85 protein-coding genes and 3 tRNA genes are annotated in these 85,579 nt (G+C 62.6%); 30 read left to right on the plus strand and 58 right to left on the minus strand.

Annotated elements, in window-relative coordinates:
* Both B3M53_RS11465 and B3M53_RS11470 read left to right on the plus strand, forming a co-directional pair.
* Window positions 1-318: gamma-glutamyltransferase (locus B3M53_RS11465; RefSeq protein WP_286800438.1), on the plus strand; the 318-nt coding region annotated here is incomplete at its 5' end.
* Between the two features lie 107 nt (window positions 319-425).
* Entirely contained in the window at window positions 426-1,370 is a 945-nt protein-coding gene (locus tag B3M53_RS11470; protein ID WP_273145793.1) for a beta/gamma crystallin-related protein, read from the plus strand.
* Window positions 1,371-1,446: 76 nt separating this feature from the next.
* Here the strand turns inward: B3M53_RS11470 and astB are convergent, their stop codons facing one another.
* The 7 genes from astB to B3M53_RS11505 all read right to left on the minus strand — a co-directional run bounded on the left by astB (window position 1,447) and on the right by B3M53_RS11505 (window position 10,562).
* Window positions 1,447-2,796 carry an N-succinylarginine dihydrolase gene (gene astB / locus B3M53_RS11475; RefSeq protein WP_273019934.1) on the minus strand — a complete coding sequence of 450 codons (1,350 nt, stop codon included), beginning with the start codon at window positions 2,794-2,796 and terminating at the stop codon, window positions 1,447-1,449.
* 3 nt (window positions 2,797-2,799) lie between these two features.
* Complete coding sequence (gene astD, locus B3M53_RS11480; RefSeq protein WP_273019936.1) at window positions 2,800-4,251, minus strand: succinylglutamate-semialdehyde dehydrogenase; 1,452 nt, start codon at window positions 4,249-4,251, stop codon at window positions 2,800-2,802.
* The gene (locus B3M53_RS11485; protein WP_273019938.1) at window positions 4,251-5,273 is read right to left on the minus strand and encodes an arginine N-succinyltransferase; all 1,023 of its coding nucleotides are present in this window, start codon (window positions 5,271-5,273) and stop codon (window positions 4,251-4,253) included. The genes astD and B3M53_RS11485 overlap by 1 nt, the downstream gene beginning before the upstream one ends.
* A 24-nt stretch (window positions 5,274-5,297) precedes the next feature.
* Entirely contained in the window at window positions 5,298-6,557 is a 1,260-nt protein-coding gene (locus B3M53_RS11490) for a hydrolase (protein ID WP_273019940.1), read from the minus strand.
* 15 nt (window positions 6,558-6,572) lie between these two features.
* Window positions 6,573-7,865, minus strand: a complete 1,293-nt coding sequence (locus B3M53_RS11495; RefSeq protein WP_160091511.1) for a cystathionine gamma-synthase family protein — start codon at window positions 7,863-7,865, stop codon at window positions 6,573-6,575.
* Between the two features lie 267 nt (window positions 7,866-8,132).
* Window positions 8,133-9,200: an OmpA family protein gene (locus B3M53_RS11500; protein ID WP_273019943.1), complete on the minus strand. Its 1,068-nt coding sequence runs from the start codon at window positions 9,198-9,200 to the stop codon at window positions 8,133-8,135.
* A 153-nt stretch (window positions 9,201-9,353) separates the two neighbouring features.
* Window positions 9,354-10,562, minus strand: coding sequence for a CaiB/BaiF CoA transferase family protein (locus B3M53_RS11505; RefSeq protein WP_273019945.1), 1,209 nt, complete (start codon window positions 10,560-10,562; stop codon window positions 9,354-9,356).
* A gap of 116 nt (window positions 10,563-10,678) precedes the next feature.
* Here B3M53_RS11505 and recQ point away from each other — a divergent pair, with 116 nt between their 5' ends.
* The 4 genes from recQ (at window position 10,679) to B3M53_RS11525 (ending at window position 15,632) form a co-directional block, all read left to right on the plus strand.
* Complete coding sequence (gene recQ / locus B3M53_RS11510) at window positions 10,679-12,514, plus strand: DNA helicase RecQ (RefSeq protein WP_273019947.1); 1,836 nt, start codon at window positions 10,679-10,681, stop codon at window positions 12,512-12,514.
* Window positions 12,515-13,056: 542 nt separating this feature from the next.
* On the plus strand, window positions 13,057-14,436 hold the full coding sequence (locus B3M53_RS11515; protein WP_199285744.1) for an ammonium transporter: 1,380 nt from the start codon (window positions 13,057-13,059) through the stop codon (window positions 14,434-14,436).
* Window positions 14,437-14,524: 88 nt separating this feature from the next.
* On the plus strand, window positions 14,525-15,229 hold the full coding sequence (locus B3M53_RS11520; protein ID WP_273019950.1) for a TorF family putative porin: 705 nt from the start codon (window positions 14,525-14,527) through the stop codon (window positions 15,227-15,229).
* An 88-nt stretch (window positions 15,230-15,317) separates the two neighbouring features.
* On the plus strand, window positions 15,318-15,632 hold the full coding sequence (locus B3M53_RS11525) for a hypothetical protein (RefSeq protein WP_273019951.1): 315 nt from the start codon (window positions 15,318-15,320) through the stop codon (window positions 15,630-15,632).
* 3 nt (window positions 15,633-15,635) lie between these two features.
* On the opposite strand, the gene B3M53_RS11530 is transcribed toward B3M53_RS11525, so the two are convergent.
* Both B3M53_RS11530 and B3M53_RS11535 read right to left on the minus strand, forming a co-directional pair.
* Window positions 15,636-16,085 carry a YybH family protein gene (locus B3M53_RS11530; protein WP_273019953.1) on the minus strand — a complete coding sequence of 150 codons (450 nt, stop codon included), beginning with the start codon at window positions 16,083-16,085 and terminating at the stop codon, window positions 15,636-15,638.
* Window positions 16,086-16,241: 156 nt separating this feature from the next.
* A tRNA-Lys gene (locus tag B3M53_RS11535) sits at window positions 16,242-16,317 on the minus strand.
* Between the two features lie 108 nt (window positions 16,318-16,425).
* On the opposite strand from B3M53_RS11535, the gene B3M53_RS11540 reads away from it, so the two are divergent.
* The gene (locus B3M53_RS11540) at window positions 16,426-17,052 is read left to right on the plus strand and encodes a hypothetical protein (RefSeq protein ID WP_273019955.1); all 627 of its coding nucleotides are present in this window, start codon (window positions 16,426-16,428) and stop codon (window positions 17,050-17,052) included.
* Here B3M53_RS11540 and tgt read toward each other — a convergent pair.
* Window positions 17,049-18,176 (minus strand): tRNA guanosine(34) transglycosylase Tgt, encoded by a 1,128-nt coding sequence (gene tgt, locus B3M53_RS11545; protein WP_273019957.1) that lies wholly within the window; start codon window positions 18,174-18,176, stop codon window positions 17,049-17,051. The two genes, B3M53_RS11540 and tgt, sit on opposite strands and share 4 nt — an antisense overlap.
* A 32-nt stretch (window positions 18,177-18,208) precedes the next feature.
* Between tgt and B3M53_RS11550 the strand changes: the two genes are divergently transcribed.
* Window positions 18,209-19,756: an acyl-CoA carboxylase subunit beta gene (locus tag B3M53_RS11550; protein ID WP_273019958.1), complete on the plus strand. Its 1,548-nt coding sequence runs from the start codon at window positions 18,209-18,211 to the stop codon at window positions 19,754-19,756.
* A gap of 87 nt (window positions 19,757-19,843) precedes the next feature.
* Complete coding sequence (locus B3M53_RS11555; RefSeq protein ID WP_273019960.1) at window positions 19,844-20,002, plus strand: hypothetical protein; 159 nt, start codon at window positions 19,844-19,846, stop codon at window positions 20,000-20,002.
* On the opposite strand, the gene queA is transcribed toward B3M53_RS11555, so the two are convergent.
* Window positions 19,999-21,063, minus strand: coding sequence for a tRNA preQ1(34) S-adenosylmethionine ribosyltransferase-isomerase QueA (gene queA / locus B3M53_RS11560; RefSeq protein ID WP_349678850.1), 1,065 nt, complete (start codon window positions 21,061-21,063; stop codon window positions 19,999-20,001). The two genes, B3M53_RS11555 and queA, sit on opposite strands and share 4 nt — an antisense overlap.
* A gap of 82 nt (window positions 21,064-21,145) precedes the next feature.
* Here queA and B3M53_RS11565 point away from each other — a divergent pair, with 82 nt between their 5' ends.
* The gene (locus B3M53_RS11565; protein ID WP_286800448.1) at window positions 21,146-22,120 is read left to right on the plus strand and encodes an endonuclease/exonuclease/phosphatase family protein; all 975 of its coding nucleotides are present in this window, start codon (window positions 21,146-21,148) and stop codon (window positions 22,118-22,120) included.
* A 69-nt stretch (window positions 22,121-22,189) separates the two neighbouring features.
* On the opposite strand, the gene B3M53_RS11570 is transcribed toward B3M53_RS11565, so the two are convergent.
* The 4 genes from B3M53_RS11570 to gyrA are packed head-to-tail and all read right to left on the minus strand — an operon-like array spanning window position 22,190 to window position 26,965.
* A complete protein-coding gene (locus B3M53_RS11570) occupies window positions 22,190-22,642 on the minus strand; it encodes a peptidylprolyl isomerase (RefSeq protein ID WP_022699799.1) in 453 nt (150 codons plus the stop codon).
* A gap of 26 nt (window positions 22,643-22,668) precedes the next feature.
* Entirely contained in the window at window positions 22,669-23,646 is a 978-nt protein-coding gene (locus B3M53_RS11575; protein ID WP_273019966.1) for a peptidylprolyl isomerase, read from the minus strand.
* A complete protein-coding gene (gene coaD, locus B3M53_RS11580; protein ID WP_022699801.1) occupies window positions 23,646-24,137 on the minus strand; it encodes a pantetheine-phosphate adenylyltransferase in 492 nt (163 codons plus the stop codon). The genes B3M53_RS11575 and coaD overlap by 1 nt, the downstream gene beginning before the upstream one ends.
* Before the next feature lie 38 nt (window positions 24,138-24,175).
* On the minus strand, window positions 24,176-26,965 hold the full coding sequence (gene gyrA / locus B3M53_RS11585) for a DNA gyrase subunit A (RefSeq protein WP_273019969.1): 2,790 nt from the start codon (window positions 26,963-26,965) through the stop codon (window positions 24,176-24,178).
* 301 nt (window positions 26,966-27,266) lie between these two features.
* Here gyrA and B3M53_RS11590 point away from each other — a divergent pair, with 301 nt between their 5' ends.
* Together B3M53_RS11590 and B3M53_RS11595 are read left to right on the plus strand one after the other, a co-directional pair.
* A complete protein-coding gene (locus tag B3M53_RS11590; protein ID WP_273019971.1) occupies window positions 27,267-27,842 on the plus strand; it encodes a superoxide dismutase family protein in 576 nt (191 codons plus the stop codon).
* The gene (locus B3M53_RS11595) at window positions 27,842-28,882 is read left to right on the plus strand and encodes a Kelch repeat-containing protein (protein ID WP_273019973.1); all 1,041 of its coding nucleotides are present in this window, start codon (window positions 27,842-27,844) and stop codon (window positions 28,880-28,882) included. Before B3M53_RS11590 ends, B3M53_RS11595 begins: the two co-directional genes overlap by 1 nt.
* 76 nt (window positions 28,883-28,958) lie before the next feature.
* Here B3M53_RS11595 and ssb read toward each other — a convergent pair whose 3' ends face one another.
* Window positions 28,959-29,486: a single-stranded DNA-binding protein gene (ssb, locus tag B3M53_RS11600; protein WP_022699805.1), complete on the minus strand. Its 528-nt coding sequence runs from the start codon at window positions 29,484-29,486 to the stop codon at window positions 28,959-28,961.
* 222 nt (window positions 29,487-29,708) lie between these two features.
* Here ssb and uvrA point away from each other — a divergent pair, with 222 nt between their 5' ends.
* Window positions 29,709-32,591, plus strand: a complete 2,883-nt coding sequence (gene uvrA, locus B3M53_RS11605; RefSeq protein ID WP_160091498.1) for an excinuclease ABC subunit UvrA — start codon at window positions 29,709-29,711, stop codon at window positions 32,589-32,591.
* A gap of 23 nt (window positions 32,592-32,614) precedes the next feature.
* Here uvrA and B3M53_RS11610 read toward each other — a convergent pair whose 3' ends face one another.
* The 4 genes from B3M53_RS11610 to B3M53_RS11625 all read right to left on the minus strand — a co-directional run bounded on the left by B3M53_RS11610 (window position 32,615) and on the right by B3M53_RS11625 (window position 36,510).
* Window positions 32,615-33,595 carry a CPBP family intramembrane glutamic endopeptidase gene (locus B3M53_RS11610; protein ID WP_273019975.1) on the minus strand — a complete coding sequence of 327 codons (981 nt, stop codon included), beginning with the start codon at window positions 33,593-33,595 and terminating at the stop codon, window positions 32,615-32,617.
* Window position 33,596: 1 nt separating this feature from the next.
* On the minus strand, window positions 33,597-34,553 hold the full coding sequence (locus tag B3M53_RS11615; RefSeq protein ID WP_273019977.1) for a hypothetical protein: 957 nt from the start codon (window positions 34,551-34,553) through the stop codon (window positions 33,597-33,599).
* A gap of 3 nt (window positions 34,554-34,556) precedes the next feature.
* On the minus strand, window positions 34,557-35,558 hold the full coding sequence (locus tag B3M53_RS11620; protein ID WP_273019979.1) for a hypothetical protein: 1,002 nt from the start codon (window positions 35,556-35,558) through the stop codon (window positions 34,557-34,559).
* A gap of 73 nt (window positions 35,559-35,631) precedes the next feature.
* A complete protein-coding gene (locus tag B3M53_RS11625) occupies window positions 35,632-36,510 on the minus strand; it encodes a hypothetical protein (RefSeq protein WP_286800450.1) in 879 nt (292 codons plus the stop codon).
* Window positions 36,511-36,615: 105 nt separating this feature from the next.
* Between B3M53_RS11625 and trmFO the strand changes: the two genes are divergently transcribed.
* Together trmFO and B3M53_RS11635 are read left to right on the plus strand one after the other, a co-directional pair.
* Window positions 36,616-38,019 (plus strand): methylenetetrahydrofolate--tRNA-(uracil(54)-C(5))-methyltransferase (FADH(2)-oxidizing) TrmFO, encoded by a 1,404-nt coding sequence (gene trmFO, locus B3M53_RS11630; RefSeq protein WP_022699811.1) that lies wholly within the window; start codon window positions 36,616-36,618, stop codon window positions 38,017-38,019.
* 73 nt (window positions 38,020-38,092) lie between these two features.
* The gene (locus tag B3M53_RS11635) at window positions 38,093-40,027 is read left to right on the plus strand and encodes an alpha/beta hydrolase family protein (protein WP_273020710.1); all 1,935 of its coding nucleotides are present in this window, start codon (window positions 38,093-38,095) and stop codon (window positions 40,025-40,027) included.
* Here B3M53_RS11635 and B3M53_RS11640 read toward each other — a convergent pair.
* On the minus strand, window positions 40,024-40,869 hold the full coding sequence (locus B3M53_RS11640) for a squalene/phytoene synthase family protein (RefSeq protein WP_273020711.1): 846 nt from the start codon (window positions 40,867-40,869) through the stop codon (window positions 40,024-40,026). The two genes, B3M53_RS11635 and B3M53_RS11640, sit on opposite strands and share 4 nt — an antisense overlap.
* Before the next feature lie 139 nt (window positions 40,870-41,008).
* Here B3M53_RS11640 and B3M53_RS11645 point away from each other — a divergent pair, with 139 nt between their 5' ends.
* Window positions 41,009-41,605, plus strand: a complete 597-nt coding sequence (locus tag B3M53_RS11645) for a superoxide dismutase (RefSeq protein WP_160091488.1) — start codon at window positions 41,009-41,011, stop codon at window positions 41,603-41,605.
* 81 nt (window positions 41,606-41,686) lie between these two features.
* Window positions 41,687-43,030, plus strand: coding sequence for a serine hydrolase domain-containing protein (locus tag B3M53_RS11650; protein WP_273020712.1), 1,344 nt, complete (start codon window positions 41,687-41,689; stop codon window positions 43,028-43,030).
* On the opposite strand, the gene B3M53_RS11655 is transcribed toward B3M53_RS11650, so the two are convergent.
* From B3M53_RS11655 to B3M53_RS11740, 18 genes are all read right to left on the minus strand, one after another.
* On the minus strand, window positions 43,003-43,485 hold the full coding sequence (locus tag B3M53_RS11655) for a hypothetical protein (RefSeq protein WP_273020713.1): 483 nt from the start codon (window positions 43,483-43,485) through the stop codon (window positions 43,003-43,005). The genes B3M53_RS11650 and B3M53_RS11655 overlap by 28 nt on opposite strands.
* Window positions 43,486-43,537: 52 nt before the next feature.
* Window positions 43,538-43,906: an Mth938-like domain-containing protein gene (locus tag B3M53_RS11660; protein ID WP_028284471.1), complete on the minus strand. Its 369-nt coding sequence runs from the start codon at window positions 43,904-43,906 to the stop codon at window positions 43,538-43,540.
* Window positions 43,896-44,879, minus strand: coding sequence for a protein translocase subunit SecF (gene secF / locus B3M53_RS11665; RefSeq protein WP_022699818.1), 984 nt, complete (start codon window positions 44,877-44,879; stop codon window positions 43,896-43,898). The genes B3M53_RS11660 and secF overlap by 11 nt, the downstream gene beginning before the upstream one ends.
* A 12-nt stretch (window positions 44,880-44,891) precedes the next feature.
* Window positions 44,892-46,526, minus strand: a complete 1,635-nt coding sequence (gene secD, locus B3M53_RS11670; RefSeq protein ID WP_022699819.1) for a protein translocase subunit SecD — start codon at window positions 46,524-46,526, stop codon at window positions 44,892-44,894.
* A 62-nt stretch (window positions 46,527-46,588) separates the two neighbouring features.
* Entirely contained in the window at window positions 46,589-46,957 is a 369-nt protein-coding gene (gene yajC / locus B3M53_RS11675) for a preprotein translocase subunit YajC (protein ID WP_022699820.1), read from the minus strand.
* A gap of 109 nt (window positions 46,958-47,066) precedes the next feature.
* A complete protein-coding gene (locus B3M53_RS11680) occupies window positions 47,067-47,972 on the minus strand; it encodes a LysM peptidoglycan-binding domain-containing protein (protein WP_273020716.1) in 906 nt (301 codons plus the stop codon).
* A 75-nt stretch (window positions 47,973-48,047) separates the two neighbouring features.
* Window positions 48,048-48,458 carry a hypothetical protein gene (locus B3M53_RS11685; protein ID WP_273020718.1) on the minus strand — a complete coding sequence of 137 codons (411 nt, stop codon included), beginning with the start codon at window positions 48,456-48,458 and terminating at the stop codon, window positions 48,048-48,050.
* Between the two features lie 103 nt (window positions 48,459-48,561).
* Window positions 48,562-49,209: a protein-L-isoaspartate(D-aspartate) O-methyltransferase gene (locus B3M53_RS11690; protein WP_273020719.1), complete on the minus strand. Its 648-nt coding sequence runs from the start codon at window positions 49,207-49,209 to the stop codon at window positions 48,562-48,564.
* A complete protein-coding gene (gene surE / locus B3M53_RS11695; RefSeq protein ID WP_273020720.1) occupies window positions 49,206-49,991 on the minus strand; it encodes a 5'/3'-nucleotidase SurE in 786 nt (261 codons plus the stop codon). The genes B3M53_RS11690 and surE overlap by 4 nt, the downstream gene beginning before the upstream one ends.
* Window positions 49,988-51,262 carry a serine--tRNA ligase gene (gene serS, locus B3M53_RS11700; RefSeq protein WP_273020721.1) on the minus strand — a complete coding sequence of 425 codons (1,275 nt, stop codon included), beginning with the start codon at window positions 51,260-51,262 and terminating at the stop codon, window positions 49,988-49,990. Before serS ends, surE begins: the two co-directional genes overlap by 4 nt.
* Before the next feature lie 117 nt (window positions 51,263-51,379).
* Complete coding sequence (gene tatC, locus B3M53_RS11705; protein ID WP_022699826.1) at window positions 51,380-52,183, minus strand: twin-arginine translocase subunit TatC; 804 nt, start codon at window positions 52,181-52,183, stop codon at window positions 51,380-51,382.
* Window positions 52,183-52,614 (minus strand): Sec-independent protein translocase protein TatB, encoded by a 432-nt coding sequence (gene tatB / locus B3M53_RS11710; RefSeq protein ID WP_273020725.1) that lies wholly within the window; start codon window positions 52,612-52,614, stop codon window positions 52,183-52,185. Before tatB ends, tatC begins: the two co-directional genes overlap by 1 nt.
* 3 nt (window positions 52,615-52,617) lie before the next feature.
* Complete coding sequence (locus B3M53_RS11715; RefSeq protein ID WP_022699828.1) at window positions 52,618-52,866, minus strand: twin-arginine translocase TatA/TatE family subunit; 249 nt, start codon at window positions 52,864-52,866, stop codon at window positions 52,618-52,620.
* A gap of 145 nt (window positions 52,867-53,011) precedes the next feature.
* Window positions 53,012-53,776 carry an SMC-Scp complex subunit ScpB gene (gene scpB, locus B3M53_RS11720; RefSeq protein ID WP_022699829.1) on the minus strand — a complete coding sequence of 255 codons (765 nt, stop codon included), beginning with the start codon at window positions 53,774-53,776 and terminating at the stop codon, window positions 53,012-53,014.
* Window positions 53,769-54,617 (minus strand): segregation and condensation protein A, encoded by an 849-nt coding sequence (locus B3M53_RS11725; protein WP_022699830.1) that lies wholly within the window; start codon window positions 54,615-54,617, stop codon window positions 53,769-53,771. The genes scpB and B3M53_RS11725 overlap by 8 nt, the downstream gene beginning before the upstream one ends.
* Window positions 54,614-55,642, minus strand: a complete 1,029-nt coding sequence (nagZ, locus tag B3M53_RS11730; protein WP_273020727.1) for a beta-N-acetylhexosaminidase — start codon at window positions 55,640-55,642, stop codon at window positions 54,614-54,616. Before nagZ ends, B3M53_RS11725 begins: the two co-directional genes overlap by 4 nt.
* Window positions 55,639-56,454, minus strand: coding sequence for an SPOR domain-containing protein (locus B3M53_RS11735; protein ID WP_160092222.1), 816 nt, complete (start codon window positions 56,452-56,454; stop codon window positions 55,639-55,641). Before B3M53_RS11735 ends, nagZ begins: the two co-directional genes overlap by 4 nt.
* Window positions 56,455-56,573: 119 nt before the next feature.
* Window positions 56,574-57,749 carry a deoxyguanosinetriphosphate triphosphohydrolase gene (locus B3M53_RS11740; RefSeq protein WP_349678842.1) on the minus strand — a complete coding sequence of 392 codons (1,176 nt, stop codon included), beginning with the start codon at window positions 57,747-57,749 and terminating at the stop codon, window positions 56,574-56,576.
* 98 nt (window positions 57,750-57,847) lie between these two features.
* Between B3M53_RS11740 and erpA the strand changes: the two genes are divergently transcribed.
* The 4 genes from erpA to B3M53_RS11760 all read left to right on the plus strand — a co-directional run bounded on the left by erpA (window position 57,848) and on the right by B3M53_RS11760 (window position 61,949).
* Window positions 57,848-58,192: an iron-sulfur cluster insertion protein ErpA gene (gene erpA, locus B3M53_RS11745; RefSeq protein ID WP_273020732.1), complete on the plus strand. Its 345-nt coding sequence runs from the start codon at window positions 57,848-57,850 to the stop codon at window positions 58,190-58,192.
* Between the two features lie 74 nt (window positions 58,193-58,266).
* Window positions 58,267-58,944 carry a nitroreductase gene (locus B3M53_RS11750; RefSeq protein WP_273020733.1) on the plus strand — a complete coding sequence of 226 codons (678 nt, stop codon included), beginning with the start codon at window positions 58,267-58,269 and terminating at the stop codon, window positions 58,942-58,944.
* A 97-nt stretch (window positions 58,945-59,041) separates the two neighbouring features.
* Complete coding sequence (locus B3M53_RS11755) at window positions 59,042-60,124, plus strand: helix-turn-helix domain-containing protein (RefSeq protein ID WP_273020734.1); 1,083 nt, start codon at window positions 59,042-59,044, stop codon at window positions 60,122-60,124.
* 112 nt (window positions 60,125-60,236) lie between these two features.
* Entirely contained in the window at window positions 60,237-61,949 is a 1,713-nt protein-coding gene (locus tag B3M53_RS11760; protein ID WP_273020736.1) for a serine hydrolase domain-containing protein, read from the plus strand.
* Between the two features lie 73 nt (window positions 61,950-62,022).
* On the opposite strand, the gene B3M53_RS11765 is transcribed toward B3M53_RS11760, so the two are convergent.
* Window positions 62,023-62,373: a hypothetical protein gene (locus B3M53_RS11765; RefSeq protein ID WP_160092227.1), complete on the minus strand. Its 351-nt coding sequence runs from the start codon at window positions 62,371-62,373 to the stop codon at window positions 62,023-62,025.
* A 133-nt stretch (window positions 62,374-62,506) separates the two neighbouring features.
* Window positions 62,507-62,893: a hypothetical protein gene (locus B3M53_RS11770; RefSeq protein WP_273020740.1), complete on the minus strand. Its 387-nt coding sequence runs from the start codon at window positions 62,891-62,893 to the stop codon at window positions 62,507-62,509.
* Window positions 62,894-62,923: 30 nt separating this feature from the next.
* Here B3M53_RS11770 and xth point away from each other — a divergent pair, with 30 nt between their 5' ends.
* Both xth and B3M53_RS11780 read left to right on the plus strand, forming a co-directional pair.
* Window positions 62,924-63,715 carry an exodeoxyribonuclease III gene (xth, locus tag B3M53_RS11775; RefSeq protein ID WP_273020743.1) on the plus strand — a complete coding sequence of 264 codons (792 nt, stop codon included), beginning with the start codon at window positions 62,924-62,926 and terminating at the stop codon, window positions 63,713-63,715.
* 2 nt (window positions 63,716-63,717) lie between these two features.
* The gene (locus tag B3M53_RS11780) at window positions 63,718-64,110 is read left to right on the plus strand and encodes a VOC family protein (RefSeq protein ID WP_273020745.1); all 393 of its coding nucleotides are present in this window, start codon (window positions 63,718-63,720) and stop codon (window positions 64,108-64,110) included.
* Here B3M53_RS11780 and B3M53_RS11785 read toward each other — a convergent pair.
* From B3M53_RS11785 to B3M53_RS11800, 4 genes are all read right to left on the minus strand, one after another.
* On the minus strand, window positions 64,107-65,075 hold the full coding sequence (locus B3M53_RS11785; RefSeq protein ID WP_022699842.1) for a DUF3137 domain-containing protein: 969 nt from the start codon (window positions 65,073-65,075) through the stop codon (window positions 64,107-64,109). The genes B3M53_RS11780 and B3M53_RS11785 overlap by 4 nt on opposite strands.
* Before the next feature lie 93 nt (window positions 65,076-65,168).
* The gene (locus tag B3M53_RS11790) at window positions 65,169-65,795 is read right to left on the minus strand and encodes a DUF2497 domain-containing protein (RefSeq protein ID WP_273020747.1); all 627 of its coding nucleotides are present in this window, start codon (window positions 65,793-65,795) and stop codon (window positions 65,169-65,171) included.
* Between the two features lie 95 nt (window positions 65,796-65,890).
* Window positions 65,891-67,240, minus strand: coding sequence for a TolC family outer membrane protein (locus B3M53_RS11795; protein ID WP_273020749.1), 1,350 nt, complete (start codon window positions 67,238-67,240; stop codon window positions 65,891-65,893).
* Between the two features lie 126 nt (window positions 67,241-67,366).
* The gene (locus B3M53_RS11800; protein ID WP_022699845.1) at window positions 67,367-68,023 is read right to left on the minus strand and encodes a protein-L-isoaspartate O-methyltransferase family protein; all 657 of its coding nucleotides are present in this window, start codon (window positions 68,021-68,023) and stop codon (window positions 67,367-67,369) included.
* Window positions 68,024-68,214: 191 nt separating this feature from the next.
* Between B3M53_RS11800 and B3M53_RS11805 the strand changes: the two genes are divergently transcribed.
* A tRNA-Cys gene (locus B3M53_RS11805) sits at window positions 68,215-68,288 on the plus strand.
* 104 nt (window positions 68,289-68,392) lie between these two features.
* On the opposite strand, the gene B3M53_RS11810 is transcribed toward B3M53_RS11805, so the two are convergent.
* The gene (locus B3M53_RS11810) at window positions 68,393-68,749 is read right to left on the minus strand and encodes a DUF962 domain-containing protein (protein ID WP_022699846.1); all 357 of its coding nucleotides are present in this window, start codon (window positions 68,747-68,749) and stop codon (window positions 68,393-68,395) included.
* Between the two features lie 320 nt (window positions 68,750-69,069).
* Here B3M53_RS11810 and B3M53_RS11815 point away from each other — a divergent pair.
* Window positions 69,070-69,145, plus strand: a tRNA-Asn gene (locus B3M53_RS11815).
* Window positions 69,146-69,321: 176 nt separating this feature from the next.
* Here B3M53_RS11815 and proB read toward each other — a convergent pair.
* On the minus strand, window positions 69,322-70,476 hold the full coding sequence (gene proB, locus B3M53_RS11820; protein ID WP_273020751.1) for a glutamate 5-kinase: 1,155 nt from the start codon (window positions 70,474-70,476) through the stop codon (window positions 69,322-69,324).
* A gap of 271 nt (window positions 70,477-70,747) precedes the next feature.
* Between proB and B3M53_RS11825 the strand changes: the two genes are divergently transcribed.
* From B3M53_RS11825 to B3M53_RS11840, 4 genes are all read left to right on the plus strand, one after another.
* On the plus strand, window positions 70,748-71,521 hold the full coding sequence (locus B3M53_RS11825; RefSeq protein WP_337954531.1) for a pyrroline-5-carboxylate reductase family protein: 774 nt from the start codon (window positions 70,748-70,750) through the stop codon (window positions 71,519-71,521).
* Window positions 71,522-71,574: 53 nt separating this feature from the next.
* The gene (locus B3M53_RS11830) at window positions 71,575-72,867 is read left to right on the plus strand and encodes a glutamate-5-semialdehyde dehydrogenase (RefSeq protein ID WP_273020754.1); all 1,293 of its coding nucleotides are present in this window, start codon (window positions 71,575-71,577) and stop codon (window positions 72,865-72,867) included.
* 52 nt (window positions 72,868-72,919) lie between these two features.
* The gene (gene putP, locus B3M53_RS11835; RefSeq protein ID WP_273020756.1) at window positions 72,920-74,455 is read left to right on the plus strand and encodes a sodium/proline symporter PutP; all 1,536 of its coding nucleotides are present in this window, start codon (window positions 72,920-72,922) and stop codon (window positions 74,453-74,455) included.
* Between the two features lie 167 nt (window positions 74,456-74,622).
* The gene (locus B3M53_RS11840; RefSeq protein WP_160092234.1) at window positions 74,623-74,826 is read left to right on the plus strand and encodes a YgaP family membrane protein; all 204 of its coding nucleotides are present in this window, start codon (window positions 74,623-74,625) and stop codon (window positions 74,824-74,826) included.
* Window positions 74,827-74,907: 81 nt separating this feature from the next.
* On the opposite strand, the gene B3M53_RS11845 is transcribed toward B3M53_RS11840, so the two are convergent.
* The 4 genes from B3M53_RS11845 to B3M53_RS11860 all read right to left on the minus strand — a co-directional run bounded on the left by B3M53_RS11845 (window position 74,908) and on the right by B3M53_RS11860 (window position 81,526).
* Window positions 74,908-76,191, minus strand: coding sequence for an NAD(P)/FAD-dependent oxidoreductase (locus tag B3M53_RS11845; protein WP_160092235.1), 1,284 nt, complete (start codon window positions 76,189-76,191; stop codon window positions 74,908-74,910).
* Between the two features lie 141 nt (window positions 76,192-76,332).
* Complete coding sequence (locus B3M53_RS11850; RefSeq protein WP_286800454.1) at window positions 76,333-78,537, minus strand: patatin-like phospholipase family protein; 2,205 nt, start codon at window positions 78,535-78,537, stop codon at window positions 76,333-76,335.
* Window positions 78,538-78,631: 94 nt separating this feature from the next.
* Window positions 78,632-80,464, minus strand: a complete 1,833-nt coding sequence (locus B3M53_RS11855; RefSeq protein ID WP_273020759.1) for an ABCB family ABC transporter ATP-binding protein/permease — start codon at window positions 80,462-80,464, stop codon at window positions 78,632-78,634.
* A 54-nt stretch (window positions 80,465-80,518) separates the two neighbouring features.
* Entirely contained in the window at window positions 80,519-81,526 is a 1,008-nt protein-coding gene (locus B3M53_RS11860; protein ID WP_160092238.1) for a LysM peptidoglycan-binding domain-containing protein, read from the minus strand.
* Between the two features lie 139 nt (window positions 81,527-81,665).
* Between B3M53_RS11860 and B3M53_RS11865 the strand changes: the two genes are divergently transcribed.
* Window positions 81,666-82,238, plus strand: coding sequence for a TIGR00730 family Rossman fold protein (locus tag B3M53_RS11865; protein WP_273020761.1), 573 nt, complete (start codon window positions 81,666-81,668; stop codon window positions 82,236-82,238).
* Between the two features lies 1 nt (window position 82,239).
* On the opposite strand, the gene B3M53_RS11870 is transcribed toward B3M53_RS11865, so the two are convergent.
* The 7 genes from B3M53_RS11870 to queF form a co-directional block, all read right to left on the minus strand.
* Window positions 82,240-82,680 (minus strand): hypothetical protein, encoded by a 441-nt coding sequence (locus tag B3M53_RS11870; RefSeq protein WP_273020762.1) that lies wholly within the window; start codon window positions 82,678-82,680, stop codon window positions 82,240-82,242.
* A 74-nt stretch (window positions 82,681-82,754) separates the two neighbouring features.
* Entirely contained in the window at window positions 82,755-83,264 is a 510-nt protein-coding gene (locus B3M53_RS11875; protein ID WP_273020763.1) for a curlin-associated protein, read from the minus strand.
* A gap of 97 nt (window positions 83,265-83,361) precedes the next feature.
* Entirely contained in the window at window positions 83,362-83,538 is a 177-nt protein-coding gene (locus tag B3M53_RS11880; RefSeq protein WP_273020764.1) for a hypothetical protein, read from the minus strand.
* A complete protein-coding gene (locus tag B3M53_RS11885) occupies window positions 83,522-83,725 on the minus strand; it encodes a helix-turn-helix transcriptional regulator (protein WP_160092242.1) in 204 nt (67 codons plus the stop codon). The genes B3M53_RS11880 and B3M53_RS11885 overlap by 17 nt, the downstream gene beginning before the upstream one ends.
* A complete protein-coding gene (locus B3M53_RS11890; RefSeq protein ID WP_160092243.1) occupies window positions 83,722-84,114 on the minus strand; it encodes a hypothetical protein in 393 nt (130 codons plus the stop codon). The genes B3M53_RS11885 and B3M53_RS11890 overlap by 4 nt, the downstream gene beginning before the upstream one ends.
* Window positions 84,115-84,116: 2 nt before the next feature.
* On the minus strand, window positions 84,117-85,022 hold the full coding sequence (locus tag B3M53_RS11895) for an alpha/beta fold hydrolase (RefSeq protein ID WP_273020766.1): 906 nt from the start codon (window positions 85,020-85,022) through the stop codon (window positions 84,117-84,119).
* Between the two features lie 197 nt (window positions 85,023-85,219).
* Window positions 85,220-85,579: preQ(1) synthase (queF, locus tag B3M53_RS11900; RefSeq protein WP_286800457.1), on the minus strand; the 360-nt coding region annotated here is incomplete at its 5' end.

Raw genomic sequence — 85,579 nt, forward strand, 5'->3', positions numbered from 1 at the left:
CAGGGCCATGTGCAGATCGTCTCCAACATCATCGACTTTGGGCTCAATGTTCAGGAAGCAGGCGACGCCGCCCGCTGGCGCCATGAAGGCTCGACCTCTGAAACCGATGATGCTGGCGAAACTGCAGGCGTCGGCGTCGTGCATCTGGAAAGCGGCGTGCCTTCAGAAGTCCGCGCCGCGCTGGAAGCGCGCGGCCATGTCATCGGCGATAGCGATGGCGGATTCGGCGGCTATCAGGCCATATGGCGCGATCGCGAGACCGGCGTCCTCTATGGCGCCAGCGAGATGCGCAAGGACGGAAACGCTCAAGGGTATTAAGCCCTTGGGCGTAGATGAATGGCGGGGCGAAAACGCTTTCAGTCCCGGTTCAGGTTGGAGGCTTCATAGACTGAGGCATACTCTGATCTGGTTGTTAGGAGACTGAAATGCGTTTCGCCCCTGTAATGCTCGCCGCCTTGGCCGGACTGGTCGTGACGGCGGATCTGGCGGAAGCCCAGCGCAACGGCCGCGGCGATCGCGGCGATCGTCAGCGGGGCGCCAGCATCACCCTTTATGACGCGCCGAATTATCAGGGCCGGTCCGTGGTGATCGATTCTGACGCGGAGAACCTCGATTGGGTGAACTTCAACGACATGGCCAGCTCGATCCGCGTCAGCGGCGGTCAATGGGAAGTCTGTGTCGACGCCAGCTATCGCGGGTCCTGCCAGGTGATCGATTCCGATCTGCCGAACATGACCCAATGGGCGTTCAACGACCGCATCAGCTCGATCCGCCCGGTTCATGATCAGGGCCGTCGCGGCCGCACGCGCGACAATGGCGTCACCCTGTGGTCCGGCACGAATTTCACTGGCCGCAGCGTCACGCTGATCGAGCCGGTTGGAAATCTGAGCCGGCTGGGCTTCAACGACGCCGCCCAGTCCATCGAGGTGCATTCGGGCGACTGGACCTTCTGCCAGCATGATGATTTTGGCGGACGCTGTGTGGAGATTGACCGCGATGTGCGCAATCTGGGCGTTCTCAATTTGAACCGCGAGATCACCTCAGCCACAAACCGGCGCATTCCGCGTGATGACGACAATTATGGCGGGCGCCCCGGCTATGGTTCCAACCGTGTGGATGGCGGCGTACGCGGTGTTGAGACTCTCTTCTTTGCTGAACCCATGATCAACGGCTATGCGGTTTCCGCGTGTGAACGCGGCGGCTATGGCCGCTGCGGACAAACCGCCGCCGATGATCTGTGTCGGGCCAGCGGGATGAACCGCGCTGTCTATTACGGCACGGTGCGCGCCCGGGGGTCGGTCTGGTCACTGGATGAACGCCGCACGACTCAGGGCCGTGAAGCGCTGGCTGACGTGCTCTGCGTTCGCTAGAGATACACCGGTCTATCAAGACAAACCCCGGCGCTCAGCGCCGGGGTTTTTTATGTCCGATATCAGGTCAAAAACGTCAGGCGCCCGCGCGCTGGAACGGATAAAAATCCGAACCCAGCCCCAGAATGCCGGTCAGCGCATCCAGCGCCGTTCGGCTTTCGGTCACCAGCGCCGGATCGCCCAGATCGCCCGGGGCCAGCGCCTCGCGATAATGCGTTTCAGCCCACGCGGTCAGCGCTGCGTAGAGCGCGTCATTCATCATCACCTTGGGATTGACCGCGGCACGCTCGTCTTGCGTCAACACCACGCGCAAGCGCAAGCAAGCCGGGCCGCCGCCATTACGCATGGACTGGCGAACATGCGCGAACTTCACGGCGCCGATCGGGCCGTTGCCCGCCACCATATTGGCGCAATACAGATTGGTGGAATCCGTTTCCTCGGTTTCGCTTGGCGCCAACAAAACCTGACGATCCACACCCGGCATGATCAGAAGCTGGGAGTTGAAGAGGTATGAGGTGATCGCATCCCCGAGCGGCACCTCGGCGTCGGGCACTTCCACAAAGATCGGGTCGAACAGACCGTCCGCAGCTTTGCGGATGGCGTCGAGCGCCGCGGCTTTGTCTTCAAAGGCGTGCTCGTGAAAGAACAGCACCGGGCCTGTGCCGACGCACACCACGTCATTATGAAAGGCGCCGGCGTCGATGGCCTTGCGCGACTGGCGAATATGAACCGTGCGGTCAGGCTTCAGACCATGACGGCGCTCAACGGCTTCGCACGCTTGCAGGGTTTGCCGCGCCGGGTATTTGCCAGCCCAGGCTTCAAAGGCGTCGCGGCCATGAACGAAAATCTCGACGCCCTGACCGCCATGCTCGGCGCACAGGCGCACATGATTGGCCGCCCCCTCATCGGCGAAGGCGGACTGATAGGGCAGCGTGTCATGGACAGCAAACCGGCTTGGGTCGGGAAAGATCGCGGACAGCGCCCGCCGGGTCTGCTCGCCCTCGATGGATCGATGCAGCGCCGTCAGAAGGTTCGCCGGCGTGAAATGCACACGTCCGTCTGATGTGTCGGCGCTTGGACTGACCGTCGCGGCGTTCGCCGCCCACATGGAGCTGGCCGACAACATGTTCAGCGCCAGAGCGGGTTGCGCCTTGTAGGCGGCTTCCCAGATCGCGCCATCGTTGGCGCCAGAAAACCCCAAAGCTTTCAGCTGGGGAATGTATGGACGCTCCTGCGGCGGCAGAACGCCCTGGACCAGGCCCGCATCAGCCAATGATTTCGCTTTCGCAAGCCCTTCCAGAACGCCGGCGCGCGGCGCCGCGATGGAGCCTGAATTTTTCGCGCTGGCCAGATTGCCCGGCGCAAGCCCGCCATAATTATGGGTCGGACCGACCAGACCATCGAAATTGGCTTCCACCGCCGTCATGACTTACAGCCCTTTCACCGGCATTTTCTCCACTGTCGAAGCCGCCTGGGTCGCGACCGGATAGGCGACATAATCCGCCGCATAATACGCGCTCGGACGCAGATTGCCCGACTGCCCCGGCCCGCCGAACGGCATGGAGGACGCGGCGCCCGGCGTGGGGCGGTTGCGATTGACGATGCCGGCGCGGCTGCCCGCCCAGAACCGCTTCCACAGCGTTTCTGAGTCTGACACCAGCCCCGCCGAGAGGCCATAGGCGGTGTTGTTGGCTTCTGCGAGGGCCGCTTCAAAGCTGTCCGCCCGGCGCACCTGCAGAAGCGGACCGAAGACTTCCTCGTCCGGCGTGGTCACGCCGTCCACATCCAGAAGGCCCGGGCTGACAAAGGCGTCGCCCAGCGCCATGCGTTCGGATTTGACGATGGGCTTCGCGCCCAGCGCGATCAGGTCGTCCTGCGCCTTGAGCACATGGCTCGCCGCTTGCGCGGACACCAGCGGTCCCATGAAGGGCTCGGGATCGGCGTTCCAGACATTGACGCTGAGCTTTTTGATCATCTCCACCAGATGGTCGACCACCTGATCGCCGGCCTGGCCTTGCGGCAGAATCAGTCGACGCGCGCACGAGCAGCGCTGACCGGCGGTGATATAGCTCGACAAGACGGCGATCCGCGCCGCGGCTTCCGCGTCCGCAGCGTCCCACACCACAAGCGGGTTATTGCCGCCCATCTCCAGCGCCAGCTGGATGCCGGTGCGACCGGCGAATTTCTTGTGAATGAAGGCGCCCGTATTCCAGCTGCCGGTGAACAGCACGCCGTCAAGATCAGGATCGTCCAACGCCGCCGCGCCGGTTTCGCGCGCGCCCTGCACCAGATTGAGCACGCCGGCGGGCAAGCCCGCCTTCTCCCAGCATTGGACCATGAACTCGCCCACAGCCGGGGTCAGTTCAGACGGTTTGAACACAATGGTGTTGCCCGCCAGAAGCGCCGGAATGATATGCCCATTGGGCAAATGACCGGGGAAATTATACGGCCCCAGCACGAACATCACACCCAGCGGCTTGTGATCAAGCACGGCTTCGCCGAACTCGGTTTCGGTGACCTTGCGGCCTGCGCGCTCGTCATGCGCCTGGATCGAGACGCCGACCTTCGCCGCCATGGCGCCAGCCTCGCCCTTGGTCTCCCAGAGCGGCTTGCCGGTCTCGCGGCTGATCAGCTGGGCGATATGGTCGGCTTCCGCCTTGACGATATCGCCATAGGCCTGAACCACGGCGCGGCGCTCGTCATAAGAGGTCAGCGCCCAGTCTTCAAAAGCGGTGCGTGCGGCTGCAAAAGCTTGCCGGACGCTGTCGGGCGTGGCGCCGGAGCCGGTCCAGACCGTCTCGCCGTCCGCAGGATTGATGGAAACGATGTCAGCGCCGCCGCCAGACACCCACTGCCCCGAGATAAATGCGGAATGCGCCATCAGCTAAGCTCCTTCGTCCATAGACGTACGGTGTCCCCAGCGCTGGCCTTCAGCGCCCGGGCTGCGTCGGCATCCAGAGACACAGCGTCGCCTGTGACGCTGACTTCTGCATGCACGCATCGAAAATCAGGCATTTGATTGTTGGAGACCAGCGCCCGAATCCGTTCTGAACCCAGCGCTCCGTCCGCCACCGTCATCAGACGGCTATCCTTGATGGTGCGCACGTCGTCAGTCTCGCAACTGACCAGCGGCCCGCCATCAAAAATGTCCACATAGCGATCATAGCGGAAGCCCTCATCCTCCAGAAGGCGCAAGGCGTTGGCGCCATGGGGATGGGTCTTGCCGATCACCGCCTGGACCTCGCTGGGCAGCAGATCGAGAAAGATCGCGCTGCGCGGCATCAGGTCGAGGATGAACTGGTTGTCCGTCGAAGCCGACAGGGAATCCGCCTCTTCGAACGTCATGCGAAAAAACGGCCGCGTGACATGCTCGTAGAAAACAGACTCTCCCGCCTCGTCCACCACGCCGCGCAATTCCGACAGGATGCGCGCGCCAAAACGAGACCGGTCGGCGGCGACCAGCATGTACCGGCATTGCGAGGTGAGGCGCCCGGCCCCCGAACCGCGCAGGGCGTCGCTGACGAACAGCGACCCCACTTCGGTGCAGCCGGCGAAATCATTCACCAGCAACATGGCGTCCATATCAAAGCGGCGCTCCGCTTCCTTGGACGACTGGGCGATAGTGAAAATCTTGAAGTCGAAATAGGGCTTCTTCACCCCCACTTCCGCCTTCACTGCGGCGGTGCCGTAAACCTGACCCGTCACGTCATCTTCCAGCATCAGCTGGTAGACGCAGTCTGACCTGTCCGGCAGCTTGCCTTCAAACGCCTGTTCAGACTTCAACAGCTTGGCGTGCAGCGCTTCGTCATCAAGCGACAGGCTGGTGAAGCCAGGGCCAGCAGCCCTCGCCAGATCGACAAATGCGGCATGGTCGTCAGACCGTGCGGCGCGCACCACGAGCATGGCGCGTCCCCCTTTTTACTTTAATTATCCCGCCGGGCTGAGCGCGCGGGCATCTGATGCGTTGAACCGTCCCCGGGCGAACTGCATCAACATCACCGCTGACAATTGCGCGCGCTCCACAAAGCTCGAAAGCTTGGCGATCTCGCGGTCAGAGTGAATGTCGGCGCCGCGAACCCCCAGCGTATCCACATTCGGACAGCCAGACGCCCACAGATTATTGCCTTCGCAAACACCGCCCGTATCGGCCCATTTTATGTCTAGACCTATGGCCTGTCCCGCAGTGCGCGTCCAGTCGAACATGCGCTGATTGGCCGGACTCATCGGCTTGGGCGGACGCGTGAACCCGCCATGCAAATCCGCCGTGATCCCGTCGCGCGCATCGGCGGCGCGCACCAGTGTCTCGATCTCGGTCTTGGCCCAGAGGGCGTCCTCTTCCGTCTTCACCCGCACATTGAAGCGACAAATGCCCAGATCCGGAACGACGTTCGGCGCTCCGCCCCCGTCAATGCGGGAGACATTGAAGGTGATGTCGGGGCGCTGGCCATTGAGAAGGTCCAGACCACGGGCGAATTCCGCCGCTGCGACAATGGCGTTGCGTCCCAGATGGTGTTCACGGCCCGCATGGGCGGCGCGGCCGCGGCACCGGAGCGAGAAATTGCCCGAGCCCTTGCGGGCGCCGGCGAGCGAGCCATCCGCCAGCGCGGGTTCATAGGTCATGCCCACATGAGCCTTGGCGCCGAGATCCATCAGCACCGGCCCCGAACCCAGAGAGCCAATCTCTTCGTCCGGGCTGACCAGAACGTCATAACCGATCTGGCTCGCCCAGGGGCTGCGCTCCAGCGCCAGAAGCGCGTGAAGCATGACCAGAAGGCCGCCCTTCATGTCCGCCACGCCTGGCCCGTTGAGGGTGTCGTCATCGAGAAGGCGCCAGTCTTCAAACCCGCAGCCTTTCGGGAAGACCGTGTCATGATGGCCCGTCAGGACAATCCGAACTGGCGCTTCGGGACGTTTGGAAACCTTCATGGAGGGCGTATACGGCACCTCCTTGATGTCGCCATCGAGCTCCACCGTCGTGGACGGCTTCAGCTCGACCGCGCTGACATCGCCCTCAAGCTCGGAAAACGCGTCGGACAAAACAGACCGCATGGTCTCGAGCCCGTCGAGATTGCGGCTGCCTGAATTGATCCGCGACCAGGCTTTGACCGTGTCGATCATGTGATCGCCCCGGCTTTCAACCCAGTCGAGAACCTTGCGTTCGTCCTGGTCGAGGGAGATGTCAGTCATGGCCGTCCTTCTGGTTTAGACCTCTGCGAGGGCCTGTTCGAAATCAGCGATCAGATCGTCAGGGTTCTCCACGCCGATCGAGACCCGCACCATGCCCGGATCAAAGCCCAACCGTTCCTGGAGATCCGGCGCCACGGCGGCGTGCGTGGTGCTGCCCGGATGACAGATCAGGGTTTCAGTGCCGCCGAGCGACACGGCGAGCTTGGCGACTTTCAGCGCGTTGAGCATGCGGAAGGATGCCGCCTGGCCGCCTTCGACGTCAAAGGCGAAGGTCGAGCCATGCATGTCGCCTGACTGGCGCTTGTGCACGTCGTAATCGCGCGATCCTTCTTCAAGGAACCCCAGATAACGTACGCGCTTCACCTTGGGATGATCGCGCAGATACTCCGCCACCTTGCGAGCGCCCTCAAAGGCGGCGCGCATCCGCAAAGTGACCGTTTCCAGCGAACGGGCCAGCATCCAGCACGTGTGCGGATCGAGATTGGTGCCGATGCCCGAGCGCAGCTTGCGAACGGGCAGCATCAGATCAGAGGCGCCCAGCGCAGCGCCCCCGATCAGGTCAGAATGGCCGCCGATATATTTGGTCAGGGAATAGACGACGATATCGCCGCCCAGCTCCAGCGGCTTGTGGCCGATCGGTCCCAGAATGGTGTTGTCCACCACCACGGGCGGGCGATGTCCCTGACGCTCGCCAATCTCATCGGCGAGTTTCGCCATGAGCTGAAGATCAACCACTTCATTGGTCGGGTTGGTCGGCGTCTCACAATACAGGACCGAAATGCGGCCCTGTTTCATGGCGGCGTCCACGACCTTGCGGATTTCGTCTTCAGACGCGCCCGCGAAGAAGTCAGCGCTGGAAATGCCATATTGCGGCAGGATCGAACGGATCAGGGTCTCCGTCCCGCCATAAAGCGGCGTGGACTGCAAGACCACGTCGCCGGCTTTCGAATGCGCCATCAACACCGTGGAAATGGCGCCCATGCCCGACGAGAACACCAGCGCGTCCTCGGCGCCCTCAAACACCGCCAGGCGGTCTTCCAGCACTTCCATATTGGGATTGTTGAACCGCGAATACAGAAGGCCGGCGGTTTCCGGATCGCCCGCTTCTTTCTTGCCGCCCATGATGCGGAAGTAAGCCGCGCCCTCTTCCGCCGTCGCAAAGGCGAAGGTGGACGTCAGAAACACCGGCGGCTTGATGGAGCCCTCTGACATTTTCGCGTCAAAGCCATAGCTCATCATCAGGGTTTCAGGGCTCAGCGCGCGGTCGCCCAGCGCACGTTTGCGATAAGGGGTGTCCGGCTTGCTCATGGGCCAGTCCTTCTGCAAGACGCCCGGACGCGAAGGCACGGGCGTTCAAATCGAAAAATGTGATGGCAGGTTCTTGCGACGCGTGTTCCGCGCGGTCAACCCGCCGAGGGCGACCAGCCCCAGCCCGGACGCTCACAGACGCGAGATGCTGCAGCGCAATGAAGATAGCCCCGTGTGGGATGTCCTTGCCGCCCTGACCCTTTGCTCAAAAGAAAACGGCCCGGCGCATGAAGCGCCGGGCCGCAATCTTTCGCCAGTGCGATAGACCTAGTTGAGGTCGATCATCACTTCAGCGCGACGGTTCAGCGGCTCACGCACGCCATCCGGGGTCTCAACGGCCGGGCGGCTTTCGCCGAAGGCGTCGAGAGAGATGGCGGACGACGGAACGCCAAGGCGCACCATTTCGTCGCGAACCGCACGAGCGCGGCGTTCGGACAGGCCGACATTGTAGGAGGCTGCGCCCGAGCGGTCAGCGTGACCGTCGATGTTCACAGACGCCACACCACATTCGCGAGCCTGGTTGACAGCTTGGTTGATCACCGCAGCAGCCTGGCTGGAGATCTCGGAGCGATCCCAAGCGAAGTAGACCACGAAGCCAGCGTCGTCACACACCGGCGCCGGAGGCGGCGGAGGCGGCGGCGGAGGCGGCGGGGGCGGCGGAGGAGGCGGCGGGGGCGGCGGCGCTGCAGGCTCCGGAGCGGAGAACAGATAGCGCAGGCCGATCCAGGCCTCGTGACCACCAACGCGATCCAGCTCCAGATTCGGAGCGTAATCGGTGTCGCCGTAACCGAAGTAGCGATACTCGGTGTCCAGGGTCAGGTTACGAGCCAGTTCCCAACCGATACCAGCGATCAGCTGATAGCCGAGCGCCGCGTCAGAATCGTCAACGGTGACGAAGTTGGAAGACGCGTTGTACGTACCGGTGTCCCAGCCAGCTGCGGAGATCTCGGACTGAACCCAGCCCAGACCACCACCGATGTAGGGGGTCCAGAAGGATCCGGTGTCGAAATCATAGATGAGGTTCAGCATGCCGGACCAGACTTGGAAGTCCGAGCTGCTGTTCTCAAAATTGCCGACGGCGCCAGTGTCGTTGAAACGGTGAGCGAGCTCACCTTCCAGACGCCAGTTGTTGTTCCACTGGTAACCCAGGGCCAACTTTTCGCGGATATCGCCAGCGCCTTGAATTTCACCATTCAGGCTGCCAGAGACGTCTACGTCGCCCGGCGCGCCATAACCCAGCGCGCCACTGACGTACCAACCTTCATCCGCGACCGCCATGGACGGCGCGGCGAGGATGGCCCCGACGGCGACTGCCGAAAGAAGCTTTGTTTTCATCCTATCCCCCTCCGGGCGGAGAACGCCCTTCGTGTGAGCATTAAGTTTAACACAGGCCCCAACGCATCAAGATGCGCTCCAGTTCCATGTCACGCTCATCGATACCTGATTTAGTTTCACAACACCACTGGCATTGTAGTGAAATCAGGCCTCTCAGCGCACGATTGAGCGGTCCCGGAGGCTCTGTATTTCATTTTCAGTCAACCCGAGGCGTTCTTGCAACACCTCAGACGTGTGTTCCGCGAAACGAGGCGGCGCTTTTCGGTATTGCGGCCCGGTCTCTGAAAGCCGCATGGGATTCGCGATCATCGGCGCATCACCGACCCCGGTCATCGGCAAGGTGAAAGCCAAGTTTCGAGCTTGCGCTTGCTCATGGCCAAACACTTGGTCAAGCGCCAGAATCGGTCCGCACGGGACCCCGGCGTCATGCAGACGCTCCATCCAGTGAGCTGACGTCGCCGCATTCAGGGTGAGCGTGATGTCCGCAACCAGAACCTCCCGATTGGCCACCCGGTCCGCGTTACGCATGAAACGCGAATCAGTCGCCCAGTCAGGCCGTCCCAACGCCTGTGCGAAAGCCTGAAACTGGCCGTCATTGCCTACAGCCACAGCTATGCGGCCGTCAGAGGTCGGAAAGTCCTGATAGGGAACAATATTGGGATGCGCGTTCCCCTGGCGGCCGGGTGTTTTTCCCGAGACGAAGAAATTCGCCGCCTGATTGGCCAGCATCGCCGCCTGCACATCAAACAACGCCATGTCGATATGCTGACCGCCCTGCCCTTTCGTTCGGGCCAGGAGCCCCGCCATCACGGCGCCGGCCGCATATACGCCGGTGAACAGGTCCACCGCCGGCACCCCCACCTTCATGGGCGCGTCCTCGCCCGTGACACTCATCAGTCCGCCCATGGCCTGGATGAGAAAATCGTAGCCGGGCTGGTCTTTCCAGGGCCCGGTCTGGCCAAAGCCCGTAACCGAGCAATAGACGAGATCGGGATTGACCGCTTTCAGGCTGTCATAGTCCAGGCCGTATTTCTTCAAGCCGCCGGTTTTATAGTTTTCGATCACCACATCGCTGTCTGCGGCCAGCTTTTTCAACATCGCCTGGCCTTCGGGCTCAGCGATGTTCACGGCGATCGAGCGCTTGTTGCGGTTCGCACAGAGATAATACGCCGCGTCGGCGTCCTGTCCGCCCTCATCTTTGAGAAACGGCGGGCCCCAGCGCCGCGTATCATCGCCTGATTTGGGATTTTCGACCTTGATCACATCCGCGCCCAGATCACCCAGAATTTGAGCGCACCATGGGCCCGCCAGCACACGCGAAAGATCCAGAACGCGAATATGAGATAATGGCGCAGGGCTCATGGACAGATCCTTGTGGGCGGAAAAAACAGCTGAGGTCTGGGCTACCCCCGCGCCTGCGCCAGCGCAAGCAGCCCTTGCGTATTGCTCCCGCTCTCCCGCCGCCTAGCCTGCCCGTCATGGCGCACAGCGATTCGACCCTTTCCCCGCAGCTCGATCAGGCCCGTCAAACCATGGCGGAGGTGTTCGGCTATCACGACTTCCGGCCCGGACAGGCCGAGATCATCGACAGCGTCCTCAAAGGCCGCGACGTGCTGGCGGTGATGCCTACGGGCCGCGGCAAATCCATGTGCTTTCAATTACCCGCTCTGCTCAGAGGCGGGCTGACGGTCGTGATATCTCCCCTGATCGCCCTCATGCGCGACCAGGTCAGCGCATTGCAGGCCGTGGGCGTGAACGCCGCCGCCCTGACGTCCACCGATGAAGCGCAGGACCGCGAAGCAGCCTGGCGCGCACTCGATGACGGCAGCTTGCGGCTGTTATACATGGCGCCCGAACGCATGGCGGTTCCTGGCCTTGCGGAACGGCTGGGCCGGGCGGGCCTGTCGATGATCGCTGTGGATGAAGCCCATTGCGTCTCGCAATGGGGCCATGATTTCCGTCCCGATTATCTCAGGATCTCAGAGTTCGCCCAGGCTGCGGGCCGACCACAAATCGCCGCCTTCACCGCCACCGCTGACGCTGCAGCGCGGCGCGACATCGCCGGTCGGTTGTTCGAGCAGGCCCCGGACGAATTCGTTTCCGGCTTTGATCGCCCCAACCTGCACCTGGCGGTGGGCGCCCGACGGCAAGGCGCCGCCCAGATCATCGACTTCGTCAAGGCGCGGCCGGAACGGGCGGGCATCATCTATTGCTCCAGCCGGAAGGCGTGTGACGACATCGCCGCCAAGCTGCAAGCCGAGAACATCTACGCCCTGTCCTATCATGCAGGCCTTGACGCCCAGACGCGCAGCTTCCGACAGGACGAATTCGTCAAGGGCGACGGCGTGGTGATGTGCGCCACCATCGCCTTCGGCATGGGCGTGGACAAACCTGACGTGCGCTATGTCCTTCACGCCGCCCTGCCCAGCTCCATGGAAGCCTATTACCAGGAGATCGGGCGCGCCGGACGCGATGGCGACCCGGCGGACACGCTCATGCTCTGGTCACTGTCTGACGCCGCCTTGCGCCGTCGCCAGATCAATGAAGGCGACTCGGACGAAGAGCGAAAGCGCATGGAGCTGCGGCGCCTGTCCGCGCTGATCGCCTATTGCGAAGCCCCCCAATGTCGGCGTCAGACCCTGCTGGGTTATTTTGGCGACGAGATTGAGCCCTGCGGGCATTGCGATCTGTGTGATGATCCGCCCAAGCTGATTGACGGGCAGGTCCTGGCGCAAAAAGCCATGTCGGCGATCGCCCGGACGGGCCAGCGTTTCGGCCTGGAGCATCTGATCAGCGTTCTGCGCGGCCTGAAAACCGACAAGGTGATGGCGCGGGGCCATGACGCCCTGCCCACCTTCGGCGTCGGCGAAGACCTGTCCAAGGACCAATGGATGAGCGTCTTTCGTCAGCTCTTCGCCTCCGGCGCCATCGATCAGCCGATCGATGGTCATGGCGAATGGATCATCACCCCCAAGGGCAAGCAGATCCTGTTCGGCAAGCTTCCGATCAAGTTGCGTCCGCCGGAGGAACAACGCGGCGTCCGTTCGTCCCGGGCCCGCCCCAGCGACGCCGCCGACCAATTATTATCCGAGGCTGATCGCGCCCTTTATACTGCACTGCGCAAAAAACGTCTGGAGCTCGCCAAGGACTCCGGCAAACCCGCCTACACCATCTTCGCTGACCGGACCCTGATCGAAATGGCGGCCAGCAAACCGCGAACCGCGGAAGACATGTCACATGTCTTTGGTGTCGGCGCCCGCAAGCTCGAGCGCTATGGCGCCGAGTTTCTTGCCGTGATTGAAAACGAGCTCTAGACACTCTTTTGGCGAGAAAATAGCGGATTGCGGGCACTCATGTGCTCGATAGTCAGGAATTGGTGCACGATAGACGAGCAACAGCGATCTGCTTGTCCGCATATTTTTTATTCTCTTTGACCAAAGTCCTAGCCGTCTGGAACCGTGCACATGCGGCCTCGGGGTCGTCTCTAAAACTAGAAGGCGGGCTGGTCCCGCCTTTTTTTCTGCTTTCAAATCCAGATTTGTAATCAGGGCGACTGTGGCTTCTTCGCCATAGAACTCTGATGCGCATCAAAAAGTTTTCACTTTTTTGTTGCGACGCAGCAAGCGCTCTGCAAAGGTTTTGTTAACGACAGACGCAGCTCAAGCTGCGCGCGTATTTAGAGACGCACCGCCGGCCGCCGCAAACCGCGACGGAGGCACATATGAGACAGGACCAGACCGGCGCCGCCCGGCTCTTCGGCACGCAAGCGCGCCGCATCCTTCGTCGTATTCATTCGACCCGACTGGACGAGGCCGGCCTTGCTCCGTCCCGTCAGAGTGCGACCGAGGACACCATCATGACCGATTTTAACGGCGCGCAGACTAGCCTGCGCGCACGCGCCACGCGCCTGGGGGCTCTGGCGCTGGCCGCTTTGAGTTTCACGGCCCTGGCGTCAGAATCCGCCTTCGCCCAGGTAAGCGATGAAACAGCTTATATTTTCAACACGCTGCTCTTCCTGATTGGCGGCTTCCTGGTGATGTGGATGGCGGCCGGCTTCGCCATGCTGGAAGCGGGCTTTGTGCGCACCAAGCACGCAGCCGTCATCTGCCTGAAAAATATCGGGCTTTATTCTGTCGCCGGCCTGATGTTCTTCGTCATCGGCTACAATCTGATGTACTCCGGCGTGGGGGACCATGGCGGCCTGATCGGCACGCCTTCCATGTGGTCGCCTTCTGAAACCGCCGCGGATGACGCGATCGACGTCACGGCCGCGGGCTATTCAAGCGCGTCCGACTGGTTCTTCCAGATGGTGTTCGTGGCCACCACTGCCTCGATTGTCTCAGGCGCTGTCGCGGAACGCGTGCGTATCGGATCCTTCTTCATCTTCACGGCGGTGCTCGCCGGGGTGATCTACCCCATCCAGGGATCCTGGGAATGGGGCGCTGGCTGGCTGGATTCGCAGTTCGGCTTCTCCGATTTTGCAGGCTCCACCCTGGTGCACTCCACCGGCGGCTGGGCGGCGCTGGCCGGAGTCATCTTGCTGGGCGCACGCCGCGGACGCTTTGTCGACGGCAAGCCGGTGACCATGCACGGCTCATCCCTGCCGCTGGCGACGCTGGGCACCTTCATCCTGTGGTTCGGCTGGTTCGGCTTTAACGGCGCTTCGCAACTCGCCCTGGGCAGCGCAGCCGACGCCACCGCCGTGTCGCAGATCTTCGCCAACACCAACATGGCCGCCGCCTCCGGCGTCGTGGTCGCCTATATCGTCTCCATGCTTCTGGGTAAGGGCAAAGCCAATCTGGGCTCGGTTCTGAACGGCGCCCTCGCCGGCCTTGTCGCCATTACAGCGGAACCTCTGACCCCGACCATTCTGGAAGCCATCCTGATCGGCGGCGTCGGCGCGGTGATCGCCACCTTCGGCGCGGTGCTGCTGGAAGCCATCCGCCTGGATGACGTGGTTGGCGCGATCCCGGTCCACCTCATGGCCGGCATCTGGGGCACCATGGCCGTACCTTTGACCAACTCTGATGCAAGCTTTCTTGGACAGGCTGTCGGCGTCGGCGCGATTGGGGCCTTCGTCTTCATCACCAGCTTCGTTCTCTGGCTGGCTTTGAAAGTCACGCTCGGCATCCGCTTGAACCCCGATGAGGAAGAGGTCGGTGGCGACCTCTCTGAACTGGGTCACAGCGCCTATCCCGAGTTCACATCAAAGACCGCGCACAAACCAGCTGAATAACCGGATCAGCGAGGCGGCTGATGCGCCGCCTCGCCTGCCCCCCGGTGAGCCATATGACCACCGATACAATTTTAAATGGAGAACAACCATGAAATCCGCAAACTTACTCGCAGCAAGCGTGCTCCCTCTGGCCCTGGCGGCTACGGCGAGCCTTTCCACCGGCGCCGCACAGGCCCAGGAAGTCTCGGCGAATGTGGCGATGACCACAGATTATCGCTTCCGCGGCGCCTCGCTCAGCGATGAGGCCATCGCCATCCAGGGCGGCTTTGACGTTGCCTTTGACTCCGGCTTTTACGCCGGAACCTGGGGATCAAGCATCGAGCCCGTGGGCAATTCGGAAATTGAGCTGGACCTGTACGCCGGATATGGCGGCACGGTCGGCGCGCTCAGCTATGATGTGGGCGTGATCGGATATTTCTATCCCGGCGCTGAAGATGTCGCCTATGCCGAAGTCTATGGCAGCCTGACCGGCACGATCGGTCTGGTGGAGACCACCGGCACGATCGCCTACGCCCCCGAACAGGACAATCTGGGCGATGACGACAATCTCTATCTGAATCTCTCAGGCTCAGCGCCCTTGGGTGAGTCCGGTCTTAGCCTGATGGCGGGCATCGGTTATGAAACCGGCGCCTTCGGCGATCTTGATGGCGATGGCGACGACAAGGTCGACTGGACGATCGGCGTCGGCGGCTCGGCGTATGGCGTGGATTGGACGCTGGCGTATATCGACACCAGCGAAGACACGGACGGGTCGGATGAAACCGCCGTCTTCACCATCTCCAAAGCCTTCTAGACAAGAAGCCTGTTCCATCGGCGGTCTGAAACGGGGACTCCGTTTCAGACCGCTTGTCTGTTGACCGCCAGCCGCCAAAGGCGTCGCCATGCGTCCCCTGTTCCGCACCCCGTCTGATGATCAGTTGAAAAGCCTCTCTGAAACGAATCTGCGTCTGTTTGTGGCGCACCAGAAATATAATGTGCGCTCCAGACGGCTCGCTCTGAGGGAACTGCGCCAGAGACAGGCTTCACCGGGCTTCTCAGCCTCGCAGACAAGCGCCTCGCCACACATATCAGGACCGCTGACCTCCGGGCCTGATTACAGGCCAAAGGGCGGGCTGGCGGATATCGCCTGGCTCGGCGTCCTGCTGGGCGCCGGCGCCCTGACGCTACATGTGATCAGCTGGTGGGGCGGGCTCTAGGTCTTATTCAGCCGACGACGTGTGATCGTGGACCACGCGCCAGCCCTCCTCGCCTTTTCGGACGATCAGCGTGAACAGTCCGGTGGGTTCATCCGCCTCGCGGTACAGCGTCCAGCGCCCGAACACATAGGCGGCGTCCTCTGACAGCTGGGTGACGTCGAGATCGGTGAACGCCAGCCAGCCCATGGCGTCCGGCGTGTCATAGCGCGCCTGATAGCGCGCCAAAGTCGCCGCCCAGCCCGTGGTCACCGATCCACCCGAGGCGAACCGCAAATCCTCGCTTTGAAGATATCCGTCCATGAAGCCGGGAATATCGCCGGCGTTCCAGGCGTCCTGCTGGGCGGTCAGCACCTCACAGATCGACTGAACCTCAGCGCCCGTTCCGCTGCAGGAAGGCGCGTCCGTCTGAGCCTGAACGAGAAAAGCGGCGGCGAGTGCGCTGACAATCATCATCGGGGACCCCATTTTCCATCTAACAGCAGACAGAGTGAAGCGCGCCTGACGACACCGTCAACGCCTGATCAGATACCGATGTAAGGGATGTGGGAGCGCAATCGCGCAGACAGATAATCACCACCACCCACAAAACGCCATGTTTTCAGGGAGAAGTGGTGAGCCGACAGGGATTCGAACCCTGGACCTACTGATTAAAAGTCAGTTGCTCTACCAGCTGAGCTATCGGCTCTCCGTCTCGAGAGGCGCGGAACCTATAACCGGCGCCCCATACGGTCAACCCGGCTATATGCGGGAAACCCCCTCTTTTACAGTTGCACGATCATGATAGGACATAAGCATGAAGAACACCCTGTCCAATTTGCTGATCTCCGGCGCGTTCGCGCTCATCCTGACCGCGTGCTCCAGCCTGCCCGACCTGCCGGAGACGCCCTTGGGGCGCACCGAATCAGTCGCGTCTGACACGGTGGGCCTGCCGCGGGCGCGGCCCGGCCAGATCGTGATCGATAATGGCGATGAAACCGTGCCCACACCTTATGGCGGTTCTGGCGCAGCGATCAGCTGCCCGGCGATTGCCCGCGATATCGCCCGCCTCACGACCTTGCTGGGGCCTGATATCGAGGCGCCCCGGCCTGAGGTGCAGACCGCAACGGACGAAGACTCAGAGGGCATGCTGGACCGCTCGCGCGATTTCGCCTCCTCCATCGCTGAAGATGCGCCGGATCTCGCCGCCGATACGGCGCGAGACACGATTGTGGGGCTGAATCCGACACGTCCCGTGGTGCGCTTCCTGGGCCGGGCGAGCGAGATTGAAGCCGCCGCCGCGCAAGAGCGCGAGCTGGCGCTCAAACGCCGCGCCTGGCTGCGCGGCGGTTTTGATGCGCTGAACTGTGAGCGGGCGACCCTGATCGAAGCCATGGACGCCTATGGTCTGCTCAATGATGCAGAGGCGGAATCCGAGGACTAGATCGCGTCCGGGCCTTCATCCATGCGGGCATGGAACTGGGCGCGAAACGCCTCGAACTCCCCCGCGGCGATGGCGGCGCGCATGCGCGCAGTCAGGGTCTCGAAATAGGCGATATTGTGCCAAGACAAGAGCATCGAGCCCAGATACTCGCCCGCCCGGATCAGATGGTGCAGATAGGCGCGTGAATAATCCCGGCTGGCCGGGCAATCGAGCGTCTCGTCCATCGGCCGCGTGTCTTCGGCGAAGCGGGCGTTCTTCACGTTCACCGGCCCCCAATCCGTCCACGCCTGACCGTGGCGGCCAGAACGGGTGGGCAGCACGCAGTCAAACATGTCCACGCCGCGCGCGACCGCTTCCACCAGATCAATCGGCTTGCCCACGCCCATCAGATAACGCGGGCGTTCATGGGGCAGATGCGGCGTGGTGACATCGAGCACCTGACACATCATCTCGAACCCCTCGCCCACCGCGAGGCCGCCAATGGCGTATCCGTCAAAGCCGATCTCGATCAGTCCTTCAGCGCTTTCGCGGCGCAAATCCTCATAGGTGCTGCCCTGGACGATGCCAAACAGCGCCTGGCCTGAGCGCTCACCGAACGCCTCTTTGGAGCGCTTCCCCCAGCGGCGGGACAGCTGCATGGAGCTGGCGGCGGCGTCGCGCTCGCACGGATAGGGCGTGCACTCATCAAGCTGCATGGAGATGTCCGCGCCCAGAAGGTCCGCCTGGATCTCGATGGAGCGCTCGGGCGTCAGCATATGCTTTGAGCCGTCGAGATGGCTTTTGAACGCCACGCCCTCTTCGGTCATGTCGCGCAGATCAGACAGCGACCAGACCTGAAAGCCGCCGGAATCGGTCAGGATCGGCCCATCCCAGCGCATAAAATGATGCAGGCCGCCCAAACGTTTGACCCGCTCCGCCCCAGGCCGCAGCATAAGGTGGTACGTGTTGCCCAGAATGATGTCAGCGCCGGCGGCTTTGACCTGTTCAGGATACAGCGCCTTCACCGTCGCCGCCGTGCCGACCGGCATGAAGGCGGGCGTGCGAATATCCCCGCGCGGGGTCTTGAGCACGCCGGTTCGGGCGGCGCCGTCGGTGGCGTGAAGATCAAAATCAAAGCTGGGCATCAGAACCTGGCGATACTGCGGGAGAGAGTTGAGTGAGTTGGAAAGACGAAATCGCCCATTTGCGCAAGCGTCAGGCGCTGGCTCATAACATGGGCGGAGCTGAAAAGCTCGCCCGTCAAAAGGCTGCAGGGCGGCTCAACGTTCGGGAAAGACTGGACCTTTTGCTTGATCCGGGCAGCTTCCGGGAAATCGGCTCGCTCACCGGCAAAGCGCGTACAAATGCAGAGGGCGGCTTTGAGGGCTTCTCTCCGGCCAATTGCATCTTCGGGCGCGGCACGGTTCGCGGGCGCCCGGTGGCCGTCGTGGCGGATGATTTCACCGTGCGCGGCGGCGCGGCGGACGCCGCCATCGTCGAGAAACAGGTCGAAGCGGAAAAGATGGCGGGCGAGCTGGGCCTGCCCTTGATCAGACTGATCGAGGGCACGGGCGGCGGCGGCTCGGTCAAATCCATTCTCGACATGGGCGCCAGCTATGTGCCGTTTAATCCAGCCTGGGATCAGGTGGTCGCCAATCTTGAACGGGTGCCTGTGGTGTCGCTGGCCTTGGGCCCTGTAGCGGGCCTGGGCGCGGCGCGGGCCGTGTCGTCACACTATTGCGTGATGGTCAAAGGCCAGTCGCAAATGTTCATCGCGGGGCCGCCCGTGGTGGCGGGCGTGGGCGAGCATGTCACCAAGGAGGAGCTGGGCGGGTCCGATCTGCAGCTCGCCGCGGGCGCCGCAGACGACGCCTACGCCAGCGAAGCGGACGCCATGGAGGCGGCGCGCTGGTTTCTCTCCTATCTGCCCGACATGGCGGGCGATGCGGCGGACCGCATAACGCCGAGTGATGATCCCGCACGGATTGACGAAAGCCTTCGCGAGATCGTGCCGCGCGACAAGCGCTTCGGCTATGACATGCGCGCCATCCTCAATACGACGCTCGATCAGGGCAGCGTGTTCGAGATGGGCCGTCATTTTGGCAGCTCGGTCATCACCGCCCTCGCCCGCCTCGACGGCTGGCCCATCGCGGTGCTGGCCAGCAATCCCAATGTCTATGGCGGCGGCTGGACGGCGGAAGCGGCGCAAAAGATCATTCGCTTTGTGGATCTGGCGGAAACCTTCCGCCTGCCAGTGGTGCATTTCGTGGACGTGCCGGGCTTTGTCATCGGCACCCGCGCCGAGCGCGCCGGCACGATCCGTCATGGCGCGCGCGCCTTGTCAGCCATTTATCAAGCCAGCGTGCCCTGGTGCACCATGCTGATCCGCAAGGCCTATGGCGTGGCGGGGGCTGCGATGATGGACCATACCCGCTTTCGCTATCGTTATGCCTGGCCGTCGGGCGATTGGGGCTCGCTGCCGCTGGAAGGCGGGGTGGAAGCCGCGTTCAAATCCGTGCTGGAAAAAGCTGAAGACCCCGAAGCGCTCAAGGAAGAGCTGCGCGCCCGGATGCGCGATCTCTCCGACCCGTTCAAGACCGCCGAGCGGTTCTGGATCGAGGAGATCATCGATCCGGCGGACACCCGGCCCTTGCTGACGGAGTTCGCGAACCTCACCGCCAAGCTGCGCACCCGCGACACGCCGGGGACGCGTTACCGGCCATAGAGCCAATCACTCGCAAGTACACAAACTATCGATTGGACCGTGATCGAAGGGCCGGCGCAGGATGGGCTCAACACAAAGGAGCCCGCCATGATGAAAGACGAATACGAATATCTGTGCCTGATGGTGCTGGATAACGAAGACACCGTGAAAGCCGACCCTGATCTCGCCTGCGGCTGCGCCATGTATCTGACGCGGCAGGGTTATGACCAGGTGGATGACGGAACAGTCTGCGGGACCACCGACTAGCCCTTGCGCCAGAGCAGGCTGGAATCCCCGTAGGAGAAAAAGCGGTAGTGCTCACGGATGGCGTGATCGTAGGCCGCATGCATCTCCTCAAACCCCGCCAGCGCGCTGACCAGCATGAAGAGCGTGGATTTGGGCAGGTGGAAATTGGTCATCAGCGCGTCGATCACCTTGAACCGATAGCCCGGCGTGATGAAGATCGCGGTGTCGCGCGCTTCGGCGCGCACCGTGCCGTCGTCCTCCGAGGCGCTTTCCAGCGTCCGGATCGAGGTGGTGCCCACGGCGATGATGCGGCCGCCCGCCTGGCGGGTCTGGTTGATCAACTCCGCCGTCTGTTCGCTGATCTCGTAATATTCCGCGTGCATCTGGTGCTCGGACAGATCATCAGTTTTCACCGGCAGGAACGTCCCCGCCCCCACATGCAGCGTCACATGAGTGCGCTTGATCCCGCGCGCATCGAGCGCCGCAAACAAACGGTCTGTGAAGTGCAGTCCCGCCGTCGGCGCCGCCACGGACCCCGCCTTGTCCGGCGCGGCGTAGACCGTCTGATAGTCCTCAAGATCGGCGGCGTCGGCGGCCCGCTTTGAGGCGATGTAAGGCGGCAGCGGCGGCGCGCCCGCTTCCACAATCGCCTTGTCGAGCTCAACGCCTGCGCGGTCAAACGTCAGCACGACCTCCCCGCCCTCGCGCTTTTCGGTCACCTGGGCGGTCAGCCCGCCCTTGAACTGCAGCGTATCGTCTTCTTTCAGACGCTTGGCCGGGCGGACAAAGGCGCGCCAGACGGCTTCGTCGTCACGCTTGTGCAGATTGATCTCGATCTCCACATCACCGCCGCCGCCATGAGCGCGGGCCGGGCGCACGCCCGTCAGCGCCGCCGGAATGACGCGGGTGTCATTGAACACCAGAAGATCACCGGGTTCGAGCAGGTCTGGAAGGTCAAGAACGCCCAAATCCGACAAACCGCCATCCTTCACCTGCAACAGACGCGCACTGTCGCGTGGACGCGCCGGGCGCAGCGCAATCCGGTCTTCAGGCAGGTGAAAATCAAAATCGGTCAGTCGCAATTGAGTCATAACATTCCTTCAAGCTGGCGGTGATATACGCACAGCCTCGCTCGCACGCCAGACATCCGGACAGAAATCTCGCATGCTTCCTCCCCGCCCCTTGTTGACGAAGGCCTTTCGCATGGCCGCCTATCTGATCTGCATCGGGGCATGCGTGTGTCTGGGGCTTACCTATGGCGTGCTGCTGTCCGGCGCGTTTCGGCCCAAGGCTGATGTCTTCAACATGATCTGGCCGATCCCTGTGATGGCCGGCGTTCTGGCCGGGACAGCGCTTTATGTCTTGCGCCCAGAGGGGCTGACGACGCTCCGGCGCGTCGGTCTGGCTGCGAGCGCCGTTCTGGTCTTGCAGGCGCTGCCCTACGCCCAGCTTCAACCGCATCCGGATAGCCTGCCGCCCCGCAGCGAAACCGGGGAGGCCCTGCGTCTGGCCAGTTTCAATCACTGGCACCTGAACCGGGACCCGGACGCCGCGATCGCCTTCCTGCGCGAAGGCGATTTCGACCTGGTCTTCCTGCAGGAAGTCGGCGGCGCCTCCCGACAGACGCCGCTCAGTCTGCAAGAGGACTATCCCTATCAGGTCTATTGCGCCTGGGGCACGGCGCTCATCTCGCGAAGGCCCGTGCTCGAACAGGGCTGTGATGAATATCGCACCGTGCCGGCCGCCTATATGCAGATCGAGTACCAGGGCGCGCCGCTTCGGCTGACCAGCACCCATTTCGCACGTCCCACACGCCCGGACCTGTACCAGTATCACCGTGAACGTCTGTCAGCGTTGATCGCGGCGCAGACCGAGCACGCCCAGATTCTGGCCGGGGATTTCAACACCGCCGAAAAAGGCTTTTCAATGCGGGCTTTGAGAGACGCTCTCTATCCGCTCAAACGCGTAACCCACGGCCTGCGCACCTGGCCGTCTGAACGCGCTTTACCCTTTCCGGCGCTGGGGATCGATCATATCTGGATCAGCAACGGGCTGTGCGCGTCACAGACGGGTGCTGCGCCGGATGCGGGTTCTGATCACCGCCCCGTCTTCACGCTGGTGGAGCGGTGCGAGACCTGACTGATCGCCACAACGAAATCGGGCGGCTCGATGAGCCGCCCGTTTCAGACATCATTGCAGAAACAAGATCTAGCGCACGGACGCCTTGACGATCTTGCCCGGTTCGGCGGGCGGCTCGCCCTTGGGCAGTGCGTCCACATGCTCCATGCCGGAAATCACTTCACCCCAGACGGTGTACTGGTTGTCGAGATACGGCACAGCGTCCAGGCAGATGAAGAACTGGCTGTCCGCAGAATTGGGATCCATGGCGCGCGCCATGGACATGGTGCCGCGCACATGCGGCTCGGCGGTAAACTCGGCCTCAATGTTCTGGCCCGAGCCGCCCATGCCATTGCCGTTCGGGCAACCGCCCTGCGCGACAAAGCCGTCGATCACACGGTGAAAGGTCAGACCGTCATAAAAGCCTTCAGAGGCCAGCTCGGAGATACGGGCGACATGCTTGGGCGCCAGGTCGGGGCGCAGGCGAATGACGACATCGCCGCCTTCCAGGGTGAACACGAGTTCTTGCTTGGCGTCGGACACGACGGTCTCCTTTGGAGGATGGGTTCTTAATCGAGGACGCGCACAGGCACGTCGATGGCGCAAAGATCAGGCAGGCGACCGTTCTCACGGCTCGCCGCCAACGCTTCAAGATAGGCTGTGAAACTGGGGGAGTGCGTATCCATGACCTGCACCGTCGGCGCATCGGTCATGTCGCGAGCCAGCTCAAACTCTTCAATGATGTCGGGGCGGAAGCCCAGGGTCTGGCCCTGAGTGCCGACATTCAGGCTTTCCACCACGTCTTGCCCGACACGCACCTTGCCCCAGACAGTATACTGGGTGTTCAGATGTTCAGCCTCGCCGCGCACGATATAGAACTGCGCATTGCCAGAATTGGGATCACTGGTGCGCGCCATGGCGACGGCGCCGTCACAATGCATCAACCAGCTATCCACCCGTCCATCTGCGACGATTCCCGCAAGCGCTGCGGGCTGTGTGCCGACCGGAAAGCCGTTCCAGAATCCAGCCTGAGCCATGGGGCCGCCCCGTGTGGCGCGGCGCTCCTGAAGCTCATCGACGATGATGGCGTTGGGATCGCGGCGAATGCCGAATTCCGCCTGGATCGGATCAAACGGCGCCTGGATACTGGGATTGTCCACAGCCCCGCCGCCTTGCGCCATGAAGCCGTCGATCACGCGGTGAAAGACCTTCCAGTCCAGCCAATCCGTCTCGGCCAGCATGCGTACGCGTTCGGCATGGATCGGTGTGAACTCGTCCTGCAGCTCGATCCAGACGTCGCCCTTGCTGGTCACCATGTGAATGAGGTCTTCCGCATCAACAGTGCGCCAGGCGCTGTCAGGCGCATCAGCAATAATGTCCGCGCCCGGCGCCGCAACGGCTTCCGCCGCAGGCTGAGCCGCCTCGCTTGCTGGCGCCGCGTCCTGAGTCCGGCTTTCGGTTTCCGCCTCCGCGCACGCCGTCAGCATCATGGCTGACAGGCAAGCGGTGGCTAACACACGGGCTTTCAGAAGAGCGCTCTGGGCCATTAGACGAATTTCTCCAACAAACGCGCTTTGACCAAGGCTGGAACAAAAGGCGTGATATCCCCGTCCAGCTTGGCGATTTCCTTGACCAGACGAGAGGCGATCGCCTGATGGCGCGGGTCAGCCATCAAGAATACGGTTTCGATATCCGCATTCAGGCGCTGGTTCATCCCCACCATCTGAAACTCGTATTCAAAGTCCGACACCGCGCGCAGGCCGCGAATGATCGAGCTGGCGCCGACTTTCTCGGCGAAATGCATCAACAGGCCTTCAAACGGCAAGACTTCAATCTCGGTGTCGCCCGCCACGGATTCCGCCAGCTCGCGGGCCATCTCGACCCGTTCTTCAAAGCTGAAGAGCGGGTTCTTGGCGTCATTGCGCGCAACCCCGATGACCAACTTGTCATAGAGCTTCACAGCCCGGCCGATAATATCGAGATGGCCGTTGGTCACCGGGTCGAAAGTCCCCGGATACAGCGCGACGCGGCGTTTCATGGCGGTCTCCCCAAAGCCCGGTGCGGTCTTGGCTCGGTCTAGTGCTCGTCCTGCGGCGCATCCGGCGCCGGGGCTTCGCCCTCATCGCCTTCGTCAACGCCGGTGTCGTCATCGCTTTCCGCGATGCGCACAACAGACACGACTTTTTCGCCTTCCGCCAGTCGGATCAGCCGCACGCCCTTGGTGGCGCGGGCGGCGATGCGCACGGTGTCGACCGGGAAACGGATCAATTGACCGCCATCGGTGACCGCCATCACGGTGTCGCCGTCAATGACCGGGAAGCAGGCCGCCAGTTCCTTGACCTTGCTCATGTCATGAGCGGCCACGCCCTGATTGCCGCGTCCCATGACGCGGTAGTCATAAGCGCTGGACCGTTTTCCGAGGCCGTCCTGGGCCACGGTCAGCACGAACTCTTCCGCAGCGCCCAGCTCGGCGATGCGTTCGGGGCTCAGCGCCACCTCCGCCGCCGCTTCGCCGTCTTCCGGCGCGCTGACGACGGCGTCGTCCTCGTCCAGCCCCGCCGCACGTCGCATGGCGTTGGCGTGCTTCATATAGGCGCGCGCCTCATCGGTCGTGACGTCGATATGATTCAGGATCGCCATGGAGATCAGGCGGTCGCCCTCTTTGAGACGAATGCCGCGCACGCCGGTGGAGTTGCGTGACGCGAACACGCGCACATCTTCCACCGAGAAACGGATCGCCCGGCCGGCCGCAGACACCAGCAGCACGTCCTGATCCTTGTTGCAAAGGCGCACATCCAGGATCTTGGAGCCGTCTTCGTCCAACTTCATGGCGATCTTGCCATTGCGGTTGACCTGAACGAAGTCCGACAGCTTGTTGCGGCGCACCGTGCCCGCCGTGCTGGCGAACATCACGTCATACTCGCTCCACTGATCCTCATCCTCAGGCAGCGCCATCACAGACGTGATCCACGCGCCCTCGTTGAGGCTGGGCAGCAGGTTTGTGAGGAACTTGCCCTTGGTATTGGGCGCGCCCAGCGGCAGGCGCCAGGTCTTGGTCTTGTAGACCATGCCGTCCGAGCTGAAGAACAAGAGCGGCGCATGGGTTGAGGCGACAAACAGGGTCGCCACGAAATCCTCATCCTTCATCGCCATGCCCGCGCGGCCTTTGCCGCCGCGGTTCTGGGCGCGATAGGTGGAGAGCGGCGTGCGTTTGACGTAGCCGCCATGGGTCAGGGTGACGACCATGTCCTCGCGCGGGATCAGGTCTTCATCCTCGATCCCGAGATCGCCCTCGATAATGATCGAGCGGCGCTCCACGCCGAACTTGGCTTTGGCGTCCAGCAATTCGTTGCGGATGATGTCGCGGATCAGGGTCGGGCTGCGCAGGATTTCCAGCAGCTCGGCGATGGTCTCGGCCAGCTTGTTGGCCTCGTCGCCGATCTCGTCGCGGCCCAGCGCCGTCAGGCGGTGCAGGCGCAGATCCAGGATCGCCTTGGCCTGCTCTTCGGTCAGGCGGATCTCGCCATCCTTGATGCGGGAGCGCGGATCAGCCACCAGCTCCACCAGCGGCGCGATGTCCTTGGCCGGCCAGGCCTTGTCACGCAATTGCTGACGCGCGGTCTGCGGGTCGGGCGCTTTGCGGATCATGGCGATGATCTCGTCGATATTGGCGACAGCCACGCCCAGACCGATCAAGACGTGCGCCCGGTCGCGCGCTTTCTTGAGGTCAAACTTGGTGCGGCGGACCACCACTTCCTTGCGGTGACTGATGAAGGTCTCAAGGAAGGTGCGCATTCCCGCCTGTTGCGGGCGGCCGCCGATCAGCGCCAGCATGTTCACCCCGAACGAGGTTTGCAGCGGGCTCCAGCGATACAGCTGGTTCAGGATCACCTCGGCGTTGGCGTCTTTCTTCAGCTCGATGACGACGCGGACGCCCGAACGGTCGGACTCGTCGCGCAGATCGGAAATGCCCTCCACGCGCTTTTCCCGTACCAGCTCGGCGATCTTCTCGATCATCGACGCCTTGTTCACCTGATAGGGAATCTCGTGAATGATGATGGCTTCGCGGCCCTGGCGAATATCCTCGATCGAGGTCTTGCCGCGCAGGATGACGGAGCCGCGACCCTCCAGCAGCGCCTTGCGGGCGCCGGAGCGGCCAATGATCTCGCCGCCCGTGGGGAAGTCCGGCGCCGGCACGAATTCCAGCAATTCCACATCGGTGATGTCCGGCGTGTCGAGCAGAGCGATGGTCGCGTCCACCACCTCGTTGAGGTTATGGGGCGGGATATTGGTCGCCATGCCCACAGCGATGCCGCCAGCGCCGTTGACCAGCAGGTTCGGATAGCGCGCGGGCAGAACAATCGGCTCCTGCTTGGAGCCGTCATAGTTGTCCTGAAACTCGACCGTATCCTTGTCGATATCGGCCAGCAGCGCTTCGGCCGGATGGTCCATGCGGATTTCGGTGTAACGCATGGCGGCGGGCGGATCGCCGTCCATGGAGCCGAAATTGCCCTGACCGTCCATGAGCGGCAGCCCCATGGAGAAGGGCTGCGCCATACGCGCCAGAGCGTCATAGATCGCGCTGTCGCCGTGCGGGTGATAGCGGCCCATCACGTCGCCGACCACGTTGGCGGATTTCTTGTAGGCCTTGTCCTTGGTGTAGCCGCCCTCATGCATGGCCCACAGGATGCGGCGGTGCACGGGCTTGAGCCCGTCACGCGCATCTGGGATGGCGCGGCTGACGATCACGCTCATCGCGTAATCGAGATAGCTGCGCTTCATCTCGTCTTCGATGGACACCATCGGGCCGCTCGGCGCGGCGGGCAGGTCTTCATCCATGGGCGTTTCAGGGGGCAAATCGCTCAAAGTCGTTTCGTCCTGGCTGGCGCGCGCCTGTCTTCGCCAAGCGGGACAGCGCGCGTAAAGAGGCGTCGGTCGGGCGCAGTTCACCTGAATGGGCGTGAATCACCTGCGCACGGTTAGATGTTATGTCTAGCAAGGCCAGAGACGGGCGGCAAACACGGTGCGCGGCTGTCTCCACGGTTTCCTGACAGATTTGCGGCCCGGCCTGTTTTTTGTTGAAAATCAGCGCAGACTTCCTCTCTTGGGGTCGCATCGCGCGCGACGCCGCCTACGTTGATAGCGTAGCTTTCAAAGGAGACGCCTCATGACCCGCGCCCTTCACACTCTCGCTCTGACAACCGCGCTCGCCGCCTGCAGTCTTGGCGCCCCCGCGCTCGCAGCCGACCACCATGCCGAGGCCATGTCCGACGCCGCCGAAGCCCATGCTTTGCTGATCGATCGCGAGCGCAACGAAGTTGGTCACGCCCGTCTCCAGCAAGGCCCGACAGGCGTTCTGATCACGCTTGAGCTGGACGGCCTTCCCGACAGCGCCGTCGGCTGGCATGGCGTGCACCTGCACCAGATCGGCGATTGCTCGAACGCGGATTTCACCAGCTCCGGCGGGCATATCAACCCGTCAGAGCGCAGCCACGGCCTTCTGAACCCCGAAGGCCCGGACAACGCCGATCTGCCCAACATCTATGTGCATGAGGACGGCATGCTGCGTGCCCAGGTCTTCACGGACCGCGTCAGCCTCAATGGCGAATATGACGCCCCGGCCTTGCTGGATGATAACGGCTCCGCCCTCGTCATCCACGACAATGAAGATGATCACACGACCCAGCCCATTGGCGGCGCCGGCGCACGCCATGTCTGCGGCGTGATCGAGGCGGCGCACTGATGCTGACACGGCGGACTGCTTTGGCCGGGCTCGGCGCCGCCGGCCTGTCCCTGACCCTGCCCGGCCGCGCTCTGGGCCAGACGGCTGATGCGTCGCCCTGGCGCGCAGGGCCAGACCTGCCCCTGCGGGTTCAGGAGATTTACCCGGCTGTCCTTGAGGGCGTGCTTTACGTGGCGGGCGGTTTGAGCCCCGATGTGGGGCGCGGCCGGATCGGCATCTCGGATCGCGTTTTCTCATTAGCGCCCGGCGCAGATCGCTGGCGCGAACAGGCGCGCCTGCCCGTGCCGCTGCACCACCCCAATCTGGTGGGCCTTGAGGGCCTAGTGTATGCCGTCGGAGGCTTCACCGCCCAGACCGGCGGGATGTGGGCGATGAGCAATGGCGTTCGGGTGTTTGATCCCGGTCGCAATCAATGGCGCAATGGCCCGGCCATGGCTGAACCCTATGCCGAGACGGTCTGCGTCGCGCTGAACGGACGCCTGCATGTGGTCACCGGCCGACGCCCGGCGGGCCTCAGCAACAAGGCCTGGTCAGACCACGCCGACACCAACGCCCATATCGTCACGGACCCCGCCGCCCAGACCTGGTCGGTCGCAGCCCCCGCCCCCACCGCGCGCAATTCCGCAGCGGGCGCAGAGCTGGAGGGGCGCCTGCATGTGGTGGGCGGACGTACGGTGACCGGCGGCAACACGCCCGTGCACGAAGCCTATGACCCGCAAAGCGACAGCTGGGAGACCCGCGCGCCCCTGCCCGAGCCTGAAGCCGGGCCGCGCGGCGCCGGCGGCCTCGCCGCCGCCAGCGTCGATGGCGCGCTCTATGTGTTTGGCGGCGAGTGGTTTGATAATTCAGGCGGCGGCGTCTACGCCCAGGTCTGGCGCTATGACCCGCAAACCGACGCCTGGACCGAGATGGGCCGCATGCCCACGCCCCGGCACGGCCTGGGCGCGGTCACGGTGGGATCACAGATCGCCACCATCGGCGGCGCGGCCCAGCCCAGCGGCAGCCAGACCACCGCGACGCTCAACTGGTTCACGCCCTGAGCCGAAGTCGCAAATGAACAGCAAAAAGCCCGGCGCGCTGCGCCGGGCTTTTTTCGTCTGGGCCAGATGAGAGCCCCTAGAACGGGATGTCGTCGTCCAGGGTGTCGGAGGTGAAATCCTCGCGCGGGGCGTTGCTGCGCTGACCACCGCCTTGCCCACCGCCCTGATTGTAACCACCCTGGCCGCCGCCGGAACGATCGTCCATCTGGTTGTTGTTATAGCCGCCGCCCATGCGGTCGCCGCCGCCTTCGCCGCGACCGTCCAGCATGGTCAGCTCGCCGCGATAGCGCTGCAGCACCACTTCGGTGGTGTATTTGTCATTGCCGTCGCGGTCCTGCCATTTGCGGGTCTGAAGCTGGCCCTCGATGTAAACCTTCGAGCCCTTCTTGAGGTAATTTTCCGCGACCTTGGCGAGGTTGTCGTTGAAGATCACGACGTTGTGCCATTCGGTCTTCTCGCGGCGTTCGCCGGTGGACTTGTCGCGCCAGTTCTCGGACGTGGCGATGCGCAGGTTCACGACCGGATCGCCGGAATTCAGGCGCCGCACTTCAGGGTCGGCGCCCAGATTGCCCACCAGGATCACCTTGTTTACAGAACCAGCCATACCGCGTCTCCCGCTTGTCTTTCGCGTCTTATTTGTTCACATTCCGTTCCGCGCGTCAATTGAGGCGCGAGTCGGGTGTTAACGAAGCCTATCCCGCTGCCCGAGTCCATCGCCGGGCGCCGCTGTCGGCGCCTACACGGTGGATAGGAGCGCTGTGGAGCCCTAAGTAACGCCCGATACGCCCGCCCGGCCCGGCCGCCAGCTAAGGACTTTGCGTCATTCATGACTGACAAGCTCAAAACCATTTCCGTGCGCGGCGCGCGCGAACACAATCTCAAGGGCGTGTCGGTGGACCTGCCGCGTGACGAGCTGATCGTGTTCACGGGGCTGTCGGGATCGGGCAAGTCCTCGCTCGCCTTCGACACCATCTACGCCGAGGGCCAACGCCGTTATGTAGAGAGCCTGTCCGCCTATGCGCGCCAGTTCCTGGAGCTGATGAGCAAGCCGGATGTGGACTCCATCGAAGGCCTGTCGCCCGCCATCTCGATTGAGCAGAAGACCACTTCGAAAAACCCGCGCTCCACCGTGGGCACGGTGACCGAGATTTACGACTATATGCGCCTTCTCTGGGCGCGGGTGGGCGTGCCCTATTCGCCCGCCACCGGCGAGCCGATCTCGGCGCAGACCGTCTCTCAGATGGTGGACAAGATCACCGCGCTCGACGACGGCGCGCGGCTTTATCTGCTGGCGCCCATCGTGCGCGGCCGGAAAGGCGAATACCGCAAGGAGTTCGCCGAGCTTCTGAAACAGGGCTTCCAGCGCGTGAAGGTGGATGGCGAGTTCTATGCGTTGGAAGACGCGCCCGAGCTCGACAAGAAATTCAAGCACGATATCGACGTGGTGGTGGACCGGGTGGTCACCAAGGAGGGGCTCGAACAACGCCTCGCCGACAGCCTGGAGACCGCACTGCGTCTTGCCGACGGCATCGCCATGGCCGAGTTCGCGTCAGATCATGGCGAGCATAAAACCGGCGAGCGGATCATCTTCTCGCAAAAATTCGCCTGCCCGGTCAGCGGCTTCACGATTGAAGAGATCGAGCCGCGCCTGTTCTCGTTCAACAATCCGTTCGGCGCCTGCCCGGCCTGTGACGGGCTGGGTCAGAGCCTGGAGTTTGACGAGGACATGGTGGTCCCCGACCGCGACAAGTCGCTTTATGACGGCGCCATTGCGCCCTGGAGCCGGGCGACCTCCAAGCTCTACCAGCAGACCCTGCAGGCCATCGCCGATCATTACGGCGCCAGCATGTACACGCCCTGGCGCGATCTGGACGCGAGCTTTCGCAAGATCGTGCTGCACGGCACCAAGGACAAGATCAAGTTCACCTACGAAGACGGGCTGCGCCAGTTCACCACCTCCAAGGCGTTTGAAGGGGTGATGCCGAACCTGCAGCGGCGCTGGCGGGAAACGGACTCCAGCTGGGTGCGCGAGGATCTGGCGCGCTTTCAGTCCGCCCAGCCCTGTGATGTGTGCGACGGCAAACGTCTGAAGCCCGAAGCGCTGGCGGTGAAGATCGACGGCGCAGACATCTCCATCGCCGGGGAGAAATCCATCAAGGCGGCGCTGCGCTGGTTTGAAGCGGTGGAAGACACGCTGTCGGCCAAGGATCAGGAGATCGCCCGGCGCATCCTGAAGGAAATCCGGGACCGCCTGAGATTCCTGGTCGATGTGGGCCTGGATTATCTCACGCTCAGCCGCGCCTCTGGCACGCTGTCGGGCGGGGAGAGCCAGCGTATTCGTCTGGCCAGCCAGATCGGCTCTGGTCTGACGGGTGTGCTCTATGTGCTGGATGAGCCGTCCATCGGCCTGCACCAGCGCGACAATACGCGGCTTCTGGATTCCCTGCGCGGCCTTCGTGATCTGGGCAATACCGTGCTGGTGGTCGAGCATGACGAGGAAGCCATCGAGACGGCCGATTATGTGGTCGACCTCGGCCCCGCCGCGGGCGTTCATGGCGGCGAAGTGATCGCGGCCGGCACCCCGGCGGAGATCGCCGCGAACCCCAAATCGCTGACCGGTCAGTACATGTCCGGCCAGCGCATGGTGCCGGTGCCGGAACAGCGCCGCCCGGTGGACCTGAACCGCGCCGTCACCGTGAAGGGCGCCACCGGCAACAATCTTCAGAACATCGACGCCGCCTATCCGCTGGGCGTGATGACGTGTGTGACCGGCGTGTCGGGCGGCGGCAAATCCACCCTGACCATCGAGACGCTGTACAAGGCGGCGGCGCGGCGCCTGAACAAGGCCTCCGCCGTGCCCCTGCCCCATGACACGGTGGAAGGGCTCGACCAGGTCGACAAGATCATCGACATCGACCAGAGCCCGATCGGGCGTACTCCGCGGTCCAACCCCGCCACCTATACCGGCGCCTTCACCCCGATCCGCGACTGGTTCGCCTCCCTGCCTGAATCCCAGACGCGCGGCTACAAGCCGGGCCGCTTCTCCTTCAACGTCAAAGGCGGGCGCTGCGAGGCCTGCCAGGGCGATGGCGTGGTGAAGATCGAGATGCACTTCCTGCCCGACGTCTATGTGGAGTGCGATGTGTGTCATGGCGCGCGGTTCAACCGCGAGACGCTGGAAGTGACCTTCAAGGGCAAATCCATCGCCGACGTGCTCGACATGACCGTCGAGGAGGCCGCCGACTTCTTCAAGGCCGTCCCGTCCGTGCGCGACAAGATGGAGACGCTCAAACAGGTGGGGCTGAGCTATCTCAAGGTCGGCCAGCCCGCCACCCAGCTCTCGGGCGGTGAGGCCCAACGGGTGAAGCTCTCCAAGGAACTCGCCAAGCGTTCCACCGGCAAGACGCTCTACATCCTCGACGAGCCCACCACGGGCCTGCATTTCGAGGACGTGCGCAAGCTCCTCGAAGTGCTTCACGAGCTGGTCGATCAGGGCAATACGGTGATCGTCATCGAGCACAATCTCGATGTCATCAAGACCGCCGACTGGCTCTTGGATCTGGGCCCGGAAGGCGGCTCTGGCGGCGGCCAGATCGTCGCGTGCGGCACACCCGAACAGGTCGCCGAGGTGGATGCCAGCTGGACCGGCCGCTATCTCAAACCGCTTCTGGAGCGGGATGTGGCGCGTCAGAAGAAGCTGGCGGGGTAAAGCTGGGCGCTTTCTCTGAGCGCCTATCCCTTCCGCCCGCGCAGCACCAAACCCGCCAGCATCAGAGCGCTCAACCCGCCCATGGCGAGGAGCTGGGCGTAGGTTTCCGGGCCGAGGCTGACGGAGTCCGCGCCCGCCAGGCCGGTGGCGGAGCTGAACACCTGGGCGACGGCGGTCTTGATCGTCTGATCGGGATCGGACGCCAGAAGCGCGAAGGTGGGCGCGATGACGGCGACGGCGTTGAACGCGCCATGGGCGGCGGCGGCCTCGACGATGGAGCGCCGCCACAGTGCGGTCAGCGAGAAGACGAGGCCGGTCAGTCCGATTCCCGACAGCGCCAGCACGCCGAACATCAGCCCCGAGATGAAGACATGGGCGTGTAACAGCGCGAAGGCGAAGCTGGCGACAAAGACGCCGACAGGCTTGCCCCAGCGCGCGGTCAGCGCGCTCATCAGCCAGCCGCGAAAGACCAGCTCTTCCACCCCGCCCTGGATGAGAAAGCCCACGAACAGCGCCGCATAGCCGATCAGGGCGGTCTGGGTGACGGCGCGGCTGATCTCCATCGCCCCCAGATTATCGGCGGCGCCAGTGCTGGCGCCCATGCCCAACAGGGCCGCGACAACGCTGACCAAGACCACAAGAAACACGCCCAGCGGCAAGCCCAGAATGTAGCGCCCGAAAAAGCCCCGTCCCTCAAGGCCGATCGTCGAGAGCGGGCGACGTTCAAACAGCTTCACCCACATCAGCGTCATGATCGCCCAGGCGATGAACTGCAACAGCATCAGCGGCAGCAGCACCGTCAACGTGTTCTCGTTCAGCGCCCGTTGAGCGGCCAGCGGGTCGGTCTCGCCCGACGAGACCGTCAGGACGATGGTGTAGATGATCGTCCCGACCAGTACGGGAATGGATGAGACAAGATAGCCCGCCACCATCAAACCGACCGCGCCCCAGCCCCAGGTGCGACGCGCGGTATCCGGCCAGGGTGCATACAGCGCTTGGGTCATCTTACGGAGCTTTTTCAGAAGGATTGGGCATGGAGAGCGCCAGTTTGGCGCTGATGCCGCGTCCGATCATCATCACGAGGCCCGTGCTGAACATTACGGGCGTCAGTACGAGCGCAGTAATCCATGCCTGGTCCACGCCAGGCATCAACAGCGCATACAAGCGCATGGTGTTCATCGGGTCTTCCGGGTTCTGAAGCACCATTTCAAACGTATTCGCAACCTGGTCCCCGACGCTGAAGGCTATGGCGCCGTAACTGACGACCATCACCAGCATGTAGAGGATCAGGAACAGGACCCATGAGACGGTCAGGCCGACCACATGCCGCCGACCGGCGCGGATCGCGCCCCCGATATCAAACCGCCCGGACAGGGCATGCGCCGGAAGACCGGAGAAGACTGACAAGATCGCGACCAGGCCCAGACCGCCGATGAGGCACAGCGCGATCACAACCAGGACGGCGGCGACTGCGCTGTCGCCGGTCCCGCTCTCTGCGGCCAGCATCGCAAACACGATACCGATCATGATCACGAAGAACAGGACCAGAAAGGCCGCCAGATAAACGCCAAAGAGGATCAAACCACTCAGGGTCAGGCGACCGATACCCGCCCAGCCGGGCCAGAGGGTGAACCGGCCCCTCATGAACAGCGTGAGCCAGACCGCCTCCATCCAGATCCAGAGCGGAAGCCCGAGAAGAGAGATGAGCGAACTGGCCGATGAAAACTGAAGGCTCAGAGCATAGGCTTCGGCGGCATCGCCCATGTCAGCGGCCTGCACGCCCGTACGCGCCAGCTCTCCGAACAGAACGAACTGCCCCACCGCCATAACGACATAGATAAGGGTGTACCCGATCAGCAAGGTCAGCACGGCTCCGGGCCGGGCGCGAAAAACTTCCAAGCCGAAGCCCAGCGCCCCGCCCACCGTGAAACGGTGGGCGGGCGGCGTCATCATGTCCGTCATGGATCAGCCCTCGCTGGGCGCCTGCCCCACGGATGCCGCAGGCGCTTCGAGCGGGGTATCGGGTGCGAAACCGCCATCATGGCGCACCGCCACATAGGCGCCGACGCCTTGCCAGCTGCCCTGCACGAACATGTCGAAGATCAGCTGCAAGATGAGGACGATCGCGGCCATCGCCCAGAACAGCGGCGAGTCCAGAGCGTCCAGAAGAGCCTCCATCATGAGGTCCGGATCACTCGTCTGTTCAAAGCTGATCAGCGCGCCCACCAATTCTGACGACCCGATCATCATGAACGCCTGCTGCATGACGCTCAGCACCACGTAAGCAATAATGATGGCGAAGAAGAGCACCACATAGGACAGAAACATCCAGAACATCACGCCCTGAGCGGCGGCGAAGCCGTCAAAAATCTTGATGCCGCGCTGACGCACGGTCAGCGCGGTCGCAGGCGCCAGCCCCAGAAGGAAAATGATCCAGCCGACGATGACGATCACGGTCAGAAGCGTGTTCACCAGGGCCTGAACGGCGACCCCGCCCGGCTCGCCGCCCACGGCGAAGCCTGCGTTGACGACGGCATAGAGCACGATGGTCAGCACGCCGGCCGCCATGATCAACAGCCAGAGCACGATATTGACGACCAGCAGACGCAGCTCGTCCGCGCCCAGACGGATCGGTAGCCCGCCCACCACCTGATCCCGCGCCAGAAGGCGAAGCCAGGCGCCCTGGATCATGAGAGCGGAAATCAGGATGCCGAGAATGCCCAGCATGTAAAAGCCCATGCCTTGCAAGGCGGCCTGCGCCATCTCCGCGTCGGTCGGCTCCCCTTTGCCGCCATACTCGATCACTAGTTGGATCAAGGGCCAGAAACCGTAGAGCATCAGCGCGCCAAAGCCCGCATAAAGAAGGACCTGCCACAGGCCGATCCACGCCACGCTCAATGGACGTTGGCCAAACACCTTCAGGAAATAGAAGGTGCCGTCGACAAAGTTATAGCTGGGCTTGGACATGGTTCCCCCCCGCGTGTCCGAACATAGCAAGATCGCGTGGCAGGATAACCCAGACCCGCGGGAAGGTCTCGCCTTAATCGGGGGAAAGGTCGCCTTCAGCCTTGTAAACGCCATAAAGCGCGCAGAGGGCCGCGATCAAGGGCGCAGCCAGAAATGCAATCTTGGCGACGCCATAAATCGCGCTCGCCAGCAGGAACAGCACAGGGTTCACGATCAACGCCCCCGACTCGCCAGACGCCGATTGCGCAATCGCCGGGCCTGCGCCCAAAATTGCAACACAGATCGCATTCAGCACCGCCAGAACGACAAGACCGGGCGCAAGGCTCGCGATCCCTGTCAGCGCGATCTCGACACTGCGCCCGCGTGACGCCGGCCAGATGGACAGCACCCGGATGGCGCCCGCTTCCAAAGTCGCCGGCGCCGTCAGCGCGAGCCGTGTGACCAGCCACAGGCTGAACACCACGAACACGGCGATCAAGGCGAAAGACACCGCCAGCGCGACCGGTCCCATCATCTCAAACAGATTGACATAGCCGTCAGGTTGCGGCGCGCCGGGATCCATTTCGGTGAAGGCGAGACCGGCGATCATGAAGGCCATGGCGACGCCCGCCGTCATCAGGATGATCACCAGCAACAGCACGACCAGCGCCAGCGCCCAGATCAACCGCCCTTCATCCCCACCGAGCGTCAGGCCGTAAAAGCCCTTTTTCGGAATGCCAAGCGCCAAGCGCCCCAGGCTCGCCCAGCCAATGACGAAGGCGCCAAACGCGACCGCCATGAAGGCGATCGCCGCTGGCGCCGCGCCCGGCGCATAAGCGCCGGCATAGGCCGTCATCAGAGATTGCACGGCGAAGACGACGCCATAAAGCGCGCCTGCCGCCAGTACGGGAGCAGGGTTTTCCAGAACGAAGCGGTAAGCGGCGCCCACGGCGCGAAGATCAATCAGTCTCATGAGGGTGCAGTTAGCCCGAAACGACGGTCAGGCCAAGGATCAGGGCGCCGAAACCCTGTGCGCAGGCAATTGAGCCGCGCCGCCTTCCCGACTATATGACGCGCCATGACAGATATGACCCCGATCCACATCATTGGCGGCGGCATGGCCGGTTCTGAAGCCGCCTGGCAGGCCGCGAACGCCGGCGTGCGCGTCGTGCTCCATGAAATGCGCCCGGTGCGCGGCACCTTCGCCCACCAGACTGAAGGCCTGGCCGAGCTCGTGTGCTCGAACTCGTTCCGCTCCGACGATGCGGAAACGAACGCTGTGGGCCTGCTGCATGAAGAGATGCGCCGCGCCGGATCGCTGATCATGGCGATGGGGGACACGCATCAGGTGCCCGCCGGCGGCGCGCTGGCTGTGGACCGCGAAGCGTTCTCCCAAGCGGTTACGGCGGCGCTGGAAAACCATCCCAATATCGAGATCGTGCGCGAAGAGATCACCGGCCTGCCGCCCGAGGACTGGGACAGCGTGATCGTCGCCACCGGCCCCCTCACCTCCCAGGCTTTGGCGGAAGCTGTTCACGCCGCAACCGAAGAGGGCGAGCTGGCCTTTTTCGACGCCATCGCGCCAATCCTCTATGCGGACTCCATCAATATGGACGTGGCGTGGAAGCAGTCGCGCTATGACAAGGGCGAGACCGAGGAAGACAAGGCCGCTTACATCAACTGTCCCATGGACAAGGACCAGTACGAAGCGTTCGTGGACGCCCTGCTGGCGGCGGAAAAGACCGAGTTCAAGGAGTGGGAGAAGGACACGCCCTATTTTGACGCGTGCCTGCCCATCGAAGTGATGGCTGAACGCGGGCGTGAAACCCTGCGCCACGGCCCGATGAAGCCGCGCGGCCTGACCAATGCTCATGATCCCGAGACCAAGCCCTATGCGGTCGTGCAGCTGCGTCAGGACAACACGCTGGGCACGCTGTTCAACATGGTCGGCTTCCAGACCAAGATGAAATACGGCGCGCAGGCGGATGTGTTCAAGATGATCCCGGGTCTGGAGAACGCCAGTTTCGCACGCTTGGGCGGCATTCACCGCAACACCTTCCTGCATTCGCCCAAGCTGCTCGATAGCCTGATGCGCCTGAAGGCGCGTCCCGCCCTGCGCTTCGCCGGCCAGATCACCGGCGTTGAAGGCTATGTGGAAAGCGCGTCCATGGGACTTCTGGCAGGCCGCTTCGCGGCGGCTGAGAAACTTGGACGGGCCGTCACCCCGCCGCCGCCCACCACGGCGCTGGGCGCGCTGCTGACCCATATCACCACGGGTCATGTGCCGGGCAAGAAAGGCGCGTTCCAGCCGATGAACGTCAATTTCGGCCTCTTCCCCGATATCGAGGCGCCCACCAAGGATGCTGAAGGCAAGCGCCTGAAAGGCAAGGACAAGTCCGTCGCCAAGAAACGCGCCATGAGCGCGCGCGCCCTGTCTGACTGCGACGCCTGGCTAAATGGGGTTTCTCAAGCGGCTGAATAATAAGCCGTTACGGAAGTTTCTCTTGTTTAAGGCGTTTTTTGCGAACTAAACTCCCCTCTCACAGGGGGATTTTATGCTCAAAACTTTGCTCGGCGCCGCCATCGCCTGGGCGTGTGTTTCAGCGTCATCGCTGGCTCAGACGTCTGACGTCATACCGGTTGAACACTTTGCCCGGCTGCCGGCCGGACAGGGCCTGTCCCTGTCTCCGAACGGAGACAGGATTGCGTATATCGCGCACTCGGGCAGCGACCGCTATCTGGTCGTTCAATCGCTGGAGACGGGCGAACAAAACGCCATCAACATCAGCAATATGCGCGCCTTTGAAACCTTCTGGGCCGACGAGGACACGCTGATGGCCCGGGTCGGGCGCGCCGCCGAACTGTTCTACATCAGCGGCGATCTCGACTTTCAGGCGCTGTTGACCATCAACACCGACACCATGGACGCCGAGCAGCTGATCCGTGAGGGACGCGACACCGGCTTCAACCAGAACACGGCGCAAGTCGCGGGCTGGCAAACTGATCGAGCGCGCATCTTGTTGCCCTTGCGTGACGGGAACCAGCATAAAAACCTCTATGCGGTAGACCCTGAAGACGGCAATCGACGCAGCGTGGTCGCCCGTGGCGCTGTGAATACGCGCTATTGGGTCTCTGACGCCCGGGGAGAGCGCCATGTCCGCGTCAGCTATTCTGAAGACACGGAGCGTTTGCGTGTCGCCATCGAAGAAAACGATCAATGGCGCACCCTGATCGAGGAGCGGCAGGACATCATCGATCTCGGTGTTGTCGGTTTCTCTCAGGATGGCGAGGCGGTCATCATTTCGCGCACCGCAGACGAACCTCCCTACGCCAACATTCTTCAGCGTGTTGAGTTATCCGACGGCGCCTTGGGCGAGATCATCTTTTCTGATCCCCGCTACGATTTTGACAGTGTTCGAATAGACCTCTATCGCGGCTATGTCGCTGGAGTCGTCATCGAGCGTGAGCAACGCGAACGCATCTGGTTTGACGCCGAACTGGCTCAGATTCAGGCCAGCCTCGAAGCCTCATTCGCCGGAAAGAGCATCTCCCTTATCGACTGGACGCCCGATCGCACCCGTTTCATCGTCTGGGTCGGCAGCGAGGATCAGGCGCCGGTCTATGTTCTGGTGGACCTGGCGGCCCGGTCGGCTGATCCGGTGCGTCTGACCTACCCTGAGCTTTTCCGAGCGGAACTGCCGCGGCGGCAATCGATTCGCTATCCGGCGCGAGACGGCGCTTCGATACCGGCCTACCTCACCGTGCCGAACACGGACGGGCCGCACCCCTTCGTGGTCCTGGTGCACGGTGGTCCGGCCTCCCGTGATTATGGCGGTTTTGACACCCTGGCTCACCTGTTGGCCAGTCAAGGCTATGGCGTCCTGCAGCCGCAATTTCGCGGCTCGGGCGGTTACGGCGCCCAATGGGAGGCGCAAGGCTGGGGGCAGTGGGGAACGGGCGTCATGCAACAGGACGTGACAGACGCCGCCGCCTATCTGCAGCAAGCTGGCCTGACCGAGCAGATCTGCATCGCGGGCGGCAGCTATGGCGGGTACGCGGCTCTGGCCGCAACCGTCTTCACGCCGGATGTTTTTGACTGCGCCATAGCCTTCAATCCTGTCACCGACGCTGAAGACTTCCTGCGCTATGCGGGAGAGCGCTATGGCCGCGACTCAGAAACCGTGAGGTATTGGAACCGGTCTTTCAGCGGCGAGGTCCAGGACCGCATCTCGGGCGATCTCTTGCGTTCGATTTCACCGGTCAATTACGCGGCCCAGGCCCGCATTCCGGTCCTGCTGCTGCATGGCGAAGATGACAGTGTCGTCCCCTTTCGCCAGAGCCGCGCCATGCATCGCGCCCTGCAACGCGCAGGCGTTCCGGTTACCTTCATTCCTCTGGAGAGCGGTGACCATTGGCTGCTCGAATATGAAACGCGGCTGGAAGCCTATTCTGCGATAGGAGCGTTTCTGGATGAACAGGTTGGCGACTAGACCCGCCCCGTAAGCGACGCCCAGGTCAGGCGCGCGTTCTGCCCGAAGGGCGCGCGCTCGATTTGCTCTCGATACGGGTCTTCAAGCCCCTGAGCGCTTTTCAGATAGCCGCGCGCCAGGCTGACATAGCCCAGCGCCGGGAACACGTCAGCGGGCAAGGCGCTGCGGGTGCGGGTCAACATGCCGGCGGCGTCCCGCGCCTCTGTCAGCAGGCCTGACAAGGCGGCCTTCGCCGCATCCGGCTTGCGCCCGGCCGCCAGATCCGCTTCGCTCAGATCGGCGCCGGCCAGCTCGTCGGCGCTGAACGGGGGACGCCCCGCCTGCACCAGCGGCGCAAAGGCGCGCAACAGACCGACAAAGCCCCACAGCCGTCCTGCTGCGGTGATCGCGACGCCCGGCTCTCCGCCCAGATCAAGATCGGGTTTGAGCATGCGGGCTGCGATCTGCATCAACGCGCCCGAGGTGCGGTCCACATAATCACGGCGATCTTCGCGCGTGGGGAAAGGACCCTCGCCCAGATCCGCGGCGCGCGCCTCCACCAATCCGGCCAGGCCCGCCTGATCCGGGGCGCCCGGCGCCTCACGCAGCTCAGACAGCGCTTCATAGATATCGTGGCGACGCACTTTCGGCGGATCAGAGAACAGGTCGCTGACCGCCTCACGCGCCCAGGCGAGACGCATCTCGCCAATAACCGGCTCAGACACCTTGTCGGGAATCTGTGCGATCTCATGATAAAATGCGTAGAGCGCATACAAGCGCGCGCGCAGCGCAGCGGGCGCAAATAGCGCCGCAGCACGGCGTTCAGGGTCATTTGCGGCTAACAAGCTGTCGAAATCAGTCACGCTATTCTCTCTGGCCGGTAGACACATACAGGTTGGAACCCATATCTAGCTCGTGCGTAATACCTGAGTATGGCGGTCTTCCAACCGGCCGCCGCACCCTATGAGCACCCTCTCGCTCAAACTCCCAAAGGAGGCCGACATGGCGTTCACTCTTCCCGACCTGCCCTATGCCCAAGACGCTCTGGCGCCGCATATCTCTGCGGAAACCCTGAGCTTCCACCATGGCAAGCACCATAAAGCCTATGTCGACAAGGCCAATGACGCTGTCAAAGGCACCGATCTGGAAAGCCTGAGCCTGGAAGAGCTGATCAAGAAAAGCTGGGCTGACAAGAATATGGGCGTGTTCAATAACGCCGCCCAGATCTGGAACCACACCTTTTACTGGCACTCCATGACCCCCAATGGCGGCGGCAAGCCGACGGGCGCCATCGCGGACGCCATTGACGCTTCTTTCGGCTCCTATGACAAATTCGTCGAGGAATTCAAAGCCGCCGGCGCCGGCCAGTTCGGCTCGGGCTGGGCCTGGCTCGTGAAGAACGGCGACAAGCTCGAAGTGCGCAAGACGCTGAACGCTGAAAACCCGATCACCGACGGCGTCACCCCGCTGTTGACCATGGATGTGTGGGAGCACGCGTATTATCTCGACTACCAGAACCGCCGCCCGGACTATATCGGCGACTTCCTGGACAAGCTGGTGAACTGGGACTTCGCAAACCAGAATCTGGCCAACGCCTGATCTGATTATGCGTTGACGAACAAGACGGCTGCGGTGAGTTTCACCGCAGCCGTTTTTTTTTGGGATTTCAGGGGGCCTCTCATGCGGATCAGACTGTCACATTGCCGGATAGGCGCATCGCTTGGCGCTCTCTCGCTCTTGCTCGCCCTTGGCGCCTGTGACGGCCCCGCCAGCTCGCCCACCCCAGGCCCCGCACCGGACTCCCCGTCACAAACGGCCCCGGCCCCGCTGCCGACGCCCGGCTTTACTCAGGCCGGTCTCGCTCAGCTCGACAGCCGTCTGGCCGAGCTCGCCAGCGCCCGACAGCGCGCCGGCTATGTGGCGGTGCTCGCTCGCAATGGCGAGATCTTGCACACCGCCAGCGCCGGATACGCCGATCTGGAAGACCAGCGCCCCATGACGGCGGATACGCTCGTGCGCATCGCGTCCATGACCAAACCGGTGACGGCCGTCGCAGCCCTGATGCTCATTGAAGACGGCGTCATCGCGCTGGACGATCCGGTCAGCGACTATATCCCCGCCTTTGCAAATGTGCGCGTCGCCACCTCTGTACAAAGAGATGAGAGCTACGAAATCCCCACGACTGAGGCCGACCGCCCGATCACCGTTGAAGACCTGCTCACCCACACGTCGGGGCTAGGCTATCTGTTTGATTATCAGTCCAACCTGGGCGCGCTCTACATCGGAAACGACATTTACGCCGCCGAGGGCGACATGGACAGCCGGATGGAGACGCTGGCGGGATTGCCGCTCTATTTCCAGCCCGGCTCCGCCTGGTTCTACTCTTACGCCAGCGATGTTCTGGGCCATCTCGTGGCTGTGGCCTCCGGGCAAAGCCTTGAAGACTTCACGCAAGCGCGCATCTTCCAGCCTCTGGGTATGGAGGACACCACGTTTTTCCTGCGCGAGGATCAGCATGATCGTCTGGCTGCGGTGTACACCCATGGCGAGGACGGCCTGCTGACACGCGTTGCAAGCGCGGATGACGCGGTCAGCGTGGCGGCCTTTGAAGCGGGCGGCGCCGGGCTGTTCTCCACCGCAAATGATTATATCCGGTTTGCACAAATGCTGGCCAATGGCGGGGCGCTGGAAGGCGCCCGATTGCTTTCGGCGGACACCGTCGCCGCCATGCGCACCGCTCACGTCCAGGCGGACCGCATGCCGGATCGTATGGATTCCATGGATCTGGGATATGGCTATGGCGTGGGCGTCATCTATGACGGTCCCGGCGCGCACCCGGTGCGCGCGCAGGGTGATTTTGGCTGGTCAGGCTATTTCGACACGGAATTCTTCGTCAGCCCAAGCACCGGCGTCGTCGCCGTTATTATGAGCCAGGAGCAACCGGGCCCGACCACGCCTGATACGATCGGCGCACGCGCCGTTTTCGATCAGCTGGTTTATGGCGCCGTGCCATCGGAATCCTGAGGGGCGGGGACGAAGTCGAGCGCATCGAGCGGGTCATCGCCCAGCTCCACGCCCAGAGTCTCAGCCGCTTCCCGCCAGCTTGAAACAGCAACGACATTGCCGCCGCGATTGAGGACCAGCTTGCTGAAATGCGCCGTCCGCATGCGATTGCTCTCATTGTACAGATACACAATGCGTTCGGGGATTGACCAGGCGTCACCGACTTCATCAAGCAGATCACTGAGATCTTGAGGTTTTACGACCGGGTCGCCCTTGCGGTAATCGACAATCAAAATGGAATGTTGATTGATCTTGCGCTTGTAGTCAGCGATGGCCTTGCCGAGCAGAGGCTGCAGGCTCGCGCCTACAAGCCCTGTGTAACTGATTTTATTGTTGATTGTTTTTTCAATTATTTGGAATTCAGGAACAGCTGGCTTCATTTCAACCGGTCTTCTTAAAGCCTTCAAAAGCGACATTCGCCTGCGGCATAAGCATGACCAATGAAAAAGCACACATGCTTAAGATTGCTTAAACCGGTATTAGGGCCGCCGCTACATTGCGCCCTTCGCCCGCCAGAAGGTTATAGGTCCGGCAGGCGGTCGCCGTATCCATGACTTCCAGCCCAACACCGGCCTCGCGAAACGCTTTGCGAATGCTGGCGGGGGGATGCACCAGGCGCTCCCCCACGCCCAGGATCAGCATGTCCGGACGGGTCGCAGCGTTGAGAAAGATCTGCAGGTCTGCAAGCTCCAGCGTGTCGCCGGTCATTGACCAGGCGCGCGCAGCGCCGTCCACGATCAAGGTCGCGCCGTCCTTGCGCACCCCGGCAATGCGAAAACCGCCATCCCCAAACGCGTCGATTGGCGGCAAGCCGGCCCCGGATGCGTTACGGGGCAAGGGCGCCCCCATTACCGTCTTCATTGGCCTCACGCTTCACCCCGGTCAGGGTCAGAAGCGGCGCCGCCACGAAGATTGACGAATAGGTGCCCACGCCCACGCCCCAGATCAACGCCAGCGCGAAGCCTTCGAGTGCAGGGCCGCCAATCACCGCCATGGCGACGATGGCGATCAGGGTGGTGCCCGAGGTCAGGATGGTGCGCGACAGGGTGGAGTTGATGGCGCCATTGAGCACGTCCACGGTGGGACGCGTCTTGAACTTTCGGAAGTCCTCGCGGATCCGGTCATAGACGATCACGGTGTCGTTCATCGAATAGCCCACAATCGTCAGGATCGCGGCGATGGTGGACAGGTTGAATTCAAGCTGGGTGATGGCGAAGAAACCAATGGTCGCGATCACGTCATGGATCAGCGCCAGCACGGCGCCCACCGAATACTGCCATTCGAACCGGAACCAGATGTAGATCAGCATCAAGAACAGGGCGACGCCGATAGACGTCGCGCCGGCGACCACCAGTTCGCCCGAGACTTGCGGGCTCAGGGATTCAGTTTTCTGAAAGACGATGCCCGGAAACGCCTCTTCAAGCGCGAGGGACACCATCTGGCGAACCGCCTGTTGCGCTTCAGCGTCATTGGCGACGGTATAGCCCTCGATCTCGTTCACACGCTCGGAGGAAACCAGCCCCACGCGCACCAGAGCCTCGTCTTCAGCGCCAAAGCCCTGAACCTGGACATCACCCAGATCCAGACCCGACAGGACTTCGCGCAGCGCGCCAGTGTCGGCAGGGCCTTGGGTTTTCACTTCGATGGCGGTGCCGCCTCGAAAATCAATGCCGAAATTGAGTCCCAGCGTCGCGAAAGCTGTAATAGACCCCAGGATCAGCGCCACCGAGATAAAAAACGCGACCAGGCGCGCCTTGATGAAAGGCACTGCGGTGTCTGTGGGAATGAGGCGGACGAGTGCAAGCGACATGATCGCCTCCCCTTACATGGCCAGAGATTTCGGCCGGGCCATACGCAGCCAGGTCGAAATCAGAAGACGTGAGAACACAAAAGCGGTGAAGACCGAGGTCAGGATGCCGATGCCCAGCGTCACGGCGAAGCCGCGCACAGGACCCGCACCCAGCATGTACAGAACCGACGCTGCGATCAGGGTGGTGATGTTTGCGTCCAGAATGGCCGACAGGGCGCGCGAATACCCGGCTTCGAAGGCCGTGGTCACTGTTCGTCCCAATCGGTACTCCTCCCTGACCCGTTCAAAGATCAGCACATTGGCGTCCACCGCCATGCCGATGGTCAGCACGATCCCGGCGATGCCCGGCAAGGTCAGCGTCGCCTGAAGCCCGGACAGCGCGCCCAGCAGCAACAAGATGTTCGCCAGCAGCGCCATGGTCGAAACAATGCCGAAGAAGCCGTAGGCGAGCGCCATGAACACGATCACCAGGCCGAAGCCGATCAGTACCGCCGTCTCGCCGCGCGCGACGGAGTCAGCGCCCAGGCTCGCGGTGACGGTGCGTTGCTCCACCGGGGTCAGGCGCGCCGGCAGGGCGCCGGCGTTGAGCATGTTGGACAAATCAGTCGCCGATTGCAGCGTAAAGCCGCCCTCGATGATGCCCGAGCCGCCGGTGATGGCGCTGCGGATCACCGGAGCGGAGATGATGGTGTCATCGAGCACGATGGCGAAGCGACGCCCCCGGTTCTGGGTCGTCGCTTCCGCGAAAGAACGGGCGCCGGAGGTGTTGAAGCGGAAGCTCACGGCAGGCTGGCCGTTCTGATCGAACGCCTGACCGGCGTTCACCAGCTGCTCGCCAGTGACCAGCGCGCGGCGCTGAACGGCCAGATAGGGCTCGCCCGAACGTTCGGACGGCAGGATCATGACGCCGGGGGGCGTGCGGCCCGTTCCGTCAGGATTGATGGTGATCCCCTCCTCCACCATGTGGAAGGTCAGACGCGCCGTGGTGCCCACCAGGTCGATAATGCGTTGCGGATCGCTTTCGCCCGGCACCTGAACGAGAACCCGGTCCTCGCCCTGACGGGCGATATTGGGCTCGGTGGTGCCGGTGGAGTCCACCCGGCGACGGATGACCTCGATGGACTGGGTGACGGTGCGCTGACGCACGGCGTCCAGCGCGGCTTCGGTGATGCCCAGACGGATCGTGCGGTCGTCATCGCCCTGGTTGATGGTCAGGGTCTGGGTCATGCCCTGCCCGCCCGTGGCGGTGGTGATCGGCTCGTTGAGCTCTTCCAGACGCTCCAGAGCGCGGTCCATGTCTTCCGGACGTGACAAGCGAACGATGACCTGGCCTTCCACGACCGCCGGCGAGCCGGCGATCAGGATGGGCGGATCTTCACGCAGCGCGCTGCGGGCATCATCTTGCAGGTTCTCCAGCCGCTCCTGCCGGACTTCCTCCATATCCACCTGGAAAACCAGATGGGAGCCCCCGCGCAAATCGAGACCCAGATTGATCGTCTTGTGCGGCAGAACCGTAAAGACGCCCTTGGGTTCGCCGTTGGCGTCCAGACGGACGCTCTCAGGCACGAAATTGGGCAGGGTGAACAGAAGGCCGATCAGGATGACGAGGGTGACGACCGTCGTCTTCCAGGGAGCGAAATACAGCATGGGGCTCTCAAGCGTCCGGCGACGCCGGGCCGAGAGCCCGACGCCGGAATGTCAGTCAGGCCTTAGTCGGAAGACTTGGCGTCGGCGGCGTCATTGGCCGGCTCGGTGCGCGTGCGCACTTCCATGATCGTGTGCTTGAGCACTTTGACCCGGACGCCTTCGGCGAGTTCGACGGTGGCTTCGGCGTCAGCGACACGCGTCACTTTGCCGATCATGCCGCCGGAGGTGACGACTTCATCGCCTTTGCGCAGGCCTTCGACCATCTCACGATGCGCTTTGGCTTTCTGCTGCTGCGGACGGATCAGCAGGAAGTAGAAGACCACGAAGATCAGGATGAACGGGGCGAACTGCATGAGCATGGGCACGAGCCCGCCCTGTGCGCCAGAAGCGGCGGCGGTGGCGAGGAAGACAGAGTCAGTCGCGGAAAACATGGCGGCTCCGGTAAAAACGAGCGATTAAGGTTGCCGGAATATATCGGTGTCCGCGCCGCATGCAACAAGACCCGGCGGTATGTCGTCACCTGATTTACTCAGTCAGGCGCTATCTTGCGGGCAAAACCTGCATCGGATCGACCGGACTGACGCCGCGCCGCACCTCGAAATGAAGCGCCGTGCGGGTCTCAGAGCCCGACGCCCCTGCATCAGCGATGTGCTGACCGGCCGTGACCCGATCGCCCACGCTGACACGCAAAATCGAATTGAGGCCATAGGCCGTCACCCAGTTGTTGGCGTGACGGACCAGCACAAGCTCGCCATAGCCCTGCAGCTCATTGCCGGCGTAAACAACCTCGCCGTCCGCAGCGGCGCGAACCGGGTCACCCAGGCGCGCCGCGATGCGAATGCCGTCGATCCGGCTGCCCTCTGCGCCGCCATAAGGGGTGATGATCTGGCCTTGCAGCGGCCATTGGAAGCTGGGCGCATTGGCGGTGGAGGCCTGAGGCGGCGCACTGGCTCGGCGCGGCGGCGGATCGGACCGCGCAGTGGAACCGCTGTTTGCGACCGGCGGCCGGGCCTGCGCCACAGACCGAGCCGGCCCTCTGACAGAGAGGTCCTGCCCCGGATAGATCGTATAGGGACGGCGCAGACCGTTCATCTGCGCCAGCTCGTCCGTGCTCATGCCGTGCGCCAGGGCAATCCGGTACAGATTGTCCCCCCGACGCACGGTATAGACGGACGGTCCTGGCAAACGCAGGCTCTGCCCGGTGCGCAGAGGGTACGGTTCGCGCAGATTGTTCTCCGCCGCCAGGTCCGCCACAGAGGCGCCGCACCGTTGAGCAATGGCGAACAGCGTGTCGCCGGGGCGCACGGTGACGCTGCGGCCGCAGCTGGCCGTCGCACGCGCCGATGCGCCCGACCCATGTTCGATAGGAGCAGGCGCGCGCAAAGGCGCTGCGCAAGCGGACAATATCACCGCTACGCCCAGTCCCAATACACGTGTGCGCATCATAGGGCGCATTCACCCCGTCCTGCCATGAACTCTGTTCCGGCAGAATGGCGGATGAGCGTTAACCGTGTGTTGACTTTAGCTCGCGTCTTCCGGCAGCTGAGCCAATTCCTCGAATTCACCGATGCTGCAGCTGCCCACGACCGTGTTCGAACCCTGGTCCATCACACGCACAATCTCGCCCTGGCAGAGCTGAGCGCCCGGCACGCTATAGCTGATATAGGTGAACGGGCGCGTCGCTGAACGACAGCCGCGGCCAACACGGGTCAGATAGGTGTCGCGGTTTTTCGTGGTCACGAGCCAAGCGCTCTCATTGACCGTGTCGATTGTGTCGATACGCGTCAGAGAAAGGCAGGAACGGCTTTCGCCCGTCAACTCGTAGCCCTCAGGCATGAAAGGCGTTTCATCCATAGCGTCAGATTGAGACAGCGCGGCGCCAGTCATGACAAGCGAAGCGCTCAATGCCGTCAATGCAGCGGAAAGTTTCATAGTGAGCTCCTTGTGTGACCGCGGGATAAACCCGACAGCTTTCCCCAGTGAGGCGATCTTAACACATGCAATGGAGAAATCGGAGTTCGTTCTCTGGAAACTCTTAAAGCGCCCTGGCCTCGCCCGGCACCAGCGGCACGAAGCGCACGTCAAACAACGCGGTTTCCGTCACTTCACCGTCTTCAGACTTGTCATAGCGCATGAGGGTCTGAACACTTCCGTTCTGCACCGGCGCGACGCAGATCCCGCCGGGCTTGAGCTGATCGAGCAAGGTATCGGGTCGGGCCGCCGCGGCGGCGGTGACGATGATGCGGTCAAACGGCGCCTGTTCGGGCCAGCCCAGCGAGCCATCCCCGATGCGTGTCACGATATTGGAGAGGCGCAAGGCGTTGAATCGCGCTTCGGCTTCCTTGGCCAGGGTGCGATAGCGCTCGACCGTGTAGACGCGGCGCGCCAGACGCGCCAGCACAGCAGCCTGATAGCCAGAGCCTGTGCCGATCTCGAGCACCTTGCAGCGATCGTCCAGCTTGAGCGCTTCGGTCATCGCCGCCACCACGAAGGGTTGGGAGATGGTCTGACCGCAATCAATCGGCAAAGGCCGGTTTTCGAACGCCTGATCCGCGAACCCCTCAGGCACGAAGATCTCACGCGGCGTGCGCTCGATCGCCATCAGCACCTGCTTGTCGGAGACGCCCGCCCGACGCAGCGCCATCACGAGCTGGATCATGCGTGTGTCGGGCATGCCGGTCATGGGTTCAGCATCTCTCCGAGCGCGTCTTTCAGGCGGGTGCGGGCGTCATAATTGGTCAGGTCCAGGTGCAGCGGCGTGATCGAGATCCGCCCCTCATACACCGCGCGCAAATCCGTTCCCACGGCCGGGTCAGACAGCTTGCCGTTGAAGCCGAGCCAGTAATAGGCCCGCCCGCGCAGATCCATGCGCTCATCGGCGCGCAGCACGGCCTGGTCTCGCTTGCCCTGAACGGTGACTTCAGAGCCGGCCACCTGATCGGGCGCCCGGTCGGGGAAATTCACATTGAGCAGCGTGTTCTGGCTCCAGGGCGTGTCCAGCAGGGCCTTGAGGACACGCGGGCCATGCGCGCTCGCGGTTTCCCAGCGGATCTTGTCCCGCCCTTCAAAGCCATAAGCTTGCGACAGGGCGATGGAGCGCACGCCCATCTGAATACCGTGCATGGCCGCCGCGACCGTGCCGGACATGGTCACGTCGTCGGCGATGTTCTGGCCCGAATTCACGCCCGACAACAACAAGTCAGGACGCCCATCCTTCATCAGGATGTCCATGGCCATATGCACGCAATCGGTCGGCGTGCCGGACACGGAAAAGCGTTGATCGTCAAATTGCTCGACCCGCAGCGGCGCGTTCAGCGTCAGGGCGCGGCCCATGCCTGATTGCTCGTCCGCCGGCGCCACAACCCATACATCGTCAGAGACGGTGCGCGCGATCTCTTCCAGCACTTTCAGACCTGGCGCATGGATGCCGTCGTCATTGACGAGCAGGATGCGGGGTCCGCTCATGGCTCGATGACCTCGAGGCCGCCCATATAGGGCTGCAGCGCTTCAGGGATGCGCACCGAGCCGTCAGCTTGCTGATGGTTTTCAAGGATCGCGACCAGCGCCCGGCCCACCGCCAGGCCCGAACCATTGAGCGTATGCAGGAAGTCAGGCTTCTTCTCGCCCTCCTTGCGGTAGCGCGCATTCATCCGGCGCGCCTGGAAATCACCGCAAGTCGAGCACGAGCTGATCTCGCGATAGGTGTTCTGGCTGGGCATCCAGACTTCAAGGTCGTAGGTGCGGCGCGCGGAGAAGCCCATATCGCCGGTGCAAAGCTTCATCACCCGGTAGGGCAATTCCAGACGGCGCAGCACCATCTCGGCGCACTGGGTCATGCGCTCGAGCTCGTCTTCAGACTGCTCGGGCGTGGTGATCGACACCAGCTCCACCTTCAGGAACTGGTGCATGCGGATCAGGCCGCGCGTGTCGCGCCCCGCCGAGCCCGCTTCAGACCGGAAGCACGGCGTCAGCGCCGTCATGCGGATCGGGAAGCTGGCTTCCGCGTGGATGGAATCGCGCACCAGATTGGTCAGGGGCACTTCCGCAGTCGGGATAAGCCAACGGTCATCCGTGGTGCGGAACAGGTCTTCGGCGAATTTGGGCAACTGGCCCGTGCCGAACAGGGCGTCATCGCGCACCATGTAAGGCACGGACGTTTCGCGATAGTCGTTTTCGGTCGTCTGAAGGTCGAGCATGAACTGACCCAGCGCCCGCTCCAGCCGCGCCAGCGGACCTTGCAGCACGGCAAAACGCGCGCCTGACATCGCGGCGGCGCGCTCGAAATCAAGGCCCAGACGCTCGCCCACAGTCACATGGTCGGCGACGTCAAAATCAAACTCGCGAGGCTCGCCCCAGCCGCGCACTTCCTCGTTCTCGCTCTCATCCTTGCCCTCGGGCACGTCCTCGGCGGGACGGTTGGGCAGCGCGGCGAGATGCTGGTTGAGCACTTCTTCTGCGGTGCGGGCCTCTTCAGACAGGCGCTCCATTTCCGATTTGAGGCTCTCCACCTCAGAGCGCAGCGCGTTGAAGCGGTCTTCATCGCCCTGGGCTTTCGCCTTGCCGATCTCCTTGGACTTTGAGTTGCGCTCGGTCTCGATCTCCTGAAGGCGCGAGGTCGCTTCACGGCGGCGCGCGTCCAGATCAATCAGGCGCTGGGCTTGCGGCTCCACGCCGCGCAGAGCCATGGCGGCGTCAAAAGCCGCCGGCTCGTCGCGGATCAGACGGATGTCATGCATGATAAAAACTCAAAGGTCGAACGGTGAAATGGAACCCGCGTGATACTCGCGCAGGCTTCCATCGTCCACACTTCAAATGGATGTGCGTGCGCAGTTTACACCGCGAGCAAGCCGCCGTCAGGCGTCGTCTTCGTCCGGTTTGCGCTCGACCAGCTTCACCGCCAGGATCGACAGGCCGTACAGCCCGAACATGGCCCCCGCCAGGAAGAGCTGGCTGATCGGGTCGGGCGGCGTCACGAAAGCGGCGAAGGCGGCGATGCCCACCAGGGCGAATTTCCAGAACCGGATCAGATCACCCGAGGTGATGATCCCGGCCTTGCCCAGAAGCGACAACAAGACCGGAAGCTGGAAACTGATCCCGAAGGCCAGCGCCAGCGTGGTGACCAGATTGAGATATTCCGACACCCGGGTCAGAAGCTGGATGCTGGCGCGTCCCTCCTGCCCGATCTGCTCCTGGCCCAGAGCAAAGCTCATCACGAAGGGCAGGATGACATAATAGACGAACGCCATCCCCGCCGCGAACAGCAGCGGCGAAGCCAGCAGAAACGGCGCAAAGGCGAGGCGTTCATTCTTGTACAGGCCCGGCCGCACAAACGCCCAGACCTGATAGGCGAGCACCGGAAACGCCAGAACAATTGCGCCGAACAGGGCGAGCTTGAGTTTGACGAAGAAGAATTCCAGTGGCGCGGTGAAGATCAGCTGCAGGTCCAGCGCGTCGCCGCGCACCTGACGCGCCGCGTCTTCAAACGGCACCAGAAGCACATTGTAGATCCATTCTGCGAACACGAAACAGATGGCAAAGCCCACGACCACAGCGGCCAAGGACCAGATCAGCCGGTCGCGCAATTCCTCGAGATGCGCCATCAGCGGCGCGCGCGAGGACTCCACCTCGTCGTCATGCTCAAGCTGGGGCGAATCCATCACCCCTCTCCGGTCTTGGTGGATTTGGCGTCAGACGGCTCAGGAATATCAGAAGCGTCAGGAGCCTCAGGATCCGGAGCCAGGGCTTCACCCGGCTGAGGCTTCGGGTCCGCCATCGGGCGGGCCGTGCGCGGATGGGGACGGCCCTCCATATCGCGCATCATCTCCGTATCGGTTTCCAGGAATTCGCGTTCGATATCCTTGATCGGATTATTGGATTTGAGCGAACTGATTTCCTTGCGCAATTCGGCGAGCTCCGCCTCGCGGCCCAGCTCGTCAAAACTGCGTTGGAACTCGCGCGCCGTGGCGCGGATCTGGCCGATCATCTTGCCGACCCGGCGCACCATGAGGGGCAAGTCCTTGGGACCCACCACCACCAGCGCCAGAATGACGATGACGATCAGCTCCTGAAAACCAAAGGCCGGGTTCATGGCCTAGCCTCCGGTGCGCTCGTCCTCGCGGGTGGACTGGCCATCCTGCGCGCCACCCTCCTCAAGGGCTGCGGAGGCGGAGTTCGACGAGGATTTCTCATCGTCCTTGTCGCCATCATCGCGCAAGCCCTTGCGGAACTCGGTGACGCCCTTGGCCAGATCGCCCATCAGGCCCGAAATCTTGCCCCGGCCGCCAAACAGCAGCACCAGCAGAACGACAACGATCAGAATGCCGGTCCAATGCGCACCCATGAGACGCTCTCCTTGCAAACACTGTCTGATACGCTGAACGCGGCAGGCCGCGCGGGGCGCTCAGTTCTCACTTCACTAGAGGATATAAGCGCCGGGGTCCAATCACCCCGTCAGCTACGGCTCGACATTTCAGTGACACGCACCGTCAGTCCTCAGGCTCGTCGCCTTCCAGAAAATCCATATGGAACTGGGCGGCTTCATCCTCGCTGAACAGATCCTCGTCCGCATCAGGCAACACATGGCCTGCGGACGGAATGGAGAAGTCCGGCGGCAGGCGGCTGGAGAGCAGCCCCGCCGCTTTGAGGTCCGAGACGCCGGGCAGATCCGACAGGTTCGCCAGTCCGAAATAATCCATGAACGCGTCCGTCACGCCATAGGTGACAGGGCGCCCCGGCGTACGCCGACGCCCGCGCAGGCGAATCCACTTCATTTCCAGCAATTGGTCGAGCGTGCCGCGTGACACCGCCACGCCGCGAATCTCTTCGATCTCAGCGCGGGTGACCGGCTGGTGATAGGCGATGATGGCGAGGGTTTCGAGCGCAGCCTGCGACAGCTTGCGCGGCTCTTCGCGCTCAGTGCGCAAAAGCCATCCCAAGTCTTCAGCGGTCTGAAACCGCCAGCGCCCGCCCACTTCCACAAGGTTCACCCCCGCATCGGCGTATTTGGCCTGCAGCGCATTGATCAGGCCGCGCACGTCAGTGTCGTCCGGCAGACGCGCGCGCAAGGTGTCGAGATCAAGCGGCTCGGAGGCGGCGAACAGCAGCGCTTCCACGATGCGCAGCAATTCCGGCTCGTTATCAATCGCCAGCCGGACGCCAGGCGGTCCGGCGTCTCCGGCGGGAATCGCCTGGGCCTGGGCGCGCAGCGCCTTGATCGCTTCGGCGATCGGGTCGTTATCGTCTTCAGCCATGCTCACCGCCCTCCTCGCTCAAGGACAGCCCGGCCGCTTCCGCCACATGCCGCATCCAGATCGGGGCATAGGTCTCGTCCTGCCTCAGCCGCAGCTCGCCATGCTTGGTGATCTCAAGCGCCGCCAGAAGCGACGAGGCCAAGACAGAATCTGAACTGGGCGCGTCATACCCAAGCTCGTCTTCATCCGGCAGCAGCTCATCCAGCCGCGCCCAGCCCGTCAGCCCCCGCGTCACATGGGTGAGGCGTTTGCGCGCCTGCTCCAGCCCGTAAACATTCGGCGACTTGGGCTGATAGGTGGCGAAGGCCTCGCGCTCGCGCCGCGTGGCGTAGGCCTTCAGAAGATCGTAGAGCTCCGCCTCGTAAAGCGGCGTGCGGATCGAGCGGACGCCCTCAGGCGCGCCCCGCGTGAAGACGTCCCGTCCCTTGAGCGAGCGCACAAACAAGGCATCGCCCGCCGCGCGCATGGCCTCCAGCCGGCTGAGGCGAAAGGCCAGCGCGGCCGCCATCACCTCAGGTTCGGGCTCGTCATCGGCCGGGCGTGGTTTCGGTAACAAAAGCCGGGATTTGAGATAGGTCAGCCAGGCCGCCATCACGAGGTATTCCGCCGCGATGTCGAGCCTGTGCGTGCGCGCCTTGTTGATGAAGACCAGATACTGATCGGCCAGCTCGACCATGGAGATGACGGCGAGATCGACCTTGTTCTTGCGCGCCAGCGCCAGCAGCAGGTGCAGCGGGCCTTCCCAGCCCCCGATATCGAGAATCAGCGCTTCGGTCGCGCCGGCCTCCTTGGCGGCGGAGAAATCTTCATCCTCCTCGAAACCGTCAAACAGGTCGGTCATGACGCCAGCGGCACGCCCCCTTGGTCAAACAGAGCCTTGAGGCGTTTCACGCCATCCTCGGCGTCAAAGACATTCGGGCTGTGGCGCGCATCCAGGGCGCGTCCGGCGCGCTCGGCGGCGTGACCGCCCAGCGCCGGGGCGGCATGCGCCACCTCAACCATCTCCGACATCTTGCCGTTGCAATGCATCAACAGTTCACAGCCCGCCGCGAGCGCCCGCTCGCCACGTTGCTGCAAAGAGCCCTCAAGCGCTTGCATGGACAGATCATCCGTCATGAGCAGCCCGTCAAAGTCGATGGCGCCGCGAATGACGCCGTCCACCACATCGCGCGATTGGGTGGCGGTATGTTCGCTATCGATGGACGCGTAGACCACATGGGCGGTCATCGCCATCAGCGCGCCTTCAATGCCCTTGAAGGCGGCGAAATCGCGCGTGGCCAGCGTTTCAGCGTCGGTCGTCACCACCGGCAATTCCAGATGGCTGTCCGCCGCCGCGCGGCCATGACCGGGCAAATGCTTGATCACCCCCAGAACGCCCTGATCGAGCAAGCCGTCCAGCGCCGCCGTGCTCATCTGGGCGATAGGCTCGGGCTCGGTGTGAAAGGCGCGATCACCGATCACGTCATGGGCGCCCGGCACGGAGAGGTCCGCGCACGGCGCAAAATCCACATCGATCCCGAGCGCAATCAACTCGGCGCCCAGAAGCTGATGATTCAGCCGAACCGCCTCAAGCGCCAGCTCAGGCTCACGATCGTAAAGCTCACCGAAGATGCGCGCGGGCGGCGCAGCGCGCCAATGCGGTGGACGCAGACGCTGCACCCGGCCGCCTTCCTGATCGATAAACACAGGCGCCTCGCGGCCCACCGCTTCACGAAGCGCGCCGGTCAGCCGGCGCACCTGTTTGGGCGTGTCCACATTGCGAGCGAACACGATGAAGCCCCACGGATCGCTGTCGCGGAAAAAGGCTTTCTCGTCCGGCGTCAGAGTCTCCCCGTCCAGCCCGTACAGCGCCGCGCTTATGCTCATCGGCGCGCCACCAGGCAAGCCTGACCGCGGGCGTCCAGCGAGGCGCAGAATTGCGCCGCGTCCTCACGGCTGGTGAAGGCTGCGACCCGCAAGCGGTGGAAGACGCCGCGATCGCCCAGATCCGCGCGCTGTATGTCAGGCGCATGCCCGATGGCCAGATCAGAGAACCGGCTGGTGAACGCCACCCACCCTGCTTCCGCGTCTTCGCGAGAGCGGAACGCGCCGATCTGGGCCACATAGGCGCCTTCGGTCTGCGCAGCGGTTTGGGTCCGGGGCTCGGTCCGGGCCGGGGCGGGTTGAGCCGGCGCCGGGTCCGGGCGTGCAGGTTCGGTGCGGGCCGGTTCAGGTTCAGGCTCAGGGTCTGGCGCTCGCTCGGCGGGTTCATCCAGCGCGTCCGCGCTGGCGGTCTCCACCTGAAGGGCGGGCATCTCGACTTCAGGTGCGGGTTGTTGGGTCACAGGCTCTTCGGACACCGTGCGCGCAGGCGGCGTTTCGGTTTCAGCCGGATCGCTTTCGCCTTCGCGGAGTTCATAGGCCGAGAGGTCCTGATCCGGCGCTTCATAGCCGCCGGGATCTTCAGGCGCCACGCGATAGGGCTCGGCGTCGGCGGTGATCACCGGGTTCTCGCCGCGCTCGCGCACGCCCAGCTGGAAGGTGTTGTACACCACCGCCACAAAGAGGATGAACACCACCGCCGAGGCGCCCAGGAACAGCCAACCGCGGCGGTCCTGCTCGTCTTCACGCGCATCATAGGTGTCATAGTCATCAGGCGGCGGGGCATAGGCCCCGTAACGGGTGTCGTCGTCGGTCATCTCACGTTCCACACCGGTCAGCGCCACCGTGATTCGGCGGCGAACAGCAGCGTAAACCATAGCAACAGCTTTGACGCAGAGTCGCCCTGTGCGCAGAGATTTTCCACAGTCTGGCGGGCTTAGCCCCACCCCTCCACGTGGAAGAGCTTGCGATGCTCCTCAATGGCGTAGCGATCCGTCATCCCGGCGATGTAATCGCACACCACACGCGCTGTCGCTTCCGCACCCGCTCCGCTGGCCTCTCGCTGCAGTTCGGTCGGCAACAACATGGGGTCAGACAGGAAGGCGGAAAACAGGTCTCGGACGACCATTTTCCCCTTCTCTTTCATCCGCTTGACTTTGTAATGCAGATACATGTTCGCATACAGGAACCGCCGCACGGCCGCGAGGCTTTCCGTCATGCCGTCTGAGAACGCCACCACGGGCTGATCCAGGCTGCGCACGGCGTCAGGGCTGTCCGCGCCGCTCTCTTCAAGACGCCGCCGGCTCTCTTCAAGAACATCCGCCACCATCAGGCCGATCATCTCGCGCACGGCTTCATGGATCAGGATGTTCTCTGAAATATCAGGATAGCGTTCGCGGCAACGCCGGAAGACCTGACCCACCAGCGGCAGATCCATCAGCTGCTCGATCTTGAGAATCCCTGAGCGCAGGCCGTCATCAATATCGTGATTATTATAGGCGATGTCGTCTGACAGCGCCGCGATCTGGCCCTCCACCCCGGCATGGGTGTGAAGCTCCAGCGCCTGCCAGCCCGGATAGGCGCGGAAGCCCCAGGGCAGCACTTTGGGGTCATCACCCGCACGCATCAGCGGGCCGTTATGTTTCACGACGCCTTCCAGCGTCTCCCAGGCGAGGTTCAGGCCTTCAAACTCGGGGTAGCGGGTTTCAAGCTTGGTCACCACGCGCAGGGTCTGGGCGTTATGATCAAAGCCGCCGAAATCCGTCATGGATTCCGACAAGGCGTCCTCGCCAGAATGGCCAAACGGCGGATGCCCCAGATCGTGGGCCAGGGCGCTGGCTTCGGCCAGATCTTCATCCACGTTCAACGCCCGCGCCAGCGTCCGGGCGATCTGGGACACTTCCAGCGAATGGGTCAGGCGGGTACGGTAGGCGTCGCCTTCATGGGCGACGAAAACTTGCGTCTTTTCCTTGAGCCGGCGGAAAGCGCTGGAATGGATGATCCGGTCGCGATCACGCTGGAACGCGCTTCGCATGGCGCTTTCAGGCTGGGGGTGATGGCGGCCGCGGCTTTTCGCCGGATCGCAGGCATAAGAAGCGCGCATCTGGGCCATCTCCTGCTCCATTGTCGGTTGAGGTCTTTTTTCAGGCGTCAGGAACGTCCATATACTGATGCGAGGCCTTAACGCCAGACGTTGAAAGTCAGACGCTCATGACCACAGCCGCCAACATCGCCGATATCTCGCTGTCGGACTCCGCAGCCGCCCAGATCAACCAGATCATCACGGCGCAATCGGACGCCCGCTATCTGCGCCTGTCCGTGGAGGGCGGAGGCTGTTCGGGCTTTTCCTACAAATATGATCTGACCGACACCGCCAATGACGACGACATGCGCATCGAACGCAACGGCGCCACGGTATTGATTGACCCGATGAGCGTTGAGTTTCTGGACGGCTCGGTGATTGATTATGTGGACGAGCTGATCGGCGCGAGCTTTCAGATCAAGAACCCCAACGCTACGGCCGCCTGCGGCTGCGGAACCAGCTTCTCGATCTGATTGCAGCTTTCAATCTGACTGGACAGGCCGACAGGTTTCGCGCTCCCTTGTAAAAAATACTCAGGGGAGAGTTCATGAGCCTTTCGGTCAAAGACGCGCTGCATAAGCGCATTTCCACGCGCGCCTTTCTCGACACGCCGGTGTCAGAGGACGAATTGCGCGCCGTGCTGGACGATGCGCGCTTTGCTGCATCAGGCGGCAATCTGCAGCCCTGGAAAGTGGTCGTCGTGGCCGGCGAAGCGCGTCAGCGCGTGATCGACGCCGTGTCCAAGAAACTGGCTGAAAACCCGTTCGACGATGAAGCCGCCTTCCCCGTCTATCCCGAAAAACTGTGGGAGCCTTATCGCAGCCGCCGCTATGAGCTGGGCGAGGACATGTACGCGCTCATGGGCGTGCCGCGTGAGGACAAGGCCGCGCGACTGAACTGGCTGATGCAGAATTATCAGTTCTTCGGCGCGCCGGTGGGTTTGTTCTTTGTGATCGACGAACGGATGAACCCCAATCAATGGGCGCATCTGGGCATGTTCATGATGAGCCTCGCCCTTGCCGCGCAAGAACGCGGCCTCGCCACCTGTTTTCAGGAAGCCTGGACGCCCCATTGCAAAACCGTCGGCGAGGCGCTGGGCGTTGAAAGCCCCGACCAGGTCTATTGCGGCATGGCTTTAGGCCATGCCGACCCTGACGCGCCGGTCAACAAGCTGCGCGCCAAACGCGCCTCTGTGGACGAGATCGCCCGTTTTGAGGGGTTTTGAGCGGCCGTTTGCATGCCGCGCGCCTCAGCGCGAACGCTGACCCCCATAGCCTAGGAGACGGGTCATAGAGATCACGCTGACCAATTTCTTTGCGGTCATGTCCATCCTGACCGGGTTCATGTGCGTATTGCTGGCTTGCTTTCTGGTGCTGGCGCCCAATCCGAGAACCTTGCCGAACCGCTTTCTGGCGGCGTTCCTGTTGCTCACCGCGATTGAGCTGAGCGGCTGGCTATGGGTGGACGCCAGCAACCAGGCGCATTGGTCGAACGCCCTGCGCCTGGCTCTGGGCAAGCTGCAGATGCCGGTGTTCCTCGGCTTCTTTCTGGCGTCCTGCTATGCCGATTTCCGGCTAAGAGCGCGTGACGCCCTGCATCTCATTCCCATGGCGATCGCTCTCTGGCTGGCGCTGCCCGGTGATCAACTGCATCTGAGCGCCGGTGAGACTTCGAGCGCCAATCTCAGCCCCGCCGAGCAGACAGCCTTCACCGTCGGCTCTCACCTGCTCTATTACGGCTATATGGCCATGGTGATCTGGGTTCTGGTGCGCTTCTGGGCCCTGTATCGCAATCAGCATGCTGCCGGGCGGTCCCAGACTTTGCTCTGGCTGACCCAGTTGGCCGGCGCCTCGCTCTTCGCCCATACGCTGATCCTGCTGCGCGATGTGCTGAACCTCTCACTGGCCCATGCCGTGGTGCTGCCGCTCCAGCTTCTCGGCGCCGTGCTCGCACTGGGCATCACTACATGGATCGCCCTGAAGTCCTTGCTCCATCCTGAGCTGTTTCGTGATGTGGACCGACGCCTGCTGAGCCTCACCCCGCGCTCAGAAGAACCCCAATCACCGGATTTGCAACGGGTGCTGGCCTATATGGAAGCCCAGACACCCTATCTGGATCCCGACCTTAATCTGGCGCGGCTGTCAGATCAGCTGGCGATGACGCCGCGCGAAGTGTCCGAGCTGCTGAACCAGTCGCACGGGGTTCATTTTTTCGACTTCATCAATCGCTACCGGGTGCGCCATGCACAAGCGCTGCTCGAAGCGCAGGACGGACAGAGCGTCCTGCAGATTCTGCACGCGTCCGGTTTTAATTCGAAATCGTCATTCAATACAGCCTTCAAGAAACACACAGGTCTGACGCCCAGCGCTTACAGAAAGAATTTTCCAACTCTTCAAACTGCTTAGCTGAAACCCGCACAGGTCCGGTTTTCCCCAAAACGTTCGATTTCATGATCTCGGTCGCTAGCGGCGAGCAGACCGGGCCATTTGAACCTCGTGACAATACGGGGGTTCATCCATGGTCATTCAAAACGCTCAATTCTGCCTGCTCGGCGCTGCGCTGACACTGCTCACAAGCGCCTGCAACGCATCATCTGAAACCGCCACAGTCGAAACCATCCCGCCTGAAATCGTCCAGGCGGAAGCGCTGATCGCGCCCTGGGAGACTGATGACGCTCCGGGCCTGTCGATCGCCATATCGGTCAATGACGAGATTGTCTTTGCGCGGGGCGCTGGCCTCGCCAATCTCGAACATGGCATCGCCATCACACCAGACACCGCCTTCCAGGTGGCTTCGATCTCAAAACAATTCACGGCCTTCAGCACGCTGATGCTCGTCTCGGAGGGGCAGATCGATCTGGACGCCGACATCCGCACCTATCTGCCCGAGCTCTCCGCTCACCCGCAGACCGTCACCGTGCGGCATCTGCTCGATCATATGGGAGGGCTTCGCGAGCTGACCTCGCTGAGCGTCATGGCGGGCTGGATGGCGGATGATATCCGCCAGCGCGACCGGGAGCTGGAGCTGCTGAGCCGTCAAACCGGCGTGAACTTCCCCGCCGGCGCCGAAGTCGAATACAGCAATACCGGCTATACCCTGCTCAGCCATATCGTCGCGCGCGTATCAGGCCAGTCGTTCCACGACTTCACCCGTGAGCGGATCTTTGAACCGCTGGGCATGACCAACACCCGTTTTCCGGAAAGCCGCAATGCGCTCATCGCTTCACGCGCAGCGTCCTACTATCCGACCCGCGACGGCTTCGCGAACGTCATCGCCGCCAATGAGACCGCGGGATCGACCGGGCTGTTCACCACAGCGCCGGACCTTCTGAAATGGGCGGAGAATTTCGAGACCCGCACCGTGGGGGACGACCGTGTCTTCCAGCTAATGGCCGAGCGCGCCTTCGCTGAAAATGGCGACGCGTCCGTCTTCGCGAAGGGGCAGGAATTGCGGATCTATAACGGCCTTGAGACCTGGTCGCATGGCGGAACGGATGCGGGCTACCGCGCCTTCCTGTTGCGCATTCCGAGCGAAGATTTCGAGCTCAGCGTGATGAGCAATCGGACCGATTTCGACAGCGCCGGGCTGGCGTTCGCCCTCGCTGACACCTTTCTCGGCGACAGCGCCAATTTCACCGCGGAACCAGACCTGGACTGGTCCCCCGCCATTTCGACGCAACTGGCGGCCTATGCCGGGGATTATGAGATCCAGCCTGGCATGATCTTTACAATCACCGCTGGTGAAGACGCGTTACTGTTCGGTTCGCTGGGCGCACCCGCGGACGAGCTGCAGCCCCTGCCGCAAATCGCTGAGCGCGCCTTCATGCTGAACCCGGCGGCAGACATCTCACTGGTGTTCGCCGAACCTGAAGACGGCGCCTCGCCTTATTTCGACTACACGATCGGGCTTCACGGATCATTGAAAGCGCCGCGTGTTGAACTGGCCCCGTTTGACGCCGGGAGCGTCACTCTGGCCGAGTTTGCGGGTGTGTATGAAAGCGAGGAGCTCGCCACCGCCTACACGGTCACAGCGTCAGATGACGGCCTGATGATCACTCACCCCCGGACCGGGAGTTTTCAGGCTGCTGCGTATCAGCACGATACCTTCTCCTCCTTCAGCGGCGCCATGCGGAAACTGGCATTCATCCGCAATCAGCAGGGGGAAATCACCGGGTTTCATGGCTCCGCGCCCCTTGTTGATCGCGTCGCGTTTACCCGTCGCGATCGCTAGACAAAAATCTGCGCTCAGGCTCGCCCTCCGCGTAAGGGCGGGCCTGAAACACTCAAGTCTTCTTATACGGTGCTTATTGCGCAAGCATGGCCAGAAGACCGAGAGCCACCATGCCCAGCACCCAGGCCAGAACGGGGAAACCGATCAACTTCATACCCAGCACTGGGCGCTTCAGGCCCAGTATTGCACCCCAGCCCAGGGCGAGTCCGCCAAACGACAACACCGGCCCCGCCCAGACCCAATAGACGAAAAGGGGATAAGCTGACGGGGTGTCTGATGGCTCCCGGTAAGGTTGGGTGACCAGCTCGGATACGCCCAGACTCACCAGTCCAATGAGGCCCACGAGAAGGGTGAGCCCCACCAATCCCAGTCTCATCCCGGAGTTCATGCCCTGCGGAGCCCCGTGTTTTTCAGCCGTTTGCATATCGCTCTACTCCGGGTGCTGTGTCCGCGCATGGCTCACGCGACGCCCATCGATCTTTGCCTCGAGCTTTCATAACAGACAATTGTAAAGCTTAAGGAAAACCTCATCCCTGAGCAGCCGGTTTCTCAAACTGTCACGGCTGGCACAGGAAATCGCCGCCGCACGCTGTCGCCACAACGGCGGAATACGCGAGCAGCAGGCAAAGCCACGTCACGGGGATGAAGAACACCAGCCGGATCCCGAGGCCAGGACGCCGTCCGATCCAGAACACCAGCCAGCCCATGATCAAGGCCCCGCAGGCCAGCGCCGGGCCAGCGCTCATGGCGTAATAGATCCATTCGGCCAGCGGTTCGCCCGCCCTGTCGCCGAAGGTCACGCTGCGCGGAATCCACAGCCCGTAGCCGAAAAACCCGATCCAGGCTGCAACCACACTGGCCACAAGCAAGCCGAACACTGCTAGAAACGTCACCTTGCGCGGCGGCGCTTCCGCATCAAAGGCGTCATCCGCCATATCACGCATTTTCGTTCGTCCTCAGCCGGGATCAGCCTCATGACCTTGTCCGTCGCCACATGGAACGTCAACTCGATCAAGGCGCGCCTGCCCAATGTGCTGGACTGGCTGAAAGAAGCCAAACCGGACGTGGCGTGCCTCCAGGAGATCAAGACGGTGGACGAGGGCTTCCCCCGGCTCGAGATCGAAGAGCTCGGCTATAATGTCGAGACGGTCGGCCAGAAGACCTATAACGGCGTCGCCCTGCTCTCTAAGCGCCCGATCGAGGAGATCAGCCAGCGCGCCCTGCCCGGCGATGAGGAAGACGAGCAGGCGCGGTATATCGAGGCCGTGATCAGCGCAGACACCGGCCCGGTGCGGGTCGCGTCGATCTATCTGCCTAACGGCAATCCCGCGCCCGGCCCCAAATACGATTACAAGCTCAAATGGATGAAGCGCCTGAAAGCGCATGCCAAATCGCTTCTGGCTCTGGAAGAGCCGGTCATTCTGGCGGGCGATTACAATCTCATCCCGCGCGACAGCGATGTACATGACGCCGCCGCTTGGGAGGGCGACGCGCTGATCCGGCCTGAGAGCCGGGACGCCTTTGCGGAGATCTTGTGGCTTGGGTATTCAGAGGCGTTCATGCAGGCCGACGGCCGCGCCCACCAATACACCTTCTGGGATTATCAGGCCGGCGCCTGGCAGAGGAATAACGGCATCCGCATCGACCACCTCCTGCTCAGCCCCCAGGCCGCCGATCAGCTCAAATCCGTCGAAATCGCCAAGGATGTGCGCGGCAAGGAAAAAGCCTCTGACCACGTGCCCTTCATCGGAGTGTTTGACCTGTGAGCATGCCGTCTCAAACCCTCGCCGCAGTGACCTATCTGGTCGCGGACTATGACGAGGCCATCGCCTGGTTCAAAACTGCGCTCGGCTTTGACGTGTTGACCGATGACGATCTTGGGAACGGCAAACGCTGGGTCGAAATCGGCGCCGGCGATGGCGGGGTGAAGCTGTTGCTCGCCAAGGCCAAGGGCGTCGAGCAAGTCGCCGCCATCGGCGCCTTCGCTGGTGACCGGGTGGGCTTTTTCCTGCACACGAACAACTTTGACGCCAAGCGCCAGGCCATGGAAATTAACGGCGTGCCGTTTGAAGAAGACACGCGGACCGAGCCCTATGGCAAGGTGGCGGTGTTTCGCGATCTTTACGGCAATCGCTGGGATCTGCTGGAGCCGAAGGCCTAGCTGACCCCGCCGCCTTCACGCGCAGGCTCCAGCACGGTGTTGATGATGTCGTCGATCATCGAGAACTCGCCGTGCAGGGTCTCAACGCGGTCATGATCGGTGAGCGGTTTGAACATGGAGCCCGCTTCAAACTTGTTGCCGGTCTCCGCAACGATCAGCAATTCCCCGCGGCCATCCCCATCGCCCAGCGCATCATCGAACACGCAGCGCACATTCTTGCCCTTGAGCTCGGTCTCGAGCTTCAGCAAGCGCTCCATGAAGGAGGGCGTCAGAAGGTAGCGCGCCATCACCTGATCGGTGCCGTAGACTTCAAACGCTTTCTCGAACGTCGGATCCACCAGGCCGACCCGCTCAAGCTTGCGGCCGCTGAACAGCTTCTTCCCCCAGCCTTCAAGCCCGTTGAAGATACCCTTGTCGCGGGTCACCAGGGTGACGCCTTCGACCGTGCGCGGGAAGTTGATGCGGATCAGCACCCCGCGAAACACCGTGACGTAATAGGTGCGGTTCTTTGTGCGGCGGCGTTCCTCAAGATGGGCTTCGTAAATATCGAAATCCGCCCCGTAAGATTCGCCTGAGAACATGTCCTCGAAGCTCTTCCGGTCAGAGCCCGGCAGCAAGCCATGCTCGCGAAAGGCGTCAAACCGCACCGGGTTATGCACTTCGGCGCTGTAACGCATGCCGAAGGCGGAGGCGAACCGGTCATTGAGGCCGGACTTCACGGTCTTTCGCAGCGTGTTGAGGGCGCTGTTGCCCCAGATCATGGCCCCCAGAACGATCAGTCCGGAGCCGACCAGCATGACCGGCGCGGGAAAGCCTGCGAGCCCCGATACGATCAAGAACACGGCCACGCCGCCAAAGGCGATTCCGACACCTTTATAGCATTGGGAGACGGCGGCTTTGCGCTCTGTCTCAAGGCTCTCAAGCCAGGGGGTCAGCTCTTCAATGGCTTGGGTCAGGTCACGCATGGTCGGTCTCGGGGATGGTTATGAAACAGGAGGCTGAAACAAAACGGGCGCCGTCCTGCGGCGCCCGTTTGATCGTCATAAGTCCAGACCCGATTAACGGCCCCGGCGTGCAATACGCTCGATTTCAGTCTGCACTTTTTCCTCAACGATTGAGGGCAGGTTTTCATCCAGCCACTGCTTGAGCATCGGGCGCATCATCTCACGCACGATGGATTCAAGCGTCTGTCCCTGCTGGGAAGAAACCCGCAGGTTCTCAGACAAAGCGGCGAACATGCCAGCCGCGGCAGAAGCCGGCGCAGCGTCGACCAGAGACTCTTCGTCAACGGGCTCCGGCTCCGGTTCCGCCTCAAACTCAGGCTCGGGTTCCGGCTCAGGCTCCGGCTCGCGATCCATGATCATGAGATCATCGGCGAGATCGACCGGCTCGTCGTCTTCGACACGCTCGGTCAGCTCAAGCGCGTCGTCCATATCCATGTCCGGCTCGGGTTCCGGCTCAGGCTCAGGTTCCGGTTCAGCCTCGAATTCAGGCTCCGGCTCGGGCTCAGGCTCGGGTTCCGGCTCAGGCTCCGCCTCAAACTCGGGTTCCGGCTCAGGGGCGGGTTCGGCCTCAGCCTCGGCTTCTTCAGCCTTCGGCTCTTCTTCGTCTTCGTTAATGATACGGCGAATGGAGGCGAGAATTTCCTCCATCGTCGGTTCTTGTTCAGCACTATCCTGAGCCATAGAGACGTCCTTCGTCCGTCGAGGGGTAAACGGCGGCGCACAGGTTAGGCGCGGCAAGCCTTGGCTGTCCAGCACCCTTCCTTGATTTCCAAGGTCTAATTCCAGGGCGTTAAGTCGAAGTTAGCCCCTCGAGATTCTTCAAATCGCGACTCGACGTCCACAGCGTCAACCGGCAGAGCCAGGCTGGCGGCGTCCAGTTGTCCCATGGCTTGCAGAAGCGCATAGCTGGCCACAGTCAGGTCACGTTCCGCGCGCACCAGCTCGAGCCGGGAATTCAGCAATTCCTGCTCGGCGTTAAGCACGTCCAGCGTGGTCCGCAGCCCCACAAGAGCCTCTTGCTCGACGCCTTCAAAGGCGATTTCGTTCGCCCGAACCGCCTGACGGCTTGATTCGATCACGGCGAGCGCGGCGAGGTAATTGTTCCACGCATTGGTCGCGCCCTCGATCACCTGACGGCGCACGGTCAGCGCCGACAGACGCGCCTGGTCGGCGGATGCGCGCGCCTGGCGCACATTCGACCGGTTCAGGCCGCCGGTGAAGATCGGCATGGTCACAGAAGCCGTCACCGAGGCGGAGCCGCGGCCCTGGCCGGAGAAATCGCTCTCGCGACCTTCAGATATGGACGCCCGCAGACCCACTTCAGGCAATTGGGCGCCGCGCGCCACCCGCACGCCATGTTCAGCGGCCAGTTCTGCGAACTGGGCGGCCAACAGATCAGGATTGCGGCTGATCGCGACTTCCGCAGCGTCGGCGAATTCATCCGGCGCCTGTTCGGCGGGGCCGGCGCTGACAGGCTGAATCGGATCGACGCCCGTCACGCGGGCGTAACCAGCGCGAGAGGCGGCCAGCGCCGCTTGCGCAGCAGACAGCTGGGCCCGCGCGCCAGACAGGCGCGCTTCGGCCTGGGCGACGTCGGTACGGGTGATCTCACCCACTTCAAACCGGTCGCGCGCTGCGCGCAGCTGTTCGGCCAGAACCTCGACGTTATTGCTGCGGATGGCGATGATCTGCTGATCGCGGACCACATTCATATGCGCGCTGACAGCATCCAGAAGCACGGACTGCTCGGTGGACCGCAGCTGTTGGCGAGCCGCTTCGATTCGCGAGAGGGCGGCGTCAATAGAGCCGCGCGTGCGACCACCCCGATAAATGGACTGGTTCAGCGTCAGGCCATAGCTGGACGAGTCGCTCTCTTGCGCACCGCCCCAGGTGTCCAGCGTCTCTCCGACCGAGCCGTTCGCGGACAGGCTGGGCAAGACGTTGGCGCGGGCCTGGAAATAGCCTTCTTCGGACTGTCGCAGACTGGCGCGCTGAGCGCCCAGCGTGGGGTTGGATTCATAGGCGGCGACCAGCGTCTCCTGAAGAGACTGCGCCTGCGCCATCCCCATGGGCGCAAGACTAAACGAGAAAACCGACAGTGCGGCGGCGCACAGCAAACGTTTCATGGGGCGTCCCTCTTGACCATCCCTTGCGCAAGTCGCGCAAAACCTACCCGTCTTTGTATAGGACGGGTAAGACACGGTGTACGGTGCAAAATGTCACCCTCGACAGACAATCTGATGACAGCCTGCCTAGAAAGCGAATTTCGCCTCCGGTTCAAAGCCCGGCAGATAGGGCGCGGTCGTGTCGAAGATATCACGATCGCCCACCGTATTCTGCGCCTTGGTGTAGATACGCGCCCGGCCGACAGTTCCGTCGCGGACGATGACAGCCAGACGGCCGCCGACGCTGAGCTGATCAATCCAGGCCTGGGCCGGCTCGGCCACAGCGCCGTTGACGATGATCACATCAAACGGACCTTGCCCCGGCACGCCTTTTGACAGCTCGCCTTCAACGACAGCGGCGTTATCGGTCTCGATGGCGTTGAGCGCGTCCGTGGCTTTCTCGGCGAGGCCCAGATCTTTTTGCTCCAGTCCGACCACCGTCTCGGCGAGGCGGGCCAGCACAGCGGTGGAGTATCCCCGGCCGCACGCCACATCCAGCACCACGTCGGTGGGGCGAATGTCAGCAGCTTGAATCAGCTTGGCCAGATCACGCGGCGTCAGCATGAAGCGGCCTTCGGCCACACGCGCTTCGGTGTCTGCGTAAGCCTTGGCGGCCTGGGATTTGGGCAAGAACCGCTCACGCGGAATGTCAGCCATCGCATCCTGGATACGATGATCCGTCACGTCGTTCGGACGGATCTGGCTGTTGACCATGGCGAGGCGGGCGGTCTCGAATTCGGACATGGCGCGACGGCGTCCCTGTAATGAGTGTTCGCGGCGCTTATATCGCGCTCGCTTTCTGACCCGCAAGGCCAAGGCGCGTCCCTGCGACCCCAAGCCACTGCATATTTCCACATATAGAGCTGTTAAAGCCCGCTCAAAGCGCGTTGCGGGCGGCGTCTGGCTTTTGTATAGAGGGCGACCCACCACAGGACGGCGCTATGGCGGAGTGGTGACGCAGCGGATTGCAAATCCGTGTACCCCGGTTCGATTCCGGGTGGCGCCTCCACCCTTTCCTGACAAGCGTTTTGCGGACGGTCCTCACAGACCGTCCGATCTGATTCGGATACGCTGTTGCGGACGATCCTGACGGACCATCCGCAACCGGGCGGATTACTCGGCGGCGTGCGCGTGCGGATGATCGAGCACACCCGCCTTGACCAGCTCGGGCTTGAGGCGGCCGGTGAAGGCCAGCGCCGTCATCCGATAATCGCTGATAAAAGACCAGAACGGATGAATAAAGGTCGCCGGCTTGTTGCGCTCGATGAAAGCGTGGCTGACCCAGGCGAAGCCATATCCGGTCAACGGCCACAGCAGCACCGCCCACCAGGTTTGCGTCAGTAGCGCAGCCAGCAGAATCGTGGTGCCGATAAGCGTGCCCGCATAGTGCATGTATCGCGTTCCCGCCTCGGCGTGTTCACGAAGGTAAAAGGGCCAGAATTGTTGATAAGTCGCGCTGCGTTCAGCCATGCAAACCTCCCCGTCTGCTTTGTTTAACAGGTAAAGTAGCACAGTCCGGTCCGGTCTGCGACCATCAGCGAAGTCCCGACGGAATGTGGAGAATTTTCATTAACGTTAGGCGGTTGTTAACTCCCGACTCAGTATTTGTTTACACGTCTTCCTTCGAAGACACCCCACCATCCACCCAATGCCTTTTCGGGAGCTCTCGGGCTCCCGATTTTTTTATGTCTGGATGTCTGGACTGAAACGAAACTGCATCGGGCTGCACACAGCCGCTTGATCGCGTCCAACGCTCTGGATATACACACCACCTCATCGCTGATGAGTGTTCCTCGGTAGCTCAGTTGGTAGAGCAAGCGACTGTTAATCGCTGGGTCGGCGGTTCGAGCCCGTCCCGAGGAGCCATCAGCGGCGATGACGCCCATCACTGAGTGAGCACCAGCCCCGCCTTGCCCCGCAAGGCGGGGCTGCTCGCATCTGGGCCCCGCCACACACTGGCGAGTCGCTGTCCCTCAGACCAAAGAAAAGGGGCGCTCTGAGCGCCCCTCTCCTCATTCCACATTTGCAAGAAATCGCCGGGGTCAGCCGACCAGCGTCACCGAATCCGTCGGCGCTTCCCAGGTCAGGTGGTGATCCTGAATCAGGGCCATGTTGTCGGCGGCGATGATTCTCGGCTTTGATTCGTATCCCAGCAGCTCAGACGGAGTGGAATCCGTATTCCGGGCCAGCAGCAGGATTTCAGCCGATGTGAAATTGGACATGCCGCGGGCCAGCTCCTCGCCGGCTTCGTCATAGATATGCAGCACATCGCCTTTGTTGAAATCGCCCTGAACGGAAACGATGTCGCAGCGGCCGATGTCCGCCCGGTCCTTGCGCAGCTTATCAGCCATGGCCTCATCAACAACCAGGCCGCCTGCTTGCTGCAGTCGGTCTGTGAGCCAGATCGCCCATGAGCTGTCGGGGTCGCCCAGAGCGACGCATTTGGTATGGCGGCGCTCGTCTTTCAAAAGCGCAGAGACCGGACGGTCCACTTCGCCTTGGCCGATCAGCGTCTCCACGCCGGCGTTCTGGGCCATGTTCGCGGCCCGCATCTTGGTCAGCATGCCGCCCGTACCCAGAGCGCTGACCGAGCTGGTCACTTCCAGATATTCAGACACATCCTCGACCACCGGCACGTGCTGGGCGCCCTCGTCCTCGGGGTTGCGGTCATACAGACCGTCGACACTGGTCAGGATCACCAGCTTGTCGGCTTGAACCATCTGCGCGACCTTTGCGGCGAGACGGTCATTATCGCCCACCTTCAGCTCGGCCGTGGTCACAGAGTCGTTTTCATTCACGATCGGCATCACGCCGCGCTCGATCAGGCGCGTGATGGTGTTCTTGGTGTTCAGGAAGCGGCGGCGATCTTCCAGATCGTCCAGCGTCACCAGAACCTGCGCAATATCGAACCCGTATTCGAGCGCGATCTGCTTGTAGGCGTTCATCAGGAGCGGCTGGCCGCAGGCGGCGGCGGCCTGTTTGTCCAGAAGCCCGGCCTCTTCCGGCGCGACGCCGATGGTGGACAGGCCGATCGCCACAGCTCCAGACGAGGTCAGAACCACGTCAATGCCCTCGTCGCGCAGACGGGCGACGTCTTCCATCACCCCATGCATGAAGGCGTAGCGCAGAGTGAGGTGCTCCTCATTAGCGAGGAGGGATGAGCCAATTTTCACAACGACGCGTTGGCGATCAGACAAAACAATACTCTCCGGTGACGCGGCGCAGCATGCCGCAAAGGTGCGCGAAAGATACTTTTTGTTCGAAACAATTCAAGGGGAGCCCCCCAATGTTTCCTCAGCGCTCAAAATCCTATGACAGCGTAGTTTACGAACGGTTGCAGCATCTGAACTCCGCATCGAGTTGAAAAATCTTACTTCGTCACCTAAATAGTGCGGCGGCGCGTCAGACTGGATTGGCGCGACTTGGACAATAAGCTGTGACGGAGGCTTCGTGCGCTGGAATTTGATTATGGTTGGATGCGGAAACATGGGCGGCGCCCTGCTTTCGCGATGGATCAAACTTGGCGGCGTCGGTGTGACCGTGGTCGATCCGGGCGAACCCAAACTGCCTGTGGGCGTGAAATGGGTGAAGTCCGTTGACGATCTGGACCCCTCCGAACGGTTTGACGCCCTGATCCTGGCCGTCAAACCCCAGCTGATCGATGTCGCCATTCCGCCCGCCGCAAAATTCGTCAAGGACAGCGGTTGCGTGGTTTCGATCGCCGCTGGCGCGTCCGCCGCCAAGGTGTCTGCCGCCGCAGGCGGCGTCAGCGCCCTGCGTCTCATGCCCAACATGCCTGCCCGTGTGGGTCGCGGCGTCAGCGGCCTGTATGCCGACGACACCGCCACCAAGGATCATCGCGAGCTTGGAACCATTCTGGGCGAAGCTGTTGGCGAAGCGATCTGGCTCGATGACGAAGATCAGATCGATCGCATCACCGCAGCCGCCGGCAGCGGCCCGGGTTATGTTTTCGAATTCGCCCGCACCTATCAAAAGGCCGTCGAGGCGCAAGGCTTCGGCCCCAAGGATGCGCGTCGCCTGGTGATTGAAACCATGGCGGGCTGCATGGCCTTGGCGCTCGAAGATGAAGCCGGGTTTGAAGACCTGCGCAATTCCATCATGAGCAAGGGCGGCACAACCGCCGCCGGGGTCAACGCCCTCAATCATGACGGCGTGCTGGATGAACGGCTGAACGCCGCTCTCACCGCCGCCTATACGCGCGCCGTCGAGCTGCGCGACTAAGACTTTCACTCACCGCCCCCGATAACGGACGCTATAAAGGAGCCAGCCACCGTATGACCGCTGTTCTCAGCCGGATGAACGACATGCCAGACACTTCTGATGTCACCGCCTATGTAAACGAGTTGGGGCGTCGCGCTGCGACCGCCTCCCGTTCGCTTGCGTCCGCTTCAACCGAACGCAAGAACAAGGCGCTGACCGCCGCCGCCCAAGCCCTGCGCGACAACCGCGCACGGCTGCTGGAGGCGAACGCCAAGGATGTCGACAGCGTCAAGGCCGCGGGCAAGCCCGCCGCCTTCATCGACCGGCTGATCCTGGACGAAGGCCGGGTGAACGCGATTGCGGATGCGCTGGACCAGATCGCGACGCTGCCGGACCCGGTGGGCCGGGTGCTGCACACCACCGAACGCCCCAATGGCCTGACCATCGAGCGTGTCGCCACGCCGCTCGGCGTGATCGGCATGATCTACGAAAGTCGCCCGAATGTGGGCGCGGACGCCGGCGCCCTTTGCCTCAAGTCCGGCAACGCGGTGATCCTGCGCGGCGGGTCTGAAAGCCTGAACTCCACACGCGTCATTGTGGAATGCCTGGCCGAGGGCCTGAAAGCGGCGGACCTGCCGCTTGAATGCATCCAGATGATCGACACCACCGACCGCAACGCGGTGCAGGCGCTTCTGACCTGCGCCGAGTACGTGGATCTGGTGATCCCGCGCGGCGGCAAAGGCCTGGTGTCGCTGGTGCGCGACCAGGCGCGCGTACCGACGCTTTTGCACCTGGACGGCAATTGCCACACCTATGTGAACGCCGCGGCGGACCTGACAAAGGCGGCGGCGATCGTGAAAAACGCCAAGCTGCGCCGGACCGGCGTTTGCGGCGCGACGGAAAGCCTTGTTGTGGACCGCTCTATCGCCAAAGACTTCCTGCCCATGGCGCTCGACGCGCTGGGCGAGTGCGAAGTGCGCGGTGAAGCGGATGCCCGCGAGATCGATGCGCGGATCAAGCCGGCGACCGACGAGGACTTCTACACCGAATATCTCGACACCATTTTGTCAGTGAAGCTGGTGGATGGCCCGGACGAGGCCATTCCCTTCATCTCCGAGCATTCGTCAGCGCATACGGACGCCGTCGTCACCGAGGACGCGGCGATCGCCGAGCGTTTCCTCAACGAGATCGACTCCGCCGTGGTCATGCATAACGCCTCCACTCAATTCTCTGATGGCGGCGAATTCGGCATGGGCGCGGAAATCGGCATCGCAACGGGTAAAATGCACGCGCGCGGTCCGGTGGGGCTGGAGCAGCTGACCAGCTTCAAATACCGTGTCCGCGGCAATGGCCAGACCCGGCCGTAAGCCCAAAACCATAGCTTAATCGAACTCTTTACGCGTTCATTCGGGGGCCATCATGCAAGTTGAAGCGCTTGTGTCGCTCGGGGCGTACTTCGTCCTGATGCTCGGCATCGGGCTATACGCCTACAAAAAATCCACTGACGACGTGTCCGGCTACATGCTGGGCGGTCGCAAACTTCACCCCGCCGTCGGCGCGCTCTCTGCGGGCGCGTCCGACATGTCAGGCTGGATGCTGATGGGCCTTCCCGGGGCCGTCTATGTCTCGGGTCTGGGCGCGGCGTGGATCGCGGTGGGCCTCGTGATCGGGGCGTATTTTAACTACCTGCTGGTGGCCCCGCGGCTGCGCGTTTACACCGAGATCGCAGACGACGCGATCACCATCCCCGACTATTTCGAGAAGCGCTTCAGCGATGACACCCGCATCCTGCGGATCCTGTCGTCAGTGGTGATCGTGATCTTCTTCACCCTGTACACCTCGTCAGGCGTTGTGGCGGGCGGCAAGCTGTTTGAAGCCAGCTTCGGCCTCGACTACCGACTAGGGCTGTTCCTGACAGCGGGCGTGGTTATCGCCTATACCCTGTTCGGCGGTTTCCTCGCGGTCAGTCTGACGGACTTCGTGCAGGGCGTGATCATGTTCGTGGCCCTGATCATGGTGCCCATCGTGGCCTTCACGCAGCTGGGAGGCCTGGGCGAAATCGTCGACACCACCCGCGCCGCCGCCGACGTGCCCCACTACATGTCCATGATCCCCGACCCGCTCACTTCCATGAGCATTATCGGCATCATTTCAGCGATGAGCTGGGGTCTGGGCTATTTCGGACAACCGCACATCATCGTGCGCTTCATGGCGATCCGGACGCTCAGGGAAGTGGCGACCGCCCGACTGATCGGCATGAGCTGGATGATCGTCACGGTCATCGGCGCCGTGCTGACGGGTATTTTCGGCCTCGCCTTCGTCACCCAGAACGGCGCGATGATCGAACAGAGCGGCATCGAGTTCACGGATTCCGAGACCATCTTCATCCTGATGAGCCAGATCCTGTTCCACCCGCTGGTGGGCGGCTTCTTGCTGGCGGCGATCCTGGCGGCGATCATGTCCACCATCTCCAGCCAGCTTCTGGTGTCCTCAAGCTCCTTGACCGAGGACTTCTACAAGACCTTCCTGCGTCGCGGCGCCAGCCAGAAAGAGCTGGTGTTGATCGGACGCCTGTCGGTTCTGGTCGTATCGCTGGTGGCGATCTTCCTCGCCTTTGACCGGTCGAGCTCGATCCTGGATCTGGTGTCCAACGCCTGGGCCGGTTTCGGCGCCGCCTTCGGTCCGCTGATCCTGTTCAGCCTTTATCGCAGGAATATGAGCCGTTCGGCCGCCATCGCCGGCATGGTGACGGGCGCGGTCGTGGTGCTGTTCTGGCTGTACGCGCCCCTCACGATCAATGGCGGATCGCTGTCCGCCTTCATGTACGAGATGATCCCGGGCTTCCTGGCGTCAACGCTCGCTATTCTGATCACGGACGCCGTCACCAAAGCCCCGCGCGGCAAGGTGAAAGACCAATATGACGCTATGGAAGCGCATATTGAAGAACACGGCTAAGCTCCGCGCTCAGCCTGATCGGTCAAACGCCGGCCTCATCGAGGCCGGCGTTTTGCTATCCGGTCCCTGTCACGACCGCCGCCGCGTCAGTCCGCCACATGGTGTAACCGGTCAGTAGACACCATATCTATTATCAATTATCAAAACTGATAATAGTTGAGGACGCCATGACAATCGGACGCGCAGTCACCTTGCTGGCAGGAACCATGGTTCTGGTTTCGCTGCTCTTGTCACAGTTTCACAGCCCCTACTGGCTGTGGCTGACCGCTTTTGTGGGATTGAACCTTGTTCAGTCCAGCTTCACCGGATTTTGTCCCGCCGCCATGATCTTCAAGGTCCTGGGGGTGAAGCCTGGCGGCGCCTTTTCCTAGAAGGTTCGCCCCCGTCGTCAGGCGAGAAACCCCGGCGTCCCCCACGCCGGGGTTTTTTGCGTCTGAATTTCAGACTCTGGATCAACCCTTGCTGTCACGCACCTTGGTGATGCCCAGAAGGTCCAGCATCATGCGCTCATAGAAGGGCTCGCTCACGCCGCGGCGCATCTTGCCCATGAAATAGCCTTCAAACGCCGCCTTCGCCATATGGACCCAGCCGCCCTCCACGGCCCAGTTCACGTTGCGCGGCGGGATTTGCGGCATGGCGACGAACGCCACCCCGCCATCGCCGAAGTCCGCGATGCAGACCGCGTTCCAGGTGGATTCGTGCTTCATCTCCCGCCCCTCGATCAGGGCGCGGATATTCTTGGCGGCGGCGCGCACCATGGATTCGATCATGAAACCGGTTTTCGGCACACCCACCGGCACCGGATAGGACGCGACCGGCGGGATGGCCACACAGACGCCGACCGAGAAGATTTTCGGCCAGTTGGGATTTTGCTGATGGCGATCCACCAGCACGAAGCCCTTTTCGTTGACGAGACCCTCCACGCCGAACACCGCATCCACGCCCTTGAAGGCGGGCAGCACCATGGAGTGCTTGAAGGGCAGTTCATGGGTTTCCACCACTTCACCCTGGCGTCCCACCTCCTCCACATGCATCAGGCCCGCTTCAACTTTCGTGATGCGGGCGGAGGTGATGAATTTGATCGAGCGCTGACGCAGCTCATGCTCGAGCAGGCCCTTGGTGTCCCCCACGCCGTCCAGGCCCAGATGACCGATATAAGGCTCTGAAGTCACGAAGGTCATCGGCACCTGGTCGCGAATCTTCTTGCGCCGAAGATCGGTTTCCAGCGTGAAGACATGCTCATAGGCAGGACCGAAACAGGATGCGCCCTGCACTGCGCCGACAATCACCGGGCCGGGATCCGCGACAAGTTTCTCCCAGTCCTCACCAGCGAGTTCGGCATGGTTCACATGACAGACGGACTGAGTGTGACCGCCATGGGGGCCCAGCCCTTCAATGGCGTCAAAGTCGAGCTTGGGCCCTGTGGCGATGACCAGATAATCATAGCTGATGGTCTCGCCATTGCTCAGTTCCACCTGATCGCGATCCGGATGCACCTTGGTGGCGGCGGCATGGATGAACTCGATGCCGCGCTTTTTCAAAAGCGGCGCAAGCTCAATCTTGATTTGCTCGGCCTCCCGCCAGCCCACCGCCACCCACGGGTTGGAAGGGGTGAAATGAAATGTCGGAGAATCGCTGATCACCGTGATGGTGTCAGTCTTTCGCATCTGCTCGCGCGCTTCGAACGCCATGGGCAATCCGCCCAGACCTGCGCCGAGAATGACGATGTCAGCCATATCAAACCTCCCGCTGTCACCCTGTCACGCGCAATCGTGACGGGCGTTATCTTCTCGCAAGAGTGTCGCGCTCATGGCGCGGGAGGCCATTAGGCAGATCGTCGCATATCAATTATCGAAAGTGTTAGGCGTTAACGGGCGTTAAAATGAACTGCCCACATGCAAGAACAGCCCGCCCGCACCCTCTTCCCCGATCGCCCCGCCCAGAATGACCGGCCCCAGAACGGTGTCGACGCCCAGATAAAGCGCGCCGGAATAAGTGGCGCCCGCCTCGCCCGGAGCCAGAAAGTCCAACTCCACATGCGCCGCTTCCAGCAGCACGCCTGCATAGACTGGCACATTGAAGACGGCGCCGGTCCGGTCCAGTCGCTGATACGCTTCCAGTGAACCGTAAACATAGGCATTGGTCGGAACGGCGTTCTGCGCATAGGCGGAGATGGAACGAAACCCGCCCAGCGAGATCAGGTCAATCGGGTCATCGTTTTCATTGCGCACCTGCCCGCCTCTCAGGCTGGCCAGCAGGCCCAGATCGCCAAGCTCGAACGCACGCATCCCCGCTACAGACAGCTGGACCGTATCTGACGCGTCATCGCCCAGGCTGAACAGCTGATACGCTTCCACGCTCAGCGCCATGCCGCGTGTCGGCCAACTCAAGTGATCCAGCGTATCCATGCGGACGCCACCGCCGACACCCGCCAGCGTATAAACAAGAGGCTCCAAATCAGGCAGCAGCGTCACCTTGGCTTCGGTTCGACCCCGGCGCACTTCACCCCCCGCAAACGCCACGCCCCAATCACCGAGCTCACGTCCCAGCCGCAAGCGGGCGCCGGCTTTCTGGTCCCAGAACTCGCCCAGACGCAGATCGCCAATCCTCAAGGGCGTTTCCTCGCCCTCATAAAACAGGCTCGGCTCATAAAAATACCGCCCCGCCTCTCCGAAGGGCTGCTGGAGCACCGCTTCCAGCCCGTTCGTGGTGCCCAGCTCCACAGACAGACTGAAATCCCCGCCGCGGTGAGAAAACGGCCGACGCGAATACCGCGCCAGCACCGAGAAGGTGGAATCCCCTGCAAAGGTGTTGGACAGACGCACGCCGCCCTGAAGCTGGCTGCGCCCGATATCGCGCTCATCCACCATCAGCACCAGACCGCTCTCGTCGCGGGCCAGATCCGCTTCACCCAGCGCGCCAAACGCCGTCAGCGCGTTCAGCCGTCGCGGCAACAGATCCTCATCCCCTTGCAGCGCGCGCTCCAGATTGGCGCGAGCGCTGAGCACCCCGTCATCAATTGTGGTGTTGTTGATCACCCGGATGTCGGCCTCCGCATACTGGGACACATGCGGACGCGGCATCGCCTGTCGCCTCGACGGCGCGGCGATCTGCGCAATCTCGCGCAGCGCATCCAGATGGTCCTGTGCTGCGCGTGCGCCATTGGAGACGCCATGGGCGGCCTGATCAAACGCCGTGGTCGACAAGCCCTCCAGAGACGGGGTGATCAGGACATCACGCTCTTTCAACCGGGCCACGTCCGCTTGTCGGTTGCGCCAGACCGTCACCCGGATCAATTGCTGCAGGGTCTCGGACATGGACGGCGCCTCGCCGGGCGCAGGCGGTTCGACGCTGGTGTCGATGGCGATAATGATGTCCGCGCCCATCTGGCGCGCCTGACGCACCGGTAATTGCGCGGCCATGCCGCCATCCACATACAAGACGCCGTCAATCTCGCGGGGGCGAAACGCGCCCGGCACCGCCATGCTGGCCAGCATGGATTGCACCAGATCGCCGGATGACAAGGCGACCGCATCGCCGGAGGAGAAATCCGTGACAACCGCACGATAGGGCGTGCTGAGCGCGTCAAAGTCCGCGTCCAGAGGCACATGAAAGGTCAGGCTGCGAAAATGCTGGCGCAGGCCGCGCATGGAGCGCATGCCGCCTGGCAACCTCGCCCCGTTTTCTCCCAAGCCGACCAAGGCGCCGGTCAGATATTCGGATGCGCGCTCGGACTGCAAATAGGACTGGTCTTCGCGCGGGGGGCGGCCGCTGAACACCTCCGGCCAGTCAGTATAGACAAAGATGTCTTCCAGCTCTTCGGCGGAATAGCCGGCGGCGTACAAACCGCCCACCACCGCGCCCATGGACGTACCGACAACGCAATGGATGGGAACCCCCATCTCCTCGATGACTTTCAACGCCCCGATTTGGGTGCTGGCGAGCGCGCCGCCACCGCTCAACACAAGCGCTACATCAGGGCCGTCCGCATCTGAGTGATCACAAGCTCGGGCGGCAGGCATTGCGGTGAACGCGAGCGTCAGCGCGGTGATCGCCGCGTTCAAAACTGCGGTGGTGTTCATACTGTGCGTCCCCGATCCAGCCTGCGTCCCGACAGGCAGAGGGGTTCTTATGCATGATTTCGGCGAAAACACGGCCTGCCGAAAAAGACGCACATCACGCCAGCTCGCCAGCCTCCGCCTGACGCCGCCACATGGCGGCGTAGCGGCCGTCCGCCGCCAACAGGGCGGCGTGATCGCCCTGCTCGGTCACATGCCCGTCTTCCAGAACAATGATCTGGTCGGCCTTGGCGATGGTGGACAGACGATGCGCCACGGCAATCGTGGTGCGCCCGCGCGCCGCCTCGGCCAAAGCGGCCTGAACCTCGCTCTCGGTTTCTGAATCCAGCGCCGAGGTGGCCTCGTCCAGAATCAGGATGGGCGGGTTTCGCAAGATCGCGCGGGCGACGCCGACGCGCTGTTTCTCGCCGCCCGAGAGCTTCAGCCCGCGCTCGCCCACCCGCGTCTCCAGCCCCTTGGGCAAGGACAGGACGAAGTCTTTCAGACGCGCGCGCTCAACCGCATCCCACAGCGCGTCTTCATCCGCCTGCGGGTCGCCATAGAGAATGTTCTCGCGCAGCGTGTCGTTAAACAGGACCACGTCCTGCGGCACCAATCCCAGCGCATTGCGCAGGCTGGACTGGCTGAGGCCGGCGATATCCTGGCCATCAATCAGCACCCGGCCTTCATCCGGGTCATAGAAGCGGAACAGAAGACGCAGCAGCGTGGACTTGCCCGCGCCCGACGGCCCGGCGAGCCCGATAAAGCTGCCCGGCGCGATGTCAAAGCTGACATCAGACACAGACCGGTCGCGCCCGTCATGAGCGAAGCTGACATGGTCAAAGCGCACGCCGCCGCCCTTTAGCGCCAGTTTCGCAGCGCCCGGCTTGTCCGCCACTTCGGGTTTGAGCCGCAGGGTCTGGAACAGGCGTTCAAGATCCACGCTCGCCTGTTTGATCTCGCGATAGGCCCAGCCCAGAATGTTCAGCGGCTGATAGACGTTCATCAGCATCAGGGTCAAAGCCGCCACATCGCCGGGTTCCAGCTCGCCATTGAGCGCCATCCAGCCGCCGGTCAGCGCCACGGCGAGCAAGCCGCCATTCATGATCGCGGCCTGCGCCGCATTCAGCCCGGCCAGGCTTTGCTGGGATTTTGACGCGGCGTCGGCATAGCGTTTCTTGGCGTCGTCATAGCGGTCCGCCTCGCGCTGTTCCGCGGCGAAGGCCTTTACGGTCTCAAAGTTCGTCAGCGTGTCCACGGCTCGGGCGTTCACCTCGGTGTCCGCCTCGTTCATCTGGCGGCGCAGCTTCACCCGCCATTCCGTCATCAGCCCGGTGGTCACCGCATAGGCGATCACGGCGATGACGATGATCACCGAGAAGATCCAGCCATACAGTACCGCCGCCACAATGGCGGCGAGCAGCAGTTCGGCCAGCGCGGGCAGGATGTTGAAGACCAGAAAGCGCAGCAGGAAATCCACGGCGTTGGCGCCGCGATCAATGATGCGGTTCATGGCGCCGGTACGCTTGGTCTGATGAAAGCTCAAGGACAGCGTCTGCACATGCGCAAACCCCTGCACCGCAGTCAGGCGCTGCGCGTCCTGGCTGACTGGCGCAAAGATCGCGTCGCGTAATTGCGGGGTTCCGCTGGCGGCGAAGCGCAACAAGCCATAGGCGACGAACATCACGGCCGCCGCGCCGAACAATCCCGTCGCCAGCGCGCCGTCTGCGGCGCCGCGGGTCAACACGTTCACGCCTTCACCGAACGCAATGGGAGACGCGACCGCGAATCCCTTGGCGATCAAGGTGATCAGAAAGGCGAACGCCATGCGCGGGCGCCAACGCCGCATGTCGTCGGACGCCAGAATGGTGAGAAGTCGCGAAATCGCCTCGCCCAGACGGCCTTCGGGTGCGGGGCCTTCTGTGGGATTGGCAGGGTCATGATGATGCATGACGCCCTATTTAGGGCGAAGCCCGTCCCGGCGCCATGCCGGAGCGGCGCCGAATTATTCGGGTCCGTTCCCGCTGCCGGCCTCAGCCTCGTCTTCAGGCGCCGAGAACACCTGGCCAGGATAGATCAGATTAGGATCACGGATCTGGTCGCGATTGGCTTCATAGATGACCGTGTATTGCAGCCCCTCGCCGTAAAGCCGTCTTGCGATCCGCCACAGCGAGTTGCCCGGCTGAACGATCACCCGGCCCGCTTGCTGAGCGGCGCGCGCCGCTTCAGGCGCAGCGCGTTCAAACGGCAGCACGATCACGGCTGTGACCCGCCCGTCTTCATCCAGCTGATCCACTTGCAGATCGTAGACGCCCGGCTCAAAGGCCGTTCCGGCGCGGATCACCCAGCGCCCGGCGTCATCCGTGGTGACGCGTCCCACTTCCTCGCCATCCGCCAGCACGCGCACATCCGTGCCCGGCACGGCGCGGCCAGAGAAAATCACGGCGCCGCTATCGTCATAATCCACGGTCGAGAGCGAAAGCGGCCCCACGGACACGCCATCGAACGGGCCTTGAAGAACCCGGCTGGCTTCGCCCGGCCGCCCCAGGACCACCAACGGAGTCTCGTCGCGCCCCTCAGGGACGGAGACAACCACAACCTGATCAGAGCGTATTTCCTGGCCAGCAAGCGTCTCCATAAGAAGCGAAAGCTCGACAGACCCCGCGGGCAGCGGACGATCCACGATCATCACCCATTCACCGGCGCTGTCGATTTCAACGCGGGCGATTTCTTCCTCGCCCACCATCAGGACGACGCTGGCGCCGGGTGCGCCGCGACCGGCGACGACGGCGGTGCCGCGCGGGTCCACACGTACAATGTCAAAGGTGGGCGGAATCAGCGCAGCCGTTTCCTGACTGGATTGCGCCAGCGCTTCTTCCTGTTCGGAGACAGTCGGCGTTTCTGGCGCACTGATGGCGCCGGGACCGGGACGCATCACGATGAAGACCGCCGCCGCTGCAACCGCAACGATCAGCAGAGCTGTAGCAATCAGAAAGGACCGCGTTGCGGCCATGTGCCTACTCCTCGCGTTCTGACGTCAGAGACTGTTATGCAAGCCTCGCGCCGGATGCGCCATGTTGGTAATGCTGGACGTCTCGTCTGAACGTTTCAATCCGCGTTTACAGACAATTTGGATTCTATGTGAGGCGAAAATGCGGAGCATCTGCGTATTTTGCGGGTCGAGCGATGGTGCGGATCCCCACTTTGCAGACCTGGCTGAAGCGACCGGACGCGCAGTTGCGCGCGCGGGACTGCGTCTGGTTTATGGCGGCGCCGAAGCCGGTCTGATGGGCCGTCTGGCGCGGGCCGCCATGGCGGAAGGCGGCGAGGTCCTGGGCGTCATCCCTGAATTTCTGATCCCGACGGAAGGCTTGCAAGAGGGCGTGGAGCCTCGCATCACGGCCACCCTCGCCGCGCGCAAGGCCATCATTGTCGAAGAAGCGGACGCCTTCCTTGTGCTGCCCGGCGGCGCGGGCACGCTTGAAGAAATCTTCGACATGATCATGCTGCGCCAGCTGGGCCGTCATGACAAACCCGCCGCCTTTCTGGACGCGGAATTCTGGGGGCCTTTGGAGACCTTGCTCCTGCGCGTGGTCGACGCCGGCTTCGCTCAAGATGATGTGATCAAGACGATCAGCTTTCACCCCACGCCCGAGGCGGCTATTGAGCGTCTGCGCGATTTGTGTGCGCGTGAAGACGCGAAGACCGCACCTCAAGCGCTCTGACTCACGCGCCTTCCCAGTCGGTCGCGCACAGGATTCGCCCTTCAAGGTCGAACACGGTCAAAGCGCCAAAGAGCGGACCGGAGCCGCCGCTCGTGACGGTCTGACCCGGCTGAAGGTCATCGAGCGAGACGCGTTCAGCCGCGGACGGGTCAAGCTCGATACGGGCCAGAGTTTCAGACCCGCCCGGCCCGGCGGCCAGAGCGCCAGATTGCTCCATTGAGAGGCCGGGACCGCCCAAGCGCAAACGCCAGTGACCGCTCAACCCTGACGCCGCCTCGGCGACAAGTGTGCGTCCGTCCGGGTCCTGCAGCTCGGTCAGCGCGCACAGCGCGACCGGCTGAGCGTCCAGACTGGCGTCTGAGGGGTGCGATTGCGCCTGCGCACAGGCGGCCGCAAGGCCGGTGCAGGCAGCCAGGCCTGACAGAAAAGCTCGTATACGCATGACTGTATTCTCCTTGTGTCGGGATAAGCGGTCGGCGACTGGCGCCGACCGCCGTTCGAGCCCTGCATGTGCGTCTAGAAACCGCCCTGGATGACCAGCGTCACATTGCCCGAGCCGGTTTGATGGATGTCGGTGAACTGGCCGCGGCCGATCTGGATCACGCCGAGCGCATTGTTGGAGCCTTCCTGATGGGTGACCGCCTGATGGTCTGACCCGATCTGGGCGACGCCCACCACATTGCCGAAGCCCAATTGCGAACTGAACGCCTCGTTGAACCGGCCTTCCTGCCCCATCACGATGCGATTGCGGCGTCCTTGCTGGTTGAGGCCCGCCTCATTGCCTGCGCCATATTGAGACACTTGCGCGCCATTGCGGGCGCCCTCTTGCAGGGTCGAGATGAACTGGCGCACGCCGCGCTGCTCCAGATTCACCCGGTTGCGATAGCCGTTCACACGGGCCGCCAGCTCATTGGCATGGCCGGACTGGGTGATCTCGATGGAGTTGCGCGATTGCGCTTCAGCGCTCGGCGCGAAGGTGAGGCAGGCCAGGCTGAGACCGGCGGCCAGAAGGGTGCGAGTAATCATGTGCAGTCTCCAGTGTGCATCCACGGACATCATCGTCCGCGTCGATACAGAGACTGGCGCACCGGGGATGAACCGATGCGGAAAAGCGCGTTCAGCTTCAATTGATTAAGCTGAACACACTTTTCATCACCACGGCGGTTTCAAGGCAGGCCCGGAAGCTAAGCGTCGTACCAAAAGGGTTCGCAAGGCCAAAGGCCGCCCGCAGCGTCAGCGAGGATTGACTGAGCGGAGGCGAAGAAGAAAAAAAAGGTGCGCCCTCAATCCGGTTCGCCATGAGGGTCAAAGACCTCTTCAATCCGGGCGTCGAAGGCTTCGGCGATCTTGAAGGCCAGCGACAGGGACGGGTCATGCTTGGACGTCTCCACCGCATTGATCGCCTGGCGCGACACGCCGACACGCTCTCCCAGCTCGGCTTGCGACCAGCGCCGTTCCGCGCGCAGCACTCGGATCCGGTTCTTCACTGGTAGCGCCTCTTCACAAAAATCTGGGCGAAGCCGCTGACCCCGATAAAAGCGGGCAGATACCAGACTTCCGGAATGCCAGGCCAGTCCGTCACGCCGCGCAACATGCCGTAGGTGAAGCTGGCCACCGCCACCAGAATCGCGCCGATCAGAGCGGATTCCAACACGATGCGGGCCTGCACTTCGTCCATGGCGCGCACGAAGGCCATGATGGTTCCGATGCAGGCGATCACCGGCAGGACAGGCAACAGGCTGAGGATGATGCGAACCGGCTGAGCCAGGTCGAACTGATTATCCGTCCAGACGGCGCCGAACAGCAGAACCGTATAGAGGGTGAAAATCACCAGCATCCGTCGCATATAGGTCTTGGCGGCTGGGGTCACGGCCATGATTACTCTCCTTCAACCACACGGGCGATTTCGTCTGCGAAGCGCTCTGGCTGGTCCAGCATGATAAAGTGACGCGAGTCGGCGACGCCGCGCGCCTCAAGATCGACCCGACCTTCATACTGGCTGACGAACATCTGGCGAATGACGCTCGGCGCCATCTCAGGAAATTCGGCGTAGAGCAAGGTCACCGGCGCTTGGACCACCTCAAGACGCGGAGCAAAGTCCGTCTCCATGATCTCCGCCGTTGCGGCGGCGACAGCCCGCTGATCGGCTTGCTCGATCCAGGCCATGACCTGGGCCTGGCCTTGCTCGGTCATCGACTGAACCCGCAGCCCCTGAGCCATCATGCCCAGATAGGCGTCGCGCGGCATGGCGCTCATCTGCTGGCGGATCGCAGCGGCTTGCGGCGCCATCATTTCCGGCGTCACGCCCGGCTGCATCAACCCGGCGAAAAAGGGCGCTGAATCCACGACGATCACGTCAGAGATCCGGTCCGGCGCCTGCCCGGCGACCAGAAGCGCCACTTGCGCGCCCATGGAATGGCCGACCAGCACCACGTCTTCTAAAGACTGCGCCACGAGATACTCAGCAATCGCCTGACTGGCCGGCCCCACGAAAGGCTCGAGCTCCGCAGGCGGTTCGACCCCGCCAAAACCGGCCAGGGTCACAAGGTGATTGTCCCAGTCAGACCGGGCGAAGGGCTCGAAGACTTCAGACGGAGACGCCAGCCCGGGGACGTAGACAACCGTCTGACCGTTCGCGTCCCCGGCCTGCGAGACGATGATACGATCCGAACGCCAGGGCTCGGCGCCCTCAGCGCGAAAAACTCCAAAGGCCTGAAGCGACAGGAAGATTGAGAAAACGCCCAGAACGAAGGCGGCGAAGCGGTAGGCAGTGACAGGTTTCATGTTCACACCATCAGGTTAAATTGACGTTGAGTCATGCTTACCTGACACACTCTCCACATGTCAATATAACCTGACACTTTTTCATGCCTACCTGTCTAAATGTCGTGTTCACACGCACACATCGCTCACCTTCAGGCGTAAAAAAGCCCTCCCGGGGCTCGCCGGAAGGGCTTAAAGTTCAATATGTTAATGTTTCTTCAGCCGCGACCGCGATAAGACGGCACGCCCTGATCGGGAATCCACAAGCCTTTCGGCGCCTCTCCCCATTGCCCGAACACGTCGATGGGGATGCCGCCGCGCGGATACCAATAGCCGCCAATGCGCAGCCATTTGGGCTGGATCTCATCCACCAGGCGCTGACCGATCATCATGGTGCACGCTTCGTGGAAGGCGCCATGATTGCGGAAGCTCTGCAGATAGAGCTTGAGCGATTTGCTCTCGACGATCCATTGCGCGGGCGCATAGTCGATCACCAGATGGGCGAAGTCAGGCTGGCCGGTCACCGGGCAGATCGAGGTGAATTCCGGACAGGCGAACCGGATCATGTAGTCGGCGTC

It is taken from the genome of Oceanicaulis sp. UBA2681 (assembly GCF_002354675.1).
Classification (GTDB): Bacteria; Pseudomonadota; Alphaproteobacteria; order Caulobacterales; family Maricaulaceae; genus Oceanicaulis; species Oceanicaulis alexandrii.

Coding starts and splice junctions, on each gene's coding strand:
- B3M53_RS11795 (WP_273020749.1), bottom strand. CDS start 67,240: ATGAAACGTTTGCTGTGCGCCGCCGCACTGTCGGTTTTCTCGTTTAGT.
- B3M53_RS11615 (WP_273019977.1), bottom strand. CDS start 34,553: ATGACGGACATGATGACGCCGCCCGCCCACCGTTTCACGGTGGGCGGG.
- xth (WP_273020743.1), top strand. CDS start 62,924: ATGACCTTGTCCGTCGCCACATGGAACGTCAACTCGATCAAGGCGCGC.
- astB (WP_273019934.1), bottom strand. CDS start 2,796: ATGACGGCGGTGGAAGCCAATTTCGATGGTCTGGTCGGTCCGACCCAT.
- B3M53_RS11680 (WP_273020716.1), bottom strand. CDS start 47,972: ATGATGCGCACACGTGTATTGGGACTGGGCGTAGCGGTGATATTGTCC.
- B3M53_RS11515 (WP_199285744.1), top strand. CDS start 13,057: ATGACCGATTTTAACGGCGCGCAGACTAGCCTGCGCGCACGCGCCACG.
- astD (WP_273019936.1), bottom strand. CDS start 4,251: ATGGCGCATTCCGCATTTATCTCGGGGCAGTGGGTGTCTGGCGGCGGC.
- B3M53_RS11565 (WP_286800448.1), top strand. CDS start 21,146: ATGCTTCCTCCCCGCCCCTTGTTGACGAAGGCCTTTCGCATGGCCGCC.
- B3M53_RS11780 (WP_273020745.1), top strand. CDS start 63,718: ATGCCGTCTCAAACCCTCGCCGCAGTGACCTATCTGGTCGCGGACTAT.
- B3M53_RS11740 (WP_349678842.1), bottom strand. CDS start 57,749: ATGGCCCAGATGCGCGCTTCTTATGCCTGCGATCCGGCGAAAAGCCGC.
- B3M53_RS11830 (WP_273020754.1), top strand. CDS start 71,575: ATGACCGCTGTTCTCAGCCGGATGAACGACATGCCAGACACTTCTGAT.
- B3M53_RS11655 (WP_273020713.1), bottom strand. CDS start 43,485: ATGTCGCTTTTGAAGGCTTTAAGAAGACCGGTTGAAATGAAGCCAGCT.
- B3M53_RS11850 (WP_286800454.1), bottom strand. CDS start 78,537: ATGAACACCACCGCAGTTTTGAACGCGGCGATCACCGCGCTGACGCTC.
- B3M53_RS11875 (WP_273020763.1), bottom strand. CDS start 83,264: ATGATTACTCGCACCCTTCTGGCCGCCGGTCTCAGCCTGGCCTGCCTC.
- secF (WP_022699818.1), bottom strand. CDS start 44,879: ATGTCGCTTGCACTCGTCCGCCTCATTCCCACAGACACCGCAGTGCCT.
- B3M53_RS11470 (WP_273145793.1), top strand. CDS start 426: ATGCGTTTCGCCCCTGTAATGCTCGCCGCCTTGGCCGGACTGGTCGTG.
- tatB (WP_273020725.1), bottom strand. CDS start 52,614: ATGAACCCGGCCTTTGGTTTTCAGGAGCTGATCGTCATCGTCATTCTG.
- erpA (WP_273020732.1), top strand. CDS start 57,848: ATGACCACAGCCGCCAACATCGCCGATATCTCGCTGTCGGACTCCGCA.
- B3M53_RS11790 (WP_273020747.1), bottom strand. CDS start 65,795: ATGGCTCAGGATAGTGCTGAACAAGAACCGACGATGGAGGAAATTCTC.
- B3M53_RS11760 (WP_273020736.1), top strand. CDS start 60,237: ATGGTCATTCAAAACGCTCAATTCTGCCTGCTCGGCGCTGCGCTGACA.
- B3M53_RS11690 (WP_273020719.1), bottom strand. CDS start 49,209: ATGACCGGCATGCCCGACACACGCATGATCCAGCTCGTGATGGCGCTG.
- B3M53_RS11530 (WP_273019953.1), bottom strand. CDS start 16,085: ATGATGATTGTCAGCGCACTCGCCGCCGCTTTTCTCGTTCAGGCTCAG.
- B3M53_RS11895 (WP_273020766.1), bottom strand. CDS start 85,022: ATGAAACCTGTCACTGCCTACCGCTTCGCCGCCTTCGTTCTGGGCGTT.
- B3M53_RS11800 (WP_022699845.1), bottom strand. CDS start 68,023: ATGTCCGAATTCGAGACCGCCCGCCTCGCCATGGTCAACAGCCAGATC.
- B3M53_RS11540 (WP_273019955.1), top strand. CDS start 16,426: ATGAAGAACACCCTGTCCAATTTGCTGATCTCCGGCGCGTTCGCGCTC.
- B3M53_RS11870 (WP_273020762.1), bottom strand. CDS start 82,680: ATGCGTATACGAGCTTTTCTGTCAGGCCTGGCTGCCTGCACCGGCCTT.
- B3M53_RS11855 (WP_273020759.1), bottom strand. CDS start 80,464: ATGCATCATCATGACCCTGCCAATCCCACAGAAGGCCCCGCACCCGAA.
- B3M53_RS11590 (WP_273019971.1), top strand. CDS start 27,267: ATGACCCGCGCCCTTCACACTCTCGCTCTGACAACCGCGCTCGCCGCC.
- recQ (WP_273019947.1), top strand. CDS start 10,679: ATGGCGCACAGCGATTCGACCCTTTCCCCGCAGCTCGATCAGGCCCGT.
- B3M53_RS11865 (WP_273020761.1), top strand. CDS start 81,666: ATGCGGAGCATCTGCGTATTTTGCGGGTCGAGCGATGGTGCGGATCCC.
- B3M53_RS11715 (WP_022699828.1), bottom strand. CDS start 52,866: ATGGGTGCGCATTGGACCGGCATTCTGATCGTTGTCGTTCTGCTGGTG.
- B3M53_RS11845 (WP_160092235.1), bottom strand. CDS start 76,191: ATGGCTGACATCGTCATTCTCGGCGCAGGTCTGGGCGGATTGCCCATG.
- B3M53_RS11520 (WP_273019950.1), top strand. CDS start 14,525: ATGAAATCCGCAAACTTACTCGCAGCAAGCGTGCTCCCTCTGGCCCTG.
- B3M53_RS11555 (WP_273019960.1), top strand. CDS start 19,844: ATGATGAAAGACGAATACGAATATCTGTGCCTGATGGTGCTGGATAAC.
- B3M53_RS11575 (WP_273019966.1), bottom strand. CDS start 23,646: ATGGCCCAGAGCGCTCTTCTGAAAGCCCGTGTGTTAGCCACCGCTTGC.
- B3M53_RS11840 (WP_160092234.1), top strand. CDS start 74,623: ATGACAATCGGACGCGCAGTCACCTTGCTGGCAGGAACCATGGTTCTG.
- B3M53_RS11755 (WP_273020734.1), top strand. CDS start 59,042: ATGTCCATCCTGACCGGGTTCATGTGCGTATTGCTGGCTTGCTTTCTG.
- surE (WP_273020720.1), bottom strand. CDS start 49,991: ATGAGCGGACCCCGCATCCTGCTCGTCAATGACGACGGCATCCATGCG.
- yajC (WP_022699820.1), bottom strand. CDS start 46,957: ATGTTTTCCGCGACTGACTCTGTCTTCCTCGCCACCGCCGCCGCTTCT.
- serS (WP_273020721.1), bottom strand. CDS start 51,262: ATGCATGACATCCGTCTGATCCGCGACGAGCCGGCGGCTTTTGACGCC.
- B3M53_RS11825 (WP_337954531.1), top strand. CDS start 70,748: ATGGTTGGATGCGGAAACATGGGCGGCGCCCTGCTTTCGCGATGGATC.
- B3M53_RS11620 (WP_273019979.1), bottom strand. CDS start 35,558: ATGTCCAAGCCCAGCTATAACTTTGTCGACGGCACCTTCTATTTCCTG.
- B3M53_RS11890 (WP_160092243.1), bottom strand. CDS start 84,114: ATGGCCGTGACCCCAGCCGCCAAGACCTATATGCGACGGATGCTGGTG.
- trmFO (WP_022699811.1), top strand. CDS start 36,616: ATGACAGATATGACCCCGATCCACATCATTGGCGGCGGCATGGCCGGT.
- B3M53_RS11750 (WP_273020733.1), top strand. CDS start 58,267: ATGAGCCTTTCGGTCAAAGACGCGCTGCATAAGCGCATTTCCACGCGC.
- B3M53_RS11490 (WP_273019940.1), bottom strand. CDS start 6,557: ATGACTGACATCTCCCTCGACCAGGACGAACGCAAGGTTCTCGACTGG.
- B3M53_RS11685 (WP_273020718.1), bottom strand. CDS start 48,458: ATGAAACTTTCCGCTGCATTGACGGCATTGAGCGCTTCGCTTGTCATG.
- B3M53_RS11770 (WP_273020740.1), bottom strand. CDS start 62,893: ATGCGTGATATGGCGGATGACGCCTTTGATGCGGAAGCGCCGCCGCGC.
- putP (WP_273020756.1), top strand. CDS start 72,920: ATGCAAGTTGAAGCGCTTGTGTCGCTCGGGGCGTACTTCGTCCTGATG.
- B3M53_RS11625 (WP_286800450.1), bottom strand. CDS start 36,510: ATGAGACTGATTGATCTTCGCGCCGTGGGCGCCGCTTACCGCTTCGTT.
- B3M53_RS11505 (WP_273019945.1), bottom strand. CDS start 10,562: ATGAGCCCTGCGCCATTATCTCATATTCGCGTTCTGGATCTTTCGCGT.
- B3M53_RS11860 (WP_160092238.1), bottom strand. CDS start 81,526: ATGGCCGCAACGCGGTCCTTTCTGATTGCTACAGCTCTGCTGATCGTT.
- nagZ (WP_273020727.1), bottom strand. CDS start 55,642: ATGAGCATAAGCGCGGCGCTGTACGGGCTGGACGGGGAGACTCTGACG.
- secD (WP_022699819.1), bottom strand. CDS start 46,526: ATGCTGTATTTCGCTCCCTGGAAGACGACGGTCGTCACCCTCGTCATC.
- B3M53_RS11495 (WP_160091511.1), bottom strand. CDS start 7,865: ATGAGCAAGCCGGACACCCCTTATCGCAAACGTGCGCTGGGCGACCGC.
- uvrA (WP_160091498.1), top strand. CDS start 29,709: ATGACTGACAAGCTCAAAACCATTTCCGTGCGCGGCGCGCGCGAACAC.
- ssb (WP_022699805.1), bottom strand. CDS start 29,486: ATGGCTGGTTCTGTAAACAAGGTGATCCTGGTGGGCAATCTGGGCGCC.
- scpB (WP_022699829.1), bottom strand. CDS start 53,776: ATGGCTGAAGACGATAACGACCCGATCGCCGAAGCGATCAAGGCGCTG.
- B3M53_RS11880 (WP_273020764.1), bottom strand. CDS start 83,538: ATGGCGAACCGGATTGAGGGCGCACCTTTTTTTTCTTCTTCGCCTCCG.
- tgt (WP_273019957.1), bottom strand. CDS start 18,176: ATGCCCAGCTTTGATTTTGATCTTCACGCCACCGACGGCGCCGCCCGA.
- B3M53_RS11485 (WP_273019938.1), bottom strand. CDS start 5,273: ATGCTCGTGGTGCGCGCCGCACGGTCTGACGACCATGCCGCATTTGTC.
- B3M53_RS11525 (WP_273019951.1), top strand. CDS start 15,318: ATGCGTCCCCTGTTCCGCACCCCGTCTGATGATCAGTTGAAAAGCCTC.
- B3M53_RS11810 (WP_022699846.1), bottom strand. CDS start 68,749: ATGGCTGAACGCAGCGCGACTTATCAACAATTCTGGCCCTTTTACCTT.
- B3M53_RS11735 (WP_160092222.1), bottom strand. CDS start 56,454: ATGACCGACGACGACACCCGTTACGGGGCCTATGCCCCGCCGCCTGAT.
- tatC (WP_022699826.1), bottom strand. CDS start 52,183: ATGGATTCGCCCCAGCTTGAGCATGACGACGAGGTGGAGTCCTCGCGC.
- B3M53_RS11610 (WP_273019975.1), bottom strand. CDS start 33,595: ATGACCCAAGCGCTGTATGCACCCTGGCCGGATACCGCGCGTCGCACC.
- B3M53_RS11635 (WP_273020710.1), top strand. CDS start 38,093: ATGCTCAAAACTTTGCTCGGCGCCGCCATCGCCTGGGCGTGTGTTTCA.
- coaD (WP_022699801.1), bottom strand. CDS start 24,137: ATGAAACGCCGCGTCGCGCTGTATCCGGGGACTTTCGACCCGGTGACC.
- B3M53_RS11785 (WP_022699842.1), bottom strand. CDS start 65,075: ATGCGTGACCTGACCCAAGCCATTGAAGAGCTGACCCCCTGGCTTGAG.
- B3M53_RS11645 (WP_160091488.1), top strand. CDS start 41,009: ATGGCGTTCACTCTTCCCGACCTGCCCTATGCCCAAGACGCTCTGGCG.
- B3M53_RS11725 (WP_022699830.1), bottom strand. CDS start 54,617: ATGACCGACCTGTTTGACGGTTTCGAGGAGGATGAAGATTTCTCCGCC.
- B3M53_RS11595 (WP_273019973.1), top strand. CDS start 27,842: ATGCTGACACGGCGGACTGCTTTGGCCGGGCTCGGCGCCGCCGGCCTG.
- B3M53_RS11500 (WP_273019943.1), bottom strand. CDS start 9,200: ATGAAAACAAAGCTTCTTTCGGCAGTCGCCGTCGGGGCCATCCTCGCC.
- B3M53_RS11765 (WP_160092227.1), bottom strand. CDS start 62,373: ATGCAAACGGCTGAAAAACACGGGGCTCCGCAGGGCATGAACTCCGGG.
- B3M53_RS11650 (WP_273020712.1), top strand. CDS start 41,687: ATGCGGATCAGACTGTCACATTGCCGGATAGGCGCATCGCTTGGCGCT.